The organism is Blastococcus goldschmidtiae (genome assembly GCF_031845325.1).
Taxonomy (GTDB): domain Bacteria; phylum Actinomycetota; class Actinomycetes; order Mycobacteriales; family Geodermatophilaceae; genus Blastococcus; species Blastococcus goldschmidtiae.
In genome coordinates this window covers 170,882-275,490 of the sequence record NZ_JAVREI010000003.1, presented here as the reverse complement: position 1 = coordinate 275,490, position 104,609 = coordinate 170,882, and the positions used below count along the sequence as shown (strand labels likewise).

Annotated in this window: 100 protein-coding genes, 2 tRNA genes and 1 riboswitch (1 of these 103 cut by a window edge); of the genes, 67 read left to right on the top strand and 35 right to left on the bottom strand. The window is 74.0% G+C overall.

Annotated elements, in window-relative coordinates; all coding sequences use genetic code 11:
* From RM425_RS08220 to topA, 4 genes are all read left to right on the top strand, one after another.
* On the top strand, positions 1-1,926 hold a 1,926-nt coding region (locus RM425_RS08220; protein WP_311344700.1), incomplete at its 5' end, for a sodium-translocating pyrophosphatase.
* Between the two features lie 174 nt (positions 1,927-2,100).
* Positions 2,101-2,424 (top strand): type VII secretion target, encoded by a 324-nt coding sequence (locus RM425_RS08215; protein ID WP_311344699.1) that lies wholly within the window; start codon positions 2,101-2,103, stop codon positions 2,422-2,424.
* A gap of 22 nt (positions 2,425-2,446) precedes the next feature.
* Positions 2,447-3,964 carry an alpha/beta hydrolase gene (locus RM425_RS08210; RefSeq protein ID WP_311344698.1) on the top strand — a complete coding sequence of 506 codons (1,518 nt, stop codon included), beginning with the start codon at positions 2,447-2,449 and terminating at the stop codon, positions 3,962-3,964.
* 238 nt (positions 3,965-4,202) lie between these two features.
* Positions 4,203-7,043 (top strand): type I DNA topoisomerase, encoded by a 2,841-nt coding sequence (gene topA, locus RM425_RS08205; RefSeq protein ID WP_311344697.1) that lies wholly within the window; start codon positions 4,203-4,205, stop codon positions 7,041-7,043.
* 18 nt (positions 7,044-7,061) lie between these two features.
* Here the strand turns inward: topA and RM425_RS08200 are convergent, their stop codons facing one another.
* The gene (locus tag RM425_RS08200; RefSeq protein ID WP_311344707.1) at positions 7,062-7,874 is read right to left on the bottom strand and encodes a trans-aconitate 2-methyltransferase; all 813 of its coding nucleotides are present in this window, start codon (positions 7,872-7,874) and stop codon (positions 7,062-7,064) included.
* A 106-nt stretch (positions 7,875-7,980) separates the two neighbouring features.
* On the opposite strand from RM425_RS08200, the gene tmk reads away from it, so the two are divergent.
* From tmk to RM425_RS08185, 3 genes are all read left to right on the top strand, one after another.
* Entirely contained in the window at positions 7,981-10,353 is a 2,373-nt protein-coding gene (tmk, locus tag RM425_RS08195) for a dTMP kinase (RefSeq protein ID WP_311344696.1), read from the top strand.
* Entirely contained in the window at positions 10,350-11,525 is a 1,176-nt protein-coding gene (locus tag RM425_RS08190; protein WP_311344695.1) for a DNA polymerase III subunit delta', read from the top strand. The genes tmk and RM425_RS08190 overlap by 4 nt, the downstream gene beginning before the upstream one ends.
* A gap of 57 nt (positions 11,526-11,582) precedes the next feature.
* Positions 11,583-11,655: transfer RNA gene (locus tag RM425_RS08185), tRNA-Thr, on the top strand.
* A 173-nt stretch (positions 11,656-11,828) separates the two neighbouring features.
* Here RM425_RS08185 and RM425_RS08180 read toward each other — a convergent pair.
* Entirely contained in the window at positions 11,829-12,323 is a 495-nt protein-coding gene (locus RM425_RS08180; RefSeq protein WP_396137032.1) for an inorganic diphosphatase, read from the bottom strand.
* 57 nt (positions 12,324-12,380) lie between these two features.
* Between RM425_RS08180 and dacB the strand changes: the two genes are divergently transcribed.
* The 10 genes from dacB (at position 12,381) to RM425_RS08130 (ending at position 21,691) form a co-directional block, all read left to right on the top strand.
* Positions 12,381-13,805, top strand: a complete 1,425-nt coding sequence (dacB, locus tag RM425_RS08175) for a D-alanyl-D-alanine carboxypeptidase/D-alanyl-D-alanine endopeptidase (RefSeq protein WP_311344693.1) — start codon at positions 12,381-12,383, stop codon at positions 13,803-13,805.
* 117 nt (positions 13,806-13,922) lie between these two features.
* A complete protein-coding gene (locus RM425_RS08170) occupies positions 13,923-15,005 on the top strand; it encodes a zinc-dependent metalloprotease (protein WP_311344692.1) in 1,083 nt (360 codons plus the stop codon).
* Between the two features lie 2 nt (positions 15,006-15,007).
* On the top strand, positions 15,008-16,030 hold the full coding sequence (tilS, locus tag RM425_RS08165; protein WP_311344691.1) for a tRNA lysidine(34) synthetase TilS: 1,023 nt from the start codon (positions 15,008-15,010) through the stop codon (positions 16,028-16,030).
* Positions 16,027-16,611, top strand: coding sequence for a hypoxanthine phosphoribosyltransferase (gene hpt / locus RM425_RS08160; protein ID WP_311344690.1), 585 nt, complete (start codon positions 16,027-16,029; stop codon positions 16,609-16,611). The genes tilS and hpt overlap by 4 nt, the downstream gene beginning before the upstream one ends.
* Before the next feature lie 222 nt (positions 16,612-16,833).
* A complete protein-coding gene (gene ftsH, locus RM425_RS08155; RefSeq protein ID WP_311344689.1) occupies positions 16,834-18,816 on the top strand; it encodes an ATP-dependent zinc metalloprotease FtsH in 1,983 nt (660 codons plus the stop codon).
* A 4-nt stretch (positions 18,817-18,820) separates the two neighbouring features.
* Positions 18,821-19,438 (top strand): GTP cyclohydrolase I FolE, encoded by a 618-nt coding sequence (folE, locus tag RM425_RS08150; RefSeq protein ID WP_449495081.1) that lies wholly within the window; start codon positions 18,821-18,823, stop codon positions 19,436-19,438.
* An 11-nt stretch (positions 19,439-19,449) separates the two neighbouring features.
* Positions 19,450-20,298, top strand: coding sequence for a dihydropteroate synthase (folP, locus tag RM425_RS08145; RefSeq protein WP_311344688.1), 849 nt, complete (start codon positions 19,450-19,452; stop codon positions 20,296-20,298).
* Positions 20,291-20,677, top strand: coding sequence for a dihydroneopterin aldolase (gene folB, locus RM425_RS08140; RefSeq protein ID WP_311344687.1), 387 nt, complete (start codon positions 20,291-20,293; stop codon positions 20,675-20,677). Before folP ends, folB begins: the two co-directional genes overlap by 8 nt.
* Complete coding sequence (gene folK / locus RM425_RS08135) at positions 20,674-21,174, top strand: 2-amino-4-hydroxy-6-hydroxymethyldihydropteridine diphosphokinase (RefSeq protein WP_311344686.1); 501 nt, start codon at positions 20,674-20,676, stop codon at positions 21,172-21,174. The genes folB and folK overlap by 4 nt, the downstream gene beginning before the upstream one ends.
* A 10-nt stretch (positions 21,175-21,184) precedes the next feature.
* The gene (locus tag RM425_RS08130) at positions 21,185-21,691 is read left to right on the top strand and encodes a DUF3180 domain-containing protein (protein ID WP_311344685.1); all 507 of its coding nucleotides are present in this window, start codon (positions 21,185-21,187) and stop codon (positions 21,689-21,691) included.
* Positions 21,692-21,710: 19 nt separating this feature from the next.
* Here the strand turns inward: RM425_RS08130 and RM425_RS08125 are convergent, their stop codons facing one another.
* The gene (locus RM425_RS08125; protein ID WP_311344684.1) at positions 21,711-22,907 is read right to left on the bottom strand and encodes an ABC transporter ATP-binding protein; all 1,197 of its coding nucleotides are present in this window, start codon (positions 22,905-22,907) and stop codon (positions 21,711-21,713) included.
* Between the two features lie 26 nt (positions 22,908-22,933).
* Here RM425_RS08125 and RM425_RS08120 point away from each other — a divergent pair, with 26 nt between their 5' ends.
* From RM425_RS08120 to RM425_RS08110, 3 genes are all read left to right on the top strand, one after another.
* Positions 22,934-23,632, top strand: a complete 699-nt coding sequence (locus RM425_RS08120) for an ABC transporter permease (RefSeq protein WP_311344683.1) — start codon at positions 22,934-22,936, stop codon at positions 23,630-23,632.
* Positions 23,629-24,363, top strand: coding sequence for an ABC transporter permease (locus tag RM425_RS08115; RefSeq protein ID WP_311344682.1), 735 nt, complete (start codon positions 23,629-23,631; stop codon positions 24,361-24,363). The genes RM425_RS08120 and RM425_RS08115 overlap by 4 nt, the downstream gene beginning before the upstream one ends.
* A 127-nt stretch (positions 24,364-24,490) precedes the next feature.
* Positions 24,491-25,507, top strand: a complete 1,017-nt coding sequence (locus tag RM425_RS08110; RefSeq protein WP_311344681.1) for a glycine betaine ABC transporter substrate-binding protein — start codon at positions 24,491-24,493, stop codon at positions 25,505-25,507.
* Positions 25,508-25,523: 16 nt separating this feature from the next.
* Here the strand turns inward: RM425_RS08110 and RM425_RS08105 are convergent, their stop codons facing one another.
* On the bottom strand, positions 25,524-26,129 hold the full coding sequence (locus tag RM425_RS08105) for a DUF1684 domain-containing protein (protein ID WP_311344680.1): 606 nt from the start codon (positions 26,127-26,129) through the stop codon (positions 25,524-25,526).
* A 92-nt stretch (positions 26,130-26,221) separates the two neighbouring features.
* On the opposite strand from RM425_RS08105, the gene RM425_RS08100 reads away from it, so the two are divergent.
* On the top strand, positions 26,222-27,745 hold the full coding sequence (locus tag RM425_RS08100) for a DUF6779 domain-containing protein (RefSeq protein WP_311344679.1): 1,524 nt from the start codon (positions 26,222-26,224) through the stop codon (positions 27,743-27,745).
* 64 nt (positions 27,746-27,809) lie between these two features.
* On the opposite strand, the gene RM425_RS08095 is transcribed toward RM425_RS08100, so the two are convergent.
* A complete protein-coding gene (locus RM425_RS08095; protein ID WP_311344678.1) occupies positions 27,810-28,559 on the bottom strand; it encodes an SDR family oxidoreductase in 750 nt (249 codons plus the stop codon).
* Between the two features lie 291 nt (positions 28,560-28,850).
* On the opposite strand from RM425_RS08095, the gene RM425_RS08090 reads away from it, so the two are divergent.
* The 7 genes from RM425_RS08090 (at position 28,851) to RM425_RS08060 (ending at position 36,894) form a co-directional block, all read left to right on the top strand.
* Positions 28,851-29,819, top strand: a complete 969-nt coding sequence (locus RM425_RS08090) for a Rossmann-like and DUF2520 domain-containing protein (protein WP_311344677.1) — start codon at positions 28,851-28,853, stop codon at positions 29,817-29,819.
* Between the two features lie 2 nt (positions 29,820-29,821).
* Positions 29,822-30,724, top strand: coding sequence for a pantoate--beta-alanine ligase (panC, locus tag RM425_RS08085; protein WP_311344676.1), 903 nt, complete (start codon positions 29,822-29,824; stop codon positions 30,722-30,724).
* 8 nt (positions 30,725-30,732) lie between these two features.
* A complete protein-coding gene (gene panD / locus RM425_RS08080) occupies positions 30,733-31,146 on the top strand; it encodes an aspartate 1-decarboxylase (protein WP_311344675.1) in 414 nt (137 codons plus the stop codon).
* Positions 31,147-31,171: 25 nt separating this feature from the next.
* Positions 31,172-31,957 carry a type III pantothenate kinase gene (locus RM425_RS08075; protein WP_311344674.1) on the top strand — a complete coding sequence of 262 codons (786 nt, stop codon included), beginning with the start codon at positions 31,172-31,174 and terminating at the stop codon, positions 31,955-31,957.
* A gap of 25 nt (positions 31,958-31,982) precedes the next feature.
* Positions 31,983-33,506 carry a bifunctional lysylphosphatidylglycerol synthetase/lysine--tRNA ligase LysX gene (lysX, locus tag RM425_RS08070; RefSeq protein ID WP_311344673.1) on the top strand — a complete coding sequence of 508 codons (1,524 nt, stop codon included), beginning with the start codon at positions 31,983-31,985 and terminating at the stop codon, positions 33,504-33,506.
* A gap of 154 nt (positions 33,507-33,660) precedes the next feature.
* Positions 33,661-34,008: a histone-like nucleoid-structuring protein Lsr2 gene (locus tag RM425_RS08065; protein WP_311344672.1), complete on the top strand. Its 348-nt coding sequence runs from the start codon at positions 33,661-33,663 to the stop codon at positions 34,006-34,008.
* Positions 34,009-34,356: 348 nt separating this feature from the next.
* On the top strand, positions 34,357-36,894 hold the full coding sequence (locus tag RM425_RS08060; protein ID WP_311344671.1) for an ATP-dependent Clp protease ATP-binding subunit: 2,538 nt from the start codon (positions 34,357-34,359) through the stop codon (positions 36,892-36,894).
* 166 nt (positions 36,895-37,060) lie between these two features.
* On the opposite strand, the gene RM425_RS08055 is transcribed toward RM425_RS08060, so the two are convergent.
* Positions 37,061-37,963: an HhH-GPD family protein gene (locus RM425_RS08055; protein ID WP_311344670.1), complete on the bottom strand. Its 903-nt coding sequence runs from the start codon at positions 37,961-37,963 to the stop codon at positions 37,061-37,063.
* Between the two features lie 76 nt (positions 37,964-38,039).
* On the opposite strand from RM425_RS08055, the gene RM425_RS08050 reads away from it, so the two are divergent.
* A complete protein-coding gene (locus RM425_RS08050) occupies positions 38,040-38,804 on the top strand; it encodes a MucR family transcriptional regulator (protein ID WP_311344669.1) in 765 nt (254 codons plus the stop codon).
* Between the two features lie 61 nt (positions 38,805-38,865).
* Positions 38,866-39,354, top strand: coding sequence for a hypothetical protein (locus RM425_RS08045; RefSeq protein WP_311344668.1), 489 nt, complete (start codon positions 38,866-38,868; stop codon positions 39,352-39,354).
* On the opposite strand, the gene disA is transcribed toward RM425_RS08045, so the two are convergent.
* The 3 genes from disA to RM425_RS08030 all read right to left on the bottom strand — a co-directional run bounded on the left by disA (position 39,345) and on the right by RM425_RS08030 (position 42,635).
* A complete protein-coding gene (gene disA, locus RM425_RS08040) occupies positions 39,345-40,430 on the bottom strand; it encodes a DNA integrity scanning diadenylate cyclase DisA (protein ID WP_311344667.1) in 1,086 nt (361 codons plus the stop codon). The two genes, RM425_RS08045 and disA, sit on opposite strands and share 10 nt — an antisense overlap.
* Before the next feature lie 107 nt (positions 40,431-40,537).
* Positions 40,538-41,902 carry a DNA repair protein RadA gene (radA, locus tag RM425_RS08035; RefSeq protein WP_311344666.1) on the bottom strand — a complete coding sequence of 455 codons (1,365 nt, stop codon included), beginning with the start codon at positions 41,900-41,902 and terminating at the stop codon, positions 40,538-40,540.
* 109 nt (positions 41,903-42,011) lie between these two features.
* Positions 42,012-42,635 carry a copper chaperone PCu(A)C gene (locus RM425_RS08030; RefSeq protein WP_311344665.1) on the bottom strand — a complete coding sequence of 208 codons (624 nt, stop codon included), beginning with the start codon at positions 42,633-42,635 and terminating at the stop codon, positions 42,012-42,014.
* A 107-nt stretch (positions 42,636-42,742) separates the two neighbouring features.
* On the opposite strand from RM425_RS08030, the gene RM425_RS08025 reads away from it, so the two are divergent.
* Positions 42,743-44,344 (top strand): cryptochrome/photolyase family protein, encoded by a 1,602-nt coding sequence (locus RM425_RS08025; protein ID WP_311344664.1) that lies wholly within the window; start codon positions 42,743-42,745, stop codon positions 44,342-44,344.
* Here RM425_RS08025 and RM425_RS08020 read toward each other — a convergent pair whose 3' ends face one another.
* The gene (locus RM425_RS08020) at positions 44,345-45,199 is read right to left on the bottom strand and encodes a UbiA family prenyltransferase (protein ID WP_311344663.1); all 855 of its coding nucleotides are present in this window, start codon (positions 45,197-45,199) and stop codon (positions 44,345-44,347) included.
* 123 nt (positions 45,200-45,322) lie between these two features.
* Between RM425_RS08020 and RM425_RS08015 the strand changes: the two genes are divergently transcribed.
* The 6 genes from RM425_RS08015 to RM425_RS07990 all read left to right on the top strand — a co-directional run bounded on the left by RM425_RS08015 (position 45,323) and on the right by RM425_RS07990 (position 49,949).
* Complete coding sequence (locus RM425_RS08015; protein ID WP_040337433.1) at positions 45,323-45,805, top strand: CarD family transcriptional regulator; 483 nt, start codon at positions 45,323-45,325, stop codon at positions 45,803-45,805.
* Positions 45,806-45,849: 44 nt separating this feature from the next.
* Positions 45,850-46,527 (top strand): 2-C-methyl-D-erythritol 4-phosphate cytidylyltransferase, encoded by a 678-nt coding sequence (gene ispD / locus RM425_RS08010; RefSeq protein ID WP_311344662.1) that lies wholly within the window; start codon positions 45,850-45,852, stop codon positions 46,525-46,527.
* The gene (ispF, locus tag RM425_RS08005) at positions 46,524-47,024 is read left to right on the top strand and encodes a 2-C-methyl-D-erythritol 2,4-cyclodiphosphate synthase (protein WP_311344661.1); all 501 of its coding nucleotides are present in this window, start codon (positions 46,524-46,526) and stop codon (positions 47,022-47,024) included. The genes ispD and ispF overlap by 4 nt, the downstream gene beginning before the upstream one ends.
* Before the next feature lie 31 nt (positions 47,025-47,055).
* Positions 47,056-48,456 carry a cysteine--tRNA ligase gene (cysS, locus tag RM425_RS08000; protein ID WP_311344660.1) on the top strand — a complete coding sequence of 467 codons (1,401 nt, stop codon included), beginning with the start codon at positions 47,056-47,058 and terminating at the stop codon, positions 48,454-48,456.
* Entirely contained in the window at positions 48,438-49,436 is a 999-nt protein-coding gene (gene rlmB, locus RM425_RS07995; RefSeq protein ID WP_449495080.1) for a 23S rRNA (guanosine(2251)-2'-O)-methyltransferase RlmB, read from the top strand. Before cysS ends, rlmB begins: the two co-directional genes overlap by 19 nt.
* An 84-nt stretch (positions 49,437-49,520) precedes the next feature.
* On the top strand, positions 49,521-49,949 hold the full coding sequence (locus tag RM425_RS07990; protein ID WP_311344659.1) for a CBS domain-containing protein: 429 nt from the start codon (positions 49,521-49,523) through the stop codon (positions 49,947-49,949).
* A gap of 10 nt (positions 49,950-49,959) precedes the next feature.
* On the opposite strand, the gene RM425_RS07985 is transcribed toward RM425_RS07990, so the two are convergent.
* The 3 genes from RM425_RS07985 to RM425_RS07975 form a co-directional block, all read right to left on the bottom strand.
* Positions 49,960-51,240, bottom strand: a complete 1,281-nt coding sequence (locus tag RM425_RS07985; protein ID WP_311344658.1) for a DUF445 domain-containing protein — start codon at positions 51,238-51,240, stop codon at positions 49,960-49,962.
* Between the two features lie 41 nt (positions 51,241-51,281).
* Complete coding sequence (locus RM425_RS07980; RefSeq protein WP_311344657.1) at positions 51,282-52,724, bottom strand: S1C family serine protease; 1,443 nt, start codon at positions 52,722-52,724, stop codon at positions 51,282-51,284.
* Positions 52,725-52,830: 106 nt separating this feature from the next.
* Positions 52,831-53,607: an ABC transporter permease gene (locus tag RM425_RS07975; protein ID WP_311344656.1), complete on the bottom strand. Its 777-nt coding sequence runs from the start codon at positions 53,605-53,607 to the stop codon at positions 52,831-52,833.
* Between the two features lie 77 nt (positions 53,608-53,684).
* On the opposite strand from RM425_RS07975, the gene RM425_RS07970 reads away from it, so the two are divergent.
* From RM425_RS07970 to RM425_RS07960, 3 genes are all read left to right on the top strand, one after another.
* Complete coding sequence (locus RM425_RS07970) at positions 53,685-54,380, top strand: hypothetical protein (protein ID WP_311344655.1); 696 nt, start codon at positions 53,685-53,687, stop codon at positions 54,378-54,380.
* A gap of 58 nt (positions 54,381-54,438) precedes the next feature.
* Positions 54,439-55,059 (top strand): GNAT family N-acetyltransferase, encoded by a 621-nt coding sequence (locus RM425_RS07965; RefSeq protein WP_311344654.1) that lies wholly within the window; start codon positions 54,439-54,441, stop codon positions 55,057-55,059.
* Positions 55,060-55,095: 36 nt separating this feature from the next.
* Positions 55,096-55,168: transfer RNA gene (locus tag RM425_RS07960), tRNA-Thr, on the top strand.
* Here the strand turns inward: RM425_RS07960 and RM425_RS07955 are convergent.
* The gene (locus RM425_RS07955; RefSeq protein WP_311344653.1) at positions 55,168-55,563 is read right to left on the bottom strand and encodes a DUF5313 family protein; all 396 of its coding nucleotides are present in this window, start codon (positions 55,561-55,563) and stop codon (positions 55,168-55,170) included. The genes RM425_RS07960 and RM425_RS07955 overlap by 1 nt on opposite strands.
* 42 nt (positions 55,564-55,605) lie before the next feature.
* Here RM425_RS07955 and rarD point away from each other — a divergent pair, with 42 nt between their 5' ends.
* From rarD to RM425_RS07920, 7 genes are all read left to right on the top strand, one after another.
* Positions 55,606-56,523 carry an EamA family transporter RarD gene (gene rarD, locus RM425_RS07950; protein WP_311344652.1) on the top strand — a complete coding sequence of 306 codons (918 nt, stop codon included), beginning with the start codon at positions 55,606-55,608 and terminating at the stop codon, positions 56,521-56,523.
* Between the two features lie 124 nt (positions 56,524-56,647).
* Positions 56,648-56,983, top strand: a complete 336-nt coding sequence (locus RM425_RS07945) for a DUF3263 domain-containing protein (protein WP_311344651.1) — start codon at positions 56,648-56,650, stop codon at positions 56,981-56,983.
* Positions 56,984-57,202: 219 nt separating this feature from the next.
* Positions 57,203-58,297: a LytR C-terminal domain-containing protein gene (locus tag RM425_RS07940; RefSeq protein WP_311344650.1), complete on the top strand. Its 1,095-nt coding sequence runs from the start codon at positions 57,203-57,205 to the stop codon at positions 58,295-58,297.
* An 82-nt stretch (positions 58,298-58,379) separates the two neighbouring features.
* Complete coding sequence (locus tag RM425_RS07935) at positions 58,380-61,256, top strand: alpha/beta fold hydrolase (RefSeq protein WP_311344649.1); 2,877 nt, start codon at positions 58,380-58,382, stop codon at positions 61,254-61,256.
* The gene (locus RM425_RS07930; protein WP_311344648.1) at positions 61,253-62,116 is read left to right on the top strand and encodes an ABC transporter permease; all 864 of its coding nucleotides are present in this window, start codon (positions 61,253-61,255) and stop codon (positions 62,114-62,116) included. Before RM425_RS07935 ends, RM425_RS07930 begins: the two co-directional genes overlap by 4 nt.
* A gap of 63 nt (positions 62,117-62,179) precedes the next feature.
* Positions 62,180-63,841, top strand: a complete 1,662-nt coding sequence (locus RM425_RS07925) for an alpha-amylase family protein (protein ID WP_311344647.1) — start codon at positions 62,180-62,182, stop codon at positions 63,839-63,841.
* Positions 63,838-65,391, top strand: a complete 1,554-nt coding sequence (locus RM425_RS07920; protein WP_311344646.1) for an alpha-amylase family glycosyl hydrolase — start codon at positions 63,838-63,840, stop codon at positions 65,389-65,391. Before RM425_RS07925 ends, RM425_RS07920 begins: the two co-directional genes overlap by 4 nt.
* 10 nt (positions 65,392-65,401) lie before the next feature.
* Here RM425_RS07920 and RM425_RS07915 read toward each other — a convergent pair whose 3' ends face one another.
* Entirely contained in the window at positions 65,402-66,232 is an 831-nt protein-coding gene (locus RM425_RS07915; protein ID WP_311344645.1) for an HAD family hydrolase, read from the bottom strand.
* 59 nt (positions 66,233-66,291) lie between these two features.
* Positions 66,292-66,441: riboswitch (SAM riboswitch) on the top strand.
* Between the two features lie 12 nt (positions 66,442-66,453).
* On the opposite strand from RM425_RS07915, the gene thrC reads away from it, so the two are divergent.
* From thrC to groL, 3 genes are all read left to right on the top strand, one after another.
* Positions 66,454-67,755 (top strand): threonine synthase, encoded by a 1,302-nt coding sequence (gene thrC, locus RM425_RS07910; RefSeq protein ID WP_311344644.1) that lies wholly within the window; start codon positions 66,454-66,456, stop codon positions 67,753-67,755.
* A gap of 182 nt (positions 67,756-67,937) precedes the next feature.
* Entirely contained in the window at positions 67,938-68,138 is a 201-nt protein-coding gene (locus RM425_RS07905; protein ID WP_040337424.1) for a cold-shock protein, read from the top strand.
* Between the two features lie 384 nt (positions 68,139-68,522).
* Positions 68,523-70,154, top strand: coding sequence for a chaperonin GroEL (gene groL / locus RM425_RS07900; RefSeq protein WP_311344643.1), 1,632 nt, complete (start codon positions 68,523-68,525; stop codon positions 70,152-70,154).
* Positions 70,155-70,314: 160 nt separating this feature from the next.
* Here the strand turns inward: groL and RM425_RS07895 are convergent, their stop codons facing one another.
* Both RM425_RS07895 and RM425_RS07890 read right to left on the bottom strand, forming a co-directional pair.
* Positions 70,315-71,145 (bottom strand): transglutaminase-like domain-containing protein, encoded by an 831-nt coding sequence (locus RM425_RS07895; RefSeq protein ID WP_311344642.1) that lies wholly within the window; start codon positions 71,143-71,145, stop codon positions 70,315-70,317.
* Positions 71,146-71,298: 153 nt separating this feature from the next.
* A complete protein-coding gene (locus tag RM425_RS07890; protein WP_311344641.1) occupies positions 71,299-71,682 on the bottom strand; it encodes a VOC family protein in 384 nt (127 codons plus the stop codon).
* 55 nt (positions 71,683-71,737) lie between these two features.
* On the opposite strand from RM425_RS07890, the gene RM425_RS07885 reads away from it, so the two are divergent.
* Complete coding sequence (locus tag RM425_RS07885; protein ID WP_396137030.1) at positions 71,738-72,520, top strand: DUF72 domain-containing protein; 783 nt, start codon at positions 71,738-71,740, stop codon at positions 72,518-72,520.
* A gap of 49 nt (positions 72,521-72,569) precedes the next feature.
* Here the strand turns inward: RM425_RS07885 and RM425_RS07880 are convergent, their stop codons facing one another.
* The 3 genes from RM425_RS07880 to RM425_RS07870 form a co-directional block, all read right to left on the bottom strand.
* On the bottom strand, positions 72,570-73,277 hold the full coding sequence (locus RM425_RS07880; protein ID WP_311344639.1) for a hypothetical protein: 708 nt from the start codon (positions 73,275-73,277) through the stop codon (positions 72,570-72,572).
* A gap of 101 nt (positions 73,278-73,378) precedes the next feature.
* Positions 73,379-74,374, bottom strand: a complete 996-nt coding sequence (locus RM425_RS07875) for a Gfo/Idh/MocA family protein (RefSeq protein ID WP_311344638.1) — start codon at positions 74,372-74,374, stop codon at positions 73,379-73,381.
* Positions 74,371-74,742, bottom strand: a complete 372-nt coding sequence (locus RM425_RS07870; RefSeq protein ID WP_311344637.1) for a bleomycin resistance protein — start codon at positions 74,740-74,742, stop codon at positions 74,371-74,373. The genes RM425_RS07875 and RM425_RS07870 overlap by 4 nt, the downstream gene beginning before the upstream one ends.
* Before the next feature lie 9 nt (positions 74,743-74,751).
* On the opposite strand from RM425_RS07870, the gene RM425_RS07865 reads away from it, so the two are divergent.
* Entirely contained in the window at positions 74,752-75,045 is a 294-nt protein-coding gene (locus tag RM425_RS07865) for a DUF4031 domain-containing protein (RefSeq protein ID WP_311344636.1), read from the top strand.
* Here the strand turns inward: RM425_RS07865 and RM425_RS07860 are convergent.
* Positions 74,969-75,646, bottom strand: a complete 678-nt coding sequence (locus tag RM425_RS07860) for an HD domain-containing protein (protein ID WP_311344635.1) — start codon at positions 75,644-75,646, stop codon at positions 74,969-74,971. The two genes, RM425_RS07865 and RM425_RS07860, sit on opposite strands and share 77 nt — an antisense overlap.
* A 60-nt stretch (positions 75,647-75,706) precedes the next feature.
* Here RM425_RS07860 and RM425_RS07855 point away from each other — a divergent pair, with 60 nt between their 5' ends.
* The 3 genes from RM425_RS07855 (at position 75,707) to RM425_RS07845 (ending at position 80,258) form a co-directional block, all read left to right on the top strand.
* Positions 75,707-76,456: a phospholipid scramblase-related protein gene (locus tag RM425_RS07855; RefSeq protein ID WP_311344634.1), complete on the top strand. Its 750-nt coding sequence runs from the start codon at positions 75,707-75,709 to the stop codon at positions 76,454-76,456.
* Between the two features lie 629 nt (positions 76,457-77,085).
* Positions 77,086-77,217, top strand: coding sequence for a hypothetical protein (locus RM425_RS07850; RefSeq protein ID WP_311344633.1), 132 nt, complete (start codon positions 77,086-77,088; stop codon positions 77,215-77,217).
* A 62-nt stretch (positions 77,218-77,279) separates the two neighbouring features.
* On the top strand, positions 77,280-80,258 hold the full coding sequence (locus RM425_RS07845; protein ID WP_311344632.1) for a helix-turn-helix transcriptional regulator: 2,979 nt from the start codon (positions 77,280-77,282) through the stop codon (positions 80,256-80,258).
* 375 nt (positions 80,259-80,633) lie between these two features.
* Here the strand turns inward: RM425_RS07845 and RM425_RS07840 are convergent, their stop codons facing one another.
* Positions 80,634-82,442, bottom strand: a complete 1,809-nt coding sequence (locus RM425_RS07840) for a DEAD/DEAH box helicase (protein WP_311344631.1) — start codon at positions 82,440-82,442, stop codon at positions 80,634-80,636.
* Between the two features lie 227 nt (positions 82,443-82,669).
* Between RM425_RS07840 and RM425_RS07835 the strand changes: the two genes are divergently transcribed.
* Together RM425_RS07835 and RM425_RS07830 are read left to right on the top strand one after the other, a co-directional pair.
* On the top strand, positions 82,670-83,236 hold the full coding sequence (locus RM425_RS07835) for a GNAT family N-acetyltransferase (protein WP_311344630.1): 567 nt from the start codon (positions 82,670-82,672) through the stop codon (positions 83,234-83,236).
* A 78-nt stretch (positions 83,237-83,314) separates the two neighbouring features.
* Complete coding sequence (locus tag RM425_RS07830) at positions 83,315-85,360, top strand: HNH endonuclease signature motif containing protein (RefSeq protein ID WP_311344629.1); 2,046 nt, start codon at positions 83,315-83,317, stop codon at positions 85,358-85,360.
* A gap of 19 nt (positions 85,361-85,379) precedes the next feature.
* On the opposite strand, the gene RM425_RS07825 is transcribed toward RM425_RS07830, so the two are convergent.
* From RM425_RS07825 to RM425_RS07805, 5 genes are all read right to left on the bottom strand, one after another.
* Complete coding sequence (locus tag RM425_RS07825) at positions 85,380-85,784, bottom strand: nuclear transport factor 2 family protein (protein ID WP_311344628.1); 405 nt, start codon at positions 85,782-85,784, stop codon at positions 85,380-85,382.
* Positions 85,785-85,859: 75 nt separating this feature from the next.
* Positions 85,860-87,110, bottom strand: a complete 1,251-nt coding sequence (locus RM425_RS07820; protein WP_311344627.1) for a DUF3592 domain-containing protein — start codon at positions 87,108-87,110, stop codon at positions 85,860-85,862.
* A gap of 52 nt (positions 87,111-87,162) precedes the next feature.
* Positions 87,163-88,848, bottom strand: a complete 1,686-nt coding sequence (locus tag RM425_RS07815; protein WP_311344626.1) for a DNA repair helicase XPB — start codon at positions 88,846-88,848, stop codon at positions 87,163-87,165.
* Between the two features lie 88 nt (positions 88,849-88,936).
* Positions 88,937-89,395 carry a PaaI family thioesterase gene (locus RM425_RS07810; protein ID WP_311344625.1) on the bottom strand — a complete coding sequence of 153 codons (459 nt, stop codon included), beginning with the start codon at positions 89,393-89,395 and terminating at the stop codon, positions 88,937-88,939.
* A gap of 14 nt (positions 89,396-89,409) precedes the next feature.
* Positions 89,410-91,806 (bottom strand): helicase C-terminal domain-containing protein, encoded by a 2,397-nt coding sequence (locus RM425_RS07805; RefSeq protein ID WP_311344624.1) that lies wholly within the window; start codon positions 91,804-91,806, stop codon positions 89,410-89,412.
* Here RM425_RS07805 and RM425_RS07800 point away from each other — a divergent pair.
* Positions 91,805-92,026 carry a hypothetical protein gene (locus RM425_RS07800; protein ID WP_311344623.1) on the top strand — a complete coding sequence of 74 codons (222 nt, stop codon included), beginning with the start codon at positions 91,805-91,807 and terminating at the stop codon, positions 92,024-92,026. The two genes, RM425_RS07805 and RM425_RS07800, sit on opposite strands and share 2 nt — an antisense overlap.
* A gap of 18 nt (positions 92,027-92,044) precedes the next feature.
* Here the strand turns inward: RM425_RS07800 and RM425_RS07795 are convergent, their stop codons facing one another.
* Positions 92,045-92,365, bottom strand: coding sequence for a hypothetical protein (locus tag RM425_RS07795; RefSeq protein ID WP_311344622.1), 321 nt, complete (start codon positions 92,363-92,365; stop codon positions 92,045-92,047).
* Between the two features lie 48 nt (positions 92,366-92,413).
* The gene (locus tag RM425_RS07790) at positions 92,414-93,181 is read right to left on the bottom strand and encodes an endonuclease/exonuclease/phosphatase family protein (RefSeq protein WP_311344621.1); all 768 of its coding nucleotides are present in this window, start codon (positions 93,179-93,181) and stop codon (positions 92,414-92,416) included.
* Between the two features lie 71 nt (positions 93,182-93,252).
* On the opposite strand from RM425_RS07790, the gene RM425_RS07785 reads away from it, so the two are divergent.
* Positions 93,253-93,837: a nucleotidyltransferase family protein gene (locus RM425_RS07785; protein ID WP_311344620.1), complete on the top strand. Its 585-nt coding sequence runs from the start codon at positions 93,253-93,255 to the stop codon at positions 93,835-93,837.
* A gap of 40 nt (positions 93,838-93,877) precedes the next feature.
* Positions 93,878-94,273 carry a cold-shock protein gene (locus RM425_RS21800; RefSeq protein WP_449495079.1) on the top strand — a complete coding sequence of 132 codons (396 nt, stop codon included), beginning with the start codon at positions 93,878-93,880 and terminating at the stop codon, positions 94,271-94,273.
* Here the strand turns inward: RM425_RS21800 and RM425_RS07775 are convergent.
* Together RM425_RS07775 and RM425_RS07770 are read right to left on the bottom strand one after the other, a co-directional pair.
* The gene (locus tag RM425_RS07775) at positions 94,270-94,767 is read right to left on the bottom strand and encodes a DUF2771 domain-containing protein (RefSeq protein ID WP_311344619.1); all 498 of its coding nucleotides are present in this window, start codon (positions 94,765-94,767) and stop codon (positions 94,270-94,272) included. The genes RM425_RS21800 and RM425_RS07775 overlap by 4 nt on opposite strands.
* Positions 94,758-96,074: an MFS transporter gene (locus RM425_RS07770; protein ID WP_311344618.1), complete on the bottom strand. Its 1,317-nt coding sequence runs from the start codon at positions 96,072-96,074 to the stop codon at positions 94,758-94,760. The genes RM425_RS07775 and RM425_RS07770 overlap by 10 nt, the downstream gene beginning before the upstream one ends.
* A gap of 264 nt (positions 96,075-96,338) precedes the next feature.
* Between RM425_RS07770 and RM425_RS07765 the strand changes: the two genes are divergently transcribed.
* Positions 96,339-97,175, top strand: coding sequence for a DUF3027 domain-containing protein (locus RM425_RS07765; protein WP_311344617.1), 837 nt, complete (start codon positions 96,339-96,341; stop codon positions 97,173-97,175).
* 56 nt (positions 97,176-97,231) lie between these two features.
* On the opposite strand, the gene RM425_RS07760 is transcribed toward RM425_RS07765, so the two are convergent.
* A complete protein-coding gene (locus RM425_RS07760; RefSeq protein ID WP_311344616.1) occupies positions 97,232-97,495 on the bottom strand; it encodes a DUF2530 domain-containing protein in 264 nt (87 codons plus the stop codon).
* Between the two features lie 121 nt (positions 97,496-97,616).
* Here RM425_RS07760 and RM425_RS07755 point away from each other — a divergent pair, with 121 nt between their 5' ends.
* From RM425_RS07755 to thpR, 5 genes are all read left to right on the top strand, one after another.
* Positions 97,617-99,176 carry an NCS2 family permease gene (locus RM425_RS07755; RefSeq protein ID WP_311344615.1) on the top strand — a complete coding sequence of 520 codons (1,560 nt, stop codon included), beginning with the start codon at positions 97,617-97,619 and terminating at the stop codon, positions 99,174-99,176.
* Between the two features lie 25 nt (positions 99,177-99,201).
* A complete protein-coding gene (locus RM425_RS07750) occupies positions 99,202-99,636 on the top strand; it encodes a MarR family winged helix-turn-helix transcriptional regulator (RefSeq protein ID WP_311344614.1) in 435 nt (144 codons plus the stop codon).
* Complete coding sequence (locus RM425_RS07745) at positions 99,633-101,027, top strand: MFS transporter (protein ID WP_311344613.1); 1,395 nt, start codon at positions 99,633-99,635, stop codon at positions 101,025-101,027. The genes RM425_RS07750 and RM425_RS07745 overlap by 4 nt, the downstream gene beginning before the upstream one ends.
* A 68-nt stretch (positions 101,028-101,095) precedes the next feature.
* Positions 101,096-101,482 carry a hypothetical protein gene (locus RM425_RS07740; protein ID WP_311344708.1) on the top strand — a complete coding sequence of 129 codons (387 nt, stop codon included), beginning with the start codon at positions 101,096-101,098 and terminating at the stop codon, positions 101,480-101,482.
* Positions 101,479-102,042, top strand: coding sequence for an RNA 2',3'-cyclic phosphodiesterase (thpR, locus tag RM425_RS07735; RefSeq protein ID WP_311344704.1), 564 nt, complete (start codon positions 101,479-101,481; stop codon positions 102,040-102,042). Before RM425_RS07740 ends, thpR begins: the two co-directional genes overlap by 4 nt.
* Positions 102,043-102,100: 58 nt before the next feature.
* Here the strand turns inward: thpR and RM425_RS07730 are convergent, their stop codons facing one another.
* A complete protein-coding gene (locus RM425_RS07730; RefSeq protein ID WP_311344703.1) occupies positions 102,101-103,069 on the bottom strand; it encodes an aldo/keto reductase in 969 nt (322 codons plus the stop codon).
* A 27-nt stretch (positions 103,070-103,096) separates the two neighbouring features.
* Here RM425_RS07730 and RM425_RS07725 point away from each other — a divergent pair, with 27 nt between their 5' ends.
* Positions 103,097-103,933 (top strand): thioesterase family protein, encoded by an 837-nt coding sequence (locus RM425_RS07725; protein ID WP_311344612.1) that lies wholly within the window; start codon positions 103,097-103,099, stop codon positions 103,931-103,933.
* Between the two features lie 7 nt (positions 103,934-103,940).
* Here RM425_RS07725 and RM425_RS07720 read toward each other — a convergent pair whose 3' ends face one another.
* Together RM425_RS07720 and RM425_RS07715 are read right to left on the bottom strand one after the other, a co-directional pair.
* Positions 103,941-104,492 carry a TetR/AcrR family transcriptional regulator gene (locus tag RM425_RS07720; RefSeq protein WP_311344611.1) on the bottom strand — a complete coding sequence of 184 codons (552 nt, stop codon included), beginning with the start codon at positions 104,490-104,492 and terminating at the stop codon, positions 103,941-103,943.
* Between the two features lie 71 nt (positions 104,493-104,563).
* Positions 104,564-104,609, bottom strand: partial view of an ABC transporter permease gene (locus tag RM425_RS07715; RefSeq protein WP_311344610.1) — the 3' end only. 698 nt of this gene lie beyond the right edge of the window; the window shows 46 of its 744 coding nt (coding positions 699-744); its start codon lies off the right edge, out of view; the stop codon is at positions 104,564-104,566.

Genomic DNA, 104,609 nt, shown 5'->3' with positions numbered 1-104,609 from the left:
CGCGCGAACGTCCGAGTCGCCGCGGCCGCCAACGCCGGCGGCTATCTCCCCTCCTTCCGCACCGCGTACCGCACCGGTGGCGTCGTCGGGATGATCACCATCGGGCTCGGCCTCTTCGGTGCCGCGCCGGTGCTGCTGCTCTTCGACGAGACCGCACCGATCGTGCTGGAGGGCTTCGGGTTCGGCGGGGCGCTGCTGGCCATGTTCATGCGCGTCGGTGGCGGCATCTTCACCAAGGCGGCCGACGTCGGCGCCGACCTGGTCGGCAAGGTCGAGGCGGGCATCCCCGAGGACGACCCGCGCAACGCCGCGACGATCGCCGACAACGTGGGCGACAACGTCGGCGACTGCGCGGGCATGGCCGCGGACCTCTTCGAGTCCTACGCCGTGACGCTGGTGGCCGCGCTGATCCTGGGCCAGGTCTTCTTCGGCTCGGTCGGCATGGTGTTCCCGCTGATGATCGCCGCGATCGGCATCATCGCCTCGATGGTCGGGGTGCTCGCCACCCGGCCCGCGACGACCGACGCGAGCGGCATGGCGCCGATCAACCGCGGCTTCTTCACCTCCGCCGCGGTCTCCCTCGTGCTCGTCGCGGCGGCGTCCTTCACCTACCTGCCCAGCATCTCCGACGGCGTCGACATGGAGGTCAGCCCCCAGGTCCTCGGCTTCGTCTCCGTGCTCATCGGCGTGGTGCTCGCCGCGGCGATCCAGCAGCTCACCGGCTACTTCACCGAGACCAGCCGCAAGCCGGTCAAGGACATCGGGCGCAGCTCGCTCACCGGCCCGGCGACCGTCATCCTCTCCGGCATCTCGCTGGGCCTGGAGTCCGCCGTGTACGCCGCGCTGCTCATCGGCGGCGCCGTCTACGGGGCGTTCCTCATCGGCGGCGGTGCGGCGCTCTACGCCGTCGCCCTCGCCGGCTGCGGCCTGCTCACGACCGCGGGCGTCATCGTCGCCATGGACACCTTCGGTCCGGTGAGCGACAACGCGCAGGGCATCGCGGAGATGTCGGGCGACATCGACGAGGAGGGCGCGCGCGTCCTCACCGACCTCGACGCCGTCGGCAACACGACCAAGGCCATCACCAAGGGCATCGCGATCGCGACCGCTGTCCTGGCGGCGACGGCGCTCTTCGGCTCCTACAACGCCCAGCTGGAGGTGGCCCTCGAGGACGCCGGTGACGCCGCGGGGGAGACGCTGCAGGAGGCCTTCAGCCTGGTGAACCCGAACAACGTCGTGGGGGCCATCATCGGCGCCGCCGTCGTGTTCTTCTTCTCCGGCCTGGCGGTCAGCGCCGTCTCGCGGGCTGCGGGTCGCGTGGTGTTCGAGGTCCGGGAGCAGTTCCGGACGAAGCCCGGGATCATGGACTACACCGAGAAGCCGGACTACGGCGCGGTCGTCGACATCTGCACCAAGGACTCGCTGCGCGAGCTGGCCACCCCCGGCCTCCTCGCCGTCCTCGCTCCCGTGGCGGTCGGCTTCGGGCTCGGCTTCGGTCCGCTCGCGGCGTACCTGGTCGGCGCCATCGCGGCCGGCACCCTGATGGCGGTCTTCCTGTCCAACTCGGGCGGCGCCTGGGACAACGCGAAGAAGATGGTCGAGGACGGCGCCTACGGGGGCAAGGGCAGCGAGGCGCACGCCGCCACCGTCATCGGTGACACGGTCGGGGACCCCTTCAAGGACACCGCCGGGCCGGCCATCAACCCGCTGATCAAGGTGATGAACCTCGTCGCGCTGATCATCGCGCCGGCCGTCGTCAGCCTCTCCGTGGGCGAGGACGCCAACGACGTGGTGCGGGTGGCCATCGCGCTGGCGGCGACCCTGGTCATCGTCGGCGCCGTCGTGGTGTCCAAGCGGCGCTCGGTCGTGGTCGGGGAGGTCAGCAGCAAGCCCGACGCGGGATCGCTGACCACCACCGCTCCCTGACCCACCCACACCGCGACCCTCCCGCCGAGAACGCCTCGGCGGGAGGGTCGCGGTGCGCGTTGTGGACGCCGTCCTCCGTTGTGGACGTCCGGCAGCACGCCGTCGTCGCGCCTGCCTAGCGTCGCCGCCTCACGTCCGCACCGGACAGGTGACGACCGACCCGGGAGGCAGCCCATGGCGCCGAGGATCTCCGTGCAGCCGGATGCGCTGACCGCACTCGCCGACGAACTGGCCGGGCTGGCCGCCGAGCTGGCCGCGGACGGGAACCGCTGCCGGTCCGCCGCCGGCGCCGTCGACTCCGTCCTGGGCGGCCGGGAGGGTGCGGCCGCCGGGGCCGTCGCCACCGCCTGGGCGGCGGTGGCCGGTGCTCTCGCGGAGGGGACGGAGGCCGCGGCCGGCACCCTGCGTGCCGCGGTGCTCGCCTACCGCGCCGCCGACGAGGAGCTCGCCGGGCGGCTCGGCGGGCCGGTGCTCCCGGACGCGGACGCGGCGTGCTGAGCGGGTCCGCGGTGGTGACGCCGTGACGACCCCCGTCGCGCCCCAGGACGACGTGCTCCGGTTGCAGGCGCTGGCCGCCTGGGACGTGCCCGCGCTGCGAGCGGGGCTGCACGCCCTGACGGCGCTGGACGACGGCTTCCCGGCCTGGCGGACCCGCCTGGACGCCGTCGTCCGGGCCCTGGAGGACGAGGGGTGCTGGGTGGGCCCCGCCGCGGCCCAGGCCGGCCGGCTGCTCCTGCGTCTGTCCAGCGCCGCGGCCGCCGCGGACCTCGGGTTCGCCACCTCCCGTGCGGAGTGCGCCCACCTGGTGCGTCAGGTGAACGTCGCGTCCGGGCGCGCGGCCACGGCGCTGGCGCTGGCCCCTGACCTGCCGGTGCCCCTGGACGCCGCACTCGCCCACGACGGCACACTGGCCGCGGCGGTCGACCGGCTGGTGCTCGGCCCGGAGTCGGTGGCCCCCGCGGTCGCGATGGCGAAGGAGGCGCTGGCGGCGGCGGCCGCTGCCGAGGCCGCGGCCGTGCGGGCCGAGGCCGCGCTCGCCTCCGCCGGCGCGCACGCCGGACCCGCCGGCCGGCTCGACGAGCTGGACAGCGGCGCCCTCCCGCTCGAACCTCCGGCGGGTCTCGACCCGCGGGAGGCGGCCCGCTGGTGGGCGTCCCTCTCCTCCGCCGCGCAGCTCGCGCTGGTGGACACCGCCCCGGCGACCGTCGGTTCGCTGGACGGCGTACCGGCGTGGGCGAGGGACCGCGCGAACCGGCACGCGCTCCGGCAGGCCATCGAGGACCCGCGCGCCGACGACGGGCAGCGGGCGACGGCCCGGGTCGTGGCGGCGCTGCTGGCCGCCGAGGAGGCCGCGGGCCGGGCAGCCCAGCTGCACCTCCTGGACCTCGCCGGTGAGCGCGTGGCGGTCGCGTTCGGCGACCTCGACACCGCGGCCGCGGTGGCGCTCGTCGTCCCCGGCATGAACGTCTCCCCGGGCGACGACCTGCACGCCGTCGCCGGGGACGCGCGCGACCTCGCCGCCTCGGCCTCCCGAGCCGACCCCGGACCGGCCGTGGCCGCGGTGGCGTGGCTCGGTTACCGGGCGCCGCACACCGTCTACTCGGTGACCAACCGCCGAGCCGCCACCAGGGGAGGCGCTGCCCTGGACGCGGCGCTGGACGGGCTGGCCGCGGCACGCACCATGGCGGGCGTGCCGCGGCCGCGGACGACGGTCGTCGGGCACAGCTACGGGACGGTGGTCCTGGACGAGGCGGCCGACCGGCAGGGCCGGCTGGCGGCGGACGCCGTCGTCCTGCTGGGCAGTCCCGGCATGGAGGACGACGCCGCGGGCCTGGAGGCGCCTGAGGTGTACGACGCGGCATCGCCCGCGGACCCCGTCTCGTGGGTCGGCTGGTTCGGGGCCGAGACGTGGTCGCGGGCGTTCGGCTCCACCGGCCTGCCCGCCGATCCGGGCACGGGCCATTCGCAGTACTTCGACCGCGACCGGCCCACGCTGGCCGCGATGGGGGAGGTGGTCGTGGGACGGCCGCCGGACTGACCCCATCGCGGGAGGCCCCTTCTCCGCCCGGGAACAGCGGCGCACCATGCACGTTCGGCAAGGGGAACGGCACGCCCACGAAGGTCGTCCCCGGCTCCAGCGCGACCGGGTGGCTTACCGTGGCCCGCCGAGGGGGTCTTTTCGCGGCTGCGCCGCCCGGCGCCGGTCCCCGGTGCGGAGCGCAGCACAGTCCGGACAGGCCGCACCCAGCACCACCAGCGCCACCGACAGGAGCACCGTGCCCACGAAGACCACGCAGCCCGCGAGCGAGAGCACCGAGCCGACCGCCGGGGGGACCAAGCCCCCGCGGCGGAGCTCGGCCGCGGCCGGCGGCAAGCCGCTGGTCATCGTGGAGTCGCCCACCAAGGCGACCAAGATCGCCGGCTACCTGGGCAGCGGCTACGTCGTCGAGGCCAGCGTCGGGCACATCCGCGACCTGCCGCGCAACGCCGCCGACGTCCCGGCCGAGCACAAGGGTGCCGCCTGGGCCCGGCTCGGTGTCGACGTCGACAATTCCTTCGAACCGCTCTACGTGGTCAGCCCCGACCGCAAGCAGCAGGTCAACCGGCTCAAGCAGCTGGTGAAGAACGCCAGCGAGATCTACCTGGCGACAGACGAGGACCGCGAGGGCGAGGCGATCGCCTGGCACCTGATCGACACGCTCAAGCCGACGGTCCCGGTCCGCCGGATGGTCTTCCACGAGATCACCCCCGAGGCGATCGCCCGCGCCGTCGCCAACCCGCGCGAGCTCGACACCGCCCTGGTCGACGCCCAGGAGACCCGCCGCATCCTCGACCGCCTCTACGGCTACGAGGTCAGCCCGGTGCTGTGGAAGAAGGTGCTGCCCAAGCTGTCGGCCGGCCGCGTGCAGTCCGTGGCCACCCGCATCGTGGTGGAGCGCGAGCGCGAGCGGATGGCCTTCCACGCGGCCGACTACTGGTCGCTGGAGGGCACCTTCGCCGTCCCCGGCAAGGCCGACGGCGCCGACGAGGGCGAGCCCACCACGGTGCGGGCGAAGCTGGTCAGCGTCGACGACAGCCGGATCGCCACCGGCAAGGACTTCGACGCCGCCACCGGCCGGACGACCGGCGAGGTCGTGCACCTCGACGAGGCGGGGGCCCGCGGCCTGGCTGCACGCCTGGAGGGCCGGCAGGTCGCCGTCAGCAGGGTCGACGAGAAGCCCTACCGCCGGCGTCCGTACGCGCCGTTCACCACCTCCACGCTGCAGATGGAGGCCGGGCGCAAGCTCGGCTGGTCCTCCGCGCAGAGCATGCGCGTGGCCCAGCGGCTGTACGAGAACGGCCACATCACCTACATGCGCACCGACTCGACGAACCTGTCCGAGGAGGCCATCAACGCCGCCCGGCAGCAGGCCCGCGAGCTCTACGGCGACGCCTACGTCCCGGCCGAGGCCCGGCGCTACAGCAAGAAGTCCAAGGGCGCGCAGGAGGCGCACGAGGCGATCCGCCCCGCCGGTGACAGTTTCCGCACCCCGGGGCAGCTGGCCGCCGAGCTGGCGCGCGACGAGTTCCGGCTCTACGAGCTGATCTGGCAGCGCACGGTCGCCTCGCAGATGGCCGACGCCGTCGGTCAGACGGTGAGCATCCGGCTCGCCGGCCGCAGCGCCACCGACGAGGCGGTCGAGTTCACCGCCAGCGGCCGCACGATCACCTTCCCCGGCTTCCTGCGGGCCTACGTCGAGTCCCGCGACGAGGGTGCGGCGAACACCGGCGACGACGACCACGGCAGCGACGACGCCGAGCGCCGGCTGCCCCGCCTGGAGCGCGGGCAGCAGCTCGACGCCCGGGAGCTCGACGCCAAGGGGCACACCACCAGCCCGCCGTCGCGCTACACCGAGCCGAGCCTGGTGGCCCGGCTCGAGGAGCTGGGCATCGGGCGTCCGTCGACGTTCGCCTCGATCATGCAGACGATCCAGGACCGCGGCTACGTGTGGAAGAAGGGCAACGCGCTCGTGCCCTCCTTCGTCGCGTTCGCCGTGGTCAACCTGCTCGAGCAGCACTTCGCGCAGCTGGTCGACTACCAGTTCACCGCGTCGCTGGAGGAGGAGCTCGACGAGATCGCCGGCGGCACCCTGCAGCGGGTCGACTGGCTCACCGAGTTCTACTTCGGTGGCGAGGGCCGGCACGCCGGCGCCATCGCGCAGTCCGGTGGCCTCAAGCACGTCATCGGCCAGCGGCTCGAGGAGATCGACGCCCGTGGGGTGAACTCGATCCCGCTGCGGGCGACCAGCCCCGAGGGCGAGCCGGTCGTGGCCCGGGTCGGTCGCTACGGCCCCTACCTGCAGGCCGGCGAGGACGGCGCGCGGGTCAGCATCCCCGAGGACCTCGCGCCCGACGAGCTCACCGAGGAGAAGGTGCGCGAGCTGCTGGAGGCGCCGTCGGGCGACCGGGAGCTGGGCACGGACCCGGAGTCAGGGCTCCCGGTGGTCGTCAAGGCCGGCCGCTACGGCCCCTACGTCACCACCGTCGTCCCCGAGGGCAGCAAGGAGGCCCCCCGCACGGCGAGCCTGTTCGCGTCCATGTCGCCGGAGACGGTGACCATCGACGACGCGCTCAAGCTGCTCACGCTGCCCCGCACCGTGGGGTCGACGCCCGAGGGCGAGGAGATCCAGGCACTCAACGGCCGCTACGGGCCCTACATCAAGAAGGGCACCGACTCCCGGTCGCTGGAGGGCGAGGAGAAGCTCTTCACCATCACCCTCGAGGAGGCGCTGGCGATCTTCGCCCAGCCCAAGCAGCGGGGACGCGCGGCGGCCAAGGCGCCGCTCAAGGAGCTGGGCCCCGACCCGGTCACCGAGGGCGTGGTCACGGTGCGCGAGGGCCGGTTCGGGCCCTACGTGACCGACGGCGAGACGAACGCCAGCCTGCGCAAGGGCGACGACGTCGAGACGATCACCATCGAGCGCGCCGCGGAGCTGCTCGCCGACCGCCGCGCCGCCGGGCCGGCCAAGAAGAAGAAGGCCGCCAAGAAGACGACGGCCAAGAAGGCGCCGGCGAAGAAGGCGACGGCCAAGAAGACGGCCGCGAAGAAGACGGCCGACCCGGTCGCGACCAGCTGAGCGGTCCCGGACCCCCGGTCAGGGGGTCCGGGAACCGACCGCGAACAGGCGCCGGAAGGGCAGCAGGGTGGTGCCGTCCGGTCGCCTCGGATAGGCCTCCCGCAGCGCTGCGGCGTAGGAGGCGGTGAACTCGGCCGCGTCGTCCTCGCCGAGCCGGGCGAGCGCCGGGCGCAGCTGGGTGGCCCGCACCCAGCCGAGCACGGGGTCGGGGCCGGCGAGCACGTGGAGGTACGTGGTCTCCCAGACGTCCGCGGTCAGCCCGGCGGCGGTGAGGACGTCGTAGTACCCCTCGGGCTCCAGGACGGCGTCGGTCCCGCGGGGGACGTCGCCGACGAGCGCAGCCCACCTCGGCGAGCGGCACAGCTCCCCGAGCAGCGTGTGCGTCGGCGAGCCGAAGTTCCCCGGGACCTGCACCGCCAGCCATCCGCCCGGCGCCAGTGCGGTGGCCCAGCCGGCGAGCAGGCGATCGTGACCGGGCACCCACTGGAGCAGGGCGTTGGTCACCAGGACGTCGACCGGCCCGGGCGGCTGCCAGCCCCGCACGTCGTCCTCGACGAACTCCACCCGGCCGGGGACGGCGTGGGCAGCGGCGGCGGCCAGCATGGTGGCCGACGAGTCGACGCCGGTGATGCGCGCGCCCGGCCAGCGCTGCGCGAGCGAGGCGGTGAGCGAGCCCTCGCCGCAGCCGAGGTCGACGACGACGGCGGGCGCCCGTGCCCCGACGCGCTGCATCAGCTCCATGAACGGGCGGGCGCGCTCGCCGGCGAACCGCAGGTAGGTGCCGGGGTCCCAGGCGCCGTCCGGCGGTGCGTCCTGCTCGTCCGCGCTCATCACCGGGGAACGCTAGCCCTCCGGCAGGTGAACGCGACCGCACGGTTTCGCCCTCCGGACCGTGCCGGGCGGAAACCGGTCCGATTCGTCGGCGGCGGCCGGTACCGTGACCCCGCTGGGGCCGGCCTCCGCCCCCGTTCCCACGACCAGGGGAGCCCAGATCCAGTCCGACCCGACGCCTCCGGTGTCCCCGCGCGAGGAGCCGGCGGCACCCGACGAGCGGACCACACCTCCGCCCGACGGGCTGCCGCCGGCGAACACGCCGGTGCCCGCGGACGCGGCGGTGCCGCTCGGCGAGGTCGACGCCGACCGGCCGGGTCCCTCGCCGACCGCCGCCGGGACGGAGCGCGACGCGGACGGTCCGCCGGCGGGCGGGGTGCCGTCGGTGGGTCTGGTCGCCAGGATCCGGGCCGTGCTGCGGGTGCGCGACTTCCGCAAGCTGTGGCTGTCGATGTCGCTGTCCAGCTTCGGGGACTGGCTCGGGCTGCTGGCCATCACGGCGACCGCCACGTCACTCGTGGACGGCTTCGCGGCGGCCAACTTCGCGCTCGGGGGCGTGCTGCTGTTCCGCCTCCTGCCGGCGATCGTGCTGGGGCCGCTGGCCGGCGCCTTCGCCGACCGGTTCGACCGCCGCAAGACGATGGTGGTCACCGACGTCATCCGCTTCGGGCTGTTCGCCTCCATCCCGATCGTGGACACCCTCATGTGGCTGTTCATCGCCCAGTTCCTCATCGAGGCGTTCAGCCTGTTCTGGATCCCCGCCAAGGACGCCGCCGTCCCCAACATGCTGCGCAAGGACCAGCTGGAGCCGGCCAACCAGCTCTCCCTGGTCACCACGTACGGGCTGACCCCGGTGCTGGCCGCGATCGTGTTCGCACTGCTCAACTCCACCGGCGGGCGCCTGCAGTCGCTCTTCCCGGCCGTCGACCAGGTCGACGTCGCGCTCTACCTGAACGCGCTGACCTTCCTCGTCGCCGCGTTCGTCATCTGGAACCTGCCCTCGATCAGCGGCCGGCGGGCGGCGGGCGCCACCACCGAGCAGGAGAGCTTCCTGGGCTCGCTGAGGCACGGCTTCTCCTTCGCCGGGCACACCCGCCTGGTCCGGGGCCTGGTCGTGGGCATCACCGGCGCCTTCGTCGCGGCCGGCGTGATCATCGCGACCGGGCAGGCGTACGCGAACGCACTCGGCGGCGGCGAGGCCGCCTACGGCCTGCTGTTCGGCGCCGTGTTCATCGGACTGGGGCTGGGCATCGCGCTGGGGCCCAGCGTGGCGCACGACCTGGCCCGCGAGCGGATCTTCGGTCTGGCCATCGTCGCCGCCGGCGTCATGGTCGTGCTCATGGCGTGGACATCGACGCTCTGGTTCGCGCTGGTCCTCGTCGTGCTCATGGGCTTCTTCGCCGGCATCGCCTACCTGGCCGGCTTCACACTGCTGGGCACCGAGGTCCAGGACGAGATGCGCGGCCGCACCTTCGCGATCGTGCAGTCGCTGGTCCGGGCGGCGCTGATCCTGTCGCTGGCGGTCGTGCCGTTCGGGGTGGGCCTGATCGGACGGCATTCGGTCGACCTCGGCGCGGTCACCCTCCCGGTCACCGGCGAGCGGATCATGCTGCTCGTGGCCGGGCTGCTGGCGGTCGGTGTGGGCGTGCTGGCCTACCGGCAGATGGACGACGGCCGGCCCGTGCCGCTGCTGGCCGACGTCGTCACCGCGCTGCGCCGGGACACCACCGCGCGACGGCGGCTGGCCGGCGGCGGCGTGCTGATCGCCTTCGAAGGCGGTGAGGGCGCCGGCAAGTCCACCCAGGTGAAGCGGCTGCAGGAGTGGCTGACCAACGAGGGGCTGGTGGCACGGACGACGTTCGAGCCGGGCGCGACCGCGTCGGGTGCGGGCATCCGCGGGATCCTGCTGGACCGGTCGCACGCGGCCATCTCCGCGCGGTCCGAGGCGCTGTTGTACGCCGCCGACCGCGCCCAGCACGTGCACGACGTCCTGCGACCGGCCCTCGAGGCCGGCGAGGTGGTCATCACCGACCGCTTCGTGGACAGCTCGCTGGCCTACCAGGGCGCGGGCCGGACGATCCCGCTGGACGACGTCCGGATGCTCTCCCGGTGGGCCACCGGTGGGCTGGAACCCGATCTCACCGTGCTGCTGGACCTGCCACCGGAGACGGGCCTGGCCCGGGCGCGTGGGCGGTCGGTGGCCGACCGGATGGAGTCGGAGTCCCTGGAGTTCCACCAGCGCGTGCGGCAGACCTTCCGGGTGCTCGCCGAGAGCGACCCCGACCGCTACCTCGTGCTGGACGCCACCCGGCCGGCGGACGAGCTGGCCGCAGCGATCCGGGTGCGGATCACCGACCTGCTGTCGGGCCTGCCCCTGCAGACGCTCCCGCAGCACGCAGGGGTGCCCGACGGGGCCACGACGCCGGTGCAGCGCCATCCGCACGCCCAGACCGGCGCGACCCCCCAGCTGCACCCATGAGCGTCGCGGCGGACGAGGGGGTGTGGGCGCGGGTCATCGGCCAGCCCGCGGTGGTGCACGAGCTGCGGGCCGCGGTCGACGACCCGGCCGCGATGACGCACGCCTGGCTGTTCACCGGGCCCCCGGGGTCCGGTCGCTCGGTCGCCGCGCGGGCGTTCGCGGCGGCGCTGCAGTGCCCCGCGGGCGGTGACGGCACCTGTCACGCCTGCCGGACGGTGCTCTCGGGCACCCACGCCGACGTCCACGTGATCGTCCCCGACGGGCTGTCGATCGGCGTCGTCGAGGCACGCGAGCTGGTCCGCGTGGCCGGCCGGTCCCCGTCCCAGGGTCGCTGGCAGATGATCATCGTCGAGGACGCGGACCGGATGAGCGAGTCCGCGTCCAACGCCGTCCTCAAGATGATCGAGGAGCCTCCGCCCCGGACCGTCGTCATGCTGTGCGCACCCAGCCTGCACCCCGACGACGTCCCGGTGACCATCCGCTCCCGCTGCCGCGTCGTCGCGCTGCGGACGCCGACGGTCCCCGCGATCGCCGAGGTGCTGGAACGCGACGGCGTCGACCCGGCGCTGGCCTCCTGGTCGGCCGCGGCGTCCGGTGGCCACGTGGGCCGCGCCCGCCGGCTGGCGCGGGACGAGGAGGCGCGGCTGGCCCGCAAGGCGGTGCTCGACGTCCCGCTGCGGCTGGTGTCGCTGGGGGCCTGCCTGGACGCCGCCGACGACCTCGTCGGCGCGGCGAAGGAGGAGACCGAGGCCGCGACCGAGGTCCTCGACGGAGCCGAGACCGACGCCCTGAAGAACAGCCTGGGTGTGGGCGCCCGCGGGCCCGGCGTGGTGGCGGCGAGCCGGGGGAGCGCCGGTCAGCTCAAGGAGCTGGAGCGCCGGCAGAAGTCGCGGGCCACCCGCATCGGCCGGGACTCCCTGGACCGCGCCCTGGTCGACCTGGCCGGCCTCTACCGCGACGCGCTGGTGCTGGCGTCGGCGCCCGCCGGGGAGCTGCCGCTCAACCACCCCGACCGCCGCGCCGACGCCGACCGACTGGCCCGGTTGATGGGCGCCGAGGGGGCGCTCCGGCGGATCGACGCGATCCTCGAGTGCCGGACGGCGCTGGAGCAGAACGTCAAGCCGCAGATCGCGCTGGAGGCGCTGACCGTGGCGCTGCGACTGCCCGCGTAGCGTCCCGCCCCTGCGCCGGGCGCCTGCGGGGGTGCCGTAGTCTGTGCGGGCACGTCCGCCGCCTTAGCTCAGTCGGTAGAGCATCTCACTCGTAATGAGAAGGTCGTCGGTTCGATTCCGACAGGCGGCTCTCCTCACCGCAGCGGGTCCGTCCTCCGGGACGGGCCCGTTGCGTCGTTCCCGGGCCCGCTCGGCATCAGACGCCGACGACGTCGACGGGTCGGGAACGCTGACGGCGGCCCACCTCGGAAGAGGTGAGCCGCCGTCGGTGCGCTCGGGGACCCGGAGGGCCGGGGACAGGGGTCAGTGGTGCGGGGCCTCGTTCTTGGCGCGCTCGAGCGAGGCCATGATCTCCGCCTCGGCCTCTTCGCGGCCGACCCAGTTGGCGCCCTCGACCGACTTGCCCGGCTCGAGGTCCTTGTAGGTCTCGAAGAAGTGCTGGATCTCCAGGCGATCGAACTCCGACACGTCGGTGAGGTCCCTGAGGTGCGACTGGCGCGGGTCCGTCGCCGGGACGGTGAGGACCTTGTCGTCCCCACCCGCCTCGTCGGTCATGCGGAACATGCCGATGGCCCGGACCGTGATCAGGCACCCGGGGAACGTCGGCTCCTCGAGCAGCACCAGGGCGTCGAGCGGGTCGCCGTCCTGCCCCAGGGTGTTCTCGATGTAGCCGTAGTCGGCCGGATATCGGGTGGAGGTGAAGAGCATCCGGTCCAAGCGGATGCGTCCGGTGGCATGGTCCAGCTCGTACTTGTTCCGCTGGCCCTTCGGGATTTCTACCGTCACGTCGAACTGCACCCGCCTAGTCTGGCCCATGGTGTCTCCGCGCGATCCGCGGAGGTCACTTTCTGGGGGGTGGGCAGCATCGCGTCGAGCGGTTCGACGATCGTCACAGCCAAGACCGGACGGTTCCGTCGGCGCATCGCACTGGGCGTCATCGCGCTGGTCCTGGTGCTCGTCGGCGGTGGCATCGCCCTCGCCGGTGTGCTGGACGGCACCGGGGACGAGACGGCCGGCGCCGGGACGGTGACCGTCCCCGACGCGGTCCTCCCGGAGCTCGGCGAGGCCGCACCCGTGCTCGCCTCGCTCGACTCCGCAGCCCCCGCCCCCGACCCGGCGGTCCTGGCCGCGACGCTCGGCCCGCTGCTGGCGGACCCGGCCCTCGGGAGCGGCGTCTCCGCCGAGGTCGTCGACGTGCAGAGCGGTGAGGTCCTGCTCGATCTCGACGCGGACGCCCCGGCCGTGCCGGCGTCCACCGCGAAGCTCCTCACCGCGGCGGCCGCGCTCACCGCACTGGATCCCGCGCAGACCCTCACCACGAAGGTCGTGGCCGGCTCCGCACCCGGCGAGGTCGTCCTCGTCGGCGGCGGCGACCCCACGCTGTCGCGCACCTCGCCGTCGCAGAGCTATCCCGGTGCCGCCACCGTCGCCGACCTCGCCGCACAGGTCGTCGCGGCCCTTCCGTCGGGCACCTCGGTCACCCGGGTCGTCGTCGACAGCTCGCTGTTCACCGGCCCGCTGACCGCCCAGGGCTGGGGACCGGCCGACGCGCCGTCGAGCTACGCCGCGCCGGTCACGGCGACGGCCGTGGACGGAGCTCGCGTGAGCCCCGGCTCGCAGGCCCGCAGCGGCCAGCCCGGGATCGACGCCGGGGTCGCCCTCGCCGACGCCCTCGGGGCGCCCAACGCCACCGTGGTCCTCGGCGAGGCGCCCGCCGGCGCGAAGCAGCTCGCCTCGGTCGAGTCCGCGCCGATCGCCCGGCTGGTGGAGCAGGCGCTGTCGATGTCGGACAACGTGCTCGCCGAGGCGCTGGCCCGTCACGTGGCGCTGGCCCGCAACCTGCCCGCCTCCTTCGAGGGCGGGGCGGACGCGGTCGTGGGCGCGCTCGCCGACGCCGGCGTCGACACCACCGGCGTCAGCCTCGCCGACGGCAGTGGGCTCTCCCGGCTGGACCAGGTGCCGGCCGGCGTCCTCACCGAGCTCGTCGCCGGTGCTGCTGACGGCTCGCTGGAGGACGCCTCCGCGATGCTGTCCGGCCTGCCGGTGGCGGGCTACGACGGCACGCTGTTCGACCGGGGGGTCGCCGACACCGCCCCGGGCGTCGTCCGGGCGAAGACCGGCACGCTGCTGGGGGTGCACGCCCTCGCCGGCACCGCCGTGACCGCGGAGGGCCGGCTCCTGGCCTTCGCCGTCCTCGCCGAGGGGTCGGACAGCGAGGCCCGTGCCGAGGCGGCCCTCGACGACGTCGCCGCGGCGCTGGCCGCCTGCGGCTGCAGCTAGGCCCGCCCCGGGTCCCGGCCTGAGCTTGCGAAGGTCGGGGAGGGCGGAGTCCTTTTTCTGCCCCCCACCGCTCGCACGCTCGCGGCGGGCCCCTGCAGGAGGGCCTACGGTGAATCGATGAGTAGCGCCTCCTCGATGGTCGACTGGGACCTCGCCGGCCGCACCGCCCGCCGACTCGCCGGCCCGGGTCCGCGGACCACCCGTCAGGACGCCGCGGCCGTCGTCCGCGAGCTGCACGAGGCCGCGGCCGTCGCCGTCGCGCACGTCGAGCGCCTGACCGGGATGACCGCCGTGCCCGGAGGTGCGCTGCCCGAGGTCGCCGTCGTCGACCGTCCCGGCTGGGTCGACGCCAACGCCCGCGGGATGGCCGCGCTGCTCGATCCGCTGGTCGACGCGCTGGCCGAGCGGACCGGCAGCCGGCCCGGTGCCCTGGCCACGGCCATCGGCTCGCGGGTGACCGGCGTCCAGGCCGGTGGCGTCCTGGCGTTCCTCAGCTCCCGCGTCCTCGGCCAGTACGAGGTGTTCGGCACCGGTGGGCGGCTGCTCCTCGTCGCTCCCAACATCGTGGCGACCGAGCAGAAGCTGGGCGTCGACCCGTCGGACTTCCGGCTCTGGGTGTGCCTGCACGAGGTCACCCACCAGCTGCAGTTCACCGCCGTGCCGTGGCTGCGCCCCTACCTCGAGAGCCAGATCGAGGAGTTCGTCGAGGCCACCGACCTCACCACCGACGTCCTGCGCGAGCGCCTGCAGGACGTGCTGCGCGGCCTCACCGACGCGGTGCGCGGGGACGACGGCGAGTCCGAGGGCCTCATGGCGCTGATCAAGGACCCTCGCCAGCGCGCGGTGCTCGACCGGATCACCGCCGTCATGAGCCTGGTCGAGGGGCACGCCGAGTACGTGATGGACGGCGTCGGGCCGGACGTCGTGCCGACGGTGCGCACGCTGCGCAAGCGGTTCGCCCAGCGCCGCAAGGGCCGGGGGCCGATCGACCGCGTGCTGCGCCGGCTGCTCGGGCTGGAGCAGAAGATGAAGCAGTACGCCGACGGCCGGGTGTTCGTGGGCGGGGTGATCGACCGGGCCGGGATGGACGGCTTCAACCAGGTGTGGGCCCGGCCGGAGAACCTGCCGCTCATCGAGGAGCTCACCGCTCCGGAGCGCTGGGTCGAGCGGGTGCTGGGGCGCCCGGCCATCCCCGCCTGAGCGTGGCCGGCCCCGATCCGGCGGTCGCCCAGCTGCGCAGCGCCGTCCGTCCGGGCCTGACCGCGGAGGACCGGCCGGTGCTCGTCGCCTGCAGTGGGGGAGCCGACTCCCTGGCGCTCGCCGCCGCCGTCGCGTTCGAGGCGCCCCGTGCCGGGGTGCCGGCCGGCGCCGTCACGGTCGACCACGGGCTGCAGACCGGCTCGGCGGAGCGTGCGCGGCAGACCGCCGCGGTGCTGCGAGACCTCGGTCTCGCACCTGTGCTCGTCGTCGCGGTGGACGTGGGGGCGGGCGGCGGACCGGAGGGCGCGGCGCGCACCGCCCGGTACGCCGCGCTCGCCCGCGCCGCGGCCGAGCAGGACGCGCGGGTGGCGCTGGGGCACACGCTGGACGACCAGGCCGAGACGGTGCTGCTCGGCCTCGGCCGCGGCTCGGGCCCCCGCTCGGTGGCCGGCATGGTCGAGCACCGCCGCACCGGCGGCACCACCTGGTGGCGGCCGCTGCTCGGCGTCCGGCGGACGACGACGCGGGCCGCCTGCGCAGCCCAGGACCTGGCCGTCTGGGACGACCCGTGGAACGACGATCCCGCCTACACCCGCGTGCGCCTGCGGACCGAGGTGCTGCCGCTGCTGGAGCAGGTCCTCGGCGGTGGGGTCGCGCCCGCTCTGGCCCGCACCGCCGCGCTGCTGCGGGCCGACGTCGACGCGCTCGACGACCTGGCCGCCGGCCGGCTCGCCGCGCTGAGCTGCGACGACGGCCTGCCGGCCGCACCCGTCGCCGAGCTGCCCGCGGCGCTGCGCACGCGGGTGCTCCGGGGGTGGCTGCGCGCTGGGGGGGTGCCGGACCTGCAGGCGGTGCACCTGGACGCCGTCGATGCGCTGCTGGTGCGCTGGCGGGGGCAGGGCCGGGTCGACCTGCCGGGCGGCGCGGGCGTCGTCCGGGTGTCTGGCACCCTGAACCTGGTACCCGTGCGCAACGGCGGCGGTCCGCCACCAGCACCCCACGACCGCGAGGAGCCCGACGCGTGAGCGAGTCTGCGACCAGTACCGGGGCGCTCGGCCCCGACCACGGCTACGGACCCGACATCGACCACGTGCTCCTGAGCGAGGAGCAGATCCAGGCCAAGATCGGCGAGCTCGCCGCGCAGATCGCCGACGACTACGCGGGCAAGGAAGTGCTCCTCGTCGGAGTCCTCAAGGGCGCGGTGCTGTTCATGAGCGACTTCGCGCGGGCGCTGCAGCTGCCGACGCAGATGGAGTTCATGGCCGTCTCCTCCTACGGCTCGGCCACCAGCTCCTCCGGCGTGGTGCGCATCCTCATGGACCTCAACCGCGACATCGCCGACACGCACGTGCTTGTGCTCGAGGACATCATCGACTCCGGGCTGACGCTGTCCTGGCTGCTGAAGAACCTCGGCGGCCGGGCGCCGGCCTCGCTCGAGGTGTGCGCGCTGCTGCGCAAGCCGGGCGCGGTCAAGGTCGACGTGCCGGTGAAGTACATCGGCTTCGACATCCCCAACGAGTTCGTCGTCGGCTACGGCCTGGACTACGCCGAGCGGTACCGCGACCTGCCCTACATCGCGACCCTCAAGCCCGAGGTCTACCAGTAGTCCTCGTCGGCCCTCCGGGCCGCGCTCGTCCGGACCTGCGACCGCCCCACCACGGAGGGGTGCTTCTGGCTCGCGGCCAGGGAATGCACAGGTCCTCCGGTGTACCGTCGGGGCCGACGACGCTGCGCAGAGCGCCGGGGCTGCCCGGGTCGCAGGCAGTGTCACCGGACGATCAGGAGGGTCGACGGGCAGACCGGCTCAGCCGGTGCCCGGCATCGGTGTATGGAACGTAAGAAGTTCTACCGCTCCGTGTGGTTCTGGGTCGTCATCGTCGTCCTCCTGGCCCTCACGCTCTCGTCCCTGTTCCGCGGCGGCAGCGAGTACCAGGAGGTCTCGACCTCCGTGGCGCTCGAGCAGTTGCGCGAGGACAACGTCGAGAGCGTCACGATCAACGACCGCGAGCAGACGGTCGACCTCGACCTCGCCGAGGCCGTCGACGGCAGCGAGCAGATCACCGCCTCCTACCCGATCGGCGCCGAGGACGAGATCTTCGACCTCGCCTCCGGTGTCGGCGAGGGTGAGGACGCCGAGTTCGACACCAACGTCACCCAGGACAGCCTGCTGGCCAGTCTGCTGATCAGCTTCCTGCCGATCCTGCTGATCCTGCTGCTGCTCTTCTGGCTGTTCAACTCGATGCAGGGTGGCGGCCGGGGCGTCATGGCCTTCGGCAAGTCCAAGGCCAAGCAGTTGACCAAGGACATGCCGAAGACGACGTTCGGCGACGTGGCCGGCGCCGACGAGGCGATCGAGGAGCTGCAGGAGATCAAGGACTTCCTGCAGAACCCGGTCAAGTTCCAGGCCGTGGGCGCGAAGATCCCCAAGGGTGTCCTGCTGTTCGGCCCGCCCGGGACCGGCAAGACGCTGCTCGCCCGCGCCGTCGCGGGTGAGGCCGGCGTGCCGTTCTTCTCCATCTCCGGCTCGGACTTCGTGGAGATGTTCGTCGGTGTCGGCGCCAGCCGTGTCCGCGACCTGTTCACCCAGGCCAAGGAGAACGCCCCGGCGATCATCTTCGTCGACGAGATCGACGCCGTCGGCCGGCAGCGCGGCGCCGGCATGGGCGGCGGCCACGACGAGCGCGAGCAGACGCTCAACCAGATGCTCGTCGAGATGGACGGCTTCGACGTCAAGGGCGGGGTCATCCTGATCGCCGCGACTAACCGGCCGGACGTCCTCGACCCGGCGCTGCTGCGCCCGGGCCGCTTCGACCGCCAGATCGCCGTCGACCGTCCCGACCTCCTGGGCCGCAAGCGGATCCTGGAGGTGCACGCCAAGGGCAAGCCGCTCGCGCCCGACGTCGACCTGGAGACCGTCGCCCGACGCACCCCCGGTTTCACCGGCGCGGACCTCGCCAACGTGCTCAACGAGGGTGCGCTGCTGACCGCGCGCAACAACGGCTCGCTGATCACCGACGAGACCCTCGAGGAGGCGATCGACCGCGTCATCGCCGGCCCCGAGCGCAAGACGCGGGCGATGAGCGAGAAGGAGAAGAAGGTGACCGCCTACCACGAGGGCGGGCACGCTCTCGTGGCGCACGCGCTGCCGAACCTCGACCCCGTGCACAAGGTGACGATCCTGCCGCGCGGCCGCTCGCTCGGGCACACCCTCGTGCTGCCGACCGAGGACAAGTACACCCAGACCCGCTCGGAGATGATCGACACGCTGGCCTACGCCCTCGGCGGGCGCGCTGCCGAGGAGCTGGTCTTCCACGAGCCGACCACCGGTGCGGGGAACGACATCGAGAAGGCCACCTCCATGGCCCGCGCGATGGTCACCCAGTACGGCATGAGCGCCAAGCTCGGCGCGGTCAAGTACGGCAGCACCGACGCCGAGCCGTTCCTCGGCCGCGACATGGGCTCCCGGCCCGACTACTCCGAGGCCGTGGCCGCCGACATCGACGCGGAGATCCGCGCCCTGATCGAGGCCGCCCACGACGAGGCCTGGGAGATCCTGGTCGAGCACCGGCACGTCCTCGACCAGCTCGTCCTCGAGCTCATGGAGAAGGAGACGCTGTCCAAGGAGGACATGGCGCGGATCTGCGCGCCGGTCACCAAGCGTCCCTCGCTGGCCCCGTACAACGGCTTCGGCAAGCGCACACCGTCGGACCAGCCCCCCGTCCTCACGCCATCGGAGCGGGCCGGCCAGAACGGATCGGCCGGTGCCGACCCGATGCCGGTCGGGGACGTCGGCGCGCCGGTCCAGCGGTGAGCTCGTGAGCGAGATCCCGGTCGAGCCCGACGACCGGGTCGCGCCCGCGTTCGACCGGATCGACTCCGCCCGCGCGGAGGCGGCCGTCCGGGAGCTGCTGGTGGCGGTGGGCGAGGACCCCGACCGGCCCGGGCTGCAGGACACCCCTGCGCGCGTCGCCCGTGCCTACGCCGAGACCTTCGCCGGGCTCTGGCAGGACCCGTACGAGATCCTGGCGACGACGTTCGACGAGAACCACGACGAGCTCGTACTGGTCAAGGACATCGCGATGTACTCGACCTGCGAGCACCACCTGGTGCCCTTCCACGGGGTCGCGCACGTCGGCTACATCCCGGGCGTCGACGGCCGGGTGACCGGCCTGTCGAAGGTGGCCCGGCTGGTCGAGGTCTACGCCCGCCGCCCCCAGGTGCAGGAGCGGCTGACCCGCCAGATCGCCGACGCCCTGAACGACGTCCTCAAGCCGCAGGGCGTGATCGTCGTCATCGCGGCCGAGCACCTGTGCATGGCGATGCGGGGCATCCGCAAGCCCGGCACCACCACGGTCACCTCCGCGGTGCGCGGGATCTTCCGGGACAACCCCGCCACCCGCAGCGAGGCGATGAGCCTCGTGCTGGGTCGCTGAGGGAGTTCCCGATGATCCCGCTGCCCCGCCCCGGCCGGTGCGTGGTGATGGGCGTCCTCAACGTCACGCCCGACTCGTTCTCCGACGGCGGCTGCTTCTCCGACCCGGCGACGGCGGTCGCGCACGGCCTGGCCATGCATGCGGCCGGGGCCGACTACGTCGACGTCGGCGGGGAGTCCACCCGCCCCGGCGCCGACCGCGTCGACGCCGGCGAGGAGTGCAGCCGGGTGGTGCCGGTGATCCGTGAGCTGGCGGCGGCGGGCGTGCGTACCAGCGTGGACACCACCCGCGCCGAGGTCGCCGAGGCGGCGCTGGCCGCCGGTGCGGAGCTGGTCAACGACGTCAGCGGCGGCCTGGCGGACAAGAACATGGCCGACCTCGTCGCCGAGGCCCGCGTTCCGTGGGTGCTCATGCACTGGCGCGGGCACAGCCGGGAGATGTACGCGGCCGCGCAGTACGGCGACGTGGTCACCGAGGTCACCGCCGAGCTCACCGCCCGGGTCGAGGACGTCGTGGCCGCGGGCGTCGCGCCCGAGCAGCTCGTCCTGGACCCGGGTCTCGGCTTCGCCAAGCGCGCCGAGCACAACTGGGCGCTGCTGGCCGGGCTGGACCGGCTGACCTCACTGGGCCTGCCGGTGCTGGTCGGCGCCTCCCGCAAGACGTTCCTGGGACGGCTGCTCGCCGGCGCCGACGGTTCACCGAGGCCGGCCGACGAGCGCGACGCCGCCACGCTGGCGACGACCGTGTTGGCCGCCCAGGCCGGCGCCTGGGGCGTGCGGGTGCACGACGCCGGCGCGTCGGTGGACGCGCTGCGCACACTGGACGCCGTCCGCGCCTCCCGAGGAGCCCGTCGTGGCTGATCGCCCCTCCGCCCGTCGTCCCGACCGCATCGCGCTGCGCGGCGTGCGCGCCCACGCCCACCACGGCGTCTACGCGTTCGAGCGCGAGCGCGGGCAGATCTTCACGGTCGACGCCGTCCTCGAGCTGGACACCGCGCCCGCCGCGGCCGGCGACGACCTCGCGCTCACGGTCAACTACGCCGACCTCGCCCAGAAGCTGCACCACGTGCTGGCCGGCGAGCCGGTCGACCTGCTGGAGACCCTCTGCCAGCGGCTGGCCGACGTCTGCCTGGCCGACCCGCTCGTCGAGGCGGTGGAGATCACCGTGCACAAGCCGCAGGCCGAGCTGGGCGTGCCCTTCGACGACGTGGCCGTGAGCATCCGGCGCGAGCGCGCGTGAGCCGGGTCGTCCTCTCGTTGGGCGCCAACCTGGGCGATCGGGCCGGCACCCTCCGCGCGGCCCTCGCCGCGCTGGCCGAGGACGGCCCCCTGGCGCACTCCGGCCTCTACGAGACCCCACCCTGGGGGCCGGTCCGACAGCCGCCGTACCTGAACGCGGTCGCCGTCCTGGGCGGCGACCGGGACGCCCGGGCCTGGCTGGCCCGCGCGCACGAGCTGGAGCAGGCCGCCGGGCGCACGCGGGAGGTCCGCTGGGGTGCGCGCACCCTCGACGTCGACGTCGTGACCGTCACCGGCGAGCACGGGGAGCCCGTCGTCGCCGACGACCCGGAGCTGACGCTGCCGCACCCGCGGGCGCACGAGCGGGCGTTCGTGCTCGTGCCGTGGCTGGCCGTGGACGCCGACGCCGAGCTGCCCGGGCGCGGGCGGGTCGGTGACCTGGTCGCGGCCCTCGACCCCGCCGAGGTCGCCGCCGTCGTCCCGTGGCACGAGGGGTGACCCGCCTCCGATGACCCCGGTGCGCCGTCGTGACCTCGTCGTCCTCGCCGGAGGGCTGGCCGTGGCCGCCTGGCTGCTGGTCCGCGCCTGGTACGGCGAGCTGCCCGCCCTGGACTGGTGGCTGCCGGTGTCGCTGGCGGTGCTCGCCCTGGTCGAGGCGCTGGGAGCGCGCACCCTGCGGGCCCGGCTGGCCGCCCAGCGCACGGCGCGCGCGGGCCGCGCACCGCGGGCGGGGGAGCGGGCCGCCCGCCTGGTCGAGCCGCTGCTGGTCGCACGGGTCGCCGTGCTCGCCCAGGCCAGCGCCTACGTCGGTGCGGTCTTCGCGGGCGTGTGGGGCGGGGTCCTGGCGCACGTGGGCCCGCTCGCCGGCCGGGTGCAGGACGCACGCAGCGACACGGTCACCGCGGTGATCGGGGTGGTCTGCTCCCTCGCCCTGGTCGCTGCTGCGCTCTGGCTCGAGTCGGTCTGCCGCATCCCGCCGGAGGAGCAGGAGCCGTCCGAGGGCGTCTCCGCCTGACCGTGCGGTGGCGGGACGATCAGGCGAGGGTGGCGCCCGCGGTCTCGGGCACGGTTCCCTCGACCGAGCGGCGCAGCGCGGCGTGCAGCGACTCGGGGGTGAGCACGCCGAGGAAGCGGTCCCCATCCAGCACCGCGACCCAGCCGGCCTCGTGCTGCAGCATCGTGGCGAACGCGGCCTTGAGCGAGGAGTCGGCGGGCACCCACGCCTCCATGCGCCGGGCGACCGAACCGACGGTCCCGGGCCCACCGGCGTGGTCGGCCGACAGCCAGCCGTGCAGGTTCTCCTGGTCGTCGAGGACGACGGCCCAGCGTGCCCCCGCGTGCTCCAGCGCGCTGCGGGCGTCGGCCAGACCGTCCGCGACGTGCACGACCGGCGGCCGCTCCAGGTCCCCGGGGTCGATGCCGGTGACGGCCAGCCGCTTGAGGCCCCGGTCCGCGCCCACGAAGTCGGCCACGAAGTCGTTGGCCGGACGGCCGAGCAGTTCGGCGGGGGTGGCGTACTGCTCGACCCGGCCACCCTGGCTCATCACGGCGATCCGGTCGCCGATCCGGACGGCCTCCTCGATGTCGTGGGTGACGAACACGATCGTCTTGCGGACGGCCTGCTGCAGCCGCAGGAACTCCGACTGGAGACGCTCGCGCACCACCGGGTCGACGGCGGAGAACGGCTCGTCGACGAGCAGCACGGGCGGATCGGCGGCCAGCGCGCGGGCGACGCCGGCCCGCTGCCGCTGACCTCCGGACAGCTGGGCGGGATACCGGTCCCCGTGGGCCGCCGGGTCCAGCCCGACCGTCGCCAGCAGCTCGTCCACCCGCGTGCGGATGCGGTCCTTGTCCCAGCCGAGCAGCCGCGGCACCGTGCCCACGTTGGTGCGCACCGTCTGGTGCGGGAAGAGCCCGATGCTCTGGATGACGTACCCGATGCGCCGGCGCAGCTGCTCGGGGTCGGCCCGCGTGACGTCCTCGCCGCCGAGCAGGATCCGCCCGGTCGTCGGCTCGATGAGCCGGTTGATCATCTTCATGGTGGTGGTCTTGCCGCAGCCGGAGGGGCCCACCAGCACGGTCAGCTCGCCGGCGGCGAAGGCGAGGTCGAGCTCGGCCACACCGACGGTGCCGTCGGCGTAGACCTTGCTGATCCCCTCGAGCCGGATGTCGACGGCGGGGGCGGCGTCCGTCGCGCTCGCCGGGTGACCGGCCTGCGCAGTAGCGTCCACGTCGTGGCCTTCCTGGACGGCGCCCGGTGCTGAGCGCGGGGGCGGACCCGGTGCTCGCGGTGGACGCGGCACCCAATCCCTGGTTCGACGGCTCGTACGTGGCCGACAACTGGGACACCATCATGGGCTACCTGGGCGAGCACGTCCGCCTGACGATCGGCGCGGTCCTCATCGGCACGGCGATCGCACTGCCGCTGGCACTGCTCGCGCGCCGCAGCCGCTTCCTCGGCGGGGCGGTGCTGGGCCTGTCCACGGTCGTCTACACGATCCCGTCGCTGGCGATGTTCGCGTTCATCTTCCCGTTCACCGGGCTCTCGGCGATGACGGTGCTCATCGGGCTGACCGCGTACTCGCTGGTCATCCTGGTGCGCAACTTCCTCGTCGGCCTGCAGGGCGTCCCGGCCGACGTCCAGGAGGCGGCGCGGGGCATGGGATACGGCGCGCTGCGCCGCTTCTGGCAGATCGAGCTCCCGCTGGCGCTGCCGGCGTTCATGGCCGGGCTCCGGATCGCCACCGTCTCGACGGTCGCCCTCACCACGGTGGGCGTGCTCGTCGGCCACGGCGGTCTCGGCCAGCTGATCACCGGCGGGTTCAACGCCAACTTCTACCGCGCGGAGATCGTCACCGGCGCCGTCGGATGCGTGCTGCTGGCCCTGGTCGCCGACGTGCTGCTGGCCGGCGTCGAGCGGCTGCTCACCCCCTGGACGCGGGCGGCGCGGTCGTGAGCGGCTTCGGCGACGCGCTGGTCTACCTCAACGACCCGCTCAACTGGACCCGCCGCGGCGGCATCCTGGAGCTGCTCGGCGAGCACCTGGTCATCTCCGCCGTCGCCGTCCTCGCGGCCCTCGTCCTCGCCGTCCCGGTGGCGATCGCCCTGGCGACGTCGGGCCGGGGGAGCGGCGTCGTCGTCGTGGTGTCCAACGTGAGCCGTGCCGTGCCGACCTTGGCCCTGCTCACGCTCTTCGCCGTCAGCCCGATCGGGTTCGGCAATCGGGCGACCACGATCGCGCTCGCCGTCTTCGCGTTCCCGCCGATCCTGACCAACACCTTCGTCGGCTTCCGCGGCGTGGACGCCGACGTCCGGGAGGCGGCGCGGGGCATGGGCCTGAGTCGGCGGCAGGTGATCGCCCGGGTGGAACTCCCGCTCGCGATGCCGCTGGTCATGACCGGCCTGCGCACTGCGGCCGTGCAGGTCGTGGCGACGGCCGGCCTGGCTGCCCTGGTCGGGGGCGGCGGGCTGGGCCGGATCGTGAATCTCGGCTTCGGCCAGCAGGACTACGGCCAGATCATCGCCGGAGCGCTCCTCATCGCGACGCTCGCGCTGCTCACCGAGCTGGCGCTGGTGCTCCTCTCCCGGGTGGTGACACCCGGTGCGGGGCGCCCGTCGCTCCCCAGGCTCCGCCGGCGCACGGTCGCGGGGATCCCGGAGCCGACGGCGAGCGGCGTACCGCTCTGATATCGGATCGATGCAGAATCGCATTGCGTTGCGCGCAACTCTTCGGTTCGATGACCACTGCGGGAGTCCTCCCGCCAGACACGCGTGGCTGCAACAGGGTGGTCACGGGACACAGAAGGCGGGCACCATGCGCACGCGTATCCGACTGGTAGCTCCTCTCGCGATGGCGGTGGCTCTCACCGCCGCCTGCGGGGAGTCCGGTTCCTCCGGCGGCGGGAACGGCGGCAGCGGCAACGAGGGCGGTACGGCCTCGGGCGAGGCCTGCGCCCCCGTCGCGGGCGACCAGCTCGTCGTCCTCGAGGACGACGAGAACCTGCAGAACGCCGACAACATCGTCCCGGCCGTCACGGCGGCGACGGCCGAGGCGAACCCGGCCCTCCTCCCGGCGCTGAATGCCGTGTCGGAGGCCCTGACCACCGAGCAGCTGATCGAGCTCAACGCCGCCGTGGACCTGCAGCGCGAGAGCGCCGAGGCGGTCGCCGCGGAGTGGGTCGAGGAGAGCGGCGTCACCGACGGCCTCGAGCAGGGCAGCGGCACCGTGGTCGTGGGCGGGGCCAACTTCACCGAGTCCACGATCCTCGCGAACATCTACGCCGAGGTGCTCGACGCTGCCGGTTTCGACGCGTCGGCCCGCGAGGTCGGCAGCCGGGACCTCTACCTCTCCGCGCTGGTCGAGGGCGCCGAGATCCAGGTGTTCCCGGAGTACCTCTCGACGGTCACCGAGGCCCTGAACACGCGGGTCAACGGCGCCAACCCCGAGCCGGTCGCCAGCGGCGACGTCGAGGAGACCGTCGCCGCCCTCGAGCCGCTGGCCGCCGAGGTCGGCCTGGTGTTCGGCGAGCCGTCGGAAGCCGCCGACCAGAACGCCTTCGCCGTGACCCAGGAGTTCGCCGACGAGCTGGGAGTCAGCACCCTCTCCGAGCTGGCCGAGGCCTGCGGTGACGGATCGCTGATCCTGGGCGGGCCCACCGAGTGCCCGACCCGGCCGTTCTGCCAGCCCGGCCTCGAAGAGACCTACGGGCTGGAGTTCGAGAGCTTCCGCGAGCTCGACGCCGGCGGCCCGCTGACCAAGGCGGCCATCCAGCAGGGCGAGGTCTCGGTCGGCCTCGTCTTCAGCTCCGACGGCGCGCTCGCCCAGGGCTGATCCCGAACACGACCGGTCAGTACCAGCCGCCGGGGGGCACCTGCTCCCCGGCGGCGACCGGGTCCCCGAGCCGGTTCCCCTCGGGCGCCAGCGGACACGACCAGCGGGGGTCGTAGGCGCACGACGGGTGGTAGGCGAGGTTCAGGTCGACCACCAGCCGCTCGCCGTCCGATCCGTGATCGGCGCCCTTGACGGTGTCCAGCAGGTAGCGGCCGCCGCCATAGGTCGTGCGGCCCGCCGTCCCGTCGCGCAGCGGCAGGAACACCCCGCCGCCGTAGAGGGCCACCCACCAGACGTCCAGCCGGCCCAGTCCCGGCAGCGTCACCGCACCGATCCGCTCCAGCGGAACGCTGCCGTCGGCGGCGGTGGGGATCTCCAGCCGACCCGGGGGAGCTGCCTCCAGGACGGGCTCGAACCGCAGCGCCGGGTCGTAGGGAGCGAACGGCAGCCCGCGGAACGCCGCGCGTGCGGCGTCGTCCAGCGGGGAGTCGGGGTGGGTCGCGAACAGCTCGTCGCGGCCGTCCCGCCAGGTCCGCCAGCCCACCTCCGGGTCGGCCGCCGCGCGGGCGGCGGCGTAGAGCGCGGAGGTGCGGCGGCGCCAGTCCAGCAGCGACAAGGTCACCGTCCCACTGTCGCACCGACCGGCGAGGAGACGCCCGGGACGCCGCCCGTCGGAGAGTGGGACGGAGGGTCGCGCGCCGCTACTCTTGGTGCATGCCCCGCCGCCAGGACGACGACGTCGCTGCCGGGGCCCCCGCCGTCCCCGGTCGCCGCGTCCTGGTCGTCGCCGGGGGGTTCCTGCTCGCGGCGGGCGCCACCCTGGCCGTCTTCCTCACCGACAACCCGCAGTACCTGCGGATCGCCGTCGTCGCCGTGGCCTGGGCATTCGTGCTCGCGACCTTCGCCGCCGGCCGTCGCGGCGGCGACCGGCAGGCGGCCGCCGCCCGCGAGGCGCAGCTGCGCCGGGCCTACGAGCACGAGCTCGACCTCGAGGTCGCCGCCCGGCGCGAGTACGAGCTGGAGCTCGAGAACGAGCTGCGCCGCGAGACCGAGCAGTCGATGCGCGAGGAGGTCGACGCCCTCCGCAGCGAGCTCGCGGCGCTGGCCGACCTGCGGGACCAGGTCTCGGGGGTGGCGGCGCTCCGCTCGGACATCGCCGGGCTCTCCGCGCTGCGCGACGAGGTGGCGCGCGTGGCCGCGCTGCGGGAGGACATCGTCGCACTGGCCGCGCTGCGCGAGGACATCGTCGCGCTGGGCGCACTGCGCCAGGAACTGGGCCAGCTGCACGAGCTCCGCGACGACATGGGGCGGCTACGCGTGGAGCTGACCGAGCAGCTGTCGTCGGAGATGCTGGTCGAGCGGATCGTCATGCGCACCCAGGCCAGCCGGTTCCCGGGCGAGCCGGGCCGCCTGGACGGGCCCGCGCGCACGCTCGACGGGCAGCCGTGGAGCCAGGAGCCGCCGCGGGAACTGACCGGGGGGTGGCCGGCGGTCCACCTCGACGAGCCGCGGGAGACCCGCCAGTTCGAGCAGATCCGGGTCGAGCGGACCGACGCCCGCCCGGCGCCGGCCGCGGAGCCGCGCGCCCGCGAGACCCACACGACCGGGTCGTGGACGCCGTCGCCCCCGACGGCGATGTTCGCCGGGCCGCAGCCCTCCCGGCTGGGGCCGCCGCCGTCGCCGGCCGGAGCGCCTCCGGCCGCGACGCCGGCACAGCCGGATTCCCCCGGCGCCGCGCCCTCGTCGACGTCGTTCCCGCTGTCGTCCCCGGCCGCCCCGGAGCAGCTCCCGCCGCCCCCCGTCGAGCCGCCGCCGTCGCCGCTGGACTGGCTGGTGGCCCGCGAGCTGCTCGACACCCCGGGCGCACCGGCCGCGCCGGACACCCCGGCCGCACCGCAGGCCTGGCAGCAGCCGCCACCGCCCTCGCCGCGACGGCGGCGCGGGGACCAGCCGGAGCTGCCGGGCGCGCAGGCCACGACGGCGGAGCGACCGGGCCCGACGCCCCGCACCCGCATCGAGGACCGGGGTGGCTACCGGGTCGCGGTGCCGACCCCGCCGTCCCCGCCCGTGCAGTACGCCGCACCGGGTCCGACCACCTCACCGGGCAGCGGGAACCGGCTGGCCGAGATCCTGGCGGAGAACGGCGTCAGCCCGGCGGCCGGTGGCCGCCGGCGCCGGCGCTACCGGGACGACGACGAGTCCGACGACGTGCTCTCCCGGGTGCTCGGCCGGGACTGATGAAGGACCCCCTCGCCCCCCACCCCTCGCAGGCTCGGGGCGGGACCCTGCGAGGGGGCCGGGTTCAGCGGCCGCGCGAGCCCGAGCCGCCGTCCAGGACCAGCGTCTGGCCGGTGACCCAGCCGGCGCCGTCGCCCAGCAGGTACGCCGCGGCCTCCCCGATGTCCTCGGGAACCCCCAGCCGGCCCGCCGGGTAGCCGGAGGCGACCTCGGCCTCCCGGCCCTCGAAGAGGGCCTCGGCGAAGCGGGTCTTCACGACGGCCGGGGCGACGGCGTTGACCCGGACCTTCGGCCCCATCTCCACCGCGAGCTGGGTGGTGAGGTTGATGACCGCGGCCTTGCTCACGCCGTAGCCGCCGATGTTCTGCGAGGAGCGCAGGCCGGCCACCGAGGCGACGAAGAGCACCGAGCCGCCGTGCTCGGACATCCACGCCCGCCACGCCTGCTGCACCAGGTCCAGCGACGCGACGACGTTGGTGTCCAGGATCTTGCGGAAGGCGCCGAGGTCGAGGTCCATCATCGGCCCGTAGACAGGGTTGATCCCCACGTTGCCCACCAGCATGTCCAGGCTGCCGAAGGTGTCCACGGCCGTGCGCACGGCCGCGGCGCGGTGCTCGGCGTCACCGGCGTTGCCTGCGACCGCCACGGCGACGTCGGAGCCGCCGAGCGACTCCACCGCCTCGGCGAGCGCCTCGGGCTTGCGGGCGGTGAGCACCACCCGGGCCCCGCGCTTCACCAGGCTCTGGGCGATGCCCAGGCCGATCCCGCGGCTGCCGCCGGTCACCAGGGCGGTCTTTCCCTCGAAGCTGCTCACGCCGTCTCCCGTTCGTCGCTGGTGGGGTGTTCCCGGTCACGTTAGGGGCGGGCGCCGGCCAACACGAAGCCGCCTCGGGTGAGCCATGCCACACCGCCCGCGCGTTGCACCGTGGTCGAGGGAGTTCCAGACTCTCCACCGGCGTTGCACGAGTGCGGAACCTGCGCGACACGACCGGTTGCAGCAGGACCCGCCACGCACTGCCTGCACGACCAGCACGAACCGGCTCCTGACAGGGGGCCGGGAACCGACGTCCGGTACCCGTTCGGGACTGGAACGAGAGGTGCACCGATGCCTGCTGCCCGCAGGAACGTCCGCGCTGCCGGCCTCCCCGCAGCGAGCGATGCGCCCGCGCGACTCCGCGTGGGGATCATCGGCGCCGGCCGCGTCGGCGCCGTCGTCGGTGCCGCGCTCTCCGCCGCAGGTCACGACGTCGTGGCCGCCTCGGGGCTGTCCGCCGCCTCGGCCGAACGCGCCGCCCGGCTGCTGCCCGGCGTCCCGCTGCTGCCCGCCGACCAGGTGGTCGCCGCCGCCGACCTGGTCGTCCTCTCCGTCCCCGACGACATCCTCCCGGGCCTGGTCGCCGGGCTGGCCGAGACCGGCGCCTGGCGGCCCGGCCAGCTGGCCTTCCACACCTCGGGTGCGCACGGCCTGGCCGTGCTGGCCCCGGCCGAGCGGGCAGGTGTGCTGCCGCTGGCCCTGCATCCGGCGATGACCTTCACCGGCGCTCCCGAGGACGCCGACCGGCTCCAGGGGTCCCCCTTCGGGGTGACCAGCCACCCCGCCTACCGGCCGGTCGCCGAGACCCTCGTCCTGGAGATGGGCGGGGAGCCGTTCTTCGTCGCCGAGTCCGATCGCGGGCTCTACCACGCGGCGCTGGTCACCGGCGCCAACCACCTGGTCACCCTCGTCGCCGAGGCCGCGGACCTGCTGCGCACCGCCGGGGTGGCCGAGCCGGCCCGCGTCCTGGCGCCGCTGCTGACCGCGGCGCTGGACAACGGCCTGCGCCGGGGCGACCGCGGGCTCACCGGTCCGGTCAGCCGGGGCGACGTCGGCACGGTCGGCAGCCACCTGGAGACCCTCGCCGAGCGGGCCCCGGAGTCGGTCGCCGGCTACGTCGCGATGGCCCGCCGGACCACCGAGCGTGCGCTTGCCGCCGGCCGGCTGAAGCGGCACGAGGGCGCGCCGCTGCTGGACCTGCTCGCCGCCGGCTACGGCCACGGTCCGGGTTCCCTCGCGAGCGAGCGAGCGGAGGGGTGACCGTGGTCCTTCCACCGGTGACCGGCGGTCCGGTGGTCGTCGAGACCGCCGCCGACCTCCGCAAGCTCCTCGCCGACCTGCCCGGGTCGGTCGCGCTGGTGCCGACCATGGGTGCGCTGCACGAGGGGCACCGGACGCTGGTCCGCGCCGCCCGCGAGCGCGCGGCCACCGTCGTCGTCTCGGTCTTCGTCAACCCCACCCAGTTCGGTCCCGGGGAGGACTTCGACCGCTACCCCCGCACCTGGGAGGCCGACCTCGCCGCGGTGGCCGACGAGGGCGCCGACGTGGTCCTCCACCCGCCGGTCGAGGAGGTCTACCCGCGGGGCGCGGTGGGCGTGACCGTCGATCCGGGGCCGCTGGGCTCGGTGCTGGAGGGGGCGGTCCGCCCGGGTCACTTCGCCGGCGTGCTCACCGTCGTCGCCAAGCTGTTCGGTCTGGTGCGGCCGGACCTGGCCTTCTTCGGCGAGAAGGACTACCAGCAGCTGACGCTGGTCCGCGCCCTGGCGCGGGAGCTGGCGCTGGGTGTGGAGGTCGTCGGCGTCCCGACCGTCCGGGAGGCCGACGGGCTGGCGCTGTCCAGCCGGAACCGCTACCTGGACCCCGCCCAGCGGGCCGCCGCCGCCACCATCTCGGCCGCGCTGCGGGCCGGCGCCGCGGCCGGGCCGCAGGGCGCCGACGCCGTGCTCGCCGCCGCCCGGGCCGTGCTCGCGGAGCGCCCCGACCTGCTCCAGGACTACCTCGAACTGACCGATACCGATCTGGGTCCGGCGCCCGCCGCCGGACCCGCCCGCCTGCTGGTCGCCGTCCGCGCCGGCAGCACCCGACTCCTCGACAACACCGCCGTGACGCTCACCCACCCAGCCGCCCCGACCCACCCGGCCACGCCTCCCGGAGACCCCTCATGATTCGCACGATGCTCAAGTCCAAGATCCACCGCGCGACGGTCACCCAGGCCGACCTGCACTACGTCGGCTCGGTGACCGTCGACGAGGACCTCCTCGACGCCGCCGACCTGCTCCCTGGCGAGCAGGTCGCCATCGTCGACATCACCAACGGCGCGCGGCTGGAGACCTACGTCATCCCCGGCGAGCGCGGCACCGGCGTCATCGGCATCAACGGCGCCGCCGCGCACCTGGTGCACCCCGGCGACATGGTGATCCTGATCAGCTACGGCCTGATGGACGAGACCGAGGCCAAGAGCTACCTCCCGACGGTCGTGCACGTCGACGGCGACAACCGCATCGTGGAGCTCGGCGCCGACCCCTCGGCCCCCGTCCCCGGCGCTCCCGACCAGCGGCGCAGCGACCTCGGCGTCCCGGTCCGGTGACCCCGGGGCAGGGCGGGGTGCGGCCGTGCTGCTGACCGTCGACGTCGGCAACAGCCAGACCGTCCTCGCCACCTTCGACGGCCCGCGGCGGGTGGACTGCTGGCGGGTGACCACCGCCCCGAAGGCGACCGCCGACGAGCTGCGCATGCTCTGGCGCGGGCTGCTGCGGGACACCACGGTCACCGGCGTGGCCGTCTGCTCGGCGGTCCCCGCCCTGCTGCCGGCGCTGCGCCAGCTGCTGGACTCCCTCGAGGTGCCGGTGGTCCTCATCGGCCCCGGCGTCCGCACCGGCGTGCCGCTGCACGTCGACAACCCGCGCGAGGTCGGTGCCGACCGCGTGGTCACCGCGCTGGCCGCGCACGAGATGTTCGGCCGGCGGCCTGACGGCGCCGGCCGGCCCGTGGTCGTCGTGGACTTCGGCACGTCCACCAACGTCGACGCCGTGGGCCCCGACGGGCAGTTCCTCGGCGGTGCGCTGGCGCCCGGGGTCGAGGTCAGCCACGACGCGCTGGCCTCCCGGGCCGCGCAGCTGCGCTCGGTGGAGCTCACGGTGCCCGGCCAGGCGATCGGGAAGAACACCGTGGCCGCGCTGCAGTCGGGGCTGGTGCTCGGGTTCGCGGGGCTCGTCGACGGCCTGGTCGGCCGGATCGCGGCGGAGCTGGTCGCCCAGTTCGGCGCCGCCCCCGTCGTCGTCGCCACCGGGGGACTGGCCCCGCTGATGGCCGGCAACTGCCGGACGATCTCCGAGCGGGAACCCGACCTGACCGTGCACGGCCTCCGCTTGGCGTTCGAGCGCCAGCAGGCCCGGTAGGCCCCTGCCCGTAGGCTCGGCCCCCGTGAACGACGGACCGAACGCCCCAGGCGAGGACGACGGCGGCACCGACGAGCTGCCCGAGCAGATGCGGGTGCGCCGCGCCAAGCTCGACCGGCTGCGCGAGTCCGGCGTCGACCCCTACCCGGTGACCGTCGCGCGGACGACGACGCTCGCCGCGGTGCGGAGCGCGCACCCCGACCTCGAGCCCGACACGATGACCGGCGCGCAGGTCGGCGTCACCGGGCGGGTCATCTTCTTCCGCAACACCGGCAAGCTCTGCTTCGCCACGCTGCGCGAGGGCGACGCCGAGCTGCAGGTGATGCTCTCCCGCGACCGCGTCGGCGAGGAGTCGCTGGCGGCGTGGAAGGCCGACGTCGACCTCGGTGACCACGTCCTGGTCACCGGCGAGGTGGGGACGTCGCGCCGCGGCGAGCTGTCCGTCTTCGCCGACTCCTGGCAGCTGACCGCCAAGGCGCTGAGGCCGCTGCCGGTGGCGCACAAGCCGATGAGCGAGGAGCTGCGGGTCCGCCGGCGCTACGTCGACCTCATCGTGCGGGACGAGGCCCGCCGGACCGTGCGCCAGCGCGCCACGGTCATGTCCTCGCTGCGCGCGGGGCTGGCCGCCCGGGGCTACCTCGAGGTCGAGACCCCGATGCTGCAGACGGTGCACGGTGGCGCGGCTGCCCGGCCCTTCCGCACGCACATGAACGCGTTCGACCTGGACCTCTACCTGCGCATCGCCCCGGAGCTGTTCCTCAAGCGCTGCATCGTCGGCGGTCTGGACCGAGTGTTCGAGATCAACCGGAACTTCCGCAACGAGGGTGCGGACAGCTCCCACTCCCCGGAGTTCGCGATGCTGGAGGCCTACCAGGCCTACGCGGACTACCAGGTGATGGCCACGGTGACCCGGGAGCTGATCCAGGACGCCTCGGTGGCGCTGTTCGGCGACCACACCGCCCGCCACCACGACGGCACCGAGGTGGACCTGTCGGGGGAGTGGCCGCAGATCCCGCTCTACAGCGCGGTGTCCGACGCCGTCGGCGAGGAGATCACCCCCCAGACGCCGGTCGAGCGGCTGCGGGCGGTCGCCGAGCGGCACGACGTCGGCGTCGACCCCAACTGGCTGCCCGGCAAGGTCGTCGAGGAGATCTTCGAGGCGCTCGTGCAGCACACCCTGCAGGCGCCGACCTTCGTCGTCGACTACCCGGTGGACACCTCGCCGCTGACCCGGGCCCACCGGTCTACGCCCGGCCTGGCGGAGAAGTGGGACCTGTACATCGGGGGGATCGAGCGGGCCACCGCCTACTCGGAACTGGTCGACCCGGTCGTGCAGCGCGAGCGCTTCACCGCCCAGGCCGTCCTCGCCGCGGCCGGCGATCCCGAGGCGATGGCGCTCGACGAGGACTTTCTCGAGGCACTCGAGTACGGAATGCCGCCCACCGGCGGGATGGGCATGGGGATGGACCGACTCATGATGACGCTCACCGGTCTCGGTATTCGCGAGACCATCCTGTTCCCGCTCGTCCGCCCGATCGCATCTCCTTGATTCCGAGAACGCGCGTTTCTGTTGTTCCCTCTATTCGGGCCCCCTGCACATTTGTCGCAGCGAATGGTCCGGCGGTGTGTTGTAATGGTTCTGTCGCCGACGGTGACGCACCCACCCGAACACGGGGCTGGGGAAATAGGAGTGAGGAACGGAAATGGCGCGCAAGGTACAGGTCATCCTGAGTGACGACCTCGACGAGAACCTCCCCGCCGACGAGACCGTGAGCTTCTCGCTCGACGGCACGTCGTACGAGATCGATCTCGCGGAGAAGAACGCCAAGGAACTGCGCGAGGTGTTCGCGCGCTACGTGTCGGCCGCGCGCAAGGTGGGTCGCGGCAGCCGCGGCGCCTCCGGTGGTGGCCGCTCCCGCGCGACCGGCGGCCGCATGGACCGCGAGCAGGCCGGTGCCATCCGGGACTGGGCCCGCAAGAACGGCCACCAGGTCAGCGACCGCGGCCGTATCCCGGCCGGCGTCGTCGAGGCGTACGAAGCGGCTCACTGAAGGAGGGCTCCCTCGCCCCCCGGCACTCGCTCCGCTCGTGCCGGGCCCCTGCGAGGGGGCCGTTCCAGACGGTCGCCAGGCCCGGCTCCCCCTCGGGGAGCCGGGCCTTCGTCGTCCCGGGAGCGGCCCGGCTGCGTCCGCTGACGGCGTAACCGCCCCGGAACAGGCCCGGGTGGGCGACGGTTCTACCGAGCAGCCATCCACCGCGCCCGTCGACAGCGACGGGACGGCCTGGTTCGCGACTACAGTGGAATGACCGGTGCCCCCAGCGCCGACGGATGTCGGGTGCTCCTTCCCCAGACCAGGGAGGGACAGTGCCGGACCAGCCGGTCGAAGGAGAAACAGCAGATGTTCGAACGGTTCACCGACCGAGCCCGCCGTGTCGTCGTCCTGGCCCAAGAAGAGGCCCGGATGCTCAACCACAACTACATCGGCACCGAGCACATCCTCCTGGGCCTGATCCACGAGGGTGAAGGTGTCGCCGCCAAGGCGCTCGAGTCCCTCGGCATCTCGCTCGAGGGCGTCCGCCAGCAGGTCGAGGAGATCATCGGGCAGGGCCAGCAGGCGCCGTCCGGTCACATCCCCTTCACCCCGCGGGCGAAGAAGGTCCTCGAGCTCTCGCTGCGCGAGGCCCTGCAGCTCGGCCACAACTACATCGGCACCGAGCACATCCTGCTCGGCCTGATCCGCGAGGGCGAGGGCGTCGCCGCCCAGGTCCTCGTGAAGCTGGGCGCCGACCTGAACCGCGTCCGCCAGCAGGTCATCCAGCTGCTCTCGGGCTACCAGGGCAAGGAGCCGGCCGCGGCCGGCGGCCCCGCCGAGGGCACCCCGTCGACCTCGCTGGTCCTCGACCAGTTCGGTCGCAACCTGACCCAGGCCGCGCGCGACCAGAAGCTCGACCCGGTCATCGGGCGGGCCAAGGAGATCGAGCGGGTCATGCAGGTGCTGTCCCGCCGCACCAAGAACAACCCCGTCCTCATCGGCGAGCCCGGCGTCGGCAAGACCGCCGCCGTCGAGGGGCTGGCGCAGGCCATCGTCAAGGGCGAGGTGCCCGAGACGCTGAAGGACAAGCAGCTCTACACCCTCGACCTCGGTGCGCTCGTCGCCGGTTCGCGCTACCGCGGTGACTTCGAGGAGCGGCTGAAGAAGGTCCTCAAGGAGATCCGCACCCGCGGCGACATCATCCTGTTCATCGACGAGATCCACACGCTCGTCGGGGCCGGTGCCGCGGAGGGCGCGATCGACGCCGCCAGCATCCTCAAGCCGATGCTGGCCCGCGGTGAGCTGCAGACCATCGGCGCCACCACGCTGGACGAGTACCGCAAGCACCTGGAGAAGGACGCCGCTCTCGAGCGCCGCTTCCAGCCCATCCAGGTCAGCGAGCCGACCCTCGCCCACACCGTGGAGATCCTGAAGGGCCTGCGCGACCGCTACGAGGCGCACCACCGGATCAGCATCACCGACAGCGCCCTCGTGGCCGCCGCGACGCTGGCCGACCGGTACATCTCCGACCGCTTCCTGCCGGACAAGGCGATCGACCTGATCGACGAGGCCGGTGCCCGGATGCGGATCAAGCGGATGACCGCGCCGCCGGACCTGCGCGAGTTCGACGACAAGATCGCGGCCGTGCGCCGCGAGAAGGAGTCGGCGATCGACGCGCAGGACTTCGAGAAGGCTGCGTCGTTGCGCGACACCGAGAAGCAGCTGCTGGGCGAGAAGGCCGAGCGCGAGAAGCAGTGGAAGGCCGGCGACATGGACGTCGTCGCCGAGGTCGACGAGGAGCAGATCGCCGAGGTGCTGGCCAACTGGACCGGCATCCCCGTGTTCAAGCTGACCGAGGAGGAGACCTCCCGGCTGCTCCGCATGGAGGACGAGCTCCACAAGCGGATCATCGGCCAGGAAGAGGCCATCAAGAGCGTCAGCCAGGCGATCCGGCGCACGCGGGCGGGCCTCAAGGACCCGCGTCGTCCCGGTGGCTCGTTCATCTTCGCCGGCCCCTCGGGTGTCGGTAAGACCGAGCTGGCGAAGGCGCTCGCGCAGTTCCTCTTCGGTGAGGACGACGCGCTGATCCAGATCGACATGGGTGAGTTCCACGACAAGTTCACCGTGTCGCGTCTCGTCGGTGCTCCTCCCGGTTACGTCGGTTACGACGAGGGTGGACAGCTGACCGAGAAGGTGCGGCGCAAGCCGTTCTCGGTGGTCCTCTTCGACGAGATCGAGAAGGCGCACGCAGATGTGTTCAACACACTGCTGCAGGTTCTCGAGGACGGCCGGCTCACCGATGGTCAGGGCCGGATGGTGGACTTCAAGAACACGATCCTCATCCTCACGACCAACCTCGGTACGCGGGACATCTCGAAGGCCGTGGGTCTCGGTTTCCAGGCCGGCAACGACTCGACGAGCAACTACGAGCGGATGAAGCTCAAGGTCAACGAGGAGCTCAAGCAGCACTTCCGGCCGGAGTTCCTCAACCGCATCGACGACATCGTCGTGTTCCACCAGCTGACCGAGAACGAGATCATCCAGATCGTCGACCTGATGGTCGCCCGCCTCGAGACCCAGCTGGCGAACAAGGACATGGCACTGGAGATCACGCCCGCGGCCAAGCAGCTGCTGGCTTCCCGTGGCTTCGACCCGGTCCTGGGTGCCCGGCCGCTGCGCCGGACCATCCAGCGCGAGATCGAGGACGCGCTCAGCGAGAAGATCCTCTACGGCGAGCTGACCGGGGGTCAGATCATCGTGGTGGACGTCGACGACGCGGAGGGCCCGGCGCAGAAGTTCACCTTCCGCGGCGAGGCCAAGCCGGTCGACCTGCCCGACACCCCGCCGGTGGCTCTCTCCGGCGCCGAGGGTGACGAGGACGGGCCGGCGGCAGCCGCCGAGTAACGACCCGCACGACGACGAGGGCCGCTCCCACCGCGAGGTGGGGGCGGCCCTTCGTGTCATGGCGATCCTCCGGATCGCACCGCGGTCAGGTGCCGTCCCCTGTACCGCTGACCCCCTTCGTCGCACCTGCGCACCCCTCCGGGCCCACTCGGCACGACGGGACTGCTCAGGCGGGGAGGCGGAAGAGGCCGTCCTCGGTCTGCTCGACCAGGCCGTCGGTGAGCAGCGAGTCCAGGCAGCGCGCGCGCTGGGCCGGGTCGTCCCACGCGGGCTCCAGCGCGGCGGCGTCCACCGGCTCCGACGCCGCCCGCAGGACGTCGAGCAGTCGCCCGCGCACCTGCCGGTCGGTGCCGGCGAACTTCTGCACCCGCCGGGCAGGGCCCTCGTGCGCGGGGGAGCCGGCCAGCCGCCAGGCACAGCGCTCGCGCACCGGGCAGGCGCCGCACCGGGGCGTCCCGGCCACGCACACCAACGCCCCCAGCTCCATGATCGCGACCGAGAACCGGACGGCGCGGTCGTCGTCCTCCGGCGCCAGCGCCGCGATGTCGGCCAGATCGGCCGCCCGGGCGTTCGCGGCCTCGGCCCGGCCGTGGACCAGCCGGGCCACCACGCGCCGGACGTTGGTGTCGACGACGGGCTGCCGCCGGCCGTACCCGAAGCAGGCCACGGCCCGCGCGGTGTAGGTGCCGATACCCGGCAGCGCCTCGAGGTCGGGCACCGACGAGGGGACGACGTCGCCGTGCCGCTCGGCGATCGCTGCCGCGGCCTCGCGCAGCCGCAGCGCACGCCGGGGGTAGCCGAGCTTCCCCCAGGCGCGGATGACCTCCGCCGGGCTGGCCGCGGCCAGGGCGGACGGGGCGGGCCAGCGCGCCAGCCACTCGCGCCACACCGGCTCCACCCGGGCCACGGGGGTCTGCTGCAGCATCACCTCGCTGACCAGGACCGCCCATCCGTCCACGCCTGGGCGGCGCCACGGCAGATCCCGGGCGGCCGTGGCGAACCAGTCGACGATCACCTCGCCGGCCTCCGGGCCGGGCCCTGGCGCGGGACGGGTGGGAGAACTGGTCACGGGGGTCCAGTGTGCCGTCCCGGAGGAGCGGCGTGCCGTTTCGGGGGGCGGGCGGCCCCGGGCTAGCGTCCTCCCCGTGCTGCACCCGGTCGGACCCCTGCGGGCGCGCGTCTACTGGCGCCGCCGGGCGGTCGTGCTGGCGGTGCTGGTGGCGTTCCTGGGCGCCGGCGCGTGGGGTGGCGTGGTGCTGCTCTCCGGTGCTCGGGGACCGGCGGAGGCGCGGACGGTGCCCGCCGCCGCCGGCTCCGCGGTGCCCACGCCGGCGCTCGCGGAGGTGGTCCCGTCGCTGACCGCCGTGCGCACCCCGGTGGCACCCGAACCGGTGGCCGACGACGCGGCCGATGCCCCGGCGACGCCGCCGAGCGCCGCTGCGTCACCCGCACCCGCACCCGCACCCGCTCCCGCACCCGCTCCCGCTCCCGCACCCGCTCCCGCTCCCGCACCTCAGGCCGGGGGGCCGTGCACGGACGAGATGCTGGCCGTCGAGGTGCGCACGCCGGGGTCGGTGCCGACGGGCACCAAACCCGTGTTCGAGCTGGTGGTGACCAACACGTCGGGGGTGCCCTGCGTGCGGGATCTGGACAAGGGGCTGCAGGAGCTGATCCTGCTCGACGGCGCCGGCGCCCGTGTGTGGGGCAGCAACGACTGCTTCCCGGAGTCCGGCCCCGACGTGCGGACGCTGGCCCCCGGCGAGGCCGTCGTCTTCCCGGTGGTGTGGGGTGGGCTGACCAGCGACCCGGACTGCGCCGCCGAGCGGACCCCGCCGCCGCCGGGCTCCTACGCGGTCCGCGGCCGGCTGGACACCACGGTCTCGCCGGACGCGCCGCTGACCCTCACCTGATCGGTGGAGCCGCACGCACGTCCCGGGACCGGCTGCCGGAGGCGGCTATCGTCCCGCGGACATGAGCAGCGGACCGGTGGGCGACGGGGCAGGTGAAGCCCGCGCCGCCGACGACGTGCGGAGCGCACCGGGGTGGTGGCGCACCGGACTGGTCCTGGGCTGGGGGGCGGTGGCCTCCGCGGCAGGAGGGCTGCTCACCGCGCTTCCGGACCCGGCCGAACCGGGCACCGCGACGGCGGTCCTCTGGCTCACCGGCCTGGTCCTCGGGCTGGTGGCCACGGCATTCCTCCGCCGCGCCTGGTCCGTCCCCGGGCTGGTCGACGACCCGGCGGTCGTCCGCGCCCGGGGCTGGTGCGACGTCGCGCTCGTCGCGTGGGGCACGTCGATCGTGCTCCGGTTCGTGCTGGGCGACCTGCTCGACGCGGGGGGGACCTGGCTCACCGTGCTCGGTGGCCTGCTCGGCACGGTGTTCGTCGTGGCCTACGTCGGGATGCTCGTCCTGGCGACTCGCCGGCGCCCGGAGCAGAGCCCCCGACGGGATCAGCTGTAGCGGTCGAGGATCGAGGTCTCGGCGAGGCGGGAGAGCCCCTCGCGGATGCCCCGGGCCCGGGCCTCACCCACGCCCTCCACGGCCAGCAGGTCCTCGATGGTGGCGGCCAGCAGCTTCTGCAGCCCGCCGAAGTGGTCGACGAGCCGGTCGATGATCCCGGACGGCAGCCGGGGGACCCGGTTGAGCAGCCGGTACCCGCGCGGGCTGACCGGTGAGTCGAGCGCGTCGGGCGACGTCGGCAGCCCGTAGCAGCGGGCCACCGCCGACAGGTCGAGCAGCTCGGTGGCCGACAGCGCCCGCAGGTCGGTGAGCACCTGGTCGATGGTGCGCACCCGCCGGCCGCCGTCGGGGAGGTAGTCGCGGACGAGCAGGCCGCGGTCCTCCTCGACCCCGGCCAGCATCTCGTCCAGCTGCAGCGCGAGCAGGCGGCCGTCGGTGCCGAGCTCGACGACGAAGCCCTCGATCTCGTCGGCGATCCGGCGGACCATCTCCAGCCGCTGGCTGACGCTCATCGCGTCGCGCACCGTGACCAGGTCCTCGATCTCCAGCGCGGAGAGCGTGCTGGCCACCTCGTCGAGCCGCAGCTTGTACCGCTCCAGGGCCGCCAGGGCCTGGTTGGCGCGGGCCAGGATCGTGGTGGGGTGCTCGAGGGTGTAGCGGCGCCCGGCCACGTAGACGCTGATGATGTGCATCGACTGGCTGACCGAGATCACCGGGAAGCCCGTCTGGATCGCGACCCGCTCGGCGGTGCGGTGCCGGGTGCCCGACTCCTCGGTGGGGACGGTCGGATCGGGCATGAGGTGCACACCGGCGCGGACGATCCGGGTGCCGTCGTAGGAGACGATCACCGCGCCGTCCATCTTGGCCAGCTCGCGGAGGCGGGTGGCCGAGAGCTGGACGTCCAGGGCGAACCCGCCGGTGCACAGCCCTTCGACCACGCGGTCGTACCCGAGGACGATCAGTGCCCCGGTGCGCCCGGCCAGGATCCGCTCCAGCCCGTCGCGCAGCGCGGTACCGGGAGCGATCCGGCCGAGGAGTTCGCGCAGGGCGACCTCGGGGTCCTCAACGGCGGGCACGAGCGCTCCTGACGGTCGAGTGGTACGGACGCCGAGTCTACGTGTCCGGTCCTCCGGTCACCGGGCTCGGCTGCCGGTCAGCATCCCAGATGCGAGACCGTCCCGGGTCAGAAAAGCTGCTGGAATGCCGACCTGAGGTCGGGCACCTCCACCAGGCGGATCCCCGGAGGGGGCGGGCCGGCGTCCTCCGGCACCAGCGCGACCTTGTAGCCCTGCCGGGCTGCCTCGGCCAGCCGACGTCCGGTGCCCCCCACCCGGCGGATCTCGCCGGACAGCCCGACCTCACCCAGGGCGATCATCCCGGCCGGGAGCGCACGGTCGTGCGCGGCCGAGGCGATGGCGAGGGCCAGCGCGAGGTCGGCCGCCGGTTCGGCGATGCGCACGCCGCCGACGGAGGCTGCGAAGACGTCGGCGTCGGCCAGCTTGACCCCACCACGGCGCTCGACGACGGCGTTCACCATCGCGACGCGCTGCCCGTCCAGGCCGCTCACCGCGCGCCGCGGCGAGCCACCGCCGGACGAGCTCGCCACCAGCGCCTGCACCTCGGCCAGCAGCGGCCGGCTGCCCTCCATCGTCACCGTGACGCAGCTGCCGGGCACCGGAGCCGCGCGGCGGGAGACGAACAGCGCCGAGGGGTCGGGGACGCCGACGACCCCGGAGTCCCCGATCTCGAAGCAGCCGATCTCGTCGGCGGGTCCGAAACGGTTCTTCGTGGCGCGGACCAGGCGGAGCGTCGAGTGCCGCTCGCCGTCGAAGGAGATCACCACGTCGACCAGGTGCTCGAGGGTGCGCGGACCGGCGATGGCGCCGTCCTTGGTCACGTGGCCGACCAGGATGGTGGTCATGCCGCGGCTCTTGGCGACGGCGGTCAGCGCGCTGGCCACCGCCCGGACCTGCGTGGCGCCGCCGTCGGTGCCGTCACCCGGGGAGCGCACGGTCTGGACGCTGTCGAGGACGAGCAGCGTCGGGTTCACCTGCTCGACATGGGACAGGACGGCCGACAGCTCCGTCTCCGCAGCGAGGAAGAGCCGCTCGTGCAGCGCACCGATGCGCTCGGCGCGCAGCCGGACCTGACCGGCCGACTCCTCGCCCGAGACGACCAGTGCCGGCCCGTTGCTCGCCGCGACGCGGTGGGCGACCTCGAGCAGGAGCGTGGACTTGCCGACCCCGGGCTCCCCGGCGACCAGCAGCACAGCGCCGGGCACCAGCCCGCCCCCGAGCACCCGGTCGAACTCGCCGATGCCCGTGGGCACCGCCCGGGCGCCGGCCAGCTCCACCTCGGCGATCGGGCGGGCCGGGGCGGTGACCGGGCCGGCGGACACCGCACGCAGGCCGGGGCCGGTCGAGCCGATCTCGGCGATCGTGCCCCACGCCTGGCACTCCGGGCAGCGGCCGACCCACTTGGCCGAGGCGTAGCCGCACTCGGTGCAGCGGTGGGCGGGGCGGGCGGTCTTCACTCCAGCAGGTGGCACGCGGCGACGCTAACCCCGGCCACCGACAAGTCCCGGGACGTGCTGGTACGGCCGCCCTTCAGGGACCCGCGTCGAGCGTGCGAGGCGTGGGGGGAAGGGTGGTCCTTCTTCAGTCCTCGTCGCCGATGGCGGACTCGCGCTCGCGGGCGATGTCCTCGGCGCCCTCGGCGCCCTCGCCGCCCTCTTCCTCGGAGTGGTGGAAGTCGAAGGCCTCCCCGCGCTCCTCCTCGGAGTCAGGGGTGGCGATCGTGGTGCGCACGGTGACCTCGCCGGCGTTCTCGAAGGTCAGCACGAGAGTGAGGGACTGCGCGACGGTCAGCGGGTCCGCAAGGTCGGTCAGCGTGACCGAGGCGTCCTCGTCGGGGCCGACGAAGACGGTCTCGTCCGGGGCCAGCTCGATCTCGCCGGAGTCGGCTCCCGAAGCCCCCGAGCCGCCGGAGATCTCCGCCTCGTCGAAGCCCTCGCCCTCGACGGAGACGAGCGTGTCGGGCTCGTCTCCGGTGTTGACGACGGCCATGGTCAGCTCGGCGTCGTCACCGGCCTCGTAGCTCGCGCTGCGCGGGAAAGCCAGCTGGACCTGGCGCAGCGTGATGTCGCCGACCTCGGCCATCGCGCCGACCTGGTCGCGCTGCTGGGTGGCGGTCTGCGTCACCTGACCCGCGCTGCACGCGGAGAGGGCGATGGGGGAGAACAGAGCAACGCCCACGATGGCGGCGCGCAGAGCGCGGGTCACGGCCGTCGACCTCCACACAGGTTCGGGGTAGCGGTTCCCGGGGGATCGGGACCGAGTCGCGCCCAGCGTATCGGTCACCCCACGATGATCGCCGGGAGGTGAGGTCGGTGGCGTCCAGCGCAACCGGGGCCGGCGGCGGGGACGGCGGTCGCCGCGACCCGGCTCTCGTCGACTTCCCGGCACGGGCCCCGCGCACCCGCAGGTGGTGCTTCGCCGACCAGCTGGGGCCGCACTTCCTCGACCGGCCCGACCAGCCGGTGCTGCTCGTCGAGTCCCGGGCGGTGTTCACCCGGCGCCGGTTCCACCGCCAGAAGGCGCACCTGGTCCTCTCCGCCCTCCGGCACCGCGTGGCCGAGCTGGGCGACCAGGCGGAGTTCCACCAGGTCGGCACCTACGGCGAGGCGCTCGACCGGGTGCGCGAGCCGCTGAGCGTCTGCGCGCCGACGTCCTGGGGCAGCCGCGACATGGTCCTGCGCCGTCCCGGCGTGGAGGTGCTCGCGGCCCGCGGCTTCGTGACCGGACAGCCCGACTTCGCCGCATGGGCCGCGGGCCGCAGCCGTCGGGGTGGCGGGGCGGGTGGACGGCAGAGCCGGCTGCTGATGGAGGACTTCTACCGCGACGCCCGACGGCGCCACGACGTCCTCATGGACGGCGCGCAGCCGGTCGGCGGCCGCTGGAACCTCGACGAGGAGAACCGGCAGCCGCCGCCCGCCGACGGTCGCTCCCCGGCGCCCGTCCCCTGGTGGCCCGAGGAGGACGGGATCGACGAGGAGGTCCGCGCCGATCTGGACCGCTGGGAGGCGGCCGGCGACGTGTCCTTCGTCGGGGACGACGGTCCGCGGTTGTTCCCGGTGACCCACCGCGAGGCGCTGCACCGGCTGCGCGACTTCCTCGGGAACCGCCTGGGTGCGTTCGGTCCGCACGAGGACGCGATGCTGCGCGACGAGCGGTGGCTGGCCCACTCCCTGCTGTCGCCGGCGCTCAACCTCGGGCTGCTCGATCCCGTGGACGTGGTGACGGGGGCCGAGCAGCGGTACCGAGACTCCGTCACCGACGGCGATCCGCTGCCGCTCAACAGCGTCGAGGGCTTCGTCCGCCAGGTCATGGGCTGGCGGGACTACATCTGGCACATGTACTGGCACCTCGGCCGCGACTTCCGCACGCGCAACCACCTCGGGGCCACGCAGCAGGTGCCGGGCTGGCTGGGCGGCCTCGACGACGACGCGGTCGACGCCGCCTGCCTCTCCGACGTGCTCGGCGACCTGCGCCGCGACGGCTGGGTGCACCACATCCCGCGGCTGATGGTCCTGGGCAACTACGCGCTGCAGCGCGGGATCGACCCCTCGGCCATGACCGACTGGTTCCACGAGAGCTTCGTCGACGGCTACGAGTGGGTGATGGTCGCCAACGTCGTCGGCATGAGCCAGCACGCCGACGGCGGGGTGCTCGCCACCAAGCCCTACGCCTCCGGCGGTGCCTACATCGACCGGATGAGCGACTACTGCGGCGGGTGCCGGTACGACCCGAGGAAGCGGCTCGGGGAGGATGCCTGCCCGTTCACCGCGGGCTACTGGGCCTTCCTCGACCGCACCCGCGACCGGCTGGCCGGCAACCACCGCATGCGCCGGCCGCTGCAGGGCCTCGACCGGCTGGAGGACCTCCCCGCGGTGGTCGAGCAGGAGCGGCTCCGGGGCACCGAGCCGCCGTAGTCAGGTGAGCCCGGCGCCGCTGGTCAGCAGGAGGACCACGTCCAGGACCGTGAGGAGCATGACGGCGGGGAAGGCCAGCCGGCGGAAGCGAGGGGTGCCCGCCAGGGCCGCGACGACGGCCGCGGGGACCGCGACGACCAGGCTCGCCCACCCGGCGGCCGACGGCGCACCGTCGGGGCCCAGGACCAGCACGAGCGAGGCGCCCAGCAGCAGCGCAGCGCAGGTGACCGCCGAGGCGGTGGCGCCCAGGCGGTGCGGGAGCCCGCGCACGCCGGTGGCGAGGTCCTCCTCGATGTCGGGCGCGACGTTGGCCAGGTGGGCGGCTGCGCCCAGGGCGCCGCCCGCGGCGACGAGCCACCACGGCGCCGACGGCGTGCCCGGCGCCGCGGCGACCACGCCGGCCGGCAGTGCACCGAATCCCGTCACGTAGGGCAGCACGGACGCGGCGGTGCGCTTCAGGCCGGCGTTGTAGGCCCAGCCGCTGGCCACCAGGACCAGCAGCAGCAGCCCCGGCACGACCCCGAGCAGCAGGGACAGGACGACGGCGGCGACGAGGGCCGAGAGGGCGGCGGTCCGCAGCACTCCCGGGTCCACCGCGCCCTGCACCACCGGCTTGTCGGGGCGCGCCACCGCGCGGTCGCGGTCGGCGTCCAGCCAGTCGTTGCTCCAGCCGATGGACAGCTGACCTGCGAGAACGGCGGCGAGGACGAGCGCGGTCCGGCCGGGTCCGGCGCCCGCCGCGACCGCCAGCAGCGTGCCGACGAGCGTCACCGCGACCGTGGGGCCGGGGTGCGTGGCGCGCGTCAGAGCCGCCCCGAGGCCCCTCCGCGCCCCCGGTGCACGCACATCGGACATGCCTCTGTCAACCCCTCACTGGAGGCGGACCTGCCTTCTGACCTGCACCTTTGCGGCACGGTTCGGGTCCGCCGGGTCAGTCTGCCGTGGTAGCCTGGGAACAGCGAAAGGGGTCACATTCACATGGGCTTCACTGTCGGCGAGACCGTCGTCTATCCGCATCATGGTGCCGCGCTGATCGAGGCGATCGAGCAGCGGACCATCAAGGGCGTCGAGAGGGCGTACCTCGTGCTGAAGGTCGCCCAGGGCGACCTCACCGTGCGCGTCCCGGCTGACAACGCAGAGATCGTCGGCGTGCGCGACGTCGTCGGTCAGGAAGGCCTGGACAAGGTCTTCGAGGTGCTGCGTGCACCGCACACCGAGGAGCCGACCAACTGGTCGCGCCGCTACAAGGCCAACCTCGAGAAGCTGGCCTCGGGTGACGTGAACAAGGTGGCCGAGGTCGTCCGCGACCTCTGGCGCCGCGACAAGGACCGTGGTCTGTCGGCGGGGGAGAAGCGCATGCTCTCCAAGGCCCGTCAGATCCTGGTCAGCGAGCTCGCGCTCGCCGAGGGCACGAACGAGGACAAGGCCGAGATCCTGCTCGACGAGGTCCTCGCCAGCTGAGCTCGCGTTCTCCGGGCACCCAGATAGACATCCGGACCACTCCCGTGCACGCTGCAGCGATCGTCGCAGCGGCCGGGAGTGGTTCGCGTCTGGGGGCCGGACTGCCGAAGGCGCTGGTCCCGCTCGCCGGCCGCCCGCTCGTCTGCTGGGCGGTCGACACCCTGCTCGACGGCGGGGTGTCCGAGGTGGTGGTCGTCGTCCCCGCCGCGCAGCGCGCCGAGTTCGAGGCCGTGCTGCCCCGCGGGGTCGCCGTGGTCGACGGAGGCGCTTCCCGCACGGCCTCGGTCCGCGCCGGCCTGGCCGCGATCGGCCCGGCGGCGACCGCCGTCCTGGTGCACGACGCGGCGCGCCCGCTCACCCCGGCCGCGGTCGTCGCCCGGGTGCTCGCCGCACTCGAGGCCGGCACCCCCGCGGTGATCCCGGTGCTCCCCGTCGTCGACACCACGGTGCTGGTGGACGACGACGGCCTGGTCACCGACGCCGTGCCGCGGGCGCCGCTGCGCCGGGTGCAGACCCCGCAGGGGTTCGACCGCGCGTCTCTCGTCGCCGCCTACGCCGCCCTCGACCCCGGCGCCGACCTCACCGACGATGCCGCCGTCGTCCGGCGTGCGGGCGTGCCGGTGAGCACCGTGGACGGCGACGAGCGGTGCGCGAAGGTCACCGTCGCCCACGACCTCACCCTGGCCGCACTCGCACTGACCGTCGGAGAGAGCACCCCGTGAACCAGCTGCCCCGGATCGGCGTCGGCACCGACGTGCACCCGATCGAGGCCGGCCGCACCTGCTGGATCGCCGGTCTGGAGTGGCACGGCGTCGACGGCTGCGCCGGGCACTCGGACGGGGACGTCGTCGCCCACGCCCTGACCGACGCCGTCCTGTCCGCGTCCGGCCTGGGCGACATCGGCGGGCTGCTCGGCACCGACGACCCGCGGTGGGCCGGAGCCCGGGGCGCCGACGTCCTGGCCCACGTCCGCGAGGTGCTGGCCGCCGCGGGCTGGCAGGTCGGCAACGCCTCGGTGCAGCTGATCGGGAACAGCCCCAAGATCGGGCCCCGCCGTCTCGAGGCCGAGGCGGTGCTGACGGCCGCGCTGGGCGCCCCGGTCAGCGTGACCGCGACCACCACCGACGGCCTGGGGCTGACCGGCAGAGGCGAGGGCCGGGCCGCGGTGGCCACCGCCCTCGTGGTCCGGACGGAGGAGGCCGGCTCTCCGCAGGCGTAAGGGGGTCCCGGGACTCCGTAGACTCCCACCGGTGAGCCTCCGCCTGTACGACACGGCCGCCCGTGCGGTCCGCGACTTCACGCCCCTGCGTGCCGGTCGGGCGTCGCTCTACGTCTGCGGCCTCACCGTGCAGGGCCCGCCGCACATCGGGCACATCCGGGCCGCTGTCTCCTTCGACGTGCTGCGCCGCTGGCTGGAGGCCGGCGGCCTCGAGGTCACCTACGTCCGCAACGTCACCGACATCGACGACAAGATCCTGGCGAAGGCCGCCGAGCGCGACCTCCCGTGGTGGGCCTGGGCGTACCTCAACGAGCGCGCCTGCACCCGGGCCTACGACGTCCTCGGCGTGCTGCCGCCGACCTACGAGCCGCGGGCCACCGGCCACATCCCGGAGATGGTCGAGCTGATGCAGCGGCTGATCGACCGCGGGCACGCCTACGCCGTCGACGGCGACGTGTACTTCGACGTGCGCTCGTTCCCCGCGTACGGCGCGCTCACCGGCCAGCGGCTGGAGAACCTCGAGCCCGCGGCCGACACCGACACCGACGACCGCAAGCGCGACCCGCGTGACTTCGCGCTGTGGAAGGCCAGCAAGCCCGGCGAGCCGGAGACCGCCTCGTGGGCCACGCCGTGGGGGCGGGGCCGCCCCGGCTGGCACCTGGAGTGCTCGGCTATGGCCGGCAAGTACCTCGGGGAGGCCTTCGACATCCACGGCGGCGGCCTGGATCTGCGCTTCCCCCACCACGAGAACGAGCAGGCGCAGTCGTGCGCGGCCGGTGAGCGGTTCGCGCAGTACTGGATGCACAACGGCTGGGTCACGCTCGGCGGCGAGAAGATGAGCAAGTCGCTGGGCAACACCGCGCTGGTCGAGGAGGTCGTGCAGCGGGTCCGCCCGGTCGAGCTGCGCTACTACCTGGTCGCGCCGCACTACCGCTCCATGATCGAGTTCACCGACGCGGCGCTGGGCGAGGCGGCCGCGGGCTACCGGCGGATCGAGTCCTTCGTGAAGCGGGCCGCGGAGCGGGTGGGGGCCGACGCCGGGTCGGCGGTGTTCTGCGCGGACTTCAGCAACGCGATGGACGACGACCTCGGCACCCCCGCCGCCGTGGCCGCGATCCACGAGATGGTCCGCGAGGGCAACACCGCGCTGGCCGACGGGAACGACGGTGCCGTCGCGGGCACGCTCGGTTCCGTGCGGGCCATGCTCGGCGTCCTGGGACTGGACCCGCTGGATCCGCAGTGGGCCACCGGCTCGGACGACCGCCTCGCGGCGGCCACCGACGGGCTGGTGGCGCTCGCGCTCGAGCAGCGGCAGGCCGCCCGTGCGCGCAAGGACTTCGCCGCCGCAGACGCGATCCGGAACCAGTTGACCACCCTCGGCGTCTCCGTCGAGGACACCCCTGATGGACCCCGATGGGAGCTGAGCCGCTGATGGCCGGCAACAGCCAGCGCCGAGGCCGTAGCGACGGCGCAGGCAAGAAGCGGGCGACCGCGGGGACCGGCGGCAAGAACCGTCGTTCACTCGTCGGCCGTGGCGCGACGCCTCCGGCGGAGGCCCGCCCGGGCCACCCCGCGCAGCGCAAGGCCGCCGCGGTGGCCCATGCCCGTTCCGAGCGCGCCCGCGCACGCGCGCGTTCCGAGGAGACCCCCGAGCTCCTGCTCGGCCGCAACCCGGTCGTCGAGGCACTGCGTGCGCGGATCCCCGCGACCGCGCTGTACGTGGTCACCGGTGACGTGGGGTCGGGTAGGGCGGGTGCCAAGACAGCCACCGACGAGCGGATCACCGAGGCGCTGGGGCTGGCTGCCGACCGCGGGCTGCCGCTGCTCGAGGTGGGCAAGGCCGAGTTCGACCGGATGTCCCAGGGCGCCCTGCACCAGGGCATCGGCCTCCAGGTGCCGCCCTACGACTACGCGCACCCGGACGACCTGATCGACCTGGCCCGGAACTCGGGGCGCCCGCCGCTGCTGGTGGCGCTCGACGGCGTGACCGACCCGCGCAACCTCGGCGCCGTCGTCCGCTCGGCGGCCGCGTTCGACGCGCACGGCGTCGTCGTCCCGCAGCGCCGGGCCGTGGGCATGACGGCGTCGGCCTGGCGCACCAGCGCCGGTGCGGCTGCGCGGATCCCGGTGGCCCGGGCGGTGAACCTGGCCCGCACGCTGGGCTCCTACCAGGACGCCGGGCTGCAGACCGTGGGCCTGGCCGGTGACGGCGACGTCGACCTGCACGAGTACGACGGCTTCGCCGACCCCGTGGCGCTGGTCGTCGGCGCCGAGGGCACGGGGCTGTCCCGGCTGGTCCGGGAGAAGTGCGACGTCGTCGTGCGCATCCCGATCGACCGCGACACCGAGTCCCTCAACGTCAGCGTCGCCGCCGGCATCGCGTTGTACGCGGCCGGGATGGCCCGCCGCTGATCCTGCGCGGCGGTGCGGGCGCACACCGTTGCCCCCGGGGCGGGAGGAGGTGCACACTCCCGGCACCGCTCCGAGGAGGCATCTGTGCAGATCAGCCAACTGCTCCGCCACAAGGGCCGTGAGGTCGCCACCATCGACGGGTCGGACAGCGTCCGATCCGCCCTCGCGCTGCTGGCGGAGAAGGGCATCGGCGCGCTGGTGGTCTCCTCCGACGGCAGCCGCGTCGACGGCATCGTGTCCGAGCGCGACGTCGCGCGCGGGCTCCACGACCGCGGCCCCGACCTGCTCGCCGAGCCCGTGTCCAGCGTGATGACGGCCCAGGTGCACGTCTGCCCGCCCGATGCCAGCGTGGAGGGCCTCGCACGGACGATGACCGACCACCGGGTCCGGCACGTCCCCGTCGTCGCCGACGGTGTCCTGGTCGGCATCGTCTCCATCGGCGACGTCGTCAAGGCGCGGCTGGACGAGCTGGAGGAGGAGCGCCGCCAGCTCGTCGACTACATCCAGACCTGATGGCGGCGGATCAGCCGATCAGCTGGGCCACGCTGTAGATGACCAACCCGGCGAGGCCGCCGACGACGGTGCCGTTGACCCGGATCCACTGCAGGTCGCGGCCCACCTGGAGCTCGATCCGCCGGCTGGTCTCGTCGGTGTCCCACCGCGCGACGGTGCTGCTCACCAGGTCGGCGACGTCGCCGGAGAACCGCTCGGCCAGGTACCCGGCGACGGTGCCCGAGTGGCGCTGCACCAGCTCGCGCACGGTCGGGTCGGACTCGAGCAGCCGCGCGCCCTCGAGGATCAGGGCGGTCGCGCGGGCGCGCAGCTCCGAGTCGGGATCGGCGGCCGCGCCGAGGACGGCGGTCTTGGCGTTCGACCAGAGCGACCCGGACCAGGTGCGCACGGCCGGGTGCTCCAGCACTTCCTTCTTCAGCGCCTCGACACGGGCCGCCGCGTCCGGGTCCGTGCGCAGCGACTCCACGTAGACCCGCAGGCGGGCGTCGTAGGCCCGGCGCAGGTCGTGCCGGGGGTCGGAGCCGACCTCGTCGAAGAAGCGTTGGATGCCGGCGAAGGCGCGGTCGAAGACCCGATCGTCCACCCAGTCGGGGACCCAGGCCGGGGAGGCGTCGCCGAGCTGCGCGCGGAAGACCAGCCGGTTGTCCTCGAGGAAGCGGGAGAGCAGCCGCATGGCCGCCGAGAGCACCTCCTGGTGCCGGTCGCCGTCGACGACCAGCTCCAGGACCCGGGCCAGCGCCGGCGCGGCCGGCGTCTCGTCGAGCTTGCGCTGCACCAGCGCGGCGACGGCGGGCTCGAGGTCCTCGTCGCGGAGCAGCTCGGTCAGCGCGCCGAGCGCCGCGGCCGCGTCCCCGGAGAGGCGTTCCGCGCGGCCGGGGGAGGCCAGGAAGGCGCCGAGCCGGCCGGGCACGTCGATGGTGCCGAGCTTCTCCTCGATGATCGGGCGGGTCAGGAAGTTCTCCTGGACGAAGGTGCCCAGGCTCTCGCCGATCTGGTCCTTCTTGCGCGGGATGATCGCGGTGTGCGGGATCGGCAGCCGCAGCGGGTGCCGGAAGAGCGCGGTGACGGCGAACCAGTCGGCCAGCGCGCCGACCATGGAGGCCTCCGCGGTGGCGCGGACGTACCCCACCCAGGCGCCCTGCTCCTCGCCGAGCAGCACGCAGACGAGGAAGACGGCGGCGGCGAGCAGGAACAGCCCGGTCGCGAACCGCTTCATCCAGGCCAGGTCGCGGGCCCTTTCCGGATCGTCGAGGGAGCCGGTGAGCGGGAGGGGCGGTCGGGATTCCGGCACGTGCCGAGCCTAGGGACCCCGACCGCCTCGCCGCTCGGGATTCAGCCGGTCGAACCCAGGGTGACCTCGATCGTCCGCTCGCCGTTCCCGCGGCGGACGGTGAGCTCCGCCGTCGCGCCCGGGGCCTCGCTGCGCACCGCGGCGGTCAGCTCGGTGGAGGAGGTGATGGGGCGGTCGCCCACCGCGGTGACGACGTCGCCGGCGGCGATGCCGGCGTCGGCCGCCGCGCTGTCCGGCTCCACGGTGACGACCTCCGCGCCCGTGCCGATCTCGGCGTTCGGGCCCGCGGCCGCGGTCCGGGTGCTGACGCCGAGGAAGGCCCGGGTCGCCTTGCCCGTCTCCCGGATCTCGTCGCCGATCCGCTTGGCCGTGTTGCTCGGGATGGCGAAGCCGACGCCGATGTTGCCGCTCTGCGCCTCGCCGCCGAAGCCACCCGACGCGACCGTCGCGATCGCGGTGTTGATCCCGATGACCTCACCGGCGCCGTTGACCAGCGCGCCCCCGGAGTTGCCCGGGTTGATCGCCGCGTCGGTCTGGATCGCGTCGATGACGGTGGCCTCGTCCTGCGAGGAGCCGGTCTGCACCGCGCGCCCGGTGGCGCTGATGATGCCGTCGGTGACGGTGTTGGACAGGCCCAGCGGGGCACCGATGGCGACGGCCACGTCACCCACCTGGACGCCGTCGGAGTCGGCGAAGGTGGCCGCGGTCAGGTTCGCGGCATCCTCGAGCCGGACCACGGCGAGGTCGGCGGACGGGTCGGTGCCCACCACCTCGGCGTCGTAGAGGGTGCCGTCGGCGGTGCGCACCTGCACGGCGTTCCCCTCGCCCGCGACGACGTGGTTGTTCGTGAGGACGAAGCCGTCCTCGGTCAGGATCACGCCCGACCCGCTGCCGCCACCTTGCCGGCCGGTCACGTAGACGGTGACCACGCTGGGTGCGGCCTTGGCGGCGGCCGCGGTGGCGGTCGTGGCGGACTCGGGGTTCTCGATGACGACGTTCTGCGCCGCGACGGGCGAGCTGCCCGACCGGCCGCCGTCGTCGTCGAGCGTGGCGACCCCGGCGCCGGCGGCGCCACCGATGAGGGCACCCGCGACCAGCCCGACCAGGCCCGTCCGCACCCGCCCGTTCCGTCGGGCAGGAGGAACCTGCCCGACGGGCGCGCCCGGTCCGGGGATCGGCGGCAGGCCGCCGTAGCCGGCGGCGGGGGACGGGGTGGTCGGCATGCGCGGTGGCCCCCAGTACGGCTGCCCCGCTGCCGGCGACTGCCCCGGCGGGGGCGGCGGCGCGTAGGGCGGCTGCCCGTAGGACTGCCCGTACGGGCGGCCGTACGGAGGCTGCGTGCCGTAGGGCTGCTGGTTCGAGCCGGCCTGCCCGTACGACGGCTGGGGAGCGGTCGGCGCGCGGTCCGGCCCCCCCGGCTGCACGCCGGAATCCTGCGTGGGGTCGGCCGGGCCGGTGTGACCCGACGATCCGTGTTCGCTCACTGGTCGTCTCCTCCCTTCGCGCAGCCATCCGGCCGGCGCGACGGTCCCACTGTCCTGCCGCGCACTGGCGCGCGGCTGGAGGCTCCCTGTGAGATCCCTGAACGGCTCAACGCGGGATGTCCTCCAGCAATGCCCCACGACCGACGAGTTCAGTGACGGCCCAGACGGCGAGCATCTCGGCGGCGAGCAAGCCGATGAGTACGAGCAGTTGCGCGGCCCCTGCCTCGAGCGGGGTCCCGCCGCCGAGCAGCACACCGACGAAGGCGCCCGGCAGGGTCACCAGGCCGACGGTGCGGGTCTGGTCCAGCGGGGGGATCAGGGCCGAGGCCGCTGCGGGCCGCACCACGAACAGGACGGCGTCGCGGGGGAGGAACCCCATCGCGAGCGCCGCCTCGACCTCGCCGCGTCGCTGGTCCAGCTCCTCGCGCAGCCGGCGCCCGGCCAGCGACGTCGCCGTCATGGCGCCCCCGATGAGGATGCCGGCGATCGGGATGACCGACTCGCCCCGGAAGGGGACCGCCCCGCTGGCCAGCACGAGCGCGACGACTGGGGCGGCGCCGCCCGCGATCGGCAGCGCGGTGGACAGCAGCCGGTCCCGCGCGCCCGGGGAGCGCAGCGGCCGGCCGGTCACCCGCTCGGCGGCGGTGACCGACGCGATGGCGGTCATGAGGACGACGAACGCCGCGGAGAGGGGCAGCGACTCCACCACCGCGAGCAGGACGACGGAGACAACGGCCAGCTGCACCGTCGCGCGGGTGGCGGCGACGAGCATCGGCCGGTGCTCGCCCAGGCCGGAGAGCCGGCCGGCCGTCGCGGCCAGCCCGGTGAGGACGAGCAGGACGATGCCCAGCCGGAGATCCGGGTCGACGACGGAGGAGCCCACGGACGTGGATACTGCCGGGTACCGCGGGCGGCCAGGCGGACGGCCGCCGACGTCGCGCAACCAGCAGGAGGACGCCCGTGCCCGGTCTCTCCGGACGGCCCGCACTGGTTCTCGCTGCACCGTTCGCGGCCGTGCTGGCCGTCGCCGGCGGGCTCGCCCTGGACGGCTCGGCGGTCTTCGGCCTGGGCGTCGTCACCGGCCTGGTGGGTGCCGCCTGGGCAGGAGCGGCGTGGGAAGGGTCACGGGACGGTGAGGTGGCCCTGGTCACGGGGGCGCTGGCGGCGGCACGGACCGGAGGCGGTCTGCTCGTCGTCTGCGGTGCCGCGGTGCTCGTCGGGACCGCGGTGACCCTGCTCGTCGGTGCGTTGCTCGCTGCAGCAGCGGTGCTGCTCCACCGGCCCGACCCGAGCCGCGCCGCACCGGCGCTCCCGGACGAGCCGGAGGGCCCCGTCGTCCTCTCCCCGCTGCACCCCGCGGCTCCGACATTCCGCATCGGTTCGGTCGGCAGCGTGCGGGCGGCCCTCCCGCCGGTCCGCGCCCTCAGCGCCCGGTCGCTCGGGGAGGAGTGGCTGCGCACGACGGCAGTGCTGGACGCCTCGCCGGAGCCGGGCACCCGCGAAGCGGTCGCGGCCCGCAGGCAGTCGGTCCTCGACGAGCTGGAGCGGCGCGATCCGGCAGGGTTCGCGCGCTGGCTGGCCCACGGGACGGATCGCAGCAGCAACCCGGCGGACTTCGTGCACGAGGAGCCCCGGGCCGGCGACGGCGCCGGCTGAGGACTGCTGCAGGGGAAAGCGGTCGAGCCGCTCGCCCCGGGCTGGCAGCCTGACCGGTGTGACGCCCGAGCCCGTGGTGCTCCGCCCTGCCCGGCCCGACGACGGACCGGCGGTCGCCGACGTCTGGCTCCGCTCCTTCGACGCCGCGCTGCCGACGGTGCGCCGGGCGCATCCGGACGACGAGGTCCGCCGGTGGATCCGGGACGTCGTCGTCCCCGGGGAGGACACCTGGGTGGCCGAGGCCGGGGGCGCCGTGGTCGGTGTCCTGGCGCTGTCCAGCGGGTGGATCGACCAGCTCTACCTCGACCCGGGCGCGCGCGGACGGGGGATCGGCGACCGGTTCGTCGCGCTGGCGCAGCAGCGTTCCCCCTCCGGACTGCAGCTGTGGACGTTCCAGGTGAACGGGCCGGCGCAGCGCTTCTACGAACGCCACGGGTTCGTCGCCGTCGAACGCACCGACGGCGTGGGGAACGAGGAACGCGAGCCCGACGTCCGCTACCGGTGGCCGTTAATGTCGGAGCCCGCGCACGCCGCGCACCACGAGGGAGAGTTCGATCCGCAGGCCGTTGTGGACGTCGCGCTGCACTGGCAGCAGTGGCGCCTGCGCTCGGGCACGCTGGACCGGGGGCGCGAGGTCGTGCTCGCGGCAGCGCACCGGGAACTCGGCCGGGCGGGGTAGTCCCTATCCTGTGGCCGGGACGGGTTCCCGTGTCCCGCCGACGTGGCGCAATTGGTAGCGCACCCGACTTGTAATCGGGCGGTTAGGGGTTCAAGTCCCCTCGTCGGCTCAGTCGAAGCTGCCCGCGCCGTCCCGGCGGTAGCGCGAGCGGCGCTCCACCCGCCGCCGCTCGGCCCGCTCGGCGCGCAGTCGGGCGGCGGTCCCCGGGGGGAAGCCGGCCTTGACCACCCGGTGCTCGATCGTCTCGGTCATGTAGGCCATCGAGATCAGCAGCCCGAGCACGAGCCCGCCGACGGCTGCGGACACCCGGTAGGACAGGGGCACCGGCGGGACCACCAGGCAGAGCACCACCACGGGGGAGACCTGCACCACCGCGCGTGCCAGGTGGCGGGCCACCCACGTGGGCCCGGTCGTGTCGGCCAGCACCCACGGGGAGAGCCGCCGGGGGAGTCCGCCGCCGAGGGCGTACCAGAGCCACTGCACCGGATTGGGCCGCTCACGCACGCCTCCGAAGGTAGGCCGCATCCGGGCGTACGGTGACCCCCCGTGGACGAGCGTCGCCTGGGGGTCGTCTCCGGGCTGGCCGCCTACTCCATGTGGGGCCTGTTCCCCCTGTACTTCCCGCTCCTGGAGCCCGCCGGCGGCGTGGAGATCGTCGCCCACCGGGTCGTCTGGTCGCTGCTCTTCATCGCCCTGCTCCTGACCGCCGTCCGCCGCTGGGGGCACGTCCGCGCTGCCGTGGCCGACCGGCGCACCGTGCTCGTGCTCACCGGCGCGGCGCTGCTCATCGCCACCAACTGGCTGATCTTCGTCTACGGCGTGAACTCCGGGCACGTCGTCGAGACCTCCCTCGGCTACTTCATCAACCCGCTGGTGAGCGTCCTGCTCGGGGTGGTCGTCTTCGGCGAGCGGCTGCGCCGGCTCCAGTGGGTGGCCGTGGCCATCGCCGCGGTCGCGGTCGCCGTGCTCACCGTGGACTACGGCCGGCCGCCGTGGATCGCGCTCGGGCTGGCGGCAAGCTTCGGGCTCTACGGGCTGATGAAGAAGCTGGTGCGCGTGGAGGCCGCCCCGGGCCTGCTCGTCGAGACGGCGCTGGTGACGGTGCCGGCGATCGCGCTCCTGACCGTCCTGCACGCGGACGGCACGGGGACGTTCGGCAACGCCGGGACGGGCCACGCGCTGCTGCTGGTGAGTTCCGGGATCGCCACCGCCGTCCCGTTGCTGCTGTTCGCCGCGGCCGCCCGGCGGATCCCGCTGTCGACCGTCGGGCTGCTGCAGTACCTCACCCCGCTCATGCAGCTCTCCGTCGGCGTCTTCGTCTACGGCGAACCGATGCCCCCGGCCCGGCTGGCCGGCTTCGCCATCGTCTGGGTCGCGCTCGCCGTCTTCACGGCGGACACCCTGCGACACGCCCGCGCAGGGACACGCCGGTCGATTCCGGACGTCGTGCCGGCCGGACTGTGACGTGCACCGTCGTCCGGAGCGGCCCTGAGCGCCGCCTCGTCATGTCGTCCGAAACTGTCGGACGGCCCCTCTACGGTTCCTCCCGAGTCGCCCTCACCAGGGGTCGGCAGAAGAGGGAGCGAGCATGAGCACCGACCTCGTCCCGGCCGTCGAGGCGTCCGGGAGCGACGCCTCCGCGGACGCGATCGCGGTGGCATCCACGCAGGTCGCAGCGCCGGGACTGGCTCCGCGGGAGCGGGCGATGCTCGCCTTCGAGCGGCAGTGGTGGCGGGCGGCAGGTGCCAAGGAGACCGCCATCCGGAACCGCTTCGAGCTCAGCCCGACCCGCTACTACCAGGTGCTCAACGCCCTGGTCGACCGACCGGAGGCGCTGGCGGCCGACCCGCTGCTCGTCCGGCGGCTGCGACGGGTCCGTGCGGCACGGCAACGGACGCGTCCGTCCCGAGGTCCTGGGCAATGAGAGTTACAACCATTAGATTTGGTGACCGTGGGCAGGCACGCGGGATCAGGCAGTGACGGAACGGGTTCTCCGGTGGTCGGTGGCCGCCGTCGGACGGACGCTCCGGATGCGCTGTGGCGCGGAGTCCCCGACGCCGGGCTGAGCGACCACCCGACCGCGCCCGGACGCGACCGCGGCCGGATCGAGGCTGCGCCGTCGCGCCGTCCGACCGCGGCTGCCGTGGCCAACCGGCCGGCCGACGCGACCCCGCCGTCCCGCTCGCGCCTGCCGCTGCCGCCGGTGCCTGCGTCCGGGCGCCCCGCGTCCGCCGCCCGCGCGGAGCGCGGCGGTCCGCTCGCCGAGAGCCTCCGCGCCGCCGAGGCCGCCGCCGCCCGTCGGAAGCGCGTCTGGGCCGACGACGGCGCCGAGCTGCTGGGCACCGGGCCGACCGGGATCCGCACCGACGCCCCCGCGCCGCGCGTGCCGCGCCAGACCAGCGGTGCCTCCGACTCCCGCTACGGGGACTGGACCAAGCCCTCGCACAACCCCGACCTGCCGTCGGAGGAGGAGATGCTGGCGGCGCTGGCCCCCTCCACCACCGCGATCCCCGAGCGGTCGGTGACCCACCGCGACGAGGACCTGCCGGACATCGAGGGCCTCGTCGACGACGTCCCGGCGCCGCGTGCCGACCGCGCGTCGTCCCGGCCTCCCGTCGGCGGCCGCGCCGCCCTGCGTGCCGAGCGGACGGCCGCGGAGGCCGCCCGCCGGAAGGCCGCGAAGGACAGCGGCATCGACCTCCTCGACGAGGAGCCCCGCCGGGCCCCGCGTCGGATGGCCAAGGGCCTGGTGGCCATGGGCGTCGTCGCCCTCGGTGTGCTGGGCGTCTACCAGGTGACGTCCCCGAAGACCGACGAGGCCGCCGCCACCACCCGGAACGCGCCCGCGACGGCCCCGGCGGTCTCCCCGTTCGTCCCCCCGCCGCTCCCGGAGCTGAACACCGAGACCGAGCCGGTCGAGCCGGTGGCGAGCACCCCGGTCCGGGCGCCCGTCGTCGTGCTCAACGCCACCAACGTCACCGGTCTCGCTGCGAAGATCGCCGGAACCGTGACCGAGGGCGGCTGGGAGTCGCCGGGGGTCGGCGCCTACGAGGGCGACGACGTGCCCGCCTCGACCGTCTTCTACACCGAGGGCGACGAGACCCAGCGTCAGGCGGCCGTCCAGCTGGTCGACCAGTTCCCCCAGCTGCAGGGCCCGGCGCCGCGCTTCTTCGAGCTGCCGGCCGAGATCACCGTCCCGAGCCTGGTCATCGTCGCGACCGCCGACTGGCAGCCCTGACCCACCGCCGCTGACGGACGGCGCGCGGAACACCCACCGTTCGCCGTCCGTTGGCCGGTTCGTGCGTCGCTCCCGCGGGCCCGTGCGTCCGCGCTCCGGCGCCTGGCGTGCGCTCGCCGTCCTCCTGCCCCTGCTCGTCGCCGGCGTGCTCTCCGGTGCGGCTCCGGCCGCGGCCGCCGACGACGTCCGCACCGAGGAAGCGCGCATCCCGGCCGGCTCCGGTGCCGACGCCGTGGAGCTGGACTCGACGCTGTACCTGCCGGCCGCCGAGGAGCTGCCGGCGCCCGCCGTGGTCCTGGCGCACGGCTTCGGTGGCAGCAAGGACTCGGTGGCCGACGACGCGCGCGCCCTCGCCGGGCGCGGCTACGTCGTCCTCACCTTCTCGGCCCGCGGGGTCGGCGGCAGCACCGGCCAGATCGGGCTCAATGACCCTCGCTTCGAGATCGCCGACCTCTCCGCGCTGATCGACGTCCTGGCCGAGCGGGACGACGTCGTCCAGGACGCCGACGGCGACCCGCGCGTCGGCGTCGCCGGGGCCTCCTACGGCGGTGCGCTGGCCCTGCTCGGCGCGGCCTACGACGAGCGCATCGACGCGATCGCCCCGCAGATCACCTGGCACTCGCTCACCAGTGCCTTCTTCCCGGACCACACCGGCGACCTGGACACGGGCACCCCGGCCGCGGTTCCGCCGACGTCGGACGGCGGCGTCTTCAAGTCTCTGTGGGCAGGGCTCTTCTTCGGCATCGGGTCCGCTCCGGCAGATCTCCTCGCTGCCTTCGGCGACGGCGACGGCGGGGCTCCGGACGGCGGGATGCCGGTGGCGCTGCCCGACGAGCTGCTCGCGCAGGCCGCCGAGAACCCGGAGGCCACCGAGCGCCTGCTGACCTGCGGGCGCTTCACGGCCGAGGTCTGCGCCGCGTACCAGACGGCGGCGTCGACGGGCGAGCTCACGCCCGAGGTGGCCGCGATCCTCGACCGCAGCAGCCCCGCGGCCGTCGTGGACCGGATCGACGCGCCGACCCTGCTCATCCAGGGCACCCAGGACTCGCTGTTCGGTCTCGGCCAGGCCGACGCCAACGCCCGGGGCATCGCCGCCGACGGGACGCCGGTGAAGGTGGTCTGGTTCGCCGGCGGGCACGACGCCCCCGCGTCCGGCGGGCAGGCGGACGAGCTGCGGGAGGAGGTCGCCGGCTGGTTCGACTGGTACCTCCGCTCTGCCGATGACCCCTCCCGAGGCCCGGAGCCGGGCACCGGGTTCGAGTTCCCGGCTCCGACCGGCCTGGGCGCGACGCTGGGCCGTGTCCAGGGCGGCGGCCGGACGGTGGTGGCACCGGTCTACCCCGGCCTCGACGGAGCCGAGCCGGCCGAACGCCGCGCGGTGCCGGTCGAGGGCCCCCTGCAGCCCGTGGTCACCCCGGCCGGAGGGACGCCCGCCGCGCTCACCACCGTTCCCGGCCTGGGCTCGTTCGCGGCCGCGCTCGGTGGCGCGGCCGTCGAGATCCCCGGCCAGTTCGCCGCCTTCGACAGCGAGCCCCTGGACGCGCCGGTGGAGGTCGTCGGTGCCAGCACGGTGGATCTCGCGCTGTCGTCGGCCAGCGGCTCGGCGACGCTGTTCGCCAAGCTCTACGACGTCGCACCCGACGGGACGATGACGCTGCCCGGGGGGCTCGTGGCGCCGCTGGAGGTCACCGACGTCTCCACCGACCCGACCGACCCGACCCGGGTGGGCATCACGCTCCCGGCGATCGTGCACCGGTTCGAGACCGGTCACACCATGCGCCTGGTGGTCTCCTCCACCGACCAGGCGTACGCGCTCCCCGCCGAGGCGGCCGTCTACTCGGTCGGGCTCGCCGCGGCGGAGGCGACCGACGGTGCGGCCGCCGGGGCCACGCAGCTCTCGGCTCCCGTGGTCGACGGCCGGAGCGAGGCCGCAGCCGGTGCCTCGCGCTGGTGGCTGCTGCTCGCCGCGGTCCTGGGCCTGGGGCTGCTCGGCTGGCTGGCCTCCCTCTGGTGGGGCCGCCGCCGGCAGGTCGGCGTCGTCGAGCCCGACGGCGAGGACGTGCCGCTGCGCTTCGAGGGCGTGACCAAGGCCTACAAGGACGGCTTCGTCGCCGTCCGGGACCTGTCGTTCGAGGTGCGCCGCGGCCAGGTGCTCGGGCTGCTCGGTCCCAACGGGGCGGGCAAGACGACCTCCCTGCGCATGCTCATGGGCCTGATCCGGCCCACCGAGGGGCGGATCAGCGTCTTCGGGCACGCCGCCCGCCCGGGGGCGCCCGTGCTGTCCCGGCTGGGCTCGTTCGTCGAGGGGACCGGACTGCTGCCGCACCTGTCCGGCCGGCAGAACCTGCGGCTGTACTGGGCGGCGACCGGCCGCCCAGCGGAGGACGCGCACCTGGAGGAGGCGATCGAGGTCGCCGGCCTCGGTGCGGCGCTGGACCGGCCGGTCCGGCGCTACAGCCAGGGGATGCGGCAGCGGGTCGCGATCGCCCAGGCGATGCTCGGCCTGCCCGATCTCCTGGTCCTCGACGAGCCGACCAACGGGCTGGACCCGCCGCAGATCCACGCCATGCGCGAGGTGCTGCGGTCCTACGCCGCGACCGGCCGCACGGTCATCGTCTCCAGCCACCTGCTCAGCGAGATCGAGCAGACGTGCAGCCACGTCGTCGTCATGGCCAAGGGGCAGAAGATCGCGCAGGGCACGGTCGAGGAGATCGTGGGCGCGGGCGGCGCAGTGCTCGTCGGGGTGGCCGAGGCCGACACCGACCGGGCCATCGCGGTCCTGGAGGAGCTGCCGGGCGTGACCGCCGGGCGCACCGACGACGGGCTGGTGGCCGAGCTCGGTGGCGTGCCGCGCGACAGGGCGCTGCGTGCGCTGGTGGAGGAGGGGATCGCCGTGGACCAGTTCACGCCGCGGCGTCGGCTCGAGGACGCCTTCCTGGCGCTGGTGGGGGAGTCATGACCGGTATCCGGACCACCGGCGCGGCCGCCGGCTACCGGCCGTCGCGCACGCTGCGGCTGGCCGTGGAGCTGCGGCGGCAGTTCGCCCGCCGCCGCACCCTCGGCGTCGTCGCGCTCATGGTGGCGCTCCCGCTGCTGCTGATCGCCGCGCTGCAGCTGGGCGCGAGCGAGGACGCCGGCGAGAACAACCGGATCAACCTGGTCGACGTCGCCACCGCCAGCGGCCTGAACTTCACCCTGTTCGTGCTCTTCGCGACGACGGGCTTCTTCCTGGTGGTCGTGTACGCGCTGTTCTTCGGCGACACCGTGGCCAGCGAGGCCCAGTGGGGCGCCCTGCGGTACACCCTCGCGACCCCGGTGCCGCGGATGCGGCTGCTCCGCCAGAAGTGGCTGGCCGCCCTGGTGCTCTCGGTCGGCGCGCTGCTGACGCTGACCGCCGTCTCGGTGCTGGCCGGCTCGATCGCCTTCGGGTTCGGCCCCATCGAGACGCCCGTGGGCGTGACGCTGTCCCAGGGCGAGGGCTTCCTGCGGCTGGCCGGGATGCTCGGCTACCTGGCCGTCCACCTGCTCGTCGTGGGCACCTTGGCGTTCTGGCTCTCGACGGTGACCGACGCGCCGCTGGCCGCGGTCGGCGGGGCCGTGTTCACGATGTTCGTCTTCGCGATCCTCGACCAGGTCGAGCAGCTCGGGTCGCTGCGGGACTGGTTCCCGACCGCGGAGGAGTTCGCCTGGACCGACCTGCTTCAGACGCCGGTGCAGGACGGCGACCTGTTCCGCGGCGTCATCCAGTCGCTGGTCTACGCCGCCGTCTTCACCGCGCTGGGCTTCCGCCACTTCGCCCGCCGCGACGTGACGAGCTAGGGAGCGGCCCGCTCGGCGCCGGCGGGCGCGGGTCGGGCGGGAGATCGTGGGTAGGGCGGGAAGATGTTCGATCCGGCGGTCAGCGATCAGTGGTGGAAGAACGCCGTCGTCTACTCGGTGGACGTCGAGACGTTCATGGATTCCGACGGCGACGGGATCGGTGACTTCCGTGGCCTGACCCGGCGGCTGCCCTACCTCTCGGGGCTCGGCGTCACATGCCTGTGGCTGCTGCCGTTCTATCCCACGCCGGGACGGGACGACGGCTACGACGTCAGCGACTACTACACCGTGGACCCCCGGCTCGGCACGCTGGGCGAGTTCGTCGAGTTCGTCCGCACCGCTCGGGATCTCGGGATCCGGGTGGTGATCGACCTCGTGGTGAACCACACCTCCAGCGAGCACCCGTGGTTCCAGCAAGCGCGTCGCAACCGGGACTCCCGGTACCGGAACTGGTACGTGTGGGCCGACGAGAAGCCGGAGGACGAGGACAAGGTCATCTTCCCGGACAAGGAGGACAGCAACTGGGAGTGGGACGAGGAGGCAGGGCAGTTCTACCTGCACCGGTTCTACACGTCGGAGCCCGACCTCAACATCGCCAACCCCGACGTCCGTGACGAGATCCACCGGATCATGGGCTTCTGGCTCGAACTCGGGGTCTCCGGCTTCCGGGTGGATGCGGCGCCCTACCTCATCGGCGCTGCCGGGATCGAGAACGAGATGCCGCAGGACCCGCACCTGATCCTCCAGGACATGCGCGGCTTCCTCTCCCGCCGGCGTGGGGACGCCGTGCTGTTCGGCGAGGTCAACCTCGACCCCGGTGACCGCGAGACCTTCTTCGGTGATGACGGCGACGAGATGACCGGGCTGTTCAACTTCATCCTCTCCGGAGCCGTGTACAGCGCGCTGGCCCGCGGCGAGGCCACCCCGCTGGCCGAGCACCTGCGACGGACGCCGTCCCCGCCCCGGACCTCCCAGTGGCTGAACTTCCTGCGCAACCACGACGAGCTGAACCTCTCCCGGCTCCCGGCCGACGAGAAGGACGACGTCATGGCCGCCTTCGCGCCGGACGAGGACATGCGGATCTACGGCCGCGGCATCCGGCGGCGGCTGCCACCGATGCTCGACGGCGACCGCCGGCGCATCGAACTGGCGTTCAGCCTGCTCCTCACCCTCCCCGGGACCCCGGTCCTGCTCTACGGGGAGGAGATCGGGATGGGCGACGACCTGGCGATCGAGGGGCGCAAGAGCGTCCGCACGGTGATGCAGTGGACCGACGGGCCGAACGGCGGCTTCTCCAGCGGCAGCGAACTCGTGGCCCCCGTCGTCGACGACGGCCCGTTCTCCTACCAGGAGGTGAACGTCGCTGACCAGCGGCGGCGCGAGGACTCCCTGCTCAACCGGGTGGAGCGGGCGATCCGCGTGCGGAAGGAGTCCCCGGAGTTCGGCTGGGGCGCCTGGACGGTCCTCCACTCCGGTGACCCGCGCGTGCTCGCGCACCGGTGCGACTGGCTGGACGGCACGGTCCTCGCCCTGCACAACCTGTCGGGGGACACGGTCGAGACCCGGCTCGAGCTGTCCGACGGCCAGCGGCTCGAGGAGGTGGGCGACATCTTCGGCGACGACCGGTACGACCCGCTCGACCCGGACGACCCCCGCGTGACCATGGGTCCCTACGGATACCGGTGGCTGCGCGGGAGGCGGCCGGGTAGCGGGACCGCGCTGTGACCGGCCGCGACCCCGCCCCCTGGTGGCGCAGCGGCGTGGTCTACCAGATCTACCCCCGCTCGTTCGCCGACGCGTCCGGGGACGGCATCGGTGACCTGGAGGGGATCCGCAGCCGGCTGGACCACCTGAGCTGGCTGGGCGTGGACGTGCTGTGGCTCTCGCCGATCTATCGCTCGCCCATGGCCGACGCCGGGTACGACATCGCCGATCACTGCGACATCGACCCACTGTTCGGCGACCTGGTGGCCTTCGACCGGCTCCTGGCCGACGTCCACGACCGGGGCATGCGGCTGATGCTGGACTGGGTGCCCAACCACACCAGCGACCAGCACCCGTGGTTCCTCGACTCCCGCAGCTCGCGCACGTCGGCCCGCCGGAACTGGTACCTGTGGCGGGACGGCGACCCCGGCAGGCCGCCGAACAACTGGCTGGCGCAGTTCACGGGTGGCCCGGCCTGGACGTGGGACGAGGTCACCGCCCAGTGGTACCTGCACCTCTTCCTCGCCCAGCAGCCGGATCTCAACTGGGCCGAGCCGGCGGTGCAGGAGGCGATGCACGAGGTCCTCCGGTTCTGGCTGCGTCGCGGGGTGGACGGCTTCCGCGCGGACGTCGTCCACCTGATCGGCAAGGACCCCGACCTCCCCGACCACCCGCCGGAGCTGGTCGGCGCCAACATCGTGCACACCCACGACCTGCCCACCACGCATGAACTGCTGCGCGGCATCCGGGCGGTGCTCGACGAGTTCCCCGGGGAGCCGGCCATGGTCGGCGAGGTCAACCTGCGTTCACCGTCCCTGATCGCCCCCTACTACGGCGCGGGCGACGAGCTCCACCTCGCCTTCAACTTCGTCCCCCTGTCCGGGCCCTGGGACGCGTCCTTCTGGCGCTCGGTGGTCGAGGAGACGCTGGCGGCGCTGCAGCCCAGCGAGGCCTGGCCGACCTGGGTCCTGTCCAACCACGACAACCCCCGCCACCGCACCCGCTACGGCGGGTCCGCGGCCCGGGCGCGCGCCGCCGCGGTGCTGCTGCTGACCCTCCCGGGCACGCCCTTCCTGTACGCGGGCGAGGAGCTGGGGCTCCAGGACGCCGTCGTCCCACCGGACCGGCAGGTCGATCCGGGCGGCCGCGACGGCTGCCGGGCACCCATCCCCTGGACGGCGGAGGACGGGCACGGCTGGCCGCCGCAACCCTGGCTGCCCTTCCCCCCGGAGGCCGCAGCGTCCAGTGCCGCCGTCCAGCGCGAGGACCCGGCCTCGATCCTGCACCTCTACCGGCGGCTGCTGGCGGTCCGCCGTGGCTCGCCGGCCCTCGCGCTCGGTGCCTGGAGGACGCTGCCGGCTCCGGAGGGCGTCCTCGCCTACGAGCGGCACGCCCCAGGAGACCGACGGGTCGTCGCGGTGAATTTCACCGGCCTGCCGGTCCCCTTCCCACTGGGCGAGCCCGCGGACGTGCAGCTCTCGTCGGCGGGCCGTCCCGAGGGCGTCCCCTGGACCGGATCCCTGGAGCCCGACGAAGCCGTGCTGCTGATCCCGGGGACACCTCCCGGCTGAACGGCTGCGGTCAATGCACCGGGAGGACGGCACGCACGGCCTGGGCCCAGCCCTCGCCCATCGCGGCGTCCGTGACGGTGGCGTTGGGGACGGCGGCGATCCGGTCGGCCATCCCGTCGACGCCGGCCCCGTTCGCGGTGATCCACAACCGGCCGACCGCGGGCGCCATGTCCAGGTCGCTCACGCTGTCGCCGATCGCCACCGCATCGGCGGGGTCGATCCCGCGGCGCTCCAGGTCCCAGGCGATCGCCGCGCCCTTGGAGATCCCGCGCGGCATCAGGTGGTAGACCCGCGGCGGCGCCGGGTCGGGGTCCAGCGTCATCCGGGAGGTGGCCGGGATGGCGCCGTTGTCCTTGAGGGTCAACCAGCCCACGCCCTGCTCGGCCAGCCACGCATCGACGGCGACGGGGTCCACCCGCCCGCGCAGCAGCGCGTCGGTGTCGTGCGTGGTGTGCCAGGGCGCGTGCCACTCCAGCCGGCCCGGATGGGCGGCGACGAGCTGCTCGACGACGCCGAGCGAGGCCATGACCTCCATCGGCGTCCGGCCGGCGTGCTCGGCGGGCAGCTCACCGGTGAACCGGTGCGTCCCCCTGCCGCCGTCCCAGGCGAGCACCGCGCCGAGCTCGGCGATCGCGCCGTCGGCGGCGAAGATCCGCGCGGCCTCCACGACCTGCTCGAACGTCCGCCCGCTGACCAGCACCAACGGCACCCCGGCCCGGTGCAGCTCGAGCAGCGCCGTCGCCGGGTCGGCCGTCAGATCCCGTGCGGCGGTGTGCCAGAAGGACCCACGCGGTCCCACCATCGTGCCGTCGAGGTCGGTGTAGACGATCCGCGCTGCCACGCCCCCCATCCTGTCCGCCGCCGCACCGGCAGCGGAGGGTGGGTAGAGTTGCCGGCGTTCACTCATCCAGAGGGGCAGAGGGACACGGCCCGATGAAGCCCCGGCAACCGCCGCTCATGCGACCCCGCACCCCGGTGCGGCCAGCGTCTGCGGGGAGGTGCCAATTCCGTCCCGCACGGCTCGACGGCCCGACGCGGGGAAGATGAGGAGGTAGTCGTCGCATGACTCTGACCGCTCCCGGTTCCGCCCAGGCCGACTCCAGCGCCGGTGGCCCCGTGCCGCCGTGTCCCGCCCGCGGGCTGATCTGCCGCAACTGCGGTGCAACCTTCGGCCTCGTCGCCGAGCACGCCTGCGCCGAGTGCTTCGGCCCGCTCGAGGTCGACTACGACCCCGAGCTCATGCGCGCGGTCACCCGCGAGCAGATCGAGGCCGGCCCGCAGAACATCTGGCGCTACGTAGCCCTGCTGCCCGTGGGCCAGGACCCGGCCTCCCGCGTCTCGCTCGACCCGGGCATGACGCCCCTGGTCCGCGCCGACCGCCTCGCCCAGGAACTGGGCATGACCGGGGGCCTGTGGGTCAAGGACGACTCCGCCAACCCGACGCACTCGTTCAAGGACCGCGTGGTCAGCCTCGCCGCCACGGCGGCCAAGGGGCTGGGGTACACGAAGATCGCGGCCGCCTCCACGGGCAACCTGGCCAACTCCGTCGCCGCGCACGCCGCCCGCATGGGGCTGCCGTCGTTCGTCTTCGTCCCCTCCGACCTGGAGCCCGGGAAGATCGTCCAGTCGGCGGTCTACGGGCAGACGCTGGTCGCCGTCGACGGCTCCTACGACGACGTCAACCGGCTGACCAGCGAGCTCGCCGAGACCGACGAGTTCGAGGACACCGCCTTCGTCAACCAGAACGTGCGGCCCTACTACGCCGAGGGCTCCAAGACGATGGGCTACGAGCTCGCCGAGCAGCTCGGCTGGCGCATCCCGGCCCAGGTCGTCATCCCCATGGCGTCGGGCTCGCTGCTGACCAAGGTGGACAAGGCGTTCCGCGAGCTCACCGCCGCGGGCATCGTCGAGGCCACCGAGTGGGCGATCTTCGGAGCGCAGTCGGCCGGCTGCGACCCGATCGCCACCGCCTTCGACAACGGCTGGGACGTCGTCAAGCCGGTGAAGCCCACCGGCATCGCGAAGTCGCTGAACATCGGCAACCCGGCCGACGGCCCGTACGCGCTCGACGCGATCCGCCGCACCGGTGGCGCGGTCGGCCGGGTCGGGGACGACGAGATCGTGCAGGGCATCCGTGACCTCGCCCGGACCACCGGCGTGTTCGCCGAGACCGCGGGTGGCGTGACCGTCGCCGTCCTCCGCCAGCTGGTGGGGAACGGGCGGCTGGACCCGGCCAAGGAGACCGTCGTCCTCAACACCGGTGAGGGGCTCAAGACGCTGGACCCGCTGATGCCGGTCGTCGGCCCGACGCACCAGGTGGAGCCGTCGCTGAAGTCGGCCCGCGCCGCAGGCCTCATCGGCTGACTCCGCGTCACCGGATCGGTGGATCCGGGAACGCGCCGTGCCTGATGTCTGTGTAACCCACGTCACTCTGTTGTAGGTTCTCGCGCGGTTCACTCCTTCTCGTTCGTGTCCGCGGGCGGAAGAGCGAGACCTCGCCCCACCACCCGCGGTGGGGTGACCGCACGCAGAACGTGGGAGCACACGTGGCACAGGGCACCGTGAAGTGGTTCAACGCCGAGAAGGGCTTCGGCTTCATCGCCGTGGACGGCGGCCAGGACGTCTTCGTCCACTACTCGGCCATCCAGATGGACGGGTACAAGTCCCTCGACGAGGGCCAGCGCGTCGAGTTCGAGGTCGTCCAGGGCGCCAAGGGTCCCCAGGCCGACGCGGTGCGCAGCGCCTGACCGAACGTCCGGCGAGGCCCGGTTCCCCGCGAGGGGGGCCGGGCCTCCGTCATTCGCGGTGGGGCCCGATCGCCGGGGGCGGCTGGGTGCTGGAGTGGACCGGTCGCGGGGCCCGGAGGGTCCCCCGCCGGGACATGGGCAACGGCTCAGCGCCGGTCGGGGACGGCTCCTCGCCGCGATGTCGCCCGGAGGGTGACGATGTATTTGCACTCGCAGGGGTCGAGTGCCAAACTCGTTTCTGGCACTCGGGGCTCCCGAGTGCCAATCAGGTCGGAACGGTGAGGCACCGGATGGTGGGCCGACGGAGCGCCCATGTCATCGGTGTCGTCCGTCGCGGGCACCCACCCGGCCGTGCAGCGATCCATGCTCGGAGGACATCACCACATGGCCAAGATGATCGCGTTCAACGAAGAGGCGCGCCGCGGCCTCGAGCGAGGGATGAACACCCTCGCCGACGCCGTCAAGGTGACCCTCGGCCCCCGTGGCCGGAACGTCGTTCTTGAGAAGAAGTGGGGCGCGCCCACCATCACCAACGATGGTGTGAGCATCGCCAAGGAGATCGAGCTCGAGGACCCGTGGGAGAAGATCGGGGCCGAGCTCGTCAAGGAGGTCGCCAAGAAGACCGACGACGTCGCCGGTGACGGCACCACCACCGCCACCGTGCTGGCCCAGGCGCTCGTGCGCGAGGGTCTGCGCAACGTCGCCGCCGGCGCCAACCCGATGGCCCTGAAGAAGGGCATCGAGGCCGCCGTCGCAGCGGTCAGCGAGTACCTGCTCTCCACCGCCAAGGACGTGGAGACCAAGGAGCAGATCGCGGCCACCGCCTCGATCTCCGCCGCTGACCCCGCCATCGGCGAACTCATCGCCGAGGCGATGGACAAGGTCGGCAAGGAAGGCGTCATCACCGTCGAGGAGAGCAACACCTTCGGGCTCGAGCTCGAGCTCACCGAGGGCATGCGCTTCGACAAGGGCTACATCTCGCCCTACTTCGTCACCGACACCGAGCGCATGGAGGCCGTCCTCGACGACCCGTACGTGCTCGTCGTCAACTCGAAGATCAGCACCGTCAAGGACCTGCTCCCGCTGCTGGAGAAGGTCATGCAGTCGGGCAAGCCGCTGGCCATCATCTCCGAGGACGTCGAGGGCGAGGCCCTCGCGACCCTGGTCGTGAACAAGATCCGTGGCACCTTCAAGTCCGTCGCCGTCAAGGCCCCGGGCTTCGGTGACCGCCGCAAGGCCATGCTGACCGACATCGCCATCCTCACCGGTGGTCAGGTCATCAGCGAGGAGGTCGGCCTCAAGCTCGACAACGCCGACCTCGAGCTGCTCGGCCGCGCCCGCAAGGTCGTCGTCACCAAGGACGAGACGACCATCGTCGAGGGCTCGGGCGACACCGACCAGATCCAGGGCCGGGTCAACCAGATCCGCGCCGAGATCGACAAGTCGGACAGCGACTACGACCGCGAGAAGCTGCAGGAGCGCCTGGCCAAGCTGGCCGGCGGTGTTGCGGTCATCAAGGCCGGCGCCGCGACCGAGGTCGAGCTCAAGGAGCGCAAGCACCGCATCGAGGACGCGGTGCGCAACGCCAAGGCCGCCGTCGAGGAGGGCATCGTCGCCGGTGGTGGCGTCGCTCTCGCGCAGGCCACGGCCGTCGCGTTCGACAAGCTCGAGCTCACGGGTGACGAGGCCACCGGTGCCAACATCGTGCGCGTCGCGCTCGAGGCGCCGCTGAAGCAGATCGCGATCAACGCCGGCCTCGAGGGTGGCGTCGTCGCGGAGAAGGTCCGCAACTCGAAGACCGGCTGGGGCCTCAACGCCGCCACCGGCGAGTACGTGGACCTCATCGCCGCCGGGATCATCGACCCCGCCAAGGTGACCCGCTCGGCGCTGCAGAACGCCGCTTCCATCGCGGCGCTCTTCCTCACCACCGAGGCCGTCATCGCCGACAAGCCGGAGAAGAACGCTCCGGCTGCCGGCGGCGGCGACATGGGTGGCATGGGCGGCATGGACTTCTGAGTCCAGCCCCCTCGTAACACTGCACTGCCCGGCAGGGGCGGTCCGCTTCCGAGCGGGCCGCCCCTGTCGGCGTCTCCGACCCACCCGGGTCGGGCAGCGACTGCGGGGCAGCCGGCCCCGGACCGGAGCTTCGGCCCTGCTTCGCGGAAGTCGCCCGCCGTCATGCCCCTGGGTGGAGGAGGCGCTGGGGGACGGTGAGCTCGCTCCGCCCGCGGTAGAGCGCGGTCGCTGCGGGCAGGTCCTCGGCTACGAGAGCCGCCGCCACAGCGTCGAGGAGTTCGTCGTAGTCGGGCCCGGTCTCATAGGCGTAGGCCTCGGTCATGCGACCCCACTCGTCCCACGGGAGCATCTCCGTCTTGTTGACCGAGGCGAGGTCCCTCACCAGGTTGCCGCGGATCTCCGCTGGACCGAAGTTCTCCGTGCCGTGCACGCCGAAGACAGTGGCATCGACGTCGCCCCGCCGGTAGGCGCGCCATGCCTCCGCAGCGTCGAGGAATTCGCCCGGTCGCAGATCGTCCGGGTGCTCCAGTACGTCCCCGCCGAGGATCTCTGGATCAATCCTGACCCATCGGCCGCGGTCGCCGTCCTGGTACTCCACGATCCAGTGGTCGAGAGCCTGCCCCGGTTGGAAGTAGGTCGCGAAGCCGCAGCGGACCCGGCTGGGGATGCCGCGCGAACGAAGCAGCGCGCAGGCGAGCACCGCGAAGTGGCGACAGGTGCCGACGACTCGGAACTCGGCCCGGCGGGGTTCGACCAGGGGTGCTCGGTCCAACGACAGGAGGATCTCGACCAGCCGTCCGGCCGGCCGGATCTGGTTCTCGGTGAAGCGCTTGGCAGGCAATGGCAGGGAAGCGGCCTCTGTTGGCTGCAGGACCAGGTGGCGCACTGGAGAGCAGATGCCGACCGGATCAGCCGGCAGCCGGATGACAGCTCTCGGCGGGACGCCGCCCAGCCCCGTGAGCACCCCCGGTGTCCTGAACTCGAGTCCCATACCTGAAGAGCATGCATCCGACAGCGGACAGGACCGGGAGTGCTCGGCACGCCCGCCAGGGCCTCCTGCGGGGAAGTCGGCCCCTGAGACGCCCCGCAGACCCCTTCTTCCCTGCAACAGGGTCCGGCACGCCGGGAGGCAGCGGTCGGAGACTCAGTCCTCCGGAGCGAAGACGCAGAACTCGTTGCCCTCGGGGTCGGCGAGGATGCTCCAGTCGATCTCGTCGTCCTGCTCCCGCACCATCCGTGCGCCGGCAGCGATCAGCGGCCAGGTCTCGCCGACGACGTCGAAGTGCATGCGGTTCTTGATCGTCTTCCGCTCGGGCACCGGGACGATCCACATCAGCGGGCCCTCGCCGGCCGGGTCGACGATCGGGATCGGCCAGTCGTGCGGGCGGGGCTCGTCCTCCTCGGGCGTCGCGGCGTCCTCGAGGGTGTCGCGTCGCACGTAGCCGATGGCGGCGCACCACCAGTCGGCCAGCGCGTGGTGGTCGTTCGCGTCCAGGCAGAGGTCCTTGAAGCGTGCGGGTGCGGTCACCCGATCAGCTCAGCACGACAGGCAGGCCCCGCGCATCCGGGGAACGATCATGGGCGTGGCGGTGATCATCGGGACGTCGGGCTGGCAGTACCGCGACTGGCGCGGTGCCTTCTACCCGCCGAAGCTCGCCCAGCGGCTGTGGCTGGAGCACTACCGGGAGCACTTCGCCACCGTCGAGAGCAACAACGCCTTCTACCGGCTGCCCGAGCGCGAGACGTTCGAGAAGTGGCGGGACCGGACCCCACCGGACTTCCGCTGGGCGGTCAAGGCGAGCCGGTTCCTGACCCACATCAAGCGGCTGCGCGAGCCGGAGGAGCCGGTCGCCCGCCTGATGGACCGCGCCGCCGGGCTGGGCCCGAAGCTCGACGCGATCCTGCTGCAGCTACCGCCCACGCTGAAAGCCGACCCCGACCTGCTCCGCGAGTGCCTGGCGCAGTTCCCGGTGGGCACGCGCGTGGCGGTCGAGCCGCGGCACGATTCGTGGTGGACCGACGAGATCCGCGCGCTGCTCGAGCGTTACGGGGCCGCGCTGTGCTGGGCCGACCGGGACGAGCAGCCGATCGCACCGCTGTGGCGCACCGCCGAGTGGGGCTATCTGCGCTTCCACCACGGCTTCGAGGGGTGGGGTTACCGCGCCGAGACCCTGCAGCTGTGGGCCGACCGGCTCGTGGCCACCTACGGCGACGCCGACGTCCTCGTCTACTTCAACAACGACCCGGGCTGCAACGCGGTCATCGATGCGGTGCGCTTCGCCGACGCCGTCCGCCGCGCCGGGGGCACGCCGACCCGCGTGCCCACCGCCGACCAGGCGACCGGACTGGCCTGGATGCCGGCCTGACGACCGACGGCGGCCGGGGTCCCGTGCGGGGGCCCCGGCCTCGCGGCGGTCAGTCGTCCTCGGCGTCGTCCTCTGCGTCCTCGGCGGCGCGCTCGGCGGCCTCGCGGGCCTGCTCCTCGGCCTCCTCGGCGGCCTCGCGGGCCTGCTCCTCGGCCTCCTCGGCGGCCTCGCGGGCCTGCTCCTCGGCCTCCTCGGCGGCCTCGCGGGCCTCCTCCTCGGCCTCCTCGGCGGCCTCGCGGGCGGCCTTCTCGGCGTCGCGGGCGGCCCGCTCCTGCTCCTTCGCGGCGTCCCGGGCGGCCTTCTCGGCTTCCCTGGCGGCCTCGCGGGCGTCCTTCTCCGCATCGTGTGCCGCCTGGCGCTCCTGCGCGTCCAGCAGCGACTCCTGGGCGTGCTCGTCCGCGTGCTCGCGGGCGTTGTCCAGGCCGGAGTCGTCGGAGTCCTCGGTGCCGTCCTCGGTGGGCTCTTCGGTGGGCTCCTCGGTGGGCTCCTCGGCGCCGTCGCCGGGGCCGTCGGTGCCCGAGTCGTCGGTTTCCGTCACGTCGTCGGAGGACGAGTCGTCGGAGTCGGGGAGGTCGAACGGGGACACCGTCTCCACGGTGCTCGCGACGACCTCCTGGACCGGCTCCGGCAAGGCGCCGGCCGCACCGGCACCGGTCACGCCGGCCGCGGCGATGCCCAGCCCCGTTGCCACCTGCGCGGCGGTGCTCGCGCCGGCGATCTTCGCGACCACGATGGCCACACCCTCGAGAAGTGCCATGGGACTGTTCCCCTCCGAACGTCGGCCGCGGACGCGGCTCCTGACTCGGACATCGGCCCCCGGGCGGGTCCGCTGGAGTCCGGGGTCCGGAAATCACCCGCTCAGGCGACGTCGACCGCCTCGGCGTGCCGCACACCGAGCTGCTCGGCCGCCTGTCCCAGCACGTCCTGGACGGCGAGGGTGTCCGCAAGTGGCATGACCGCGCTCTCGGTGCCCCCGGCGCGCAGGCACTCGGTGACCTCGATCAGCTCGTGCGCGTAGCCGACGCCGAGCTGCGGCCGCCGGATCCTCTCGGACTCGGCGCCGGCGCGGTGCAGCACGATCGTGTCCGGATGGTGGAACCGGGGGAGGACGTCGATCCAGCCGGTCGTGCCGAACACGCGGGCCTGCCCGGGCAACGCCTGGCGCAGCGACGCGAGCAGCGTGGCGGCCCGGCCGTCGTCGTACCCCAGCAGGAGCGCCGCCTCGGCATCGACACCGGTGGGGAACAGCGACCCGGTGGCGACGACGCGCTGCGGCGTCCCGAGCAGCATCTGGGCGAAGGAGACGACGTAGACGCCGAGATCGAGCAGCGCGCCGCCGCCGAGCGCGAGGGCGAACAGCCGGTCCACCGGGTCGTACACGCGGGAGACGCCCAGATCGGCCTGCACCGACCGCACCTCACCGATCGCGCCGTCGGCGACGAGCTCGCGGAGCGCGACGACCGCCGGCTGGAAGCGGGTCCACATCGCCTCCATGGTGAAGACGCCGGTCTCCCGGGCGGCGGCGACGACCTCCGCGGCTCCGGCGGTCGTGGCGGTGAACGCCTTCTCCACCAGCAGCGCCTTGCCGGCCCGCAGGGCGGCCAGGGCGAAGCCATGGTGCTGGGCGTGCGGGGTGGCGACGTAGAGGACGTCGACGTCCGGATCGGTCAGGATGTCGGCGTAGGAACCGTGGGCGCGGTCCAGCCCGTGCCGGGCGGCGAACGCGTCGGCCCTCTCCTGCGACCGCGAGGCGACGGCGACGACGCGGGCGTGCGGGACGTGGGCGAAGTCGGGCAGCACGCTCTCCGCGATGCGGCCCGGCCCGACGACGCCCCAGCGGATCTCTGCGCTCACCGCTGGGACGGTAGTGGCGAACCGAAGCGCAGCAGGTTGCCGTCCGGGTCGATGTGCGCGCCCTCGCGCAAGCCGTAGTCGGTGTCGACCGGGGCGCTGGTCCGCCCGACACCGGCCCATCGCGCGGCAAGGTCATCGGCGTCGGGCACGTGCAGGTAGGCCGCGGCCGCCGTGCGGAGCGGATCATGCCCCTCGGTGACCACGAGGTGCAGCTCGATCCCGGCCATGGCTGCGAACCCGTAGCCCTCGTCGTGGGCCGCCACCGCGCAGCCCAGGGCGGCGTAGTGGTCGAGCGCCCGCTGGAGGTCGGTGACCGGGAAGATCGGGGAGATGCGGACCTGCGGGTGCTCCTGGGGCATGGCGGGCACACTGCCACCGTGACGGTGCTCATCGACACCCCTGTGTGGCCGTGGCGGGGGCGGTTGTGGTCGCACCTGGTCAGCGACGTCTCCTACGACGAGCTGCACGCGTTCGTCTCCGCGGAGCTGGGCATCCCGCGCCGGGCGTTCCAGGGGGACCACTACGACGTCCCGGAGGACCTCTACGACGTCGCGGTCGCCGCCGGGGCGCAGCCGGTGGACTGCCGGGAGCTGCTCAGCCGGCTCCTGGCGGCCGGGCTCCGTTCGCGGAAGCCCCGCCGCCCGGAGCCGCGCGGCTCCGCAGCAGGCTGAGCTCGGCGGCCATGTTCGCCCGCGCCCGCGGCTCCCACGTCTCCGCCACGGCGGGCAGCCGGTAGAGCCGGGGCAGGCCCAGCAGCTGCTCCAGGACGGCGATCCGCCCGGCGGTGAACGCCTCGTCGGGGACGTGGCCGTACTCCTCGCGCACGGCCGAGGCGTAGGCGGCGTACGACTCCGCGGGGGAGGCGAGCACCGCCAGGTCGGCGTCGCAGAGGACCGCGCCGTTGGCATCGCCGGGCTCGACCGCGTGCCCGGCGGTCAGCAGCACCAGCCGCTCCACCTCGGCGATCCGCTCGTCGGGGACCAGCCCGCGCAGCCCGGCCCGGGCCCGTCCGGCGCTCACCGCCTCGCTGTCGTTGCGCTGCGGGTCGTAGACGACGTCGTGGTACCAGGCAGCCAGCCGCACCGCGTCGGGGTCGGCGGCGTCGGCGGCCAGCCGGTCGGCGATCCCCAGCACGGCCGCCAGGTGCGCGAGGTCGTGGTACCGGCGGTGCGGCTCGCTCCACGCCCGGACGACGGCGGCCCACTCGGTGCGTGAGGTGGGGGAGTCGCCGGCCAGCGCCGCCCACGCCTCGAACCCGACCAGGTCACCCACCCGGAGAGTCTGGCACGGGAGGCACCGGACCAGGGCCGGGCCGGCACTACCGTGACCGCCGTGACGCAGCCGCCGCCCCCTCCGGGCTGGTACCCCGACCCCGCCGGCAGCCCCGGCGCCCGCTGGTGGGACGGCCAGGGCTGGACCGAGCACGTCCAGCACCCCGCCCCGCCGGCTCCGGGGCCACCCGCGCCCGTGCCGCACGGGACCGGACCCTCGCTGTACGAACAGCCCGTCCTGCTGGTCAACCAGAAGACGAAGCTGATCGAGCTGACCAACGAGTACGCGGTGCTCGACGGCAACGGCCGGCAGATCGGCGCCGTCGTCCAGGTCGGGCAGAGCGCGGTGAAGAAGGCGGTCCGGCTGTTCAGCCAGCTCGACCAGTTCCTCACCCACCGGCTCGAGGTGCGCGACGCCCGCGGGCCGGTGCTGGTGCTCACCCGTCCGGCGAAGCTGATGAGGTCCCGGGTGCTCGTGCAACGCCCGGACGGCGCGCCGGTCGGCGAGATCGTCCAGGCGAACGTCTTCGGGAGGATCCGCTTCGACCTGGTGGCCGGTGGCCAGGTGGTCGGTGCGATCCAGGCCGAGAACTGGCGGGCCTGGGACTTCGCGATCACCGACGCGGCCGGGACGGAGGTCGCCCGCATCACGAAGAAGTGGGAGGGCCTGGCCCGCACCATGTTCACCACGGCAGACCGATACGTCGTCCTCGTGCACGTCCGGCTGCCCGAGCCGCTGGCCAGCCTGGTGATCGCGTCCGCCCTCACCGTGGACACCGCGCTCAAGCAGGACGACCGCGGCTTCAACTGAAGCCTTGGCGATCCTCCGGATCGCACCGCGGCCACGTGCCGTCCCGGCCTGCGTGGAGCCCACCGTCACGCCTGCGCGGACCCTTCGGCCCCGCTCGGCGCGACATGATCTCGGTTCCGGCGGGTAGCCTCGTGGACGTCCGGACCGGGTGCCACGTGCCCCCGGGTGCCATTTGGTTACGCCTTCACGGACTACCGCCCCGGCCTCGGTCGGGGGCCTGGAGCCGTGTTGTGCTTTTCGCCGCGAGGCGGCCGTCACCCGGTCCGGACCTCGTCCCCGCGAAGGGCCCCGTCCGAACGGACGGGGGCCCTTCGCCGTGCGGAGCGGGGTCGCTCGGTAGGTCTCCTCGGTGGTGCTCCGGCGCACCGGACCGCCGGCCGGTTCGGCGTGACCGTCCGTCGCGCGTGTGACGCGGCGCTGGCGCGGACCCCGGACGGCGAGCTCCAGGACGATGTCGGTTCCGAGCCTCCTCACGTACCGCCTCAGGTCCCGAGGTCCCACGAACGGGGTGGTCTGAGGCCTCTCAGGCCGCCCCGGGCGCCGAGAACCGCGTGACCTACCGATGCCCGGACCCCGGCCTCAGGACGAACGTCGCCGTCATCCGCAGAGGCACGACGAGAGGCACGACGATGACGCTCCACTACAGCAGCCCGGCCCTGGATTCCGAGCTCGCCTACCGGCGGGAGATGCTGATGGCCTCCGGCCGCGGCACCCGGACCCGGCACACCCCCTGGTTCCGCGGCCGCAGGCGTCGGCGCTGACCGGCTCGGCCCGTAGCGAAAGGGTTCGGGCTCCGTCGGAGGCCCGTGCCACGATCAGCGCCGTGCCACGCTGGGACGACGCGCCGATGGTGGGACGGGCCTCCGAGCTCGCCGCCCTCCTGGCGTGCGTCGACCGTGCCGCAGCGGGCCGGTCGAGCACCGTGCTGCTGTCGGGCGACGCCGGGGTGGGCAAGACCCGGCTGCTCGGCGAGGTCACGGCACGGGCGGTGGACCGCGGGGTCCGGGTGTTGACCGGCCACTGCGTCGATCTCGGCGACGTCGGCCTGCCGTACCTCCCCTTCGTCGACCTCCTCCGACCGGTCGCGGCGGAGCCGGGCATGGCGCCCGGGTCGACGGCCGACCCCGTCCTGGCCCCGCTGTTCGCCGGGCGTCCGGGCCCACCCCAGCCGGTGCCCGAGGGACGTGACCTGAGCCGCCCGCTGCCGCACCGGGCCGCGCCCCCACCGGTCGACGACGGGCGGCTGCAGCTCTTCGAGGCGGTGGCGGCCCTCGTGTGCGAGCTGGCCGGTGCCGCGCCGCTCCTCCTCGTGCTGGAGGACGTGCACTGGGCCGACCGGTCCAGTCGGGACCTGCTCCGCTACCTGCTGGCGCGGCTGGCCGACGAGCCCGTCGCGGTGATCGCCTCCTACCGCGCCGACGACCTGCACCGGCGTCATCCGCTGCGGCCCCTGCTCGCCGAGCTGGTGCGACTGCCGGGTGTGGAACGGCTGGAGCTCAGCCCGCTGCCGGACGCGGAGGTCGGGGCGCTGGTGCGCCGGCTGGGGTCGGAGGCCGGCCCGCTGCCCGAGTCGGTCGTCGAGGACGTCGTCACCCGGGCGGAGGGCAATGCCTTCTACGCCGAGGAGCTGCTGGCGGCCGGGCGGCACGGGGAGGCGCTGCCCCTGGCCCTGACCGACGTCCTCCTGGCCCGGGTCGAGCAGCGCTCGCCGGAGGCCCAGCAGGTGCTGCGCGTCGCCGCCGTGGCCGGCCGCCGGGTGCGCCACGAGCTGGTGGCCACCGTGAGCGGGCTCGCCGACGGCGACCTGGAGACGGCGTTGGCGGAGGTCGTGCACCACTACCTCCTGGTGGTCTCCGACGACGGCCGCTACCGCTTCCGGCACGCACTCCTCCGGGAGGCGGTGCTCGCCGATCTGCTGCCGGGCGAGCGGGTGCGGCTGCACGCGGCGATCGCGTCCTACCTGGCTCGCGTTCCGGATGCCGGGACGGCGGCCGAGCGGGCGCACCACGCCCGGGCGAGCAACGACCTGCCGGGAGCGTTCAGCGCGTCCCTGGTGGCGGCGAGCGCCGCGGGTGGCGTGGGCGCCCCCGCCGAGCAGCTCCAGCACCTGGAGGCGGCGCTGGCCCTGTGGTCGGCGGTGCCCGAGGCCGCGGAACGGGCCGGCCGCGACCAGGCGGCGCTGCTGGTGGAGACCGCCGCGGCGGCGCGTTCGGTGGGGGAGCCGGCCCGCGCGGTGGCGCTGCTGCGCTCGGCGCTGGAGGTGCTCCCGGCCGACGCGGCTCCGGAGATCCGCGCCCGCGTCCACTACACGCTCGCGCAGGCGATGGTGCGGGTGGAGGACGACGCCGGCGCCTACCGGGAGAGCTCGGCCGCGATGGCCCTGGTGCCGGCGGACCCGCCGTCGAAGGCGCGCACCTGGGCGGCCGCGACGCACGCCCGGATGAGCTACTCGGTCGGGCGGTTCGACGAGGCGGACGCCGCGGTCGACGAGGCGCTGGCGGCCGCGGACGCGCTCGGGTTCGACGGGGCCTGGGCCGACATCGCCGTCACCCAGGCGCGGGCCCGGCCCGGTGCCGACCCCGCGGCGGTGCTCGCCCGGCTCGACGAGGCACTGATCCGCGCCCGGCGGTCCGGCAACGTCGAGGTCGAGATGCGGGTGCTGTTCAACCTCGCCACCGTCACCTTCGAGGCCGGGCGGATCCAGGACGCGCTGGACTGGACGCGGCGGGGCACCCGGCGGGCGCGTGACCTCGGCGTCGAGTGGTCGTACTACCCCGCGGAGCTGCGGCACCTGCACGTCACCGCCCTGTACATGACCGGCGACTGGGACGGCAGCCTGGCCGAGGCCGACGTGCTGGCGCGTGTGCCGGACATGTCGGCGCACGTGCGCGCCGACGGGCTGCTCGTGCTGGTCGGCCGGGGTGACCCCGGCGCGCGGGCCCGCATCGACTGGGCGCGGAGCCTGGTGCCCCGCCTGGGGTCGCACGTCCTGCTCGACTTCGTGACGGCCGGCTCGGAGATCGACCTGGCCACCTGGGAAGGCCGCCCGCAGCAGGCCGTGGACGTGGCGCTGGCGACGTACCGACGGCTCCAGCGCGAATGGGACGACGACCACATCGGCATGCTCCGGCTGGCGGGTAGCGCCCTGACCGCCGTCGCCGACGCGGCCGCGGTCGCCCGCCGGGCCGCCGATGCCGACCACTGGATGCGGGCGGGGGACGACCTGGCCGCGGCTGCACGCGCATCGGTGGAGACGTACCGGGAGACCTACGGCGACACGCTGGGTGTCGAGGCGCACGCCTGGCTGGCCCGCATCGCCGCGGAGACCGCCCGCGTCCGCGGGGAGGTCGCCCCCGAGCTGTGGCGGGCAGCGGTGGACGCGTTCGGGTTCGGGCACGTCTACGAGGAGGCGCGGTCGCGCCTGCGGCTGGCCGAGGCGCTGCTCGCCACCGGCGACCGGGCCGGGGCGGCGGCGGAAGCCGCGCTCGCCCACGAGGTCGCCGTCCGGTTGGGGGCCGCACCCCTGCGGACGGCGCTCGAGGGCCTGATCCGCCGCGGACGGCTGGAGGTCGCCGGCGTGCGCACGGTGGAGGTCGGCGCCGTCCTGACCCCGCGGGAGACCGAGGTGCTGCGGCTCCTCGCGGCCGGGCGCACCAACCGGCAGATCGGCGCGGAGCTCTACATCAGCGAGAAGACCGCCAGCGTGCACGTGAGCAACATCCTGGCCAAGCTCGGCGCGAACGGCCGCACCGAGGCCGTCGCGATCGCCGCCGCGCGGGGGCTGCTGACCGGTTCCGCCTGACCTGGTCGCCCCTACAGTGCCGCCGGTGTCCGCCTTCCACGTGACCTCCGTGCTCAACCGCAGGTCGATCGAGGCGCACGGACTGGACTGGCGGCGCATGGGGGCGGCGCCGGGCATCGCCGGGAGCAGCCGTCCCGAGCAGGATGGCTGCTTCCTCACGCTGAGCGAGTTCGAGTGCGAGTTCTTCGTCCGGATGAACAACACCGGCGGCCCCGTGGACGTGTGGGCGGTCGACGGCGTCGACGAGGCGCAGCTCGAGGAGTCGCCAGAGGTTTCCTCTACCTGCCCGCGGTCATCCCGCCCGAGCGCCTGCGCCTCGTCCGGAGGGATGTGCCACCCGAGCCGTGGTGACCCGCACCGCGTGCCGGGCAGACGTCAGAGCATCGTTCGGAGACGCTCCCGGCGGGCGCGGAGGACGTCGACCGACGCCGACGCCGACGGCGGGCCGGGCACCGACTGGCGCAGCTGCGTGTGCACCACCGCCTGCGGCTGCGCGGTGCGTGCCGCCACCCGGTTCACCAGCTTGTTGATCTCGCGGCGCAGCTCGGCGGCGTCGCGCCAGGAGCGGCCGGCGTCGTCCTCATCGGGGTGGTCCTCGACGACCATGAAGTCCTCGGCGTGCTCCCGGTGGCTCTGCGCGATGCGCAGCCGCAGCTCGTCGTCCCGCTTCGACAGCAGCTCCGCGGTCTGCGCGGGCGTGAGCAGCCCGGGGATGCCGAGGAACTCCTCGTCGCCCTCGGCGACGACGACCGCCGGGCCGGACCCCTCGCCGGTGTGCGCGGTTCCGCTGTGCAGCACGTGGGCGAAGCGGGCGTCGGCCTCCAGGGCCTCCCACTGCTTCATCTCGCCCTCCTTGGGCTCCCGCGGCGGCAGGTCGAGCGCCTCGAGCTCCTCCTCGGGCTGGCTGCGGGGTGGCGGCATGACGTGGTTGCGCTGCTCTTCCATGGCGGCTGCCAGCGACAGCAGCGGGCGCACCGCGGGGAGGAACACCGTCGCCGACTCGTGCGGCGACCGGGAACGGACCACGCGGCCCACGGCCTGGGCGAAGAACAGCGGCGTCCGGTACGAGGTCATCCAGGCCAGGACGGCGGCACGCGGGACGTCGACGCCCTCGGAGATCATCCGCACGCAGACCGCGATGCGGGCCGACCCGGTGGCGAAGCGCTCGATCTTCTTCGACGCCTTCGGGTCGTCGGACAGGATCAGCTCGGCGGCCTTGCCGGTCACCCGGCGGACGATCTTGGCGTAGGCGCGGGCGTCGTCCTGGTCGCTGGCGAGGATCAGCCCGGCGGCGTCGGGCATGCCGGTCTCGCGCAGGTGGGTGATCCGGTCGTCCATCGCGGCGATGACGTGCGGCACCCACTGCCCCTTGGGATCCAGGGCGGTGCGCCAGGCCTGCATCTCCACCGACCGGGTGCCGGCCTCCGAGAGCGAGGCGGCGACCACCTCGCCCGCGGAGTTCCGCCAGCGGGACGTGCCGGTGTAGGCGGCGAAGACGACGGGGCGGACGACGTTGTCCGCGAGCGCCTCCTTGTAGCCGTAGGTGTAGTCGGCGCGGCTGACCAGCCCGATGCCGCTCGACTCCTCGCCCCCGCCCGACCCACCCACGTCACCTTCGAAGCTGTCCTCCTCGTACCGGACGAAGGGGATGCGCTCGTCGGGCTTGGTGCGGAACGGCGTCCCGGTCAGGCAGAGCCGGCGGGCGGACATGCCGAACGCCTCCTCGGCCGCCTCGCCCCAGGAGAGGCCGTCACCGGCGTGGTGCACCTCGTCCAGGATCACCAGCGTCTTGACCGAGGTGGACCGCGCGGCGTGCAGCATCGGCTTGCCCGCCACCTGCGCGTAGGTGGTCACGTAGCCCTGCGTCCCGGCGCGCACCGGGCCGACGGCGTTGGTCAGGCCCGGGTCCAGCACGATGCCCATCGCGTCGGCGGCGTCGGCCCACTGCATGCGCAGGTGGTCGGTCGGGCAGACGACGACGACCCGCGCCACCTCGCGCCGGGCGAGCAGCCGTGCGGCCAGGGTGAGCGCGAACGTGGTCTTGCCGGCGCCGGGCGTCGCGGTGACCAGGAAGTCCTTGGGGGACTGCTCCTCGTACTGGCTGAGCGCGGCCTGCTGCCACGCTCGGAGCGGCCGGCTGGTCGTCTGCGGGCTCAACGTCTCCGCTCGTGCTGCGCTCCCCATGTCGGGGTCCATCTTGGCTGCCGGAGAGGCAACACGCCCAACCCGGGTCCTGCCGCGCGCCTCGCCCCGAGCGACGTATAGGGATCCTCGACGAGCCGCTGACCTGGGGCGATGCCATCGCGTCGGCGAGTTCTGTGGGGATTGCCATCGTGTGAGGGACGGATACGTCACGCCCCGCCGGTCACGACGTTCCCAGCCGCCCCGCGGCGCGCTGCGAGACTCCCTCCGTGAGCGATCCGTCCGGTCCGTCCCTGGGTTGGTCGACCGATCCGGCGCAGGTGTCGGCCCTCCTGCGCGCGGAGCTCACGGCCTGCTGGCGAGACGTCGTCAACGCCGGCGGGGCGGTCGGCTTCGCGGAGGAGGCTCCGGTGTCGGACGCCGTCGTCGCCCCGGTGGTCGAGCAGGTGGTCGCCCGCCTGGATGCGCGGCTCGGCCGGCTGCTGGTGGCCACGCGTGGCGACGAGGTCCTCGGCTGGCTCGTGCTCACCGGTAACGCCGATCCGGTGACGGCGCACTGGGCTCGCGTGACGCACGTCCAGACCCGGCCGTCGGAGCGAGGGACCGGGGTCGCGCGGGCGCTGCTCACCGAGCTGCAGCGGTCGGCGAGGGACGATCTCGGCTTGGAGCACCTCCGCCTGGAGGTGCGTGGCGGGATGGGCCTGGAGGATTTCTACGGGCGGTTCGGCTGGACGGTGGTGGGTTCCTGGCCCCGTGCGCTGCGGTTCACCCGGCACGGTGTTCGTGACGAGGTGCTCATGGGACTGGATCTCGGAACAGGCACCGCCGGTTCCTGACCGGGCGGCCGGAGGCGCCCCTGCGGGTTCTCGTGCGCGGTGCCGGAAATGTCGGACGTCGAACATACGATCGAGCACATGGCGGACGGCGCGACGAACAGCGGCCCCACGGCGGGCTGGGCGTCGGGTGCGCTGGGAGTGGTGCAGGGCGCGGATCGGGAGATCGCCCGGCAGACCGCCGTGCGCGCCCGGGCGGTGGCCGCCTTCGCCGCCACGCGGCCCGCGTCCGCCGATCGCCCGGCAGGCCAGCCGGGAGCCATGAGCGAGGAGCGGCGAGCCACCCGGCCCGCTGTGCTGGCGGACGTGAGCGAGTGGGCGGTCCAGGAGCTGGCGCTCGCCCTCGAGATCAGCAGCGAGGCGGCGGACACGCTCCTGGAACGCTCGCTCACCCTCGTGCACCGGCTGCCGCGCACCCTCGAGGCGCTGGAGTCGGGCACGCTGCACGTCGGCCACCTGTTCCCGATGCTGGAGCGGGTGGCTCCCCTGGCCGACGAGAAGCGGGCCGAGGTCGAGGCGACGCTGCTGAGCTGGGCGGCGGGCCGGGTGACGACGCCGGCGCAGCTGGCCGCCAAGGCCCGTCGGCTGGGGCTGCTGGTCGACGCCCGTGACAGCGTGAGCCGGCTGGCCGAGGCGGTGCGCCGCCGCGGGGTGCATGTCCGGCCGGACTTCGAGGAGGGCATGGCACACGTGATGGCGCTGCTGACCGTGCCCGAAGCCGCAGCGCTGGTCGATGCCCTCGGCCGGTACGCCGATGCCCTGGACGACCCCGGTGACGAGCGCACCCGCGGCCAGAAGATGGCCGACTGCCTGATGGACCTGGTGCTGCGCCGGGGAGAGACCGGCCTGCCGCCGGTGCAGGCACACCTCACCGTGGTGGCGTCCGCGTCGACGCTCGCCGGCGGGGACGAGCCGGGCGAGATCGCCGGTCAGGTCGTCCCGGCCGAGCTGGTGCGGGCACTGGCGCGGGCCCTCGGCCTGCTGCCTGATGCGGGAGGTCAGGCTCCACCGCATGACGCGGCTCCACCGCATGACGCGGCTCCACCGGACGGCGCGGCTCCGCCGGCCGGCGCCGCTCGGCTGCACGACGCCACCCTGGCTGCCGCCTTCTCCACGCCTCCGGAGCGGTCCCTCATAGAGGGTGCACTGGAGGAGTGGTGGAGCGAGATCGAGCGCCGCGCTGTCGCGGAGGACTGGGGCGACAGCGGGGCGCAGCCGTCCGATCCGGGGCAGTCGCCCGGTGGTGTCCCGTCACAGGCGCCCGTGCAGTCCTCCCGGCCCCCGCCGTGGCTGGAGCTGGCGCCCTTGAGCGAGCGACTCGCCCTGCACCGGTCCGGCCGGGAGTCTTGGGAGGAGTCCGCCGCCGGCTCGGCGATGGTCACCGGGCGGGCGGAGGTCCTGCCGTCACGGCACGCCGCCGCGGAGGAGGCGGTCACCGCTGCGGGGCTCGCCCTGCTCGAGTCCGACCGAGCCGTCAGGCGGGCCGGTGCCGCGGTACGCCGGGCAGAGATCGCGGCCGCCGACGATGAGGCCGCGTGGCAGGAGTCGCCGGCCGGGCGGATGTCCGCCGCAGCCGACACGATGGCGGCGCTGCGCGAGACCGGCGACGAGCAGCGTGCTGCCCTGGCCCGGCTGCTGGACGCGACGGCCGGTGGCGCGCTCGCCGAGCGTCCCCGCATCGCGGTCGTCGATGCGCTCACCGGTGCCCTGCTCGCGCTGACCGACAGCCGGGAACTCCGACGCGCCGCGACCTGCGGGCGGCCCGCCTGCCGGCGACGGCCGGCCCGGTGCACCCACGACCTGAGCCGACGCCCTGGACTGGGTCCGCCGGATGCGACCGGCGGATACCGGCCGGGCGCCGCGCTCGACCGCTACCTCCGGGCGCGGGACAAGCGGTGCCGCTTCCCCGGGTGCCGCCGGCAGGTTCCGCGTGGTGGGCAGCTGGACCACGACCGCCCCTGGCCGGAAGGCCCGACCAGCGCGGCCAACCTGGTCGGTTACTGCACGGCGCATCACCGCGGCAAGCACCAGGCGCCCGGTTGGCGTTCTTCGCTGGCCCCCGACGGCACGCTGACCGTGACCACGCCGACCGGCCTGGTGGCCGTGACCACGCCGCCCCCGTACTGACGTGGCAGGGGGCAGCCGGTCAGGACTTGGCGCTGCGGTCCTCCAGGATCCGCTCGGCGAAGCGCCAACCGGACTCCGTCCGCACGTACCGGTCCACGTAGCGTGGAGCGGCGGCAACGACCCACGAGCCCTCGACGGCGGCGAGCAGCACCATGTCCGCCGTTCCGTGCGCCTCGGCGTCGGAGTCCACGACGACGTGGTGCCCGCCCATGATGTGCCGCAGCGTGGGGCCCGCGAGGACGCCGGTGATCCACTCGACCAGCGCCGGACGGCCCTCCAGCGGCATGGCCCAGGCCTCCATCCGGCCGTCCTCGACGAACAGCTCGCTCCACGGCTGGACCTGTGCGTCGTCCACCAGGTGCGCGTACCGCGCGACCAGGTTGCGAATCTCGTTCTGGGCGACCAGCTGCTGGATCTCGTCCACGGTGTGCCTCTCGGGTGCGACCGGACCGGTTCCCGGCAACCTACGGCCCGGGCAGGTGCGCGAGTGGTGGGGGTCTCACCAGTCCAGGAGCCCCGTCACCCCGTCCGCTCCCGAGTCGCGCCTCGGTGGCACCTTGCCGGTACACGCGAGATGACGGCGCGCCCGTCCGACCCGGAGCACACGCGCCACCCCGAAGGGAGCCGCCACAGCCAGGAGCAACGACGGGATCAGCAGCCACCCGGTCCACGTCGGCCCGTACAGGGCGTCGTCGATGATGAAGCGGTCCGGTGCCACGGGGTCGTACACGACGTCGACCACGTCGCCTGCCACGTAGTCATCCGCATAGCCGCCGAGCGTCACGTCCCGTGCGCGCGTCACCCCGTCCACGGTGAAGCGCACCGACGCCGACCCTGCATCGATCCCCGTGTCGGGTTCCACCTCCACCACCGTGCCCACGGTGGTGACGCCGACCGCCCGCAGGTCGGCGTCGGCCTCGATCTCCACGATCATGACGGTGAGGACGAGGCCGACACCGAGAGCGCCCACGCCGGTGACCAACCAGGCCCAGCGTCGCTCCCGGTCCAGCGCCCGGACCGTGCGCTCGTCCGCCACCTCCTCGCCGCGGGCATGCAGCGCCGTCGACGTCCCGTCGTGCAGCTCCTGTCGTCGCCGCCGTGCCAGCTGCAGCAGCCGGCCGCTGCCCAGGAGGAACGGTGGCAGGCCGACGACCAGCCCGATGCCGACGTAGGTCTCGACGAGCGTGGGCTCACCGGCAGCCGGCCAGCCGGAGACCCGCACCTCGAAGCGGCTGCCGGCGGGTTCGTCGTAGCAGTCGGACTCGCCCCTGCGCGGCTGTCCGGCCGGGTCCTCCCAGACGATGTCGCAGAATCCGTCGCCCGCCCCGCCGGTGACGGTCACCGTCGTCCAGTAGCCGGTGAGGAACAGGCATCCGACCGCCAGCATCCAGAGACCGCCCAGCGCCACGGCGCCGATCGCCCCCCAACTCCGTGGGACGCGCACGTCGGTGACCGGCTGATCCACGGCCGTCGGCAGCGCGACTCCCGTGAGGCCGCGCTCCACAGCTGCCGCGTCCGGTCCGGACACCCGCAGCACCGCGGTCGAGCGGTCCGGCAGGGCCAGGGTCAGTGCCACGTCCCCGTCGCGATCACCCGTCCGCGAGGACAGGACGCGCGCTCCGGTCAGGCCGACCCGCCGCAGCCCCAGCCGGCTCCGCCAGCGCACGGCGGACGGCGACGTGATGACCGTCCCCGTCCGCCCGGTCGCCCCGCTGGGCGTCAGGCGGGCGCGACCGCGCACGGAGTCCACGGACTCTGTTCGGCTGCCGTGGCCGGACGTGCAGCCCAACGACTCGGCCGTCTCAGTCGGCGGACTCGTCCACCCAGTCGGGACCGTTGACCTCGCCCGGGCCGGCCAGATCGGCGGCGTCGACGATCGTGTACGCGTACCCCTGCTCGGCGAGGAAGCGCTGCCGGTGCGCGGCGTACTCGCTGTCGAGGGTGTCCCGGCTGACGACGCTGTAGAAGTGCGCCTGACGCCCGTCCGCCTTGGGCCGCAGCAGCCGGCCGAGCCGCTGCGCCTCCTCCTGCCGCGACCCGAAGGTCCCGGACACCTGGACGGCGACGGCCGCCTCGGGCAGGTCGATGGAGAAGTTCGCGACCTTGGAGACCACCAGCGTGCGGACCTCACCGGTGCGGAACGCCTGGAACAGCCGCTCCCGCTCCTTGTTCGTCGTCGACCCCTGGATCACCGGGGCGTCCAGCGCGGCACCGAGTTCCTCGAGCTGGTCGAGGTAGGCGCCGATCACCAGCGACGGCTCGTCGGGGTGCCGCTCGAGAACCCGCCGGATCACCGGCAGCTTCGACTGGGCGGTGGCCGCGATCCGGTACCGCTCCTCGGGCTCGGCGACGGCGTAGGTCATCCGCTCCTCGTCGTCGAGCGATACCCGCACCTCGATGCACTCGGCCGGCGCGATGTAGCCCTGCGCCTCGATGTCCCGCCACGGGGCGTCGTACCGCTTCGGGCCGATGAGGGAGAAGACGTCGTCCTCGCGGCCGTCCTCGCGCACCAGCGTCGCGGTGAGCCCGAGCCTGCGGCGGGACTGCAGGTCCGCAGTCAGCCGGAAGATCGGGGCCGGCAGCAGGTGCACCTCGTCGTAGACGATCAGGCCCCAGTCCTGGGCGTCGAACAGATCCAGGTGGATGTACTCGCCCTTCCGGCGCGTGGTGATCACCTGGTAGGTCGCGATGGTGACCGGGCGGATCTCCTTGCGTTCGCCGGAGTACTCGCCGATCTCCTCCTCGGTGAGCGTGGTGCGCGCGATGAGCTCGCGCTTCCACTGCCGCCCGGCGACGGTGTTGGTCACCAGGATCAACGTGGTCGCCTTCGCCTCGGCCATCGCCGCCGCGCCGACCAGCGTCTTGCCCGCGCCACAGGGAAGGACGACGACGCCCGAGCCGCCGGCCCAGAAGCCGTCGACGGCCTCCTGCTGGTAGTCGCGCAGGTGCCAGTCGGCCTGGTCGAGCTCGATCGGGTGGGCGGTGCCGTCGACGTAACCGGCGAGGTCCTCGGCCGGCCAGCCGATCTTCAGCAGCGCCTGCTTGAGGCGGCCGCGCTCCGCGGCGTGCACGATCACGCTGTCGGAGTCGATGCGGGCGCCGAGCATGGGGGCGACCTTCTTCGAGCGCACCACCTCCTCGAGCACCGCGCGGTCCGAGGAGGTGAGCACCAGCCCGTGCACCGGGTTCTGCGCCAGGGTGAGCCGGCCGAACCGGTCCATCGTGTCGGCGACGTCGACCAGCAGCGCGTGCGGCACGGGGTAGCGCGAGTAGCGGACCAGCGCGTCGACGACCTGCTCGGCGTCGTGCCCGGCGGCGCGCGCGTTCCACAGCGCCAGGGGCGTGACCCGGTAGGTGTGCACGTGCTCGGGGGAGCGCTCCAGCTCGGCGAACGGCGCGATCGCCGTCCGGCACTCCTTGGCCTGCGGGTGGTCGACCTCGAGCAGCAGCGTCTTGTCGGACTGGACGATCAGGGGGCCGTCAGACACGCGTCAGCGTCCTTCGTTCGAGGGCTTCGGCACGGACGTGCGCGCCGGACTGACCACGGTAACGCCGCCGGACGACAGCCCCTTCCCCTCAGCTCCGCGGGCGCCAGCGCTTCCAGTGGGCGACCGCCGTGGCCCGGGGCCTGCCGTCCCAGTGCAGCTGCACGTCCACCGTCATCTGGGCGTCGTCGCCGTCGGTGACCACCGCGAACAGCGACACCGGCTCGGTCAGCGGGGCCGGCCGGAGGTACCGGACGTCCAGCCCGGCGGTCACGTACGGCAGCGCGGCCCCGGCCAGCGGCTCGAAGCCGCGGAGGTCGGCCTCGTGCAGCACCGCCGCCGCGCTGTGGCAGTCCAGCAGCGTGGAGATGATCCCGCCGTTGAGGTACCCCAGCCCGTTGTCGTGCTCGGGCCACGGCACGAAGGTCGCGACGACGCCGTCGGGGCGGGGGTGGCTGCGCAGCCGGAGCCCGCGGTCGTTGGCCGGCCCGCAGCCGAAGCACGTCAGCTGCGGGACCAGGCGTTCCTGGATGCTCACGGGATCAGCCATCCCGGCAGCATGCCTCAGCCCGGGACGGGGGCGTCGTCCTGCTCGACCAGCGCCACCGAGGTGATGCGGTGGACGGCGAAGGTCCGGCTCTCGCCCCGCCGCTCGTCGAACCCTTGCAGGAAGCCGCCGACCAGTGACACCGGCTGGACCACCCGCTGGCTGCCGCTGCCCTGCGCGTCGACGTACCCCAGCCACACCGGCGTCCCCTCGCGCACGGCCCGCGAGAGCAGCTCGAGCGTCGACGCCGTCGTCACCCCGGGCACCTGCCGCACCGCCTCGCCGCGGCGGGCGGCGACCGCGGCGTCCCCGGCGCGGATCTCCCGCACGGTGGCGGCCACCTCGTCGGCGGTCAGCGGCCGCGGAGCGGCCGGGGCCTCGGTCCCGCCCGTCCGGCGGCCGGCGGCGCGGGGCCGGCCCGGTGGGCGGGTGAGGACGGCGCCGCCGGGGTTCTCGCCGGCGGGGGCGTACCCCGCGTCGCGCAGCACCGTGAGCACCTCGTCGGCGGCCAGCCCGCTCACCAGCACGCCCGGGGCGAGCCGGCGCAGCTCGGCCGCCGCGGTCCGCCGGTCGCCGAGCACCTGCGCGAGCAGGCCGTGGTCGTCGGAGCGCACGTAGCTCTCGATGGCGCCGACCCGCAGCCGGCCGTGCTGGCGCGCGACGTCGTCGACCAGGTAGTCCAGCGCCTGGGGCACCGGGGTGCGCGACGCCCGGGTGAAGAAGTCGTGCAGGTCCGACGCCGACCAGCCGGCGTCCAGGGCCCGGCGGACGCTGGCCTCGGAGACGCGGAAGACCGTGGCGCCACCGGAGGACTCGACGTCGGCGACGACCGCGAGGGTGTCGGCGAGCTCGGCCACCAGCGGCCCGGGCGCGATCAGCGAGAGGTCGGGCTGGGCGAGGACGTGGTAGACCGGCTCGGGCAGCAGGCCGCGCATGTGCACGGCAGCGCCGTCCTCGCCGGCGGTGAGCAGCCCGCGCCCGCCGGAGGAGAGGACGCCCTGCACCAGGACGCCCAGCCGCGCGGCCTCGGCCAGCATGCCGGGCACCGGTGCCAGCCGGTCCGCGCGACGCGGGGTGCGCCACCGCAGCAGCGCCACCAGGTCATCGGCGGCCAGGCCCGAGCCGGCGGGGTGAGCGGCCAGCGCCGTCAGCGCCGCGCGGCGGATCGCCGGTGCGGTGTGCCGCACCAGGTCGGGGGAGAGGGCGTTGGCCGACTTGCCCGCCACGTCCCGCTGACCGACCAGTGCCGGCAACCGGATGCCGGCGAGCCAGCCCGCGGCCAGCACCGCCCAGCGGTCGGCGAGGTCCTGCTCCCGCCAGACGTCGTAGCCGCGGGTGGGCAGCCACTCGTCGCGGTGCGGCCCGCCCACGTCCAGCAGCCCGGCGGCGAAGGCCAGCTCCAGCAGCCAGGCGGCCTCGGGCTCGGCGACGTGCAGCTCGCGGGCCAGGCGCTTCTGGTCGCGGACGGCGACCCCGCCGCTGCGCAGCAGCCCGGCCGGCTCGTCCTCCAGCAGGGCGAGCAGCTCGCCGACCCGGCCGACGGATTCGAGTGCCGCACCGGCGGCCCGGCGGTCCACCGCCTTCGGGTCGGCGGCGAGGAGCTCCGGCTCCGGGCGCAGGCGCGGGGGGCCGTAGGGCCGGTCGCCCCGCAGGTGCAGCCCGATCTCGCGGGGCAGTTCGACGTTCAGCGCGTCGATGCGTGCCAGCAGCCCGCGCTGCAGCAGCCGGCGGGCCGGCGAGTCCGTTCCGCCGGCGCTCTCCGGCAGGTGGCCGACGGGGCGCTCGCCGGCGAGCCGCTCCAGCACCGAGCGCTCCTCGTCGGACAGCGCGGCCAGCGTCGCGGGCAGGTCGCCCGGCAGCTGCACCCGCAGGTCGACGGCCCGGCGGCCCAGCCCGGCCGGGTGCCGCACCGCGCGGCGCACCGGATCGGACGCCCGCAGGACCTCGTCCCCCCACAGCAGCGCGCGGTCGGTCAGCGCGGTGAGCGCCGCGTCGAGTACGTCGCCGGGCACCTCGGGCAGGGCGGCGACGAGCTCGTCGGGCGCCAGCCCGTCGGTGGACGCGAGCAGCACCACGTCGAGCACCTGCAGCGTCCCGGCATCGAGGTCGTCCAGGGCGCGGTCCACCGACACGGGCACCGCCAGCCGGCCGGCGAGGGCGACGACGTCCGTGGGCGCCGGGCGCGCGACGTCGGGCCGGGCGGCCAGCAGGGCACCCAGCTGGGCGTCGTCGCGCGTGCGCAGCCAGGCGGCGAGCGTCGGCGGAGGGGCGGTGGCCATCCGGTCCACGTTACGACGGGGGGTGCGCGGGGTGCCGGGGACGCCGCCCGTACGGGTGGCCACCGGCACCTCCGGGCGCGTCGGGGGAGCGGTGCCGTGCGGAGCGGGCACCGGGTCGGCGAAGATGGGCACCATGTCCAAGCGCAACGCGAAGAACGCTCACCTGGTCGAGCCCACCTGGGGCGAGTCGGAGGACGGCGGCCCGCCGCTCACCGAGCTCTCGGCGTCCGTGGCCGGGGGGCTCTCGCCGTTCGGTCAGGACCACGGCTTCCCGATGCCGGTGGAGCACGTCCGCTACGCCCACCCGACGGACAAGCCCAACCGCGCCGGCGTGCAGCTGCCCGAGAACCGCTGAGCCGGTCCGGCGCCCGCCTCAGGCCTTCGCGGTCGAGGTGGGCGCCAGCCGGACGATCAGCTTCGAGACCAGGTTGCCGGCGACCACCGAGATCAGGGCGGCCAGTGCGTCGTTGATCGTCTCGCCGATCTTCGGGTCCGACGGCTGGAACAGGTCCTCGGTGAACCAGCCGAAGCTGTCACGGATCCCGGCGGTGAACTCGACCAGCGGGTTCGCCGGGTTCGCCTCGAAGAATACGAACACCGCGTGGGCGACGATCAGCGCGGCGATCACCGACGCGACCACGCGGACCACGGTGGCGAGCAGGGTGAAGATGCGCGTCGTGTCGGTGCGTGACATGGCGACATGATCTACCGGGCCGCACCGCGGCGCGACCTGCGCCGCAGGTCAGCCCATCGCGCAGGGGACCACGAGCGCACGGTGGTCCGACAGCGGCAGCGCCATCGCCTCCGTCGGTCCCGTGGCGTGCAGCGGGCCCCGCGCCAGGACGTGGTCGAGCTGCCGCACCGGCCGTCCCGCCGGGAAGGTGGGCGCCACCGCGATCGGGACCAGGCCGCTGGCGCGGGCCGCCTTCCGGCGCTGCATGTTCAGGTCGCCCATCAGCACCAGCGGCTCCCGGGTGCGCTCCAGCGACCGCACCAGCTGGCGCAGCTGCGCGGTGTTCCACCCCGGGATGAACGACAGGTGCGTGTTGCAGACGGTGAACTGCCCCGACGGCCCGTCCAGCACCGCGGCCACCGCCACCCTGGGCTCGTCGCGTGCGAGGAAGGGCCGGTTGGTCTGCGGCGACCACAGGGGAACGCTCGCCCGCAGCGGCGGCAACCGGACCACCCGCCAGGAGATGACCGGGTAGCGCGACAGCAGCGCGATCCCGTAGCTGGCCGACCCCGGCTGCTCCTCACCCGTCGCGGCCATCCAGGTGCCGCCCGGGGTTCCCGACAGGGCGGCGACGAACCGGGAGTCGGCGGCACCCATGGCCTCGGCGGCGACGGCGGTGAGGTCGGCGCCCAGCGAGCGGGGTTGGTCCCGGTCGACCTCTTGCAGGCCGAGCACGTCGGCGTCCAGGGTCTTCACCGCCGATGCCAGCCGGTCGACGTCGACCCGTCCGTCGTCGAGGGAGCGGCCGTGCAGGATGTTGAAACTGGCGATGCGCACGGGTGGTGCAGTGCCCCGACCACGGCGGATCTACCGTGCGTATCCCGCCGGGAACGGGTAGCAGGCAGCCCGTGCCGAGCCCTGCCGTCGACGACCTCCGCGAGAACGTCCGTGACCTCCTCAAGCGCACGGCGGTCGCGCTGAAGGAGGGCGGTGTGCCCTTCGCCCTCTGCGGCGGCTACGCCGCCTGGGTGCGCGGAGCTCCCGAGCCCGACCACGACGCCGACTTCCTGGTCCCCGCGGCCGAGGCCGAGCGTGCGGCCAAGGTGCTGGCCGACGCGGGCCTCCACGTGGTCGACCCGGCCGAGGACTGGCTGCTGAAGGTGGTGCGGGACGACGTGTTCGTCGACGTGCTGTGGCGCACCTGCGGGGAGCCCGTCGAGACGGCCCTGATCGCCCGCGCCGACGTCCTGCCCGTCCTGTCGGTGCAGATGCCGGTGCTGGCCGCCACCGACATCCTGGTCACCAAGCTGATGACCCTGGACGAGCACTACTGCGACTTCGCCCGCATGCTGCCCGTCGCCCGGGCCCTCCGCGAGCAGGTGGACTGGCCCCTCGTGGCACGGCGGGTCGCCGGCAACGACTTCGCGGTGGTGTTCCTGCAGCTGCTCGGCCGCCTGGGCGTCGTCCCCGAGGACGCCACGGCACTAACCTGAGGCCGAGCCTGTCCTGCCAGCGAGGAACCGAGGATCTGACGTGCCCACCGGGAAAGTGAAGTGGTTCAACCCTGAGAAGGGTTTCGGCTTCCTCGCGCGCGAGGACGGCCCCGACGTCTTCGTGCACAAGGACGCCCTCCCGGCCGGCACCGAGGAGCTCAAGCCGGGCCAGCGCGTGGAGTTCGGCATCGTCGCGGGCAAGCGGGGTGACCAGGCGCTGCAGGTGCGCGTCCTGGACCCGCTGCCGTCGGTGGCCGCCACCGTCGCCGCGAAGAGCCGGAAGAAGCCCGACGAGCTCGTCCCGATCATCGAGGACCTGATCAAGCTGCTCGACGACGTGGGCGAGGGGTTGCGCCACGGCCGGCACCCCGACCGCGCCGAGTCCCGCAAGATCGGCTCCGTGCTGCGCGCCGTCGCCGCGGACCTGGAGAACTAGCCCTCCGGTGGCGCCTCGGAGGACGAGGCGCCACCCAGGTCGCCGCCGGCCCGGATGAAGCCGATCGGCCACGCGCGCGACCACACCCCGCAGTCACCGCCCTTGTCCTCCACGACGAGCAGGTAGAACGCCGGCGGGATGACGTCGGAGCTGTTGATGCCGGCGAACCTGTCCTCGCCCGCGGGCACCTCGACGGTGCCCAGGCGCTCCTCCAGCCGCTCGTCGAAGACCTGGACGCCCCAGCCGCGCTCGGCGACCGACTCGGACACGGTGAGGGTGATGTCGGCGTCGGGGGAGACCTCGATGATCGGCGGGGTCGTGTCGTAGCGGACCTCCTCGCCGTCCTCGCAGCCTTGGACGGCCTGGGCGGTGACGTCCTGGGCTCCGGCCTGCACGCGCACCTGCCCCGGCCCCTCGTCCGCGGAGGCGCAGCCGGCGAGCAGCAGCACCAGGGCGGGCAGCACGCCGGCCGCCGCCGTCCGTCTCAGGTCCACTGCGGTCCCACCGGGGTGGTCGGGGCGTCGGCGGGGGAGGGGCGGCCGGCGACGAGGCTCCAGAGCACCAGGCCGACAGCGAGCACCAGCAGCGACGCGGCGACGGTGAAGCCGATCCAGCCGGTCGTCGGAAGGGCGATGGCCAGCGCGCCGCCGGCGACCCACGCCAACTGGAGGAACGTCTCGGAGCGGGCGAAGGCCGAGGCGCGCAGGTTCTCGGGCACCTCCCGCTGGATGATGGCGTCCAGGGAGACCTTGCCCAGGGCGTTGGTGACCGCGGCGACGCCGGCGACGAGCACCGCCATCCCGAAGCCGTAGAAGATCGCCGCCAGCACGGTGACGGCCGCCGCCGTGCCCGCCGCGACCAGCACCACCCGGTCGGGTGCGGTGGCGCCCAGCCGCGACCCGGCGGCCGTCCCGAGGAAGCTGCCGGCGCCCGCGGCCAGGGCCACCCCGCCCAGCGCCAGCGTCGCGGTCCAGCCGTCGGCGAACTCGGCCTGGACGAGGAACGCCAGGAAGATCGTGAGGAAGCCGGTGAGACCGCGCAGGGCCGCCGTGGCACGCAGCGCCAGGACGACGTGCGGGCTCACCCGGCGGCGCCGGCGCCCGGTCACCGGGAGCTCCGCGGTGCTCAGCACGTCCGCCGGCAGCTCGCCGGCCGGGACGTCGACGTGCCGGGGCAGCCGTGCGGCCAGCGCCCCGGCGACGGCGAAGACGGCGGCGGTCACCCACAGCTCCGGGGGGAACCCGAAGGCCCACGCCACCCCGGCGCCGAACGCGCCGGCCACCCCCGAGGTGGCCAGGCCGAACACCGACAGCCGCGCGTTGGCCGACGTCAGCGACAGCGCCGGCGGCAGGACGCGGGGGACGACGGCGGCGCGCAGCACGTTGTGCGCCTTCGACAGGACCAGGATGCCCAGCGCCGCCGGGTACAGCAGCAGGTCGTCGTAGTGCGCCGCCATGAACAGGGCCAGCGCCGCCCGGCCGAGCGAGCTGGCGGCCATCGCCCACCGCCGGCCGCGCTGCAGCCTGTCCAGCAGCGGGCCGATGACGGGGGCGAGCACCGCGAACGGCGCCATGGTGACCAGCAGGTACAGCGCCACGTTGCCGCGCTGGGCGTCGGTGGTGGCCGCGAAGAACAGCGTGCCGGCCAGCGAGACGGCGACCATCGCATCCCCGGCCATGTGCAGGGCGTTCACCCAGAGCAGCCGGCTGAGCCCGCTGGCCTCGGCGCCGTCGGCCCGGCTGGCGGCCTGCACCCGGCGGGCGGCCGCGCGCGAGAGCTCGCGGCTGCGGGAGATCGCCACCCGGGTGACGGTGACGCGCGGCGGGGCCTCCCCGGGGGGCGGCACGGCGGCGGGCATCGGCGTCGTCGGCGGCCGGTGCAGGGGGGTGGTGTCGGCCCGGTCCGGTGGGGGCGGCCCCGTCCGGCGGGTCAGGGCTGTCCGCCGACGCGCACCGGGGGGACGGCGGGAGGCGGACACGCTTCCCATGGTGCCGCACCCGGCGGCTGCGACGGTCCGCTGCCTCGCGGAGGGTCCGGCTCCCACCGGCCGGCGTCCTCTGGGACCATGGCGGTCGTGTCCGATCCCTTCTCCTCCCCCCGGCCCGGAACGACCCTCCCCGGCTCGCTCACGGAAGTGGCCGCGGTCGAGCAGGCCCGCGCGGCGGCGGAGGAGACGGCCGGTGACCCCGGCCTGGTGGGCGAGCACCTCGCGGTGGAGCCGGAGATCGACCCCCCGGTCACCGGGCAGGTGGCGGCCGAGGCGCTCGGCGCGACCGCGACCCACACCTTCGCCAGCCGGCAGCCGGGCTACGTGGGGTGGCACTGGGCTGTGACGCTCGCGACCGTGCCCGGCGAGGACACGGTCACCGTCGACGAGGTCGTGCTCCTGCCCGGCGAGTCGGCGCTGCTGGCGCCGGCGTGGGTGCCGTGGCACGAGCGGCTGCGTCCCGGCGACCTCTCCGTGGGCGACGTGCTGCCCTCGACGGAGGACGACCACCGGCTGGTGCCGGCCTACACCGCCGACGACGACTCCGCCGAGGACCCCGAGGGCCGGGTCGTGGCATCCGAGCTGGGCCTGGGCCGGGAGCGCGTCATGTCCGCCGAGGGCCGGGCCGAGGCGGTCACCCGCTGGGGCGACGGCGACTTCGGCCCGGGCTCCGCGATGGCGCGCTCGGCTCCCGGTCCGTGCGCCACGTGCGGCTTCTACCTCCCGCTGGCCGGATCGCTCCGGCAGCGCGTGGGCGCCTGCGGCAACGCCTACGCCCCCGCCGACGGGCGGGTCGTCACCGCCGACTACGGCTGCGGCGCGCACAGCCAGGCGACGCTCGTGCCGGCCGACGACACCGAGGTGGTCCACACCGCCCGCTACGACACCGGCACCTACGACGTGTTGAGCGACTAGTCGCCTGTCGCGCCGAGTGGGCCCCGGAGGGGTCCGCGCAGGCTCGACGGATGGGCTCAGCGCGAGTCGGGGACGTCACCTGGCCGCGGGTGTCGTCCGGAGGACGACGGTGTGAGCTGGCCTTGCCAGCGCATGATCGCCAGGCCCAGCAGTGCCAGGCCGATCGCGGCCAGGCAGGTCCAGGTCCACATCCGGTCCACCCGGTCGCCGAGCAGCAGGACGACGACGAGGGCCACGGCCCAGACCCCGATGCCGACGAGGACCACCCGCGCGGTGTCCACCTGCAGCGGGGGAGGGGCCTGCTTGGTCGGGCTCGGCACGGGGTGACCCTAGGGCACGCGGGGCCGGGGAGGTGTCGGGTCGGTCACGGAGTCGGCCGGATCCGGGCGGGCTGTGGCACTCTGTCGCCGCTCGATGCCCACCACGTCCCGGGAGCACGCCTTGTCCGACACGTCCCACCCCTCCTCCGGCGCCCGGGCCGCCGCCACCACAGGGGACACGCCGGCCGACGTGTCCGCGGGCACCCCGCCCACCACGCCGCGCCGCAGCGAGGGTCCGCGCATCAAGCCGAAGAACGGCCTGGACCGCTACTTCGAGATCACCGCCCGGCGCTCCACGGTCACCCGCGAGGTCCGCGGCGGGCTCACGACGTTCTTCACGATGGCCTACATCGTGGTGCTCAACCCCATCATCCTGACCAGCATCGCGGGCCCCGGCGGCGTCCCGGGTGCCGACGTCGACGGCACGGTGCTGCCGTTCGGCTCGATCGCCGCGGTCACCGCCCTGCTGGCCGGCGCGCTGACGATCCTCATGGGCGTCGTCGGCCGCTACCCCTTCGCACTGGCCACCGGGCTGGGGATCAACGCCATCGTCGCGGTCTTCGCGGCGACCCAGCTGTCCTGGCCCGAGATCATGGGCCTGGTCGTGCTCGAGGGCCTGCTCATCACGGTGCTGGTGCTCACCGGCTTCCGCCGCGCGGTGTTCGAGGCGATCCCGCCGCAGCTGAAGACCGCGATCGCGGTGGGCATCGGCTTCTTCCTCACCATCATCGGCCTGGCCGACGCCGGCATCATCCGGCCGGGCAACCCGCTCATCAGCTTCGGCGTCGGCGGTCAGCTGGCCGGCTGGCCGACGCTGGTGTTCGTCGTCGGCCTGCTGCTCATGGCCGTGCTCGTCGTCCGCAAGGTCAAAGGCGCGCTGCTGATCGGCATCGTCGCGACCACCGTGCTGGCGATCGTCGTGGAGGCGATCGCGGACATCGGCCCGCGGTTCGGCGACGCCGGTGAGAACGCGCGCGGCTGGTGGCTCCAGACGCCCGAGCTGCCCGACGACGTCGTCAGCAGCCCCGACCTCTCCCTGCTGGGCAACTTCTCGCTGTTCGGCGGGTTCGAGCGCATCGGCATCCTCGCCGCGCTGCTCATCGTCTTCTCGATCATGATCGCCGACTTCTTCGACACCGTCGGCACGGTCACCGCCGTCGGCGCGGAGGGCGACCTGCTGGACGAGAAGCGGAACCTGCCGAAGTCGCAGCCGGTCCTGCTCGTCGACTCCATCGCGGCCGCCGCCGGTGGTGCGGGCAGCGTCTCGTCCAACACCACCTACATCGAGAGCACCGCCGGCGTGGCCGACGGCGCACGAACCGGCCTGGCCAGCGTGGTCACCGGTCTGCTCTTCCTGGTGGCGGTGTTCTTCACCCCGCTGGTGGCGGTCGTCCCCGCGGAGGCGGCCGCCCCCGCCCTGGTCATCGTCGGTGCGCTCATGGTCACCCAGATCCGGTACCTGGCCTGGGACGACATGTCCCTGGTCATCCCGGCGTTCCTCACCATCGCGCTGATGCCGTTCACGTACTCGATCACCAACGGCATCGGTGCCGGCGTGATCAGCTTCGTGCTGCTGCGCCTGGTCATCGGGCGGCGCAAGGACATCCACCCGCTGATGTGGATCATCGCGGCCATGTTCCTGGTCTACTTCGCGCTCGAGCCCCTCCAGCAGATCGTCTGAGCCGTTAGTGAGCTAAGCTAACTATGTGACCCGGACGACGCTGGACACCGCGGCGCTGGCGCACGACCTCCGACTGGCGGTCATGCGATTCTCGCGCCGGCTGCGGTCCCAGCGGCTGGACACCTCGGTGACGCTGACCCAGGTCTCGGCGCTGTCCACGCTCAAGCGGCACGGGCCCATGAGCCCGGGGGAGCTGGCCGCCCACGAGCGCGTCCAGCCGCCGTCGATGACGAGGGTCGTCGTCGCGCTGGAGGGCAAGGGGCTGGTCACCCGCACCCCGCACCCCACCGACGGGCGGCAGGTGGTCATCGGTCTCACCCGCGCGGCCGAGGACATGCTGGCGACCGAGGCGCGGGCCCGGGAGGCGTGGCTGTCCGGGCAGCTGCAGCAGCTCGACCCCGAGGAGCGGGCCGTGCTCCGCGAGGCGGCCGGGATCATCGACAAGCTGGCCGGCGGGTGACCGCGACCAGCACCGACCGGAGCACCGCGGAGCAGCCGGCGGGTGGGGGCATGTTCCGCGCACTGCGGGTGCGCAACTACCGGCGGTACGCCTCGGCCAACCTGGTCAGCCAGACCGGCACGTGGATGCAGCGCATCGGCCAGGACTGGCTGGTGCTGCAGCTCACCGACGACAGCGGCGTCGCCCTCGGGCTCATCACCGCCCTGCAGTTCGCCCCCACGGTGCTGCTGAGCCCGTACGGGGGGCTGCTCGCCGACCGCTACCCCAAGCGCCGGCTGCTCCAGATCTCCCAGGCCTGCATGGGCATGCTGGCGCTGGTGCTGGCCCTGCTGGTGGCCACCGACGCGGTGGCCCTCTGGCACGTGTTCGTGCTGGCCAGCGGGCTGGGCGCCGCCGCGGCGATCGACGCCCCCGTCCGGCAGTCCTTCGTCTCGGAGATGGTCGGACCGGAGCTGCTCACCAATGCCGTGAGCCTCAACTCGACGATCTTCAACGGCGCGCGGCTCGTCGGCCCGTCGGTCGCCGGGCTGCTCATCGGCCTGTCCTCGGGCAACACCGCCCCCGCCTTCTTCGTCAACGCGGCCAGCTTCGCGTTCACCATCCTGGCGCTGGGCTCCATGCGGGCCGACGAGCTGCGCCCCAGTGACCGGGTGGCGCGCGGCAAGGGGCAGCTGCGCGCGGGGGCGGCCTACGCCTGGGCGCACCGCGACCTGGTGCTGGCCATGGGCCTGGCGTTCGTCGTCGGCACCTTCGGCTTCAACTACCAGATCACCATCGCCCTGATGGCGCGTGCCGAGTTCGGGCTGGGCGCCGAGGCCTTCGGTCTGCTCGCCACGGTGTTCGCCGTCGGCTCGCTGAGCGGAGCCCTGCTCTCCACCCGGCGCAGCCGCCGGCCGAGGCAGCGCTTCCTGATCGGGTCCGCGCTGGTCTTCGGCGTGCTCACCGTGGTCACCGGCCTGATGCCGGGGTACTTCTGGTTCGGCGTGCTGCTGGTGCCCACGGGTGCTGCGGCACTGGTGTTCAGCGTCGCCAACAACAGCTTCGTGCAGCTGGGCGTGGACCCGCAGATGCGCGGCCGGGTCATGGCGCTGTACTTCATGTGCTTCATGGGCGGGACGCCGCTCGGGGCTCCGCTGATCGGCGTCATCGCCGAGCACCTCGGCCCGCGGTGGGGCCTGATCCTCGGCGGGGGAGTCGTGGTGCTGGCTGCCGCGCTGGCCGGGGTCGTCCTCGCCCGCGGCCGGTCGGTGCGGCTGCAGGCCGGCCGGCAGCCGCCCTGGGTGCGGCTGCGCGTGGGCCAGCGGGCCGTCCTGCCGCCGGACGCGCGTGCCGCACGGGAGGCGACCGCGGCCGAGGTGCCCGGCGTGCAGTCCACCCCTCCGGCCGGCTGATCGCCGCCCGGAAGGGCGCGACGCCGGGTACCGTCGGGAGGGTCCGTCCGACACGGCCCGGAGATGCCATGACCGGCTCGCTCCTTCTGCTCGGGATCCCCTTCGCCGCGCTCTGCGCCGTCGTGGTCGGGTTCGGCCCGACCGAGCGCTGGCTGGCCGAGCGCGCCGCCCGTCGCCGGGCACGCAGCGCAGGACCCCTGGACCGGCGCCCGCTCCAGGCGGTGGCCGCCGACGTCCGCCGGCTGCGCCGTCAGCTGGCGCTCGTCCCGGCCGGTGCGCCGATGGCGCGGCGGCGTGGCCTGCAGGCGGCCTGCGACGACGTGCTGATGGAGGCCGCGACGATGCTCGGCGTGCCGCACACGCTGCCCGCCGAACCGCCGGGGCGGGCGCGGGACGCCGAGCGGCTCCGGCTGCTCGCCGCGCTGGAGGCGGCCGGCCTGGCGGTGGGCGGCTGAACCCCGCCCGCCCGGCCCGGCTCTTCTTCGCCGTCGATCCGCCGGCGGCGGCGCGCACGCACCTGCAGGCCGCGCTGGAACCGGTGCACGCCCTGCCCGGGGCGCCGCGCTGGACCGATCCGGCGCGCTGGCATCTCACCCTGCTCTTCCTCGGGGCCGTACCCCGCGACGTGCTGCCCGACCTGGCCGCGCGTGCGGCGCCCGCGGTCGCCGCGACGCCACCGATGCGGCTGCGGCTGGCGCACGCCGGACGCTTCGGCCCGGTCCGCCGTCCCTCCGTGGCCTGGGCCGGGCTGGACGGCGACGTCGCCCCGCTGACCGAGCTGGCCGCCCGGCTCGGCGAGGTCGCCCGCGGGCTGGAGCTGCCGGTCGAGGACCGTCCGTTCCGGCCGCACCTCACCCTGGGCCGGTGGCGCCCCGGGCAGCCGGCGGACGGCACCCTGACCGACCGGCTGGCGGGCTACCGCGGGCCCGCCTGGCCGGTCGGCGAGGTGCTACTGCTCGAGAGCCGGCTGGGCGCCCCCCTCTACGGGCGGCTGACGACCTGGTCACTCGCCTGACCGGCCCCCTGCAGGGGCCCGCCGCGAGCCTGCGAGCGGTGGGGGGCAGGGGGTCCTCTTACCAGGCGTACTCCATCGGGGCGGCACGGTAGCCGGGGAAGATCTCGTCGAGCCGGCCCAGCTGGTCGTCGGTCAGCTGGAGCTGCAGGGCCGCCAGGGCGCCCTCGAACTGCTCCATCGTCCGCGGCCCGATGATCGGGGCGGTGACCCCCTTCTGGTGCAGCAGCCAGGCGACGCCGACGTCGGCCGGCGCAGCGCCGATCTCGCGGCAGAACGCCTCGTACTGCTCGAGCTGGGGCCGCAGCTTCTCGACCCGCTTCTGGGTGCGCTCGTCGTTGCGGCGCCCGCCTTCCGTCTTCTCCAGGACACCGGCCAGCAGGCCGCCGGCCAGCGGGCTCCACGGGATGATGCCGACGCCGTAGTGCGACGCGGCCGGTAGCACCTCGAGCTCGACGTGCCGGGTGAGCAGGTTGTAGTGCGACTGCTCGCTCACCAGGCCCTGGAAGTGCCGCCGGGCCGCGGCCTCGTTGGCCGCGGCGATCTGCCACGCGGCGTGGTTCGACGAGCCGACGTAGAGCACCTTGCCCTGCGCCACCAGCGTCTCGCAGGCCTGCCAGATCTCCTCCCACGGCGAGCGGAGGTCGACGTGGTGGAACTGGTAGAGGTCGATCCAGTCGGTCTGCAGCCGGCGCAGCGAGGCGTCGCACGCGCGCACGATGTTGCGGGCGGAGAGGAACGTGTCGTTGGGCCAGTCGGTCATGTTGCCGTAGACCTTGGTGGCCAGGACCGTCTTCTCGCGGCGCTCCCCGTCCTGGGCGAACCAGCTGCCCACGACCTCCTCCGTGCGGCCCTTGCCGGCCTCGCCGCCGTACACGTTGGCGGTGTCGAAGAAGTTCACGCCTTCGGCCAGGGCCCGGTCCATGATCTCGTGCGAGGCGGATTCCTCGGTCCGCGAGCCGAAGTTCATCGTGCCGAGGCACAGGCGGGAGACCGTCAGGCCGCTGCGGCCGAGGTGCTTGTAGTCCATGCCGGCCACCCTGGCACTCTGTGATGCGTGCCGCAGACTGACGACGCCCAGCCGACCTACGACTTCGACACCGCGACCGCGGTGCGACGGGGCGAGGGCGGTGCGCTGCTCGCCGAGCTCGACCAGACCTGGCAGGTCGGCGGCGGCATCCTGAACGGCGGCTACCTGCTGTCGGTGGCCGCCCGGGCCGCGGTGTCCGAGAGCCCCCACCCGCACCCCGTCGCGGTGGCGGCCAGCTACATCCGCCCCACCCCGGCCGGCACCGCCACCCTCGAGGTGACCCCGGGCGCCGCCGGGCGCACGCTCGCGCACTCCGTCGTGACGCTCTCCGGCGAGGGCGCCGGTCCCTCGATCGTCGTCCAGGCCACCACGGCCACCCTCGGGGACGAGACCCCGGAGTACGTGAACGCGCCGATGCCGGTCATCCCGCCGCCGGACGAATGCGTGGACCTGTCCGCCCGCCTGAACCCCGACCCCGGCAAGCGGCCCGGCCTGAGCCGGCACGTCGACAGCCGGCTCGACCCCGCCACGGCCGGGTGGACGGTCGGCGAGCCCTCGGACGAGCCCGTGCTGCGCGCCTGGATCCGGTTCGTCGACGGCCGGCCCGCCGACCCGCTGGGTCTGCTCACCTTCGCCGACGTCCTGCCGCCGCTGGGCTTCGCGATCGGCCAGCGCGGCTGGGCACCGACGGTGCAGCTGCAGGTGCTGGTCCGCGCGATGCCGGCGCCGGGCTGGTGCCTCGCCGAGGCGCGGGCCAGCCAGATCGCCGGCGGCTGGATCGACGAGGACTGCACCATCTGGGACTCCGAGGGCCGGCTGGTCGTCCAGGCCCGCCAGATCGCCCGGCTCTCCCGCGGCCGCTGACCCGGGGTCACGCGGGCAGCGCCACCTCCCCGGTGAGGTAGCGCTGCACGGTGGGGCCGAGGGCCGCCACCAGGGCCTCGGGGTCGCTGGTGGCCAGCGGCTCGATCTGCAGCACGTAGCGACCCATCACCAGACCGATGAGCTGCGAGGCGACGAGCGCTCCGCGGACCTCCGCCTCGCGCGGCGGCAGGTCCAGCGCGCCCACGACGCGGCGCAGCACCTGGGTCACCAGGAACTCGCGCAGCAGCTTCGCCCCCCACTCGTTCCCGACCGCCGAGCGGACCAGGGCCAGGCCGGCGGGCTGCATCGGCCCGTCCCACACGGTGAGGAGCAGGCGGACCACGCCCTCGCCGAGCTGGTCCTGCCCTCCGGCCAGCAGCTGGGGGAGCAGGTCGGCCGGGTCGGCGGGGGCCTCGATCGCGGCGAGGAAGAGCTGGTCCTTGCTGCCGAAGTAGTGGTGCACCAGCGCCGGGTCCACGCCCGCCTCGCCGGCGATGCCGCGGATCGTGGCGCCGTCGAACCCGCGCTCCGCGAACGCGGATCGGGCCGCGGCGAGCACCGCCTCGCGGGTGGCGGGGTTGCCGGGGCGCCGTCCGGACCGCCGGGTACCGCCAGTGCCGGGCGCGCTGCTCAGCTGGTCCTCCTCCGCAGGGTGCCGGCTGCCAGCGCGAGGGCC

What these genes read in the sequence shown, in the direction of transcription:
- RM425_RS08215 (WP_311344699.1), top strand. Translation starts at nt 2,101, where the DNA reads ATGGCGCCGAGGATCTCCGTGCAGCCGGATGCGCTGACCGCACTCGCC.
- RM425_RS08200 (WP_311344707.1), bottom strand. Translation starts at nt 7,874, where the DNA reads ATGAGCGCGGACGAGCAGGACGCACCGCCGGACGGCGCCTGGGACCCC.
- RM425_RS08190 (WP_311344695.1), top strand. Translation starts at nt 10,350, where the DNA reads ATGAGCGTCGCGGCGGACGAGGGGGTGTGGGCGCGGGTCATCGGCCAG.
- RM425_RS08170 (WP_311344692.1), top strand. Translation starts at nt 13,923, where the DNA reads ATGAGTAGCGCCTCCTCGATGGTCGACTGGGACCTCGCCGGCCGCACC.
- ftsH (WP_311344689.1), top strand. Translation starts at nt 16,834, where the DNA reads ATGGAACGTAAGAAGTTCTACCGCTCCGTGTGGTTCTGGGTCGTCATC.
- folP (WP_311344688.1), top strand. Translation starts at nt 19,450, where the DNA reads ATGATCCCGCTGCCCCGCCCCGGCCGGTGCGTGGTGATGGGCGTCCTC.
- RM425_RS08130 (WP_311344685.1), top strand. Translation starts at nt 21,185, where the DNA reads ATGACCCCGGTGCGCCGTCGTGACCTCGTCGTCCTCGCCGGAGGGCTG.
- RM425_RS08110 (WP_311344681.1), top strand. Translation starts at nt 24,491, where the DNA reads ATGCGCACGCGTATCCGACTGGTAGCTCCTCTCGCGATGGCGGTGGCT.
- RM425_RS08100 (WP_311344679.1), top strand. Translation starts at nt 26,222, where the DNA reads ATGCCCCGCCGCCAGGACGACGACGTCGCTGCCGGGGCCCCCGCCGTC.
- RM425_RS08090 (WP_311344677.1), top strand. Translation starts at nt 28,851, where the DNA reads ATGCCTGCTGCCCGCAGGAACGTCCGCGCTGCCGGCCTCCCCGCAGCG.
- panD (WP_311344675.1), top strand. Translation starts at nt 30,733, where the DNA reads ATGCTCAAGTCCAAGATCCACCGCGCGACGGTCACCCAGGCCGACCTG.
- RM425_RS08065 (WP_311344672.1), top strand. Translation starts at nt 33,661, where the DNA reads ATGGCGCGCAAGGTACAGGTCATCCTGAGTGACGACCTCGACGAGAAC.
- RM425_RS08060 (WP_311344671.1), top strand. Translation starts at nt 34,357, where the DNA reads ATGTTCGAACGGTTCACCGACCGAGCCCGCCGTGTCGTCGTCCTGGCC.
- RM425_RS08045 (WP_311344668.1), top strand. Translation starts at nt 38,866, where the DNA reads ATGAGCAGCGGACCGGTGGGCGACGGGGCAGGTGAAGCCCGCGCCGCC.
- RM425_RS08020 (WP_311344663.1), bottom strand. Translation starts at nt 45,199, where the DNA reads ATGTCCGATGTGCGTGCACCGGGGGCGCGGAGGGGCCTCGGGGCGGCT.
- RM425_RS08015 (WP_040337433.1), top strand. Translation starts at nt 45,323, where the DNA reads ATGGGCTTCACTGTCGGCGAGACCGTCGTCTATCCGCATCATGGTGCC.
- rlmB (WP_449495080.1), top strand. Translation starts at nt 48,438, where the DNA reads ATGGGAGCTGAGCCGCTGATGGCCGGCAACAGCCAGCGCCGAGGCCGT.
- RM425_RS07945 (WP_311344651.1), top strand. Translation starts at nt 56,648, where the DNA reads ATGAGCACCGACCTCGTCCCGGCCGTCGAGGCGTCCGGGAGCGACGCC.
- RM425_RS07930 (WP_311344648.1), top strand. Translation starts at nt 61,253, where the DNA reads ATGACCGGTATCCGGACCACCGGCGCGGCCGCCGGCTACCGGCCGTCG.
- RM425_RS07925 (WP_311344647.1), top strand. Translation starts at nt 62,180, where the DNA reads ATGTTCGATCCGGCGGTCAGCGATCAGTGGTGGAAGAACGCCGTCGTC.
- thrC (WP_311344644.1), top strand. Translation starts at nt 66,454, where the DNA reads ATGACTCTGACCGCTCCCGGTTCCGCCCAGGCCGACTCCAGCGCCGGT.
- groL (WP_311344643.1), top strand. Translation starts at nt 68,523, where the DNA reads ATGGCCAAGATGATCGCGTTCAACGAAGAGGCGCGCCGCGGCCTCGAG.
- RM425_RS07895 (WP_311344642.1), bottom strand. Translation starts at nt 71,145, where the DNA reads ATGGGACTCGAGTTCAGGACACCGGGGGTGCTCACGGGGCTGGGCGGC.
- RM425_RS07880 (WP_311344639.1), bottom strand. Translation starts at nt 73,277, where the DNA reads ATGGCACTTCTCGAGGGTGTGGCCATCGTGGTCGCGAAGATCGCCGGC.
- RM425_RS07850 (WP_311344633.1), top strand. Translation starts at nt 77,086, where the DNA reads ATGACGCTCCACTACAGCAGCCCGGCCCTGGATTCCGAGCTCGCCTAC.
- RM425_RS07840 (WP_311344631.1), bottom strand. Translation starts at nt 82,442, where the DNA reads ATGGGGAGCGCAGCACGAGCGGAGACGTTGAGCCCGCAGACGACCAGC.
- RM425_RS07830 (WP_311344629.1), top strand. Translation starts at nt 83,315, where the DNA reads ATGGCGGACGGCGCGACGAACAGCGGCCCCACGGCGGGCTGGGCGTCG.
- RM425_RS07810 (WP_311344625.1), bottom strand. Translation starts at nt 89,395, where the DNA reads ATGGCTGATCCCGTGAGCATCCAGGAACGCCTGGTCCCGCAGCTGACG.
- RM425_RS07800 (WP_311344623.1), top strand. Translation starts at nt 91,805, where the DNA reads ATGTCCAAGCGCAACGCGAAGAACGCTCACCTGGTCGAGCCCACCTGG.
- RM425_RS07805 (WP_311344624.1), bottom strand. Translation starts at nt 91,806, where the DNA reads ATGGTGCCCATCTTCGCCGACCCGGTGCCCGCTCCGCACGGCACCGCT.
- RM425_RS07795 (WP_311344622.1), bottom strand. Translation starts at nt 92,365, where the DNA reads ATGTCACGCACCGACACGACGCGCATCTTCACCCTGCTCGCCACCGTG.
- RM425_RS07765 (WP_311344617.1), top strand. Translation starts at nt 96,339, where the DNA reads ATGGCGGTCGTGTCCGATCCCTTCTCCTCCCCCCGGCCCGGAACGACC.
- RM425_RS07740 (WP_311344708.1), top strand. Translation starts at nt 101,096, where the DNA reads ATGACCGGCTCGCTCCTTCTGCTCGGGATCCCCTTCGCCGCGCTCTGC.
- RM425_RS07730 (WP_311344703.1), bottom strand. Translation starts at nt 103,069, where the DNA reads ATGGACTACAAGCACCTCGGCCGCAGCGGCCTGACGGTCTCCCGCCTG.